This is a genomic window from Salmonella sp. SAL04157, assembly GCF_046551635.1.
In the GTDB taxonomy this organism is placed as follows: Bacteria; Pseudomonadota; Gammaproteobacteria; order Enterobacterales; family Enterobacteriaceae; genus Salmonella; species Salmonella enterica.
Genome location: NZ_JBGDVS010000006.1, coordinates 1 through 113,907, shown reverse-complemented (window position 1 = coordinate 113,907; position 113,907 = coordinate 1). Strand labels below are relative to the sequence as shown.

The following is a 113,907-nucleotide window of genomic DNA, read 5'->3' as shown; positions in this document are numbered from 1 at the left end:
AGCGCTTTCATTTCTGACGCTACGTAGAAGTTGCCGAATTCGTCATAGCCCATGTAGAGCGGAATAATACCGATATGGTCACGACCAATCAGATAAGCGTCTTTTTCGCTGTCATACAGGGCGAAGGCGAACATCCCCTGTAAATCGTCAAGGAAATCCGGCCCTTTTTCCTGATATAGCGCGAGGATAACTTCGCAGTCGGAGCCTGTCTGGAACGCGTAACGATCGCCATACTCCGCGCGTAACGTCTGATGGTTATAAATTTCACCGTTCACCGCCAGTACGTGGGTTTTTCTGGCGTTATACAGGGGCTGGGCGCCGGCGTTAACATCAACAATCGACAAGCGTTCATGTGCGAGAATCGCGTTATCGCAAGCGTAGATGCCGGACCAGTCCGGGCCGCGATGGCGCATCAGGCGTGACAGTTCAAGGGCTTTTTTACGCAGTTCCGCTGCATCTGTTTTGATATCGAATACGCCGAAAATAGAACACATAGCCTTCTCCGTTAATCTGTTGCGTCGTACTTTTTGTGTTTGCTTGACTAAAAAATGCCGCAAAGGCGTGGAAGGCGCAAGGGGATTACGGTCTGAAAAATGAAAAATGCAATCGTCATTGTTGATTAGTGAAAAATGATTACGTATTGCGTGGATTTATTGATGGATCTTCAGTTTTATCGTGGTTTAATTGAATTATGTTTTTCCTGATGGCGTTTCGCTTATCAGACCTACAATGTTGTTCGAACCGTAGGCCTGAAAGCGGCGCGTCATCAGGCAGGGGACAGGTTTAGATAACGTCGATCTCAGCGACGGAAGGGTAAATCCAGCTTGGGCGGAACGGCATACTGTCAATATCATTGATTGTTGATACGCCTGAAAGCACCAGAATGGTCTCCAGACCGGCCTGGAATCCCGCCAGAATGTCGGTGCGCAGGTTGTCGCCGACGATAACGGTCTCTTCCGAGTGCGCCTGCATTTTGTTTAACGCCGCGCGGATGATCCACGGGCTGGGTTTGCCGACATAAAACGGCTTCCGGCCGGAAATTTTTTCAATGCCTGCGCACAGCGCGCCGCAGGCCGGATAAAAGCCGCGACCGTGGGTATCCGGATTGGTGGCGATAAAGCGCGCGCCATTGGCGACGAAAAATGCCGCTTTATGCATCATGTCCCAGTTGTAGGAGCGGGTCTCTCCAACGATGACAAAATCAGGGTTCACATCGGTAATGGTAAAACCCGCTTTATAGAGCTCGTGAATAAGCGCGCCTTCGCCCACGACATACGCTTTCTTACCTTCCTGACGGCGCAGAAAATCGGCTGTCGCCATTGCTGAAGTATAAAACACGCTGTCCGGCACGTTAACGCCAGCGGTAGCAAAACGGTTCGCCAGATCCTGGCCGGTTTGCGACGGGTAATTGGTCAGCAGCACCAGCGGCAGACCTTTTTCCAGAATCCCCGTCAGAAATTCCGCCGCACCGGGTACGGCTACGTTGTCGTGCATCAGCACGCCGTCGATATCGCAGATTACATTCTTGATGGTCATGAACTACCCAGGGAATTTGTGAATAATCCGATACTATAAGAGCGCATCAACTTTCCAGCAAACGTTGCAGCAATGTTCCGTTGAGCATGGCGCGTTTAACTAAGGCAAAAGCGCCGATAGCAGAACGGTGATCCAGCGTGGAGCGTACCACCGGCAAATTTTTGCGAAATGCCTTTAACGCCTGCGTATTGATACAGCTTTCGATAGCGGGCAACAGGACTTTATCGGCTTCAATGATCTCGCCAGCAATGACGATTTTTTGCGGATTAAACAGGTTGATAGCAATGGCGATCGTTTTGCCCAAATGGCGACCAACATGCTCAATGACTTCCGAGGCCAGGCTGTCGCCCCGGTTTGCCGCCTTACAGATGGTTTTAATCGTGCAGTCGTCAAGCGGAACACGGCTTTGATACCCTTGTTTAAGTAAATTCAGCACCCGTTGTTCAATCGCCGCATTGGCGGCAATGGTTTCCAGACAGCCGAAATTACCGCAGTGGCAGCGCTCGCCCAACGGCTCTACCTGAATATGCCCAATTTCGCCGACGTTGCCGTTACGGCCAATGAAGATGCGTCCGTTGGAGATAATCCCGGCGCCTGTACCACGATGGACGCGCACCAGAATCGAGTCCTCGCAATCCTGACTGGCGCCGAAGTAGTGTTCCGCCAGCGCCAGGCTACGAATATCGTGTCCCACGAAACAGGTAACGTGAAACCGTTTTTCCAGCGCTTCGACCAGTCCCCAGTTTTCAACCTGAATGTGCGGCATGTAACGAATCACGCCGCTTTCCGGATCGACAAGCCCTGGCAGGATCACCGAGATAGCGATCAATTCACGAATTTTACGCTGACAGCTATCAATAAAGATGGCGATAGTGTTGAGCAGCGCATGTTCCAGCGTCTCCTGGGTGCGCTCCGGTAGCGGATAATGCTCCTCAGCGACCACTTTACTGCTCAGATCGTAGAGCGTTAAAGTGGTGTCATGACGGCCCAGGCGAACGCCAATGGCATGGAAGTTACGGGTTTCCGTGACGATAGAGATAGCGCGGCGGCCTCCGGTAGAGGCCTGCTGATCGACTTCTTTGATCAGCCCGCGTTCAATGAGTTGACGCGTAATTTTCGTTACGCTGGCGGGAGCAAGCTGGCTTTGCTCGGCAATTTGTATGCGCGAGATAGGACCATGCTGGTCAATCAGGCGGTAAACGGCCGCGCTGTTAAGCTGTTTTACGAGATCAACGTTACCTATCTGAGCTTGTCCGCCTGGTGTCATATTCTCACTTACTCAAGTCAACGACCTCGTCACCATTAACGATGGTCTTGATAATTTTAAAATCGTGGGTGAACGCGGTCAGGTTGGCGACTTTACCCGGCGCAATGCTACCGAGATGTTTATCAACGCCGATAGCGCGAGCTGGATAGAGCGTTGCCATGCGCAGCACTTCATCCAGCGCGATGCCGCAATGCGCGACCAGGTTGCGTACGCCTTCAATCATGGTTAAGGACGAACCGCTCAACGTACCGTTTTCATCCACACACAGTCCATTGCGGTAGTATATTGTTTTACCTGCGAAAATGAACTGCTCAATATTGGCCCCCGCCGGTGCGGTGGCGTCTGTCACCAGACAAAGTTTGTCGCCTTTAAGGCGTTTGGCATTGCGAATGTTGGCGTAGTCGACATGCAGACCATCGGCGATAACGCCGCAATAAATATCCGCTTCGTCCAGAACAGCGCCAGCAAGGCCCGGCTCACGCCCTGTAATGTACGGCATCGCGTTAAACAGGTGAGTCGCAAAGGTAATCCCGGCGCGGAAGCCCGCTTTTGCCTCTTTTAACGTCGCGTTGGAGTGGCCTGCGGAAACCACAATGCCCGCATTCGCCAGTTTAGCGATTACGTCAGCAGGCACCATTTCCGGCGCGAGTGTAACTTTGGTGATGACGTCGGCATTATCGCACAAGAAATTGACCAGCGCAGCGTCTGGTTTACGTACGAAATCAGGATTATGGGTGCCTTTTTTTACCAGATTAAGCCAGGGCCCTTCCAGGTGGAGACCCAGCGCCTGGTGCGGATGTTTTTCCAGGTATTCGCGCATGACGCGAATGCCCTGTTTCATCAATTCATCGCTGGTAGTGATAAGCGTTGGCAGAAAGTTAGTACAGCCCGATTTTTCATTGGCTTTCTGCATAATTTCCAGCGTTTCAACGCTGACGGCTTCTGCGGTATCGTTAAACTGCACGCCGCCGCAGCCGTTTAACTGCACATCAATAAAACCGGGGGAGAGAATGGCCCCATTCAATGAGCGTTGTTCTATTCCCGACGGCAGTTCAGCCATCGGACAAACGCGGTCAATCAGGCCATTAGCGACAACAAGCGCATGGTCATCAAGAATTTCGTGACCGGTAAAGATCCGGCCCTGGGTTAAAGCATACATTCCGACCCCCGATATCAAAAATTTACCGCCCCGCATTGACTGGCGGGGCGGAGACAACATTACAGACCTTTAATATTCTCTGCTTCTAATTCATTGAAATATTTCAATGTTTTAACTTTAAGTTCCATTGTGGACGGCTCATCGCATACCACAACCGCTTTCGGATGGAGTTGCAGGCAGCTAATGGTCCACATGTGGTTGACGTTGCCTTCAACCGCCGCCTGCAGCGCCTGGGCTTTCTGATGGCCCAGCACCAGAATCATCACTTCTTCCGCATCCAGCAGCGTGCCTACGCCTACCGTCAGCGCGTATTTCGGCACCTGGTTTACGTCGCCGTCAAAGAAGCGGGAGTTCGCTACGCGAGTATCATGGGTTAACGTTTTGATACGGGTACGGGAAGCCAGGGAAGACGCCGGTTCGTTAAAGGCGATGTGACCGTCGTTGCCGACGCCGCCCATAAACAGATGGATTTTACCGTAAGAACGAATTTTTTCTTCATATTGACGGCATTCTGCATCGATATCTGGTGCGTTACCGTTGAGAAGATTGATGTTTTCTGCTGGAATATCAACGTGATCGAAAAAGTTACGATGCATAAAGCTGTGGTAGCTTTCCGGGTGCTCTTTCGGCAGGCCAACATATTCGTCCATATTAAAGGTGACCACATGCTTAAAGCTGACCTCGCCCGCTTTGTGCATCTCAACCAGCGCTTTGTACGCCGTTAGCGGCGTGCCGCCGGTAGGCAGTCCAAGGACAAACGGACGATCGGCGGTCGGTTTGAACGCATTAATACGGTTAACGATATGGCGAGCGGCCCATTTGCCAACCTGTTCTGCGGTACTCAGGGGGATCAGTCTCATTCTTCACCTCAATAATCAATGTCAAAATTTGGCGGATCGTATTAAGCGTAACCTGGATATCCAGGGTTCGTGTTCAATCCGTCCTGATTTTTTGAATCATAAAATAAGTTTTCCGTGTTAGCCAGTGGATGGTGGGGGTAATTACGATATTTAGTGATTATAATCACAAAAAACACCCGTTTAATTTGCGAGGCGAATTAATTTTCCACACACTCTGCAGAAGATGATCTCACCGTTCGATTACAGAACATCACGTTTTTAACGTTTGCAGCACAATAAAAAACGGCTTCAAAGAAGCCATATCGGCGTCTCGTAGGGGGAATAAGATGAATATTTTAGGTTTTTTCCAGCGGCTGGGTAGGGCGTTGCAGCTCCCTATCGCCGTGTTGCCGGTGGCAGCGTTGTTGCTGCGATTCGGCCAACCAGATTTGCTGAATATGCCGTTTATCGCGCAAGCGGGCGGGTCTATTTTCGATAACCTGGCGCTGGTTTTCGCTATCGGCGTGGCCTCCAGTTGGTCTAAAGATAGCGCAGGCGCGGCAGCGCTGGCGGGAGCCGTGGGTTACTTCGTCATGACCAAAGCGATGGTGACGATTAACCCGGAAATCAACATGGGCGTGCTGGCGGGGATTATTACCGGTCTGGTCGGCGGCGCGGTTTATAATCGCTGGTCTGGCATCAAACTGCCTGATTTTCTCAGTTTCTTCGGTGGAAAACGTTTTGTACCGATCGCAACGGGCTTTTTCTGTCTGGTGCTGGCCGCTATTTTCGGTTACGTCTGGCCGCCGGTACAGCATGGCATCCATGCGGGTGGTGAATGGATCGTTTCCGCAGGCGCGCTGGGTTCCGGTATCTTTGGCTTCATCAACCGTCTGCTGATCCCCACCGGTCTGCATCAGGTACTGAACACCATCGCCTGGTTCCAGATTGGCGAATTCACCAATGCCGCAGGCACTGTATTCCACGGCGACATCAACCGCTTCTATGCTGGCGACGGCACGGCGGGGATGTTTATGTCCGGCTTCTTCCCGATCATGATGTTTGGTCTGCCGGGCGCCGCTCTGGCGATGTATTTCGCCGCGCCGAAAGAACGTCGTCCGATGGTGGGCGGTATGCTGCTGTCTGTCGCGATCACCGCGTTTCTGACCGGCGTAACCGAGCCGCTGGAATTCCTGTTTATGTTCCTGGCGCCGCTGCTGTACCTCCTGCACGCCATTTTGACCGGTATCAGCCTGTTCGTCGCGACGCTGCTGGGTATCCATGCGGGCTTCTCTTTCTCGGCAGGCGCGATCGACTATGTTCTGATGTATAACCTGCCAGCGGCCAGCAATAACGTCTGGATGTTGCTGGTGATGGGCGTTGTATTCTTTATCATCTACTTCCTGCTGTTCAGCGCGGTTATTCGTATGTTTAACCTGAAAACGCCGGGCCGCGAAGATAAAGTTGATGAGATGGTAACGGAAGAAGCCAACAGCAACACCGAAGAAGGGTTAACGCAACTGGCGACCAGCTATATTGCTGCGGTTGGCGGTACGGACAACCTGAAAGCGATCGATGCGTGTATTACCCGTCTGCGCCTGACCGTGAATGACTCTGCTCGTGTCAACGATGCGGCCTGCAAACGCCTCGGCGCTTCCGGCGTGGTGAAACTGAACAAACAGACCATTCAGGTTATTGTCGGCGCGAAAGCGGAATCGATTGGCGATGAAATGAAGAAAGTGGTGGCGCGGGGACCGGTCGCGGCAGCGTCTGCTGATGCGGCTCACGTTGCAACACCTGCTCCGGCGGCCAAACCCCAGGCGGTGCCGAATGCGGTGACTATCGCTGAACTGGTCTCTCCGATTACCGGTGAGGTAGTGGCGCTGGATCAGGTACCGGATGAAGCGTTTGCCAGCAAAGCGGTCGGCGACGGCGTAGCGGTGAAACCCACCGATAAAACCGTGGTTTCTCCGGCGGCGGGTACTATTGTGAAAATCTTCAACACTGACCACGCGTTCTGTCTGGAAACCGAAAAAGGCGCGGAGATCGTTGTCCATATGGGTATCGATACCGTCGCGCTGAACGGTCAGGGCTTCAAGCGTCTGGTAGAAGAGGGGGCGGAAGTCACGGCGGGTCAGCCGGTACTGGAACTGGATCTGGACTTCCTGAATGCCAATGCGCGTTCCATGATAAGCCCGGTTGTTTGCAGCAACAGCGATGACTTCAGCGCTCTGGTCATCAAAGCGGATGGTCACGTGGTAGCGGGTCAAACGCCACTGTACGAGATCAAGAGCAAATAATCGCTTCCTGGCCGGATAAGGCGTAAGACGTCATCCGGCGATATCACAGAAAACATAAGCGGCAGAGGGGAACCTTCGCCGCTTTTTTTTACCGCAATTAGCCCCAATATTTTCTGCAAAGCCACTTTTTAAGTAACTAAAGGTTGTCAGTCTGTCCGGCTTATAAGATCATATGCCGTTATACGTTGTTTACGCTTTGAGGAATCCACGATGAGTGAGGCTGAAGCCCGCCCGACTAACTTTATTCGTCAGATTATTGATGAAGATCTGGCGAGTGGTAAACATACCACTGTCCATACCCGTTTTCCGCCGGAGCCGAATGGCTATCTGCACATCGGCCACGCGAAATCTATCTGCCTGAACTTTGGCATCGCGCAAGATTATCAGGGCCAGTGCAACCTGCGTTTCGATGACACCAACCCGGTAAAAGAAGATATCGAGTACGTTGATTCGATTAAAAACGACGTCGAGTGGTTAGGCTTTCACTGGTCTGGCGATATTCGCTACTCCTCCGATTACTTTGACCAACTGCACGCCTATGCGGTCGAGCTAATCAATAAAGGCCTGGCCTACGTTGATGAGCTGACGCCGGAGCAGATCCGCGAATACCGCGGTACGCTGACCGCGCCGGGTAAAAACAGCCCGTTCCGCGATCGCAGCGTCGAAGAGAACCTCGCGCTATTTGAAAAAATGCGTACCGGCGGTTTTGAAGAGGGTAAAGCCTGTCTGCGCGCTAAAATCGACATGGCGTCGCCGTTTATCGTGATGCGCGATCCGGTGCTGTATCGCATTAAATTCGCCGAGCATCATCAGACCGGCACGAAGTGGTGCATCTATCCGATGTACGACTTTACTCACTGCATCAGCGATGCGCTGGAAGGCATTACTCATTCTCTGTGTACGCTGGAGTTCCAGGATAACCGTCGTCTGTACGACTGGGTGCTGGACAACATCACCATTCCGGTTCACCCGCGCCAGTACGAATTCTCGCGGCTGAATCTGGAATACACCGTGATGTCCAAGCGTAAGCTGAACCTGCTGGTGACCGACAAACACGTCGAAGGTTGGGACGATCCGCGTATGCCGACTATTTCCGGTCTGCGCCGTCGCGGCTATACCGCGGCTTCTATTCGTGAGTTCTGCAAACGCATCGGCGTCACCAAGCAGGACAACACCATTGAGATGGCGTCGCTGGAATCCTGCATTCGCGAAGATCTGAACGAAAACGCGCCGCGCGCAATGGCGGTAATCGATCCGGTAAAACTGGTTATCGAAAACTACCCGCAGGGTGAGAGCGAAATGGTTACCATGCCTAACCATCCGAATAAACCGGAGATGGGCAGCCGTGAAGTGCCGTTTAGCGGTGAGATCTGGATCGATCGCGCGGATTTCCGCGAAGAAGCGAACAAGCAGTACAAGCGTCTGGTGATGGGCAAAGAAGTGCGTCTGCGTAATGCCTACGTCATTAAAGCGGAGCGCGTAGAGAAGGATGCCGAAGGGAATATCACCACCATCTTCTGTACCTATGATGCCGATACGCTGAGTAAAGATCCGGCTGACGGGCGTAAAGTGAAAGGCGTAATCCACTGGGTTAGCGCAGCACATGCGTTGCCGATTGAAATTCGTCTCTACGACCGTCTGTTTAGCGTGCCGAATCCAGGCGCCGCGGAGGACTTCCTGTCCGTTATCAACCCCGAATCATTAGTGATTAAGCAGGGGTATGGCGAGCCGTCGCTGAAAGCGGCGGTAGCAGGAAAAGCTTTCCAGTTTGAACGTGAAGGCTACTTCTGCCTCGACAGCCGCTATGCAACGGCCGATAAGCTGGTCTTTAACCGCACCGTGGGCCTGCGTGATACCTGGGCGAAAGCGGGCGAGTAAGCACTGCACCTACAGGCGAATACTGTAAAAATACCTTATCAACGCCGCGTTTTGCGGCGTTTTTTCTCTGCATTTCCAAGAGCCTATCCCATTAGGGCTATTTTACTTGCCATTTTGGACCTGGGCAGTGCTCAAAATCCTCACGTACTACGTGTACGCTCCGGTTTTTGCGCGCTGTCCGTGTCCAAACTGGCTGCGCCAATAACGCCTGGTGGGATAGGCTCTAAGTCGATTCTCTTTTTTGCGAGGCGAATTAATTATTCTCTGAAAATTATTGATCTGATAAATGATTATTAATCTAAATGTTATAAGCGTCAGGTCAACAGGAGACAATTATTTTCATGCCTATGGAAAACAAGTCAATTTTCTTTCTGGCGGTCTGCTTCCCCCACCAGCAGCCGAATGTAACAGAAAGCAATTAAATATGTGCGGTTGCTCATATTATTACATACTGGTTACAGAAAGAGATTGATAATTCGCATCGCGAAAAATAGTCTATTTAACGTAGTAAATGAGGTTTCTCAGCGCTACTTTTTATTTTTATTTTTTCGCTGTTCGCTTTTGTCGGCAGCAATTTATACGTCAAAGAGGATTAACTTATGCGTACGTTTAGTGGCAAACGTAGTACGCTGGCTCTGGCTATCGCCGGTATCACAGCAATGTCGGGGTGGATCGTTGTTCCGCAGGCGCAAGCCTCCGGCTTTTTCGACGACTCCACGTTAACGGGCGGCATCTATTATTGGCAGCGTGAACGCGATCGCAAAGATGTGACCGACGGCGACAAATATAAAACTAACCTTTCTCATGCGACCTGGAACGCTAACCTGGATTTTCAGTCTGGTTACGCTGCGGATATGTTCGGTCTGGATATCGCGGCGTTTACCGCGATTGAAATGGCAGAAAACGGCGACAGCGGTCATCCAAACGAAATTGCCTTCTCGAAAAAGAATAAAGGCTACGACGAAGACTATTCCGGCGATAAGAGCGGTATCAGTCTTTATAAAGCCGCAGCGAAATTTAAATATGGCCCGGTCTGGGCGCGCGCCGGTTATATTCAGCCTACCGGTCAGACGCTGTTAGCGCCGCACTGGAGTTTTATGCCGGGTACCTATCAGGGTGCGGAAGCTGGCGCCAGTTTTGACTATGGCGATGCGGGCGCGTTAAGTTTTTCCTACATGTGGACTAACGAATATAAAGCGCCGTGGCATACCGAAATGGATAAGTTTTATCAGGCGGATAAAAAAACCAATGTGGACTACCTCCACTCCATCGGCGCGAAGTACGACTTCAAAAATGATCTGGTGCTGGAAGCGGCGTTTGGTCAGTCCGAAGGCTATGTCGATCAATATTTCGCGAAGGCCAGCTATAAATTTGATTTAGGCGGCAATCCGTTCACCACCAGTTACCAGTTCTACGGCGCGCGCGACAAAGTAGACGATCGCAGCGTGAATGATATTTACGACGGTACGGCCTGGCTGCAGGCGTTGACCTTCGGCTACAAAGTCGCGGAAGTGGTTGACCTGCGTCTGGAAGGTACCTGGGTGAAAGCGGACGGTCAGCAGGGCTATTTTCTGCAACGTATGACGCCAACCTACGCCTCTTCAAACGGTCGTCTGGATATCTGGTGGGATAACCGCTCCGACTTTAACGCTAACGGTGAAAAGGCGGTTTTCTTCGGCGCGATGTATGACCTGAAAAACTGGAATCTGCCGGGCTGGGCTGTGGGCGCGTCTTACGTTTACGCCTGGGATGCTAAACCGGCAACCTGGCAAAGTAACCCGGATGCTTACTACGACAAAAACCGCACTATCGAAGAGTCCTCATACAGTCTGGATGCGGTCTATACCCTGCAGGAGGGGCGTGCCAAAGGCACCATGTTCAAACTGCACTTCACCGAATATGACAACCACTCCAATATTCCAAGCTGGGGCGGTGGTTACGGCAACATCTTCCAGGATGAACGTGACGTGAAATTTATCGTTATTGCGCCATTCACTATTTTCTGATGTCAGATGCGGCAGGCTGCCGGTCTGCCGCGCTGTTGAGGAACGACCTATGAAAAAAATTTTACTCATCGCCAGCATGACCGCCGGTTTGACGGCCTGCGCGTCATCACCCGCGCCGGAAGAAGATAGTCGGCTGAAAGAGGCGTACAGCGCCTGTATCAATACCGCACAGGGCTCGCCTGAGAAGATAGAGGCCTGCCAAAGCGTGCTGAATGTCCTTAAAAAAGAGCGTAAACATCAGCAATTTGCTAACGAAGAAAGCGTGCGGGTACTGGACTATCAGCAGTGCATTCAGGCGACGCGCACGGGTAACGATCAGGCGGTCAAGGCTGACTGCGATAAGGTCTGGCAGGAAATTCGCAGTCATAATAACGTGCAATAAAACCCTGCCTTGCCACCCACGGGCGAATGTTTTCCGCCCGTGGTTTTTTCAGGCTTTATTTTCTGCCGCGATATAGCCGCGACTCAGACGTACAAACAGCATCGCCGTCGCGGCAAGTCCACATAACGCTGCGCACATCAGCCACCAGCCGGGCGAGCTTTTATCGCCGGTTAACTTTACCAGCGCGGTAGAGATGGCCGGCGTCAGGCCGCCAAAAATCGCCGTCGCCAGGCTAAAGGCCAGCGAGAAACCAACGGTACGCACATAGACTGGCATCACTTCGGTTAACGCCGCGACCATTGCGCCGTTATACATGCCAAAAAAGAAAGAGAACCACAGCAGTACCAGCGTCATGCGGGTAAAGTCGGGCGCGGCGGTCAGCCACTGCATGACGGGCCAGGTGGTGATCAGCGCCAGCAACGTAATGCCCATTAACACGGCGCGACGGCCAATCCGGTCGGAAATCGCGCCGCCAATGGGTAACCAGATAAAATTGGACACCCCCACCAACATGGTGACGATCAAACTGTCCCGCGCGCTGAGATTAAGCACGGTTCTGCCATAGGTCGGCGTATAAACGGTGATAAAATAAAACGTTGTGGTGGTCATCGCCACCAGCAGCGTTCCGGCCGTAATAATGCGCCAGTTTTTGGCGATAGTTGCAAAAATTTCCCTGGTGTCGGGGCGATGCTTGCGTTGTAAAAACGCTTCTGTTTCTTGTAATGAACGACGTAAAACAAAAATCAGCGGAATGATCATACAGCCGATAAAGAACGGAATTCGCCAGCCCCACTCCGATATCGCGTCGTGTCCCAGCGTGATATTCAGGCTATAACCAATCAACGCGGCAACAACGATCGCGACCTGCTGACTGGCGGATTGCCAACTGGTATAAAACCCTTTATTGCCTGGCGTTGCGATTTCGGACAGATAAACCGAGACGCCGCCTAACTCAACGCCCGCAGAAAATCCTTGTAATAACCGGCCTAACAGCACCAACGCAGGCGCTGCCAGGCCGATCGTTTGGTAGCCGGGGACGAGGGCGATGAGCAACGTACCGCAGCCCATAATCGCCAGCGTTACCATCAGCCCTTTACGACGTCCGATTCTGTCAATATAGGCGCCAAGCACAATCGCGCCGACGGGGCGCATTAAAAAACCGGAGCCAAAGACGGCAAAGGTCAACATTAATGAGGCAAATTCGCTTTCCGCCGGAAAAAACGTTTTGGCGATATAGGTGGCGTAAAATCCGAACAAGAAAAAATCAAACTGTTCAAGAAAATTGCCGCTTGTCACGCGCAGTATTGCGCCGAACGTGCCGGCGCGCGATGTTGCAGGTGTGTGTTGTGCCATAGGGTTTGCTCTCCACTGTCTTTATTGTTTTATGGGTAAGATGTTTGCGGGTCAGTTGCCTGTATCCCCCGCATGTTTTCCGCGTCGCTTCTCAACTGCCCATTTGAGTAAGGCCGCGCAGCGGAAAAATCCGTGGGCGAATTTTCCGTAGGGAAGGGTGAGAAAGAGCGCCATCACCACGCCTAAATGGAGCGCCAGCAGTATGCCCATTCCGCTGGTGTCTCTGCCTGCCAGCAGCGCCAGCCCGGTAAGACTGGTTAAGAACAGCAGCAGAATAAAGCTGCGATCCATGGGTTTCTGGCGCGCATCGCCATGTAACGGCGACCGCCGCAGATTGAGCCACAGTAGCCCGGCCGGGCCGATAAGCAGACCGATACCGCCCAGCGTGCCGAGCATGACCGGCAGGCTAAAGAACGGGTAGGGCGCTTCCCAACCGGCGACGTAGTGATAGCCCGTCGCCACGACCGTGGCGGCAAAACAGAGCATAAAACCGTAGAAGGTAAAGTGATGAAAGCGACGGCGCAGCAGCGTGAACGCATCGTCCGCTTCGTTACAACCTTTGCCGTGACCGCCGTCGAGATATTTCAGCGTTAACGCATTGTGCGACGCTTCGGCAATCTCCGCCGAACGCGGTACGCCCGGCGAGATCTCACGCCAGAAGCGAATTACGCCCGCCATAAGCAAACCGATTGCCAGCACAAAAACTGAGCCAAACATCCATGCCAGCAGGCTATGCGGAAAAATTTGATAGAAGTCACCGGCCAGCGGTGGATGAATCAGCGACCCTTTCAGCGCCATCGCCAGTAATAAAAAGAGCGTCAGACCGACTATCAGCGCCAGCGCGACGGTGATCCCCGCCCGACGGTATAACGCGCCAAAAGCGGCGGGCTGGGCATACTGTTGATACGTCTCCAGGCGGGCTTGCGCCATCGCTTTCGGCACGTTAATGGCAAATTCATGGGGTGGCGCGTACTGGCACGCGTGCAGGCAGGCACCGCAGTTATGACATAAATTTGCCAGATAATGAATATCGGCTTTACCGAATTCGAGCCGCTGGGTCATCGCCGGAAATACCGCGCAAAAACCTTCGCAGTAGCGACATGCGTTACACACTTGCATGACGCGTTCGACCTCGGCTTCCGGTTCGGTAAGCACGGTGGCCTCAATGATTAATTTTTCAAGCTGTTTCATGCTGCGCCTCCTTGTGCGCCGCGCGGGCGGCTTCTATTCCCGCAATGCGGCCAAAGGTTGTGCCGATAGACATGCCTACGCCTGCGGTATACCCCTTGCCCAGAACATTTCCTGCCATCATCTCGCCGGCAACAAACAGGTTGCGGCTTGGATGACCGGCAAAATGCACCGCGGCACGTTCGTTAACTTTCAGGCCCAGGTAGGTAAACGTGATGCCGGGTCGCAGCGCATAACCGTAGTAGGGCGGCGCATCAAGCGGGCGCGCCCAGTGGGTTTTCGCCGGCGTCAGGTTTTTGGTGGCGCAGTCATCAAGCAAGGTATGATCAAAATGACCGGGTTGGCAGGCCTGGTTATACTGCGTGACGGTATGGGTAAATTTTTCCGCGTCCAGCCCCAACTGGCAGGCCAGTTCTGCCAACGTATTGGCCTGCGCGCCAGGAAAAACCGGCGGCATAAAGTGGCCGATGGCTTTGCTGTCAATAATCGAATAGCCAATTTGTCCTGGCTGTTGAGCCACCAGCCGCCCCCAAATGGCGTAACGCTTCGGCCAGAAATCTTCGCCTTCATCATAAAAACGTTCGGCGTCGCGATTCACGACAATACCCAGCGATACGCAATCCACGCGAGTACAAATACCGCCGTCGTACAGCGGCGCCCTGGCATCAATCGCTACGCAGTGCGACTGGGACGGATCGCCAATGATATCCGCGCCGGCATCCATCATAAATTTGAGTAATACGCCCTGGTTAAAACGCGTGCCGCGAATCAGGAAATTATCCGCGGGCCATTCGCCGCGGGCGTTTTCTCCCCAGGCTTCCCGCAGCCATTCACGGTTTGATTCGAAACCGCCAGCCGCTAATACGCAGGCTTTGGCGGTAATACGTTCGCTACCCGCCAGCGCTGCCACGAATTCGCCGTCATGAAGTTCAAGCGCGTGAACCGGCGTGTTATAGCGAATCTGTACGCCCAGCCGTTCGGCGCTACGGTAATAGGCATTGACGAGCGCTTTCCCGCCGCCCATAAAAAACGCATTGGTGCGCGCAACGTGGAGCGCCCCAGACAGTGGCGGTTGAAAGTTAACGCCATGTTTGCGCATCCAGTCGCGGCATTGCGAAGAGGTGCGAATGACCAGCCGCGCCAGCGCCTCGTTGGTGTTGCCGTCGGTGACTCGCCACAGATCCTGCCAGAATTCCTCTTCAGGATAGCTTTCTACCAGCACATCCTGCGGCGCATCATGCATACAGCGCAGGTTTCGTGTGTGCTGAGAATTTCCGCCGCGCCATTCCCGCGGGGCAGCCTCCAGCAGCAGAACCGATGCGCCCGCTTCCCGTGCGGTCAGGGCGGCGCATAATGCGGCATTGCCTCCGCCTATCACCAGTACATCAACCATCTTATACTCCCGTACCATTTAACTATTTGTTAAATTTGTAATTGAAATGTATACGGATAAATAAGCGGCGCGCTATCAGGTAGCGCTAAACAGGGGTTTAGTAAGCGTAAAGGGTTGCGCCTGGCCATTCACCGGCGTCGACTAACTGACGCATAACTTTGGTAAGGACTACTCTGGCGGCAAGGCCGGCGGGCGTCAGTTCATCATCCGACAGGCTGACTAAAAAATTGGGGCGGCTGAGTACCGGATTATGGACGCCGATCACGCGTAGCGCGTCGTTATCCAGATGAGAAATCGCCGCGCCGGGCTGCAACGTGGCGCCAAGACCGTCGCGCACGGCGCGCATCAACAACGCCAGGCCGTCAATTTCCGCGACGATTTCAACGTTAAGCGCATGTTCCTGGCAGACAGCGTCCAGCCTGCCGCGCAGCCCGTGTCCCTGGCTTGGCATAATGAGCGGAATGCCTGCCAGTTGTTCAGGTGTGATCGGGTTATCAGGAAGCACCGCGAGCAGGGCATGGGAGCCAATCAGAAAAAGCTGTTCTTCAAGGATCGGTCTGGCGCTCCAGCGCAGGATTTTATCTTTTTGAAAGACAACGGCTAAATCAATCTGGCGGGTATTGATCATTCTTTCCAGATTACCGGACAAGCTTTCCACCACATGCAGTCGGACATCGGCATAGTTTTCCTGCATGGCATGGATAAACGGTATACCCAGTATGGAGGCGGTACTGGGGGCCATTCCTACGCTCACATGACCGGAAAGGCGCGCTTCTCTGGCGGCGAGAATCGCATCGTCGGCATGACGCAGGGCGAGTTGCGCCTGCGAATAAAAGGCCAGCCCGGCGTTGGTTGGCGTTACGCCGCGCGAGGTGCGCTGCAACAGACGGATGGCGAGCTCGTTTTCCAGACGGGACATCTGTTGACTTAATGCTGAAACGCCAATATCAAGATCCTGCGCGGCGCTGCCCATACTGCCGGTTTCAATAATACGCACGAAATAGCGTAACTGGCGAAGCTCCATTCCTGCTCTCCTGAGATGCGATAGCGTTTTTTACATTAAATCAACATCAAGCGGCAGGAAAGAGGAGGATATAAAAAAGCCAACCGGGCGGTTGGCTCTTCGAAAGATTTACACTTATTTAGTCGCGTCATCGTGCGCGTGCTCGTCTTCGCGGCAGTCGCCTTCAGCGCAGTGGCCGTAAAGATAGAGGCTGTGATTAGTTAAACGAATACCGTGTTTCGCCGCAATTTCACGCTGGCGCGCTTCAATAGAGTCATCACTAAATTCAATCACTTTTCCGCAGTCAAGGCAGATAAGATGGTCGTGATGATGCTGTTGCGTCAGTTCAAAAACGGATTTACCGCCTTCAAAATTATGGCGGGTCACGATACCGGCATCGTCAAACTGGTTCAGCACACGGTATACGGTTGCCAGACCGATTTCTTCACCCATGTCGATCAGGCGTTTGTATAAATCTTCCGCACTGACGTGATGGTTATCTGGTTCCTGAAGAACTTCCAGAATTTTTAAACGAGGAAGCGTTACTTTCAGGCCAGCCTTCTTTAATGCGGTATTGTTGTCAGTCATGCGGAATCTGTCCTGTTGCTAAACGATTCACTTCATTAGAGAAGTGACAGAAATTGCACTCAAGATAATGCGTATCATTATAGGACTGCCATGCCGAAATGAAAACCGCAAGTCTCTCGCAGATGTTAATAAAACTGTGGTTTTGCCTGCAAATTCTGGCGCCACCTGATTACACCCGGACATTGTACAGGGATGGGTGCGAAAGTTACAAATTTGTAGCAATTATTTTGATTGGTCTTGTCTATTGATGCGGCGCAGATATAACGCTGCGCCGCATAAGATTAGGCGTTGAGGATGTCGTCGAGGTGCAATTCAGCTGAAACTTGCTTAACCCATTTTTCAACACGCTCGGCGGTCAGTTCAGGCTGACGGTCTTCGTCAATCGCCAGGCCGACAAAATGATCGTCGTCAGCCAGACCTTTAGAGGCTTCAAAATGATAGCCTGCGGTTGGCCAGTGACCCACAATCGTGGCGCCGCGCGGCTCAATAATGTCGCGAATCGTGCCCAGCGCATCACAGAAGTATTCCGCGTAGTCTTCCTGATCGCCACAGCCAAACAGCGCCACCAGCTTACCGTTAAAGTCAATCTCTTCGAGAGTCGGGAAGAAGTCATCCCAGTCACATTGCGCTTCGCCATAGTACCAGGTTGGGATGCCCAGCAGCAGAATGTCATACCCTTCCAGGTCTTCTTTACTGCTTTTTGCAATGTCATGCACATCGGCAACGTCTTTACCAAGCTGTTTTTGAATCATTTTTGCGATATTTTCGGTATTACCGGTGTCGCTGCCGAAAAAGATGCCAGTGATTGCCATGAGTAAAATAACCTCTTGAAACTTATTGAAATGGTGGTGGCGAATTGCCCACGGATAAGGGCAATCATAGCAGAACAGGCAGATATGCGGAAACAGCAATCACGCGGGACTGCACGCTCTGCTACACGAAATATGAAACAAAACTTATTTTCAGACTAAACCCTGGCCGCGCAGCGCCATAAGCTGCTTCATTAATATTTCTTCAATGAGCTCGCTGCGGCTAATGTTGCGCGCTTCGGCCAGCTCATTCAGCGCGTCAACCGCTTGTGCGTTGAGTTTTAATTCGACACGCTTGAGGCCACGAACTTTGTCGCGTTTTAACTGGTTGCGCTTGTTGATGCGTAACTGTTCATCGCGCGAAAGCGGATTCGTTTTAGGTCGTCCCGGGCGACGCTCGTGCGCGAACAGATCTAATGTCGTACGGTCCGTTTGTTCTTTGGCCATGATTTTGGTGACTTCGGGGGAAACAATCAGCCAGGCTTATGCCCGGATGGATAGCGCGCCATCATACATCAGCGAGGAAGCGACGCCAACGCCCGCGCGCGTAATCGCGCACAGGCGATGAGTTTTTAATCAGTTAGCGTTTATCGTGCAGATAACGGCGGATGGCGCGCAGAACCGCCTCTGGTTTTTCAGCATGTACCCAGTGGCCCGCGCCGGCGATCACATGCGCGCGCGCCAGAGGGAATTGCGCCAGCAGCGCGTCGCGGTACGCTTCGGTCACGTACGGCGAGTTACCGCCTGGAATAAACAGCGCCGGATATTCCCAGGGCGGAATGGTTTCCCAGCCGACGATATGCGGATACTGCTCCCATAATACCGGAACATTAAAACGCCATTCGCCTTCAGCCCAGGATTTTAACAGAAACTGGATCACGCCTTCTTCGTTGAGGTGCTGGCGCATAATCCCTGCCGCCTGTTGGCGGGATGTCGCGTCGGATTCGCTGACGGCGTTAATGGCCGCGAAAATGCGATCGTGGCGGCGAACGTGATAATCCACGGGGGCGATATCAATCGCGACCAGACGATCGATGCGATCGGGCGCCAGCGCCGTCAGCGCCATTACCGCTTTTCCGCCCATGGAATGACCAATAAACGTCGCTTTTTCAATCTGCTGCGCGTCAAGCGTATCCAGAAGATCCTGGGCCATTGCCGGATAATCCATGACCGGATCGCGCGGCGATAAACCATGATTGCGCATATCGACCTGAATAATGTCGTGATCGGTCACCAGATCGCGCGCCAGTACGCCGAGGTTGTCCAGGCTGCCAAACAGACCATGAACGAGAACGATGGGGGAATTATTGTGCAGGTTTTGTGCAGATTGCGCTCGGATGTTTAATTTCATGGCAAAGTTCTTTTTTTCGCTCTGTCGGGTTAGGGTATTATGTTGACCATTCTGCCACTGGGCTGCAACCTCTAAGGTTTACTCCGAGTTTTTTTGTCAGCCGGGCTTAACGCTATCCGCTGTTGGGATTTGTTCCTATAATCCCAATGACTTGTATTCAGCAAAGACATCGCACTGGATTAAGATGAAAACGATTGAAGTTGATGATGAACTCTATAGCTATATTGCCAGCCACACCAAGCATATCGGCGAGAGCGCATCCGACATTTTACGGCGTATGTTGAAGTTTTCCGCCACGACACAGCCAACGGCTTCAGCGGTGAAGGGGACGCCTGCGGCGCAACCCGTTGCCGAAGCGAAACCGGTTAACCCGGTAAAAGACAAAGTTCGCGCGATGCGTGAGCTGTTGTTGTCTGACGAATATGCCGAGCAGAAAAAAGCGGTCAACCGCTTTATGCTGATTCTGACTACACTCTATTCACTGGATCACCACGCGTTTGCGGAGGCGACGGAGTCGTTGCATGGCCGCACGCGCGTCTATTTTGCGGCGGATGAACAAACGCTGCTGAAAAATGGGAATCAAACTAAACCTAAGCACGTTCCCGGCACGCCGTACTGGGTGATCACCAACACCAACACCGGCCGTAAATGCAGCATGATCGAACACATCATGCAGTCAATGCAATTCCCGGCGGAATTGATTGAAAAGGTTTGCGGAACAATTTAATCCTTGCATTAGAAGGACCAGGCAATGGCAATCCACAACCGCGCAGGACAACCCGCGCAACAGAGTGATTTGATTAACGTCGCCCAACTGACGGCGCAGTATTATGTACTGAAACCGGAGGCAGGGAATGCAGAACATGCCGTGAAATTTGGCACTTCCGGCCATCGCGGTAGCGCAGGTCGTCACAGTTTCAACGAACCGCATATTCTGGCGATCGCCCAGGCGATTGCTGAAGAGCGGGCGAAGAATGGCATTACCGGCCCCTGCTATGTGGGGAAAGACACCCATGCGCTCTCGGAACCGGCCTTCATTTCCGTGCTGGAAGTGCTGGCGGCAAACGGCGTAGACGTTATCGTGCAGGAAAATAATGGCTTCACGCCAACGCCTGCCGTGTCAAATGCTATCCTGGTCCATAACAAAAAAGGCGGCCCGCTGGCTGATGGTATTGTCATTACGCCGTCGCACAACCCGCCGGAAGATGGCGGTATTAAATATAATCCGCCCAATGGCGGCCCGGCGGACACCAACGTCACTAAAGTGGTAGAAGATCGCGCCAATGCGCTGCTGGCGGATGGCCTGCAAGGCGTTAAGCGCATCTCTCTGGATGCGGCAATGGCCTCGGGCCACGTTAAAGCGGTAGATCTGGTACAGCCGTTTGTCGAAGGGCTGGCGGATATCGTTGATATGGCGGCGATTCAGAAAGCCGGTCTGACGCTGGGCGTTGATCCGCTGGGCGGCTCCGGTATTGAATACTGGAAACGTATCGCAGAGCATTACAAGCTTAACCTGACGTTAGTCAACGATCAGGTTGATCAAACCTTCCGCTTTATGCATCTGGATAAAGATGGCGCGATCCGCATGGATTGCTCCTCCGAATGCGCGATGGCGGGTTTGCTGGCGCTGCGTGACAAGTTTGACCTGGCCTTCGCTAACGACCCGGACTACGACCGTCATGGCATCGTGACGCCTGCAGGGCTGATGAACCCGAACCATTATCTGGCGGTCGCCATTAACTACCTGTTCCAGCATCGTCCGCTGTGGGGCAAAGATGTTGCCGTCGGTAAGACGCTGGTCTCTTCCGCGATGATTGACCGCGTGGTGAATGATTTGGGACGCAAGCTGGTGGAAGTGCCGGTTGGCTTCAAATGGTTTGTTGACGGTTTGTTCGACGGCAGCTTTGGTTTCGGCGGGGAAGAGAGCGCGGGCGCTTCGTTCCTGCGTTTCGACGGTACGCCGTGGTCTACCGATAAAGACGGTATCATCATGTGCCTGCTGGCGGCGGAAATCACCGCCGTTACCGGGAAAAACCCGCAAGAGCATTACAATGAACTGGCAGCGCGTTTTGGCGCGCCGAGCTATAACCGTCTGCAGGCGGCAGCGACCTCGGCCCAGAAAGCGGCATTGTCTAAACTGTCTCCGGAAATGGTCAGCGCCAGCACGCTGGCAGGCGACCCGATTACCGCGCGTCTTACCGCAGCGCCGGGTAATGGCGCATCGATTGGCGGCCTGAAGGTAATGACCGATAACGGCTGGTTCGCCGCGCGTCCATCCGGTACGGAAGACGCTTACAAGATCTATTGCGAAAGCTTCCTGGGGGAAGAACATCGCAAGCAGATTGAGAAAGAAGCCGTTGAAATCGTTAGCGAAGTATTGAAAAACGCCTGATGGGCGATATGGAAGAAAAAGGAGCCTTACGGCTCCTTTATATGATGTTTAACAAACTGAAAATATAGGGATTTTATTTTTGTGTGTCCAGATAATGCCCTATTTGAACACACAAAAAAGCCCGCGCGGATTGTCCATGCGGGCTTTGTTTTTTACTATTTGTTCATGTCCTGAAGGGTGCCTTACGATCGCCACCTTCAGCAACCGAATGACCGGGGATTACTCCCCGGTCGCGGTTTCCTTACTGCTTACACTGTAAGAACGCCGCAAACTCCGCGCCTCCTAATCTCATGTGCAGCTCGCATAACGAACCGCGTAACATCCAGATTATGAGTACCACCGCAATACAAATTGTGATGGTGGATAGCGATTTTTGCGACATGCGCTTTACTCCTTATCGGAGAGGCGCTAACCTATCACTTGCTTAAGGTTGTTCGGCTAGAGCCTCGGTTAAACAGAAATGTTTTCCGGGGCTTTCGTCTTTCTGGCCTTTGGCGAACCTCCGACCAGCGTCGAAGGCACCCGCGACTATTCTACTGATTTCCCGCCGCCCCGCTACTTAAAACTAAAACCCGTCAAATTCGTCTGTTATTGTCATGGGGGATTCCTGTTGGTTTATGTTTCGTCTTTCTGGTAGAGATCGAAGTTAAGCTGATTACGTCCGCGATGGCTTGAAGGGAGGTCTTCCCACGGAATGGATTTGTCTTCGGTCTTGTTTTTTCCTACAAGGCCGATGACGGACTGGAGGGTGTAGAAGCTGACGCCGCATTCCAGGTTATTACACTGGTAGTAAGTCCGTCTGATGGTTCTTTCCTTGTTTTCCATTCGGCTGGTGCGGGTTCTGGATGATGCGCCACATATCGGACAGGGAAACAAAGGCAGGCCCTCATACTGATAAGTCTGCCGTTTATATTATTCCAGTTATTCCTTTTCTGCTATCCATTCAGGAATTTTTAATTCCAGATCAAGGTGTGTGGTGAAGCCGTTCTCGTCGATAGTGTGTTCCGCTTTGGCGATGATCCAGTCTTCGTTATCGATATCGGTTTTAAAGCCAGACACGGAGCCGTGCATTTCGGGGTAGAGATCTGCACGGCCACGCGCCAGCGTAATGGAAAACTCCGCCGCGCCGCGCTGTAGCTGCTGCCATTTGGCGGCGGCGGCACGCTTTGCGGCTTCTTCGTTCTGGTAAGTCTTGCGCAGTACATAAACGTTACCGTCTGCGCCTTCCATGTAGTCGCCTTCGCGGCTGCTGCTTTTCTCTTTTTTTGACGTTGCGGGCTTGCGGCGGCGTTTAACGCTGACTTTCTTTTTTTTGCCGAAGTTCAGATCCAGCCAGTACGCCTTTACGCCTGTATAGGCCTGCCTGTCTGAAATGCGAAAGCGGTGTCTGTCGCCGTGGCTGCGGGTCAGGGCGAAGGAAGGTAGCGCCCTGCCGTCTGCCGTGACGCCGCCACCCGGCAGAATGAATAACAGACTGCCGTTCTTTACCGTGGCGATAGCGCCCAGCATGTCGGCCATACGGGTGAGAAATGACATATCGCTTTCATCAGTCTGGTCGGCGTGGTCGATTTCGATATCCATCAGCATTTCGCTTATCTGCGCCTTCAGTCCGTAGCGGTGAGCGATGGCAGACACGACGCGCTCGACGGTCACATCATGCCAGGACACTTCACGCTTAACGTTGAATTCAGCGCGAAAATCGGCACTGCTGGCCGTGATATCAAGACGGTCTGGCGGGCCCTGGTGTGAGATCTCGTCAACGATATACAGCCCCTTGTAAATCAGGGCTTCACCTTTCCATCCCATCGATACGGCAAGCTTCGTGCCGCGCTTTGGGAGCTGCACTTCGCCGTCAGTATCGTCCACGCTGATAAAAACCTGATCGGCTTCGAAGCCCCGGTTATCGGTCATTGAAAGAGACATTACCCGCCTGTTGAGGTCGTCCAGTTCGTCCGGTTCGCTTTTGGTTTTCTCCAAAGTGATACTGAAATCAGGCACTTTCACCGCGTCATTCAGGGTGTCCATGTAGCTGTTAATTTTTAGTGTGATGGCGTCTGTGGGTGTCATGTGTTCTGTCCCTCCGTTGCCCGAAGGATCACACGTGCGCGCGGGAAGCCGTAACCCTTTTTTGTTGTCGCAGTACGGGAAGAACGCGGGTTTAGTGCTATGGCGGAGAAGATGGCGGATTATCACGGGGAACCTCAACAACCGCAACGGTGGAAAACATGAGTGAACAACGTTTTCACGGTGCGCGCATCAGGGAAAACACTGACCTGGTCACGGCCATTAATGACATTGATTCCAGTGTCATTGGGATTGTTGCCGTGGCTGATGATGCTGATGCGGGTACTTTCCCTTTGAATAAGCCCGTTTTGTTTAACCGGGTTAATGATGTGCTCGGCAAAACTGGTAAAACCGGCACGTTGTATAAATCCCTCAAGGCCATAGCCGATCAGGTCAGTACGAAAGTGATTGTTGTACGCGTCCCTGCTGCAAAGGAGGGCGACGGCGAGAAGACGCAATCACAGCTTGTGATTGGCGGAACGGAGGCGGACGGCAGTTATACGGGAATGTATGCGCTGCTGGTTGCTGAACAGGATGAACATATCGGCTACCGTCCGCGCATTCTGGCGGCACCTGATCTCGATACCAAAGAGGTGACGTCTTCCCTGTGTGTGATTGCTGAGAAGCTGCGGGCGTTTGTGTATGCCGGATGCAACGGTTGCGCCACGATGGCGGAGGCCATCGCGTACCGGGCTGATTTTGCCTACCGCGAACTGATGCTTATCTGGCCTGACTTTATCGCTTATAACCCTGAGTCCGGCCAGAATGAAGTTTTTCCGGCCCCGGCGTATGCGTGCGGCCTGCGGGCGCTGATTGATAACGAGCAGGGATGGCATAAGTCGCTGTCTAACGTGCCGGTGAAAAACGTGCTGGGGATTTCAAAACAAGTGTTCTGGTCGCTTCAGGCTGAGGATAGCGACGCTAACGCGCTTAACAACAAGGAGATCACCACGCTGATTAAGCGTAACGGTTTCCGGTTCTGGGGCGACCGCTCAACGGATACCAACGCCTATATCTTTGAGGTGTATACGCGTACTGCGCAAGTACTGGCTGACACTATCGCAGAAGCGCAATTTGAGGCGATAGACGAGCCGCTGACGCCAGTTAACGCTAAGGATGTACTGAGCGGCATACGGGCGAAACTGAGCGCGCTGGTGACGTCAGGGCGGCTTATCGGGGCGTCATGCTGGTATGACGTGGTGGATAACAGCACGACGGAGCTACGACAGGGACGCGTGCGTATTCGCTACAAATATACGCCGGTTCCGCCACTGGAAGATCTGACACTGTACCAGACGTTCACGGATGAATTTTTCGGGCCTGCATTTGCGTCTTTGGGAGGTGTGTAAATGTCTGTTCCACATAAAATCCAGTTTTTTACCTGTTTTATTGACGGGGAAAACGAGATCGGCAAAGTGACGTCGCTCACCCTGCCAAAAGTGACGCGCAAGACCGAAAACTATCGCGGCGGCGGCATGATGGGGTCAGTTGCGGTTGATCTTGGCCTTGATGATGGCGCGCTGGATGCCACCGCCGTTTTTGGCGGCTTTATGCCAGGCGTTATCAGGAAGTACGGCGGCGACATCGACGAGCTGAAGCTGCGCTTTGTGGGGTATCTGTACACCAGTGGCGACAGTCGCGTGTGTGAGATTGAGATGCGCGGGCGAATTACGGAAATCGATATGGGTGAGGTCAAACAGGGTGAGGATACCTCGCACACCTACGCCATCAAAAACACCTATTACAAGCTGTCTGTTGATGACCAGGAGCTTATCGAAATTGATAACCTGAATTTCATCTACAAAAAAGACGGCAAAAATATGATCCCCGATCGCGCCCGTTCTGCGCTGGGTATGAACTGATTAATTTAATGGCGGTGCTGTATGCCGCCCGGAGAAATGACAATGAAAAAAGAATCTGCTGAATATGGCGTTGACATCACCACTGAAGCCACTGCCCCGGTGAAGGGGGTTACGCTGGCCCAGCCGGTTGTGCGCGGGGATGAAACGATTACGTATGTTGAGATTGGTGACGCTATCAGGCAATCAGGCTCACTGCGCGGACTGTCGCTGTCAGACGTGCTCAATATGAAAACGGATACCCTGGTGACGCTGTTTGCGCGTGTGACGTCTCCACGCCTGAAGGAAAGCGAGATCAGATCGCTTGCGACGTCTGATTTTATCGCGCTGTCCACGGCCATCGTCCCTTTTTTGACGCCTACGGCCTCTGGAGTACCGAACGGGGCGGAGACGGACGACTAATCACGGTGGTTAAGTTTGACCGGATTGAAGATCTGGTTGCTGATATCGCCGTTGTTTTTAACTGGCCGCCTGCTGAAATCTTCATGATGAATCCGGGAGAAGTGGTGGCCTGGCGTGAGCGGGCGGCGCTCAGAAGTGGTGCCCGCGACAATGAAAAATCTTGATATCCGCGTTTCTTTCAGCGCGATCGATAAACTCACCCGTCCTGTAGAGACTGCCCGCCAAAGTGTGGGTGGTCTTGCTGATTCCCTCAAAAAAACCCAGACCGATATTAAAACGCTTGGCACACAGTCCAGGGCGTTTTCCCGTCTGCGCGAGAACTTCACTAAAACGACTGAAAAAATTCAGAAGACGCAGCGCGAGCTTAACGGTCTGAGGCAGTCACAACAGGCGGGCAACGCCATGACTGACAAACAGCGTGAGCATATCGCGCAACTGGCGGCAAAACTTGACCGCCTGAATGAGGTGCGCACCCGCGAGAAAGAGAAGCTGCGGGAAGCCAGCCGCGAGATGGTGAAACACGGCATCACGCTTTCAGGCAGTGACCGGACTATTCAAAGCGCCATACGGCGTACTGAGCAGTACAACCAGACGCTGGAGCATGAGCGGCAGATGCTGGCGCGCGTGGCAAAGGCGCGGGCGCAATATGACCGTATGCAACAGGTCGCCGGAAGACTGCGCGGGGGCGGTGCTGTTGCGCTGGGGGCGGCTACCGCTGCCGGTTATGGTGCCGGGCGTTTTCTGGCGCCTGCTGTGAGTTTCGATCGGGAGGTCGCTCGCGTGGGGGCGCTTACCCGTCTGGATAAGTCCGATCCGCAGTTTACTGCGCTGCGTGAACAGGCTAAAAAGTTGGGCGCGGAAACGCAATTTACCTCAAGGGATGCCGCCAGCGGTCAGGCGTTTCTGGCAATGGCCGGTTTTACCCCGCAGGCCATACAAGCTGCGTTGCCCGGCGTGCTGAATATGGCGCTGGCAGGCGGGATGGATTTAGGCGAAAGCGCCGATATTGGGTCAAATATTCTTTCGCAATTCCACCTCGATCCCAAAGAGATGGATCGGGTCAGTGACGTACTGACCGCCGCATTTACCCGCACCAACACCGATCTGACCAACATTGGCGAGGCGATGAAATATGCCGGTACGGGTATGGCCGGTCTTGGTGTCAGTGTGGAACAGACAACCGCCATGATTGGCGTGATGGCAAACGTGGGGCTGCGTGGCAGCATCGCCGGTACTGGACTGCAAACCACGTTTTCACGTCTGGCCGCGCCAACGGGTAAAGCCGCCAGTGCCCTGAAGGAGTTAGGGGTTAACGTTGCCGACGCAACCGGAAAAATGCGACCGGCTGAAGTGGTGCTGGCTGATATTTATAAAGCTGTCCATAAGTACGGCGACGTCGATCAACTGTCTTTCTTTAAAGATATTGCCGGGGAAGAAGCCGCCAAATCTTTCCAGGCGCTGGTTCAGTCTGCGGGCAGTGGTGAACTGCAAAAATTACTCGGGGAACTGAAGAAGGCGCAGGGGGAATCTGCGACGGTCGCCAGAAAGATGGCTGATAACCTCGACGGCGATTTAAAGAATCTGGATAGCGCGTGGGAAGGGTTCCGTATTCAGATTGAAGAGCTGGTTGACGGGCCATTACGTGGACTGGTTCAGGGGATTAGCGACGTTGTCGGCGCGATGACGGCATGGGCGCGGGAAAATCCCGGACTGACGAAGGCGCTGTTGACTGTCGGCGGTAGTGCGCTGGCCGTTACCGCGATTACTGGCGGGCTGTCGCTGGCTATCGGGTTGTTGCTGGGGCCAGTGGCAAAACTGAAACTTGGCTTCGCGTTACTGACTGGTACTAAAGGGCTTGGGCGCGCCATTCCGCTCTTTACCCAGTTGCGGGCGGTTATTGGCGGCCCGATGGGGAGTGTTAAGGGTTGGTCTGCTGTCTTCTCGTCAGTGACGTCCGGGGCGGGAAGGTTGTCGGGAGTTCTTAGGCCACTGCGGGGGATGCTGCTGTCTGTTTTCACTTCACCACGGGCGGCGGTTTTTTCTCTTCTTCGCGGGGTTGCCGGGCTTGCTCTGCGACTGTCCGGGCTTCCGACACTGTGGGGTGTGATTACCGGCGCAGTGTCCATGCTTGGCGGCGCGATTTCGTTGTTACTGAGTCCGATCGGACTTATCGGGGCGGCATTCGTGGCGGCGGGTCTGCTCATCTGGCGCTTCTGGGAACCGATTAAAGCGTTTTTTACCGGGTTTTTTTCCGGGGTGTGGGAGGCGCTGACACCGCTACGGGAAGCGTTTTCTGCGTTATCGCCGGTGTTTGATGCGATTAGTAACGGGATCAAATCCGTCCGGGACTGGTTTACACGCCTGCTGGAACCGGCCACCACGTCAAAAGAGACGCTGGAAAAATGCACCAGTGCCGGAAAAACTTTCGGTAAGGTAGTAGGGAGTTTTATTCAGACGCTGGTTCTTGGCCCGATGACGTTGCTACTTGATTCGCTTGGCTGGGTACTTGAGAAGCTGGGGCTTATTCCTGACGGTATTGAGCGCGCCCGTCAGAAAGCGGAAGAACTAAAGCGCAACGAGCTGCTTGATACCAAAGTTTCTCTTCTTGTGGGCGATCTGGCAAAAGTCGCACCAAAAAAAGTCGATACAGGAACCACAACACCGCCCGGCACAGATAAGCCGTTGACGCCTGATCAGGGTACGCTTCGCCGGTTAAGTAATATCGCTGACAACACGAAGGCTACCGCCGATAACACGAAACGCATCGGCCCCGGCGATATTGTCTTTAAAAACCTGCCGCGTGCGCTGGCCGTTCGTGGCGCATGGCAGGAATCACGGCTTGCCGGTTCGACTGTCACCGTCGCCCCTGAGCTCGCCCCGGTGATGGCTGCCGCCTCCCGTCCAGTTGTTGAGGCGATACGCCGCCCGGTTGTCGGGAATGGTGGGCGCACCGTTGCGGCGGCTGGGTTTGATGGTGAAATTCACGTTCACCTGCATAACGTGGTGACGCAGAACCCCCGCGAACTGGCGAGAATGGTTGGAGAAGCGGTGAAAGCTGAAATGAATAAATTAGCCCGAACCGGGCGCGCCAGCTTCCTGGACAGTGATTAAGTGAGGTGACGTTATGATGATGGTTTACGGTATGTTTGTTTTTGAGCTGAAGACGCTTCCACATCAACAACTACAGCAACACAAGACCTGGCGGCACGTTAAAAACGAGCGCATTAACCGCTCTGCAAGCTGGCAGTACATCGGCGCGGGAGATGATCAGATCACACTTTCCGGGGTTCTCTACCCGGAAATTACGGGCGGCGAAGTGTCTCTTTCGGTGCTGACCACGCAGGCTTACACGGGGCGACCGTGGCCCCTGATAGATGGTGTGGGGCAAATTTACGGCATGTATGTCATTACCGGGCTGCAAACGACACGATCGGAACTCGACCGCTACGGGAAGGCAAAAAAGATTGAGTTTTCGATAAGCTTTCAGCGGTGCGATGAAGATATGCGGGAGCGGCTACAGTCCTCTTCTGTCAGTGAGTTACTGAACGGTCTGAAGGATAAAGCCAGCGCCGCGTATGGTTCAGTAAACAACGCGATTTCCGGACTTTTATAGGATTGCAGGTCGTAGAACTACTGCTACGGCCAGTTCTGGTTTACGCCGCCCGTTGGCGGTTGAAGTGGTTCCCTCCCAATACATGATCGTCCGTTTCCAAATCGAAATTTTCGTATACGACCCATAAATACTTATTCAGCATATTAATAGCTGTCTAATTTGTGATGCTGTTCATGTTTTTTGCCTGTTGTCTGTGAAATAAGAATTGACTGTATTGTAAATGTAAATTGTCAGACAAAGCAGCCTGTTGGGTAAAAACCCAACATTATTTACGGAGTAATAATGATTGATAAATTAGTGCTTACGGTTACACCAATTTTTTCGATTCCGCCACGCAGCGCAGCAGCCGTAGAAACATGGATGTATCAGGTAGCACAGCGAACAAGAATACCCAACAGAATCGCTTGCATTAAGAATGAAGGTTATACAGATTTTTCAAAGGTAAATGAGCGATGCTCTGTTTATCGTATAGGTTTCAGCAGACTCTATAAGCGCCTCTTTCAGAAATGGACTCGTCTGGACCCGCTCCCTTACTCACAGCGTATTCTGAATATTGCAAAAGACTTTAACGTTACCGATGATAGTGTAATCATCGTTCATAACAGCATAAAGCTGTACCGACAGATCCGCAAAAGAGCCCCAAAGGCAAAAATGGTTATGCATATGCATAATGCTTTTGAACCTGATGGGTTAGATCAAAACGTTAAAATGATTGTCCCCAGCCTGTTTTTGAAGACGCATTATCAGGCGTACCTGCCGGATGCTGATATCGCTATCGTCCCTAATGGTATTGACCTGAAGGCTTACCAGAAAAACTCAGCACCGCTACAAAAATCCGACCTAAACATATCCCCGGAGAAAAAAACGATTTTCTTTGCTGGCCGCATATCCCCGGATAAGGGGGTGACCTTGCTTTTACAGGCGTTCGAACAACTCCTCAAGGAACGCAACGATATAGAGTTAGTTGTCGTTGGTGACTATATGAGTAAAAGTAAAGGTGAAAAAGCAGCCTATCAGCGTGAAGTGCGGGAATTAGCAGAACGGCTAAAACCACACTGTCATATGGTGGGAGGCGTAACGCCAGAAGAGATATACAACTACTATTCGTTAGCAGATCTGGTTGTTATTCCCTCTCAATTCCAGGAACCGTTCTGCATGGTTGCAATTGAAGCGATGGGGGCAGGAAAACCTGTACTGGTCAGTACACGCGGCGGGATGACTGAATTCGTAAAAGAGGGGGATACCGGCTTCCATTTGCAGGAGCCAATGACCCCGGAGACCATTGCCAGTGACATTAATAAAGCGCTGGCATCCCCTGATTTAAACGATATTGCCTTACGTGGACAACGTTGTGTGGAAGAGAAATTCCCGTGGGAAAAAGTAACCCAGCGGTTTGAGGAGGTGGTTAATAACTGGTTTAAATAATTAATGCGCCACTGGTTAAAAATCAGTGGCGCGTTTTTTATCAGACTGGCTGTTCCGGCCAGTCAGGATTTAAGGTATCCACCCGGTTTACCTGTACCCGGTACTTTCTCCATGCCAGAAGAGAAGCTTTTTCTTTATCGGTTGCTTCGTCCAGATCCACTGCATCCTGTAACGGCGCGATTTTTTCAGACGCTATTTGCAGGAGTCTGTTTTTCGTTCCTTCAGCTTCACGAAGTCTGGCTGCGGCCTCCGCAGCTTCATCATTCACCCAGACCTTAGCCTTACTATCCCATTTCTGGTATTCACCGCCTGGTGAAACTGATGTGACATTTTCAGGTAGTGGGCCGGGAGCGGAGATATAAACCTGATTGCCGGTTGTTGTGTCGTAAACTGTCTCACCGCGGTGGTCTTCATGCAGACTCCACGTTTGGGTTTCAGAGTCAAATACCGCAATATAACTGGAGGGAATATCAGGAGGGGTTATATCAGTACAATTTGCCGGTAATCCCGTGTGCGGCGGGATATATGCATCACCTGCACCAATAAATTCGTTTGTATCTGAACGAAGATTAAAAATTTTAATTGTCTGCGGGGTATCGCTCATTTTAAACGTCATTTTTTACTCCGGATAAATATTCTGTATTCAGGTGGAGGGTGTGGGAATGGTCACCAGGGAAAACACTGTGCCTGTGTGCGCCGATATAAATATCATCAACCTGATGGCGGGGACTGATGCAGATGCAACCCGACTTTTTGCAATACGTTCTGTAATCACCAAAACCGATATATTCCGTTCTGGCGTTCGGACAAAGCGTCTTTGACGGACAGTATGCCGTTGTGCTGAATACCGCATTCTGGCGGGCGCTGGCGTATTGCCAGTTGATTGCTTTGGGTGGATTACTGAAACTATCCCACGCCAGCTTCATTTGCCGGGCGACGCTGTCCGGGGGAACCTGACCACATCCGGCCCCCATTGCAGGGAATACTACCGATTTAATTTTCCTGTCTTCCCCGGCGCTTTTATTGTGCTGAAATATCGCTAATAACGCTGCACGTGTTGCATTATAAACCGCGTCGGTGCCGGCGATTATCAGCGGAACGCGCATCGTCGGGGCGTGAACCAGCCACGGATGTTTACTGTTACCCGTTTCAATAACAAAGGCGGTGCCGACGGGCTGTTCTCCCAGGTATTCACGGATGATATTTTGCTGTACCCGTTCCTGTAATTGCGGCCCGAAATATGCCGTAATAGCAGCATCCACACCACCATCCATAAGACCAAAGCTGTTGGCCGCACTGACCATGCAGTCAAATTCCGGTATGGTTTCAAACGGTTCCGGGATAATTTCCACATTTTCGGTATTCTGAAAAGAATGTTCAAAAGCCACGGCCATTGCTGGCACGGGTGCTGAAAGAATTAATTTAATCATGCCAGCCTCACAATATAGTTAAATGCAATGTTTTTAACCGTGGTTTCCGCATTACCGTCTGCGTCCACCGTTACAGCGTGTCCATGTGGGCCGATATATACGGTATGGTCGTGCGGGCCAATCCATGTGGTATGAGCGTGATCGCCATTCCAGCTCGTCAACTGGTTATTGCCGTCGTGCTGAACGCGAGATTTTCCACCGATTGAGTCACCACCATATATTCCCCCCGCTGAATGGTTATGACCGCCTGTTGTGTCAGATGTTTTATTGCCGTAATCAAATGACGACGTGCCTTTCGTTCCCAGATCGGTATCCAACGCCCGTGCGCCGTGGCTGTGCGATTTGTTGCCGTCCATCTCCTGTGACAACACTGCGCGGCCACTTGCGGGTTTCCCCTTGATTGTCCAGCCGCGCATGTCAGGGATAACGCCGGACGGATACGCTATAGCCAGTAATGGATATGCCGATTTATCAAACGATTGCCCCTGCATGATGGCGTAACCTGCCGGAGTAGCATCAGACGGCCATGCTATCGCCGCCCCTACAGGATGCGAATCCGGAGGTGGGTTTAGTGTGGTGTAGAGCATTGCCCATTCGGACCACTCAGCATCGGCGGTATCCCGATGACTGCGAATATATGCGGGCGCTGGTGCACCGTTTGTCCCGCTCCAGCCAATGAGGATTTCCCCATCACCGGTTCCGGTCAGTCGCAAAACATTCCCGTATTCCGTTGGATAGCCGTTGTTGTAAACCTCTCCCATTATCAGGCCGCTATCACTGCCTCTTGTCGTGCCAGTCAGTGCCGGAAGCGCGCCGCGTGATGCCAGTCTGTTCGCTGCAACAGCCGTACCGTTGGCAGGAAGCGCTCCGATATTTTGTACAAACAGCGACTTATTCGGGATGTCTGCACCGTTCTGGTCTTTCTGCATTGCGCCAGTGATGCGGCTGTCGTCACCTGCGGCCACTGTGTTTGCGGTGGTGCCAACATTGAGGGTGGCGCTGTTGCCGAGCTGGAGGGACTGACGGGCCAGCGGGATATTTGTCAGGTCAGCCAGGTTGCGCTCTTTGGCAAGGCGTGCGCTGGCGTTGTCCATCGCGATTTTGACCGCTTTTGGCGTGGCGGCCATTGTTTCGTCTATGCTGGCAACGCCGCTGTAGAGTTTTGTGAAGCCCTTGTCGGTCAGGGTGGCGTCAGGATGGTTGCGTGATTTTTCGTGTTCTTCCAGGCTGTTATCAACGTACTCATTAGTAGCCATTATCGTCGTTGAGTCGATAGTGATATTAATGGTCGACATATCGCTGATAACCAGCGTCATACGTACCGTTTGTGCGCGCCCTGATCCCTGTTCCAGTAATGGCTTTTCACTGGCAGGCAGGCTACAGACGGCAACCAGCTTATTAAACTCGTCGTAGATCCCCGCTTCGCGTATCCAGAATCCGCCCACTTCTGCCGGGATCAACAGTTCCACGATGATGATGTTGGAGTGTGTTTTATCCACGGTAACTGAGTTAACAGCGGCACGCCAGACTTCGTTAACCAGTGCGGTGCTGGTTGTATCCGGGTTGGTGGGGTTGCCGCCGCCATCACCTACGGCCATCTGAGTCAACGTGAGTTTTGTTCCGCCTGGTGACATGGCGGCAATCAGCCTTTGTTTGCCGTAGTCGGTAATTATTGTTTTAAATTTCGGGAATGCAGGCATGTGTTCTACTCCGCATAACTGGTGATGATGTCGCCAGTGTAAGAGACGCCGCCCGTAAACATTTCGCCGGGGGCTTCAAGTATGATATTCAGTCCCACCAGGTGGCGACTTACTGGTCTGGCGTCGGCTATCAGGCGTTCCATTTCGTAGTAGGTATCGGCGTCTATACCGTCTTCTGATGCGCCAATTTCCAGACGAAAGGTGCCGGGTGTGCCGTTTTCCTGCCACCATTCGACAACCCTGATTAAATAGCCAAAGGGTTCAACAACATTACGAAGCGCGCGTATGGTGCCCTTTTTCTGGTGAATCTCCCATGAGGCTTTTATCGTCTTTCGCTTCGTCTCTTCCGGCCAGTTTTTGTCCCATCTGTCCACGGACAGCGCCCACGCCAGATAGGGCAGAAGAGCGACCGGGCATTCGTCAGAGTTCCACAGCTTTCTGAGGTCGACGGGGATAGCATCAAGCCGCGTCGAGGCCTGTTCAGTGCTTCGCATAAAGCCACTGGCAGACGGTGGAAGAAGGTTATTATTCATCTGTCCCACCTTTCTCAATAGTGACGGTTACGCACCTTGCTGCCTGGGTGTCGTTGATAACGATATCCGTTGCAGGTTCCGTCAGTTCGACGCGCTGAACCCCCTGAACATGCAGCGCCGCCATAATGGCCGAGCGTGCAACATCACGGCCTATTTTTCCCTGAAGTGCTATCCATGTCTGTAGTGCGTCATGCGCGGCGTTCTGTATGGGCTCCGATTCAGGGCCAGGATAAAAAAAGAGTTTTGCGTTGATGTTGTAATTGACTATCTCCGCGCTTTGTACCGTCAGCCTGTCGCCTATGGGGCGGCGGTCTTCGGCGGAAAGTGCATCTGTTACGGTCGCCAGTAATTCAGGCGTGGCGGTGCCGTCGCCCTCTGTTGACAAAACAGAAAGCACGACAACGGCTGGAGACGGGCTGGTCGCTTTGGCGTCTGCTACTTTGCCGCTGGCGCTTCTGGCAAAGTATTCATAAGCGCCTGACGGCCCTGCAACGCTCAAACCATCAAAAGCCGCCTGTGCGCGCATACGCAGCGCCGTGTCGCTTTCCATCACGGCGTTGGTGGTATCCGTTGCGGGAGTAATCACTAATCGCTCTGTGTCCATATTCCCGGCGATATTATCCAGATCGGTTGCGACTGAATGACTGAGCATACAGGCCGCGGCGCCATCGTTTATGCGCTGCCTCAACAGCAACTCGCGCCATGCGAAGGCCTGCGCGATGATGTTCAGCGGTTCAGATTCCAGTTCCAGCGCAGCGGCAACGGCGGTGCGGACTTCTTCCGGGAACTTGCTTATCATGAACTGCTTTATCTCCGCCAGAATCACTTCAAAATCCAGCGCCTCAATAATGGCCGGTTGCGGAAGCTGTGACAGGTCAACGGTTGGCATTATCGCTACCCCGTAACGTGAGAACGCGCTGTACCGGCTGCATGGTTTCGGTGATGGTGCCTGACAGTTCCGCTTCGGCGCGTCCGTCTTTCAGCCAGCGAATATCAATGGTGTTTAGCGCAATTCTTGGCTCCCATCGGGTAAGCGCAATGACCGCCGCGCTCATGCACTGAAGGCGAGTTGTCTGGTTTTGCGGCGAGTCAATCAAATCCGGGATCAGACTGCCGTAATCGCGGCGCATGACGCGGCTGGCGAGCGGCGTTAACAGAATGTCGTTAACCGAGTTCCATAGCTGATCGGTATCGTTCAGTGTTCCGGTGCCGTTCGGATTCATGCCTGTGTAACGTGCGGTCATCTTGTCTCCTTTGTCCAGCTATCGCCCGGCTTAACTCCGCCGTGACCGTGGTTGTCAACCTGTACGCCGTTTGAAGTGAAGCTGCCGCCGCTGTGTTCAACGCTCCCGGTCATTTTCCCGCCCTGAGTGATTTCAAACGTGGCGGCTTTCAGGTGATGCGTACATTCCACAACGGGGGTTTTTAGCGTCACACTGACTGACGCCTCAAGGCTTGCGGTCTTCATGCCCGTAGCGGATAGTGCGCCAGCGTCGGCGTCATAGCGAATAACGGCCCCGTCCGGGGCGGTGATAACCATCTCTTTCAGGCTGCTGCCCGGCGCCGGGTTATCGTTGCTGTACAGGCTGCCGATAACCATCGCTGTTTCCGGGTTGCCGCCGATGCAGGCGATTAACACCTGCTCGCCGATGGCGGGCGGCATCCAGATTTTGAATGCGCCCGCGCGGGTCACGTTCCAGCGTAGCCAGTCTGTTTTCAGTTCGCCGCTTTGTACGCGCACGCACCCAGTGCTGGCATCAGTCGCAAAAACAACGCCGGTGCGAATGATATTCCCTGTCAGGCGCATTAGTTCAGTCATCCCGGCGTTCATTTCCCGGCGCTCCCCAGACTGTTAATCACGGCGTTAGAAATCAGGCGCTCGTCCGCTGCGGAGATCCCCAGCAATTCACGCTGTGGGTACTTCGCTATGGCGCCCGGCCCCACCTGATCCCGTAGTCCGTACTGGTGTACGCGGGCAATACGTGCCGCCACGCCGCTGTAACCGATACTGACGCCCTGCTGGTCGGGGTACATTTTCAGGTAACGCAACGTCCGAAGGCGCTCAAACATGGGCGCTTTTTTGGTGCTGTCACGGCGTAACGATCGGGTGTTAATCGCAAGATAACGCTCAATGTCGCTGCGGTAGAAAGTGCGAATGTCGTTGCGGTCGGTATCGTATCCGGTAATCGTGTGCCCGTACTTTCCCCGTCCGCCGTGCCAGTTTTTCAGCTCCCTGACTTCGCCATTCCAGATAAATTTAATGCCCTGTTGCGAACGGGTTATACGGCGCTTACGCTGCGGCCACGCCGAACCATCAGGGTTCTTCTGGCTGCGTATGCGGCGCTGCTGGCTGCGGCGCACTTCTTGGCCTACCGTCCTTGCAGTTCTCGCTATTTCGGCAGAAGACAGGCCGGAAAGGATATCGCTGAATATGGTGTCCAGTTCGTGGGTCAGTTTGCTCACTGGCTACCTCCCGCGTCCGCTGTGAAGGATTCGTCAATAAAAACGCTGCTCCAGTCGCCCCCGGTCGAAAAATCCGGCATACGTGGCTCCGGCAGGTATTCCCATGACAGATCCCCGTTTTCATTGCGTGAGACGTTCACGCGCTCAAAGAGGGGGAACTCAAAAAGAATGTCGGCGCTGTCGTCGTCATTAATGGCGATTGAGAATTTAAACGCTTTATTTTTTTCCGGGTTCATCAGCAAATCCCGCTGGTTGAACCACAGCCAGCGCATGACCGGAATGGTGAAATCGTTAATATCGCCAGTGAAGTCCATCACAAACAGAATCACGGTGTAATCGTAGGCAAATGACGGCGTATCACCTGAAAAGCAAATATGGCCGCTGTCCACAAAAACCGTAATTTTGTCAGGATTAGCCCGGCTCCAGCGGTTATGGCGTGTCACGGCATCACGAAGCGAGTTAATTTTTTCCATGATCAGCCTTCCGTTTAGTGCATTGTTCGGTGATGTACTGTTGCAGGCCGTTCACCTGTGCTGTAACGGCTATGGATTCGGTTCTGAGACGCTGATAATTCCGTTCAGCGTCCGGAGTAAGTCTGGCGGTGGCTGCATCAGTTGTGCCGGTGGCGGTGGTATCATGCGCGGCGGCGGGCATACAGACGGCGTGGAGCTGCAACCGGCGACGGCCAGAAGCAAGATCAGCGCGTAACTTTTCGGATTCGGCTTTTGCATCGGCTAATTCCTGTGTGTACTTCGCGTCAAGGGCGGCGTTCTGACGCTGGCGCAGCGTCATATCACGGATAGTCTCGTTTGCCAGATTCAGGCTATGAGTGGCGGTATCGCGCTGGCTTTTGTACTTCACGGCGTTATCGTGATAGCGACTGGTAGTCCATGCCAGCGCTGCGGCTACTATCAGCAACGAGATTATTACGCCAGTCGTTACGCGGTTCATGCGATCTTACCCCTGACCAAGAAACATCGCCCGCTCACGTCCACGACGCGGGGCCAGAATGGTCGGGTTACTGCCTGCACGGCTCCATTTCAGGAAAGCGTCAGCGGCGGCGGTGTAGTTACCGGCGTTCAGGTAGCGGCGAACACTGGAACCAGTAAAGGCGTTTGCGCCGATATTGAAAATCAGGCTGCATAACGCGTCATACTGGTTCTGGTTCAGGGGAACCGTTACCCGTTCAGCAATACAGCGCTCCACCCATGACAGATCGTCGCGTAGCAGTCTGTCGGCGGTGTCCTGGGTGATGGTCATGTTCTTGCCAACCGCAACGCCGTCAACTCTGCCTGTGTGACCTGTGCCGATAGTCCATACGCCGCGCGAGTCGGTGTAGGCGGTTAGTTTGCAGCCTTCTTCGCGTTTAAGTGCGGCCAGTCCGCTGTCTGAAATCTTCATTCGTCATTTTTCCCTGCAAATTTCTTTGTCATGAAAACGCCGAGCGCCCTGATATGCTCAACGCCGATAAGCCCGATAGCCGCACCAATACCCACGCGCCAGTCTTCTGACAGCCAGGCGGCAGGTACGGGCTTGATGATGGAAAATGCGGCCACTGCGAGCAGGCAACACAACGGCACTTCCAGAAGCAGACGCCGCCAGCTTTTCCCCGTATAAAACACCCTGAGCGCCGCGACGGCGGCGGTCATTAACAGGCTGTCCAGCGGGATATCGCCATGCAACCAGGCTTTCAGGTGCATAATCCAGTCCTGCCAGGTGTGCGGATCGCCGTTCATGTTCTTTTCCTGTCCCGTATTCATGATGATCAGCTCCATAGCTGGATCATTTCCCGTTGTTTTTTCTTCTGCTGCTCAGGCAGTTCCACCTCCTGCCCGGCTTCCAGAAATACGCTGTTACTCAGTCCCGGATTGGCGGCTAATACCTGTTCTGTGACGCCCTGTGTGGTGCCGTAATGGCGAAAACAAAGCAAGTCCACGGTATCGCCCTGAAGCGCTTTGACTTTCATCAGACCAGCTCCACAAACAGGCGCTGAGTACCGCGAATATCAGCAATAGCCCAGCGCACATCGCGCCACAAATCATCGGTCTGTACTTCCAGCGCGTCGGCTTTGCGGTCGCCTTTTTCGGTGGTGTCCACGTCGCGGGCGTTCTCAAGAAGCAGGGCGCGGGCGGCTGAGTAAACCGCGCGGCGGTAGCGATACACCTTCACGCTCTCGCCGTTGAGCATTCTGGCCGGAACGTCAGCCAGCGTGCTGTAACCGGCTGATTCCTGAATGCCCCGCCAGTCGTCAAGCTGGTCAGTGACGTGCGCTACCGCTTCTGTGGTGACGAACTTCAGGCGTGATGTGGTCGTTCTGCCCGGTATGCGGCTGGCAAGGCGGAGATCGCGTAACAGGATCTCCGGCCAGAATGTCCCGGCTGTCACCTTTTCAGCGCCGTCGTCAACGTCGGTAACGTCCTTTTCTGCGCTGTTGACCTGTGGTTTTGCCACCATACCCATACGGAACTCCTTAAAAACCAGGCGGTGGGCAACCGGTAAAAAGAATGATGTACATTCAGATCACCGGCACGCCGCCTGTCGACGGGGGTCGAAGTCGTTAATTATTTCTTTGCCGTCCTGCGGGTCGTTTTAGTCTTCCCGGCCGCGGGTTTTCGGGTGGCGGTTTTACGTACCGGCGCTTTTGTCGGCGCGTTATCCCTGGCGTCTTCCTGCGCGGCGTTCTGGTCTGTCGTCGCCGCTTCGTCGCCGGGCTCAGATGGCGACTTTTTCAGGGCGCGCGTCAGGGTGGCGATTTCGCGCTTAACTCCGGCGTTGGGGTTAAGATGCATGGCTTCACGCAACAGCTTCAGTGATAACGCCTGCGTTTGCGGGTCGGTTATCGCCCGGCGTGAGAATGCTCTTGCCTTACAAAGCTTGGCGCGTACCTCGTCCGGCATATCGCAGTCGTTCACAATGCCCTGAAGGGTGTCCAGCGGTGCGATATAAGCGGATAAATCGGCGTCCGGGTCGGTTCCCGCCAGTGTTAATAACGGGTTACAGATTTCTTCCGTGAGCACCGTCGCCGCGTCACGCCCGAAATTGTCCGGCAGGCTGAGGTTGTGGCGTACCACGTATTCGCCGATGCGTAATGCCAGCGGGAGATCGCCACAGTCCACGGCCCACACCATCAGGGTGGTAATCACCTCATCCGGGCGTCCGTTGTCGCTGTCCAGCGTCCCCTCGATCCAGCCCTCAAATTCAGGTAACAGTTCTTTTTTGGCGACAGCTTTTGCCGCTTTTGACTGGATACCTTTCAGCCGCGACTGCGCCAGGCGGAGGCGGTGAAGGATCTGTTCGTGCGCGGTACGTTCAACCAGCGTTTCTTCCCCGGTCTCAAGCCCTGCACGGCGCGCCATGACCTGTTGAAAATGTTTCTGTGCCGGTGTCAGCATCTTTTTACCCTCCGTTATGGCGGGCGCATTGCGCCCGCGTCATACGTTATGCGGCTGCACCTGCATTAGTGGCGGATTCCGGCTCCGGCGCGAATTTCAGGTCTTCGATCAGGGCGCACTTGCCGTAGTCTTCCACCACGTAGGCGTCGTTCATCGACTGATAGGTCGCGATGCGGTTATATTCCGGCTCCTCGCGCATCAGGCGGCGCAGGCTCCCTTTCTGGAAGTAAATTGAAAGGTTACTGAAGGAGGTGATCAGCATCGCGTTATCCGGAAAGAACGGCGCGAAGTAGGTCGGCAGACCGCCAATCAGGTGAGACGCCACAATCAACTGACCGGCCATCAGTTCGGTATTGGGGTTGGTCGTGCTCATGGCGTTAATGAACGGCAGACGCAGCGAGTTAAAGAGGTTGCGTGATAACAGTACAACCAGATCGGGGGCGTCTTTGTACCATTCATCCAGCAACGAGGAGCGCGCATCCTGAACCAGTGCATCCGGGTTGGCATAGTCCCCCTTAGCGATAACCTTGTTACCCATATCGCGGGTCGCAAGCGTCACACCCTTCATCACGCGCGCTGTTGCCTGTTTACGAATATGCTCAATCCAGCCGGTGTTAACGTCCTGAAGGCGCGGATTGGCGGCAAAATCGGAAACGAGCGCATGATTCGTACCGTTAAAGCCGATCATGATGCGGTCAAGCGCGATCTGAAGCGCAATCTGCTTACTGATACGGGTGGCGAAATCGGGATGGGCGTTCCAGGCGTCAAGCTGTGCGTAGCTGATGTAGGTGTCGTAGTTCACCTGCTCACAACGATAGCGGCGGGCGGCTAAATCGTAAGGTGTGATGGGGTTACGGCGTTTGGTGCCGTCGCTGCTGCTGTTGGTGCGGGCAATCGGGCCGGTGGTGTCAATAAGGACTTTTTCACCTTCCTGATCGGTAACACCGATAATATTGATTTTTTGTGTCAGTTCTGTGCTGTTTTTCACAGCGTTTTCGAGACGCTGCTGAACAGCCGGATCAACGGCAAAGTTTTTTGCCAGTCCCGTTACCGGAAGACCATTAAGGCTTGCCTGATGCGCCATGTAGAGGTCAAGCTGGCTGCGGGTACTGGCTGAAAGTGCGTAATTCATCGCTTTATTCTCTCGCTTTAAAATCAGAAGTCGGGCATTTCTGCGGCGTTACCGCCCGTTGCGCGGAAACGGTCTTTTGCATCGCCGTCCTGGCTTGCCAGTTGGTCGCGTAGCGTGGTCAGTTCGGCGGTCAGTTTTTCGATGGTTTTGTGGTCGCTGTCGTGCTGGCGCGACATATCGTTAAAGCGATCGAGAAGGTCAGCGTGTGACTGCGCCACACCTTCCACCGCTTCCCGTACCTGGCTGAACTGCTCGCTGTCTGATTTACGTCCCTTGCCAATCAACTCCATGACACGGCTGAACCATTGTTTGCCTTCTTCGCTGCGTTGCTCTGCCAGCCCGATAATTTCGGCTTCCATCGCTTCAGTGAACATTGGCGCTTCGGTGTGCTGGTTATTGAACTTCATCACCTGTTCGCGTTGCTGTGCCGCGAATTTCAGACGTTCAGTACCCAGACTTGCAGGCGTGTCTGTCATTGCCAGTCCCACAATGTAGGGGTTGCCGTTCAGTGAAAATTGCGGGTGAAGTTCAATGCTGGAGTAGATTTTTTTGCCTTCGTCCGTGAGCTTCTTCATGCGGTCTGTCGGCTCAATTTCCGCATAGAGCGCGGTACGGCCAGACAATGGGCCTTCGGTGATATCTTCCGCACTCAGTGCTGTCACATCACCCATAGCGCAAAGGTCGCTGTTGGGAAAAGGGGAAGTGATGTGTTCCACGTTAACCCGCGCACCATACACCGTGGGATCGTAATTTTTCGCTGCTGCCTTCAGGTGCTCGCCACTGATTTCGCGTCCGTCAATGGTTGAACCGGAAACGGCGACACGGAATTTTTTGCGGGCTGGTTTGTTTGCGCTACCCATGCTGCTAATCCTGTCTGTGTTTGTGATGCAGCCATGATGACAAGGCGCAGGCACCTTCCTCAACGCGGTTTTGTTGTCGCCGGACGGGCAGAACTGAAAGGGTGTGAGAGAGGGATCGCGCGCGGGGTAATCTTCCCGGCATGAAGGGGAGACACGATGATTCAGGATGCTTTTGTACGGCTGCGGGCTAAACAACTTTACTGGCAGGGATACCCGCCAGCGGAAATCGCGCGGCTGATGGGGATAAGCCAGAACACGATCTACTCATGGAAAAAACGCGATGAATGGGACGAAACGCCGCCTGTTGCGCGCGTCACGCAGTCTATTGATGCCCGCCTTGTTCAGCTTACAGGAAAGCCCGATAAAACCGGGGGAGATTTTAAAGAGATTGACCTGCTCACGCGGCAACTGAAAAAGCTGAGTGACGGCCAGCCCACTGACGCTAACGGCACAAAAAAGCCACGCAAACGTAAACTGAAAAATCACTTCACCGAAGAGCAGATTATCGCGCTGCGGGAAAAAATCATGGGTTCGCTGGCCTGGCATCAACGCGGCTGGTATGAGCAGCGGCATCACCGCAACCGTATGATCCTGAAGTCCCGCCAGATTGGCGCAACCTGGTATTTTGCACGCGAGGCATTGCTTGATGCGCTGCGGGATGATGTGAAATACCCGTATCAGCGTAACCAAATCTTTTTGTCGGCGTCCCGGCGCCAGGCGTTCCAGTTTAAGACGGCTATTCAGGAGGTGGCGCTGGAAGTGGATGTTGAGCTGAAAGGCGGCGACAAAATCATTCTGTCCAACGGGGCTCAACTGCATTTTCTGGGGACGTCAGCGGCGACGGCGCAATCCTACACGGGCAACCTGAAATTCGATGAATTTTTCTGGGTCAGCAATTTTATCAATCTCCGCAAGGTTGCCGGGGCAATGGCAACACTGAAGGGGCTTACCCGTACCTATTTTTCCACCCCATCAGGCGAGACACATGAAGCCTATCCGTTCTGGACGGGAGACCGGTGGAATGAAAAGCGCCAGAAATCGAAACGCCAGGAGTTTGACGTGTCATGGAAGGCGCTTAACAGCGGCGTACTGTACCCGGACAAAACCTGGCGGCAGATTGTCACCCTACAGGACGTTATCGATCACGGCTGGGAATATACAGACCTGGAAGAGATTCAGGATGAAAACAGCGAAGACGAGTTCCGCAATCTGTATATGTGCGAGTTTGTCCGCGACGGTGAGTCCGCCTTCAGCCTGAACTCGCTGATAGGCTGTGGCGTTGACGGCTACGACGACTGGCCGGACTGGAAGCCGTTTGCGCCACGGCCAGTGGGAAATCGTCCTGTCTGGGTGGGTTATGACGCCAACGGCAGTACCGGCAACGGCGACAGCGGCGCGCTGTGCGTGGTGGTGCCGCCCGCCGTACCCGGTGGCAGGTTTCGCACCATTGAGACAAGACAGGTGCGGGGGCTGGAGTTCGAAGAGCAGGCGCGGGTGATTGAGGATATTACCCTGAAATATAACGTTCAGCATATTGGCATTGATGTGACCGGCGGTAATGGCGATGCCGTGTATCAGATTGTGAAGAAGTTTTTCCCCGCTGCGGTTCCCTACAATTTCACTCTGGCATCAAAGCGCGCGCTGGTCATGAAAATGCTTCAGGTCATACGTGCCGGGCGATGGGAATATGACTGCGGCGATAAGGCGCTTGTGACGGCATTCAATGCGGTACGAAGAATCAAAACGCAGGCCGGATTTATCACCTACGACACGGACCGTTCGCGCGGTGTCAGTCACGGCGATCTGGCGTGGGCGAATATGCTCGCCATCATCAACGAACCGCTTGGCGATGAAGACGGCGCGGTCAAGAGTCTTGTTATGGAGTTCTGATGAGCAGAAAAAACCGGAAGAAAAGCTACAACAGGGGCGATGGGGTGGGTTTTGAACAGGCGCTTAAAAGCGATCCTGCGCTGAGTGCGTTTACATTTGACGGCCCTTACAGCGTCAGTGGTTTTGACCTGCTGGATAACATGTATTGTGCCGATAACGGGCGATGGTACGAAACGCCGGTTGATTTCGGCGGGCTGGCGCGCGCATCGCGGCAGACCTCATGGCATCAGTCTGCGCTGTACTTCAAACGCAATGCGCTCAATGGCTGTTTTATTCCGCATCGCCTGCTGAGTCGTCAGGCGTTTTCAGCGCTGGCGCTGGACTGGTTTGTGTTTGGTAATGCCTACGTTGAACGGCGTCGTAACCGTCTCGGCGGCACGCTGGAGCTACGCCACGCGCTGGCAAAATATACCCGTCGCGGCACTGATTTTGAGACTTACTGGTACACCGAACCCGGCAGGGATGATTATGCCTTCCGGCGCGGGGAGGTGTGCCACATCATTAATCCTGATATCAATCAGGAGATCTATGGAATGCCTGAATATATCGGGGCGCTGCTGTCGGCCAGTCTCTCACGTTCTGCGGATCAGTTTCGCAAATATTACTATGACAATGGCTCACACGCGGGCTGCATTATTCATATCGGATCATCCGCCGTTGACCGCGAAAGCATGGAAGCGCTGAAAAAAACGTTAACGGAATCGCGGGGCGGCGGCGCATTTAAAAACCTGCTGATCCAGACCACTGGCGGAGGTAAAGACGGGGTGCAGATCCTGCCATTCCAGCAAATCACCGCCAAAGATGAGTTTATGAATATCAAAGCGTCTTCACGTGATGATGTACTGGCGTCTCACCGCGTACCGCCGCAATTGCTGGGTGCCATGCCGGGCGAGAAGGGATCGTTTGGCGACATTGAGAAAGCAGCGCGCGTCTTCGCCATCAATGAACTTAATCCGGCAATGGAAGCCCTCAAATATATCAATGACTGGCTTGGCGAAGAGGTGGTACGGTTTAACCCTTACGCACTACTGGAACAGAACAACACCTGATATCTCCGACAGGTCAAACTGAACATGACCTGTCGCGTTATATACCATCAAATTTTTTCTCTATCCATGTCTGTTTTCTGCTTATTACCCTGGCGGATATCAGCACGTTAGTGGTCACGCCTTCCCTGAATCTCCCTTTAAAAATAACGCCTCAGCGCCATGCAGACGGGCGCACGTCTGAGCAATCGAATCACGCCAGCGCGTGCCAGTTCGTCGCACACAAAGGCGCTCACGCGACGATTTAGCCACATTCTCGCCGGGGTTGCCTTCCAGCCCCTGTTGCGTGGGCTGTTCCCCCGTCACCTGCGCGCGGCAAACGCTTCAATTTTTGTGCACGTACCGATCCGGCCTCAGACCGCGCCAGTACAGGCCGGAAAGGGCAAAAAATCGGTCAAAAAAATTGTGCAAAATTGTGCACTACTGTGCATTTATAAAATCAACTAAAAGACACGTGGTGTGACTTACCTGTACTACTCGATCGGCACGTAGTCATTAAGTTCTGGTGACCAATTGCACTTTTCACATCTGTGCTTTCCATTCTGGCAGATACATAAACGATGACGGCCACAATGCGGGCATCCATTTTCACCGTTATCATAATCACCGAGCGACCATTCCTGCATAAGCTGCTCTTCTTCATCATCATTTAGCATTGATCCCCCTGAGCTATTTACTTTTCTCGTAAATGTAGGATTTTACTTTTTTTATCACTCTACCCCGGCCAGCGATAGTGCGTAAGTGGATATCTGCAAGTCATCAGTAATTCCGCTTCCTCGCCCTGACAGACTCACCGCGGCGCGGTTCGCTAATCATGGCTTGCGGCGAGCGGTACTGGCTCTCTTATTTTTTCAGATACCGTGCGGCTGTTTCTGCCTTATGGGCCAGTACCTGGCGCTTTCTTTCCCACTTAGCCCGCTCTTTTTCTGCTTCCTGCTCTTTGTGCCGGCACAATATCGACGACAATTTTGTGCAACGGCAACCGTAGCGCTGTTTTACCTGTTCCGACGTCATGTTGAAGGTCACTTTCAGCCGGTAGTGATGGGGATTACCGGCTACAGGTTCCGCCCAGGCAATGACGCAATCCCCAAGATCGATAATTCCTCTTTTGTTGGGTAGCAGATGCCTGATAATAAGTGTGTCTCCTGGCTCTGGCTGAGACGGGAGATCGGCTTCGGTTATCGGGAAATTTGCGGGACTGGATTTCAGTTTTTCCCAGCGCTCCGGCGTCAGGTCGAGTATAAAACTATGCATTTTTCCCCCTTGTGGTTTTCTGCCAGCGGGATAACAGGTTGTGCAGGGTGCGTTGGGCGCCGGATGTTTCAGATATCCGGCGTTCCTGTTTCCTGCTGTCAGTACGTTGTTCCGAATCACGAATGGCTTCGGCTTTCTTCTGCTGGTAGATGGCATCGGCGCTGGCGTAGCTGGCCGCACGTTGCAGCGCCTCTTCGTGTAGTTTTTTCCGCCAGTGTTCCGCCTGTTCTTCCGGCGTCAGATTAATAAATTCGCGGTATGCAGCTTTCACTTCCGGCCCCCACTGGGTAGCGGAAATGTCGTTAACGGTCGCTTTCATGTGCTGAATAGTGATGGTGAAGGCTTCATCTGCACTTAACCGGGGTTCACGTTTCAGGCGGTCGATGATTTCCTGCTTTTGCTGGCGGGAATATCGCCGTAAATCGTCAATATTTCGCGGAAGTTCTGTCGGCTTACTGTCGCTTTTTTCGCCGGATTTCGGGGGCTGCGTACAGTTATTGACAGAACTCCAAGGGGCCGCTTCGCGGCCTGTTAAAGGCAAAACCCCGCCCGGTGCCGGATTCAGTTTCGGCACGATGTTGTAGCTTGCGGTGCGGGTGTAGATGAGGTCTTCTGCGTCCGAAAACGGGCTGTAAACCCCCTCTATTTTTGATACCGTGTCGCCGTAATCATTGCCGTTTTCGGTGTGGCTGTAGTACAGGCGAACGGTGAGATCGTCGCGGGCAACGAACGGGCCACCCTGATACATGGTGTAGTGCTGCCAGTCTGACGCATCCGCCACGGCGCGAACGGCTTCGACCTCCGGTGATAACACCAGTTCACGATCGCCCAGACGGCGCAGCTCACGCCAGATAGTGACGGGCGCGCCGCCGATTTGCTGAAACTGGCGAATATTCCAGCGGGAGGCCCATGCTTTAACGCGTCTGGCTTCTTCCTTGAGTGGTTTACCGGTCTCTTTGTCCACTTCGCCATCAAGGCCGTGGCCATCGATATTTTTCGAGATGTATTTGACGATGTAGCCTACGGCGCGACCCCGGCTTTTATCTTCCTGAACCGCTTCAAAACGGTAGTCTTCTGCTCCCGGTTCGTCACCGTCTTCCTCCAGGGCATATTCGCGAAACACTGCTGTTGCTTTTTCCAGATTTTCAGGCTTAAACCACAACACCATATGCCAGTGTGGCGTGCCATCATGGTGGGGTTCCACGGTACGAAATCCGAACGTGCGAATGCCCCGGCGTTGCCAGGCGGCGCGGACGCGTGACCAGACCCTACAAAGGTATTTCTGCGTTTTTCTGGGGCTGGCCCCGTTGTATTTGTCGTTGCGCTTCCCGTCTTTGATGCGGGTGGAATGGTACGAAGACGGGGCCGTCAGGGTGAAAAACATCCCGATAAGCCCCATTTCGTCAGCGATATCCTGAAAACCTGCCGCGCGGGTGGTCAGTTCCATGCGGGCGATTCTGGGGTTAGACGTGCTCGCCAGTACTTTATCGATCAGCGGCGAGCGCTCGCCGGTGTCTTTGTCTTCCAGCTCCATTTTGTGCAGCCAGGCCATGTTAGCCTTTTGCTGTGCCAGCCATTCTTTCAGGCAGGGCTCCGAACATTTCGGAGAGGCCTGCTTACTGACATAGCCCGCTGCAATCATCAGGTGTTCGCGCCAGCGGTCGTGAATACGCTTCAGCTTACCCATCCACCATTTTTCCGCCTGAAGGCGACCAGCGGCCCGCAACGCCTCTTCGGCGTCGAGTTCTTCCTTGCTGTACTTATCCCATCCGGGGATCGCAATATTGATGGTGCGGGCCTTGCTGGCGATATAGCCGTAGGCGTCCAGTATGGAAAACTCCAGGTCTTCGGTCTGGCTGTACTGATAGTCAAACTGGCTTTCAAACTCCGTTTTCATGAGTCTGGAAAGCGTATACGCCATGCGTCTGAGTTTCTTTTTGTCGGCCCACGGCAGTAAATGGAAGTCGTCACGCATGGGTAACAACAGAGCGGGGAGTGTGTCACACGGGTAATACTGCACGTTGACCATCTCAACACGGCGCAATATGTGGCGTTCAAAGGTGCTAAACAGCCACTTAACCGCACTTTCCGGGTTTTCCCCGTCGAGTGCGGCCAGTTTCAGGGCAAAACGGCGGCGAATGATCCCCGGCAGTGATTGCAGGCGGCGGCGCAGGTATTTTTCGCGCTTCTCACGTTCTTTTTCGGCGGCTTTTTCCTGCTCAATAAGGCCGCGATTTTCCAGGGGGGTATTGCACAACTCCTGAAGTTCTTCATACGTGAGCGTGCGGCGCTCGCCGTCTGGCGTCAGATATTCAAAACACAATGATGGGTCGCCCTGGTCGTCACTGGTGGTGACTGGTTCCGGGGTAAGTTCATTTGCTGCTGCGGCGTCGTAGTCCGGGCTGTTCCACGGATACGGGTAAGCCGTCGTGTCCGGGGCTTTGCCGGAAAACTGCGGTGGGGGTGTTGGTGTGCAGCGTCCGCGAGAAGGGGTCATAGCGTGACCGCCTCCATGTATGCTCTTATGAACGCTTCCGCGACCGGCACAACGATGGCGTTTCCGTAGGCGCGCAACTGGCCCACGCGTCCGGGAGTCCCATTAACCAGCGGCTTAAGTCCGGGTTTAACTGGCCTCCACTTTCCATCCCGGCAGAACAGCCAGTCAGCATCCCGCCAGTAGCCGTTAACCGGACAGGTCCCGCTATCTGTGCTGCCACATCCAGCCGATCCGTTGATAACTTCCCGTGGCGAATCCTCCCGCCCTGGTAGCCGCCTTTTGCTGCTGTCGTTGTTGGTGTGGGCCAGCCCGTCAGGCAGGCAATATCCTGTAAGTTCTGCTGGCGACCGGCCAGATTGCGGGCAATGACTTTCTTCGCGTCCTGGTAGGCATTCTTGGTGTTGCTTGTAAGCGGCGTCGGCCACCCAGAAAAGGCGCTGTCGGATGTGCGGCGCACCGAAGCCCGCAGCGCAAAGATCGACAACTGCGACGGCGTATTCCGCCTTTTCCAGGTCAAATTGTACAGCGTCGAACCATGTGAGGCCGTCCTTGCTTGCAACTTGTTCACCAAAGATAACGTAAGGTGCGCACTTCTTAATGAGCTGGCGCCATGTGGGCCACAGATGGCGGGGGTCATTGAATCCCCAGCGTTTCCCTGACTGGCTGAATGGCTGACAGGGGCAGGAACCTGTCCAGACGGGGCGACTGTCAGGCCATCCGGCGCATCGCAGGGCGTAAGACCAGACGCCGATCCCGGCGAAAAAATGGCACTGCGTGAATCCTTTAAGGTCATTGGCGGTAACTTCCTCAACTGAGCGCGTGTCAACTACGCCGGGAGCAATGCAACCAGCGTCGATAAGGTTTCGCAGCCAGGCGGCGGCAAAAGGATCTATTTCGTTGTAGTAGGCGGTGGCGGTCATCGCGGCAGGTACTCCCTTGCGATGGCGTCAGCGGCGGTAAATCGTTTGTGATAGATCGATCTTGCTGTTGACTCAGGCATTTCAAATTTCTCGGCTATTTTCGAAAATGTCATGCCGTCATCACGTAAAGCGCGAATGAGTCCAACGTCGCTGTCGGAATACTTTGTTAAAGGGTTTAAGTCACCGTATTTACAGTAAGTAACACCCAGTCTTTTAGCGCGGTTTGCTATATCCGTGCGGCTCTTTCTTCCCAGATGAGACGCCACCTCTGACAGCGTCATGCTGTGGCGGTGAGTCCGAATAAACATGTCCTGTTCCGGTGTGAACTGGTGACGTTTATGACCCAGGCGTCCTTCACGCCGAAGACGGATCGCCCTGAACTGGACGGCGGCTTTAGTACGTCCCAGTTGTGTGGCTATCTCGCGAAAAGTATGATCCGGATACAGGCTTATCAGTGACTCTTCTTCTTCCAGTGTCCAGTCTTCGTAATACTTCAGCATGACGTGGCCTCCTGGTGTGCGGCGGAGAATGTCTTTCCCGCCCGGCGTGGTGCGCTTACATACCTCTCCCGGCCATCCAGTACGCCGATCACTTCAGCGGCTTTCCCGCGTCGCTGTCCGTTGGCACTGACAGAACGGTGAACATTCAGGCGATGCAGTTTGAATGGCGCATAAATTGCGCGGGTCTCTTTGGTGTCGCTGTTGGAAATCACGACTTTTGCGCCGTAATCCTGACTGGCGTCGAGCAGATACGAGACAAGATCCCGATGGTCATCAGGCGTAAAACCGGCTGCGGTGTAGCTGCGGAAATCCGCGGTTTTACTTTCGGGCAGATAAGGCGGGTCGCAGTAAATTACCGTGTCATTTGACATGAGCAGGTGTTGCGCCCGGAGTGTGTGGCGGAAATCCACGCATAAAAACTCCGCGCGTGTTCTGCGGGCTTTTTCGGCAAACTGACACATTTCTTCTTCGGGGAAACGATATTTCTTGCGCCCGAACGGTACGTTGAATTCTCCTTTTTTGTTGGTGCGCCAGACGCCGTTGAAACTGTGGCGGTTCAGGTACAGGAACAGCGCCGCCAGATTCAGGCAGTCTTCATAGCTGCGATCCCGCTTTAATGCGGTTTCGTTGAATTTTCCCTTGAGTTGGTAATATGCCTCGCTGTTGGTCGCGCTGAATAACGGTCTGGCCTTGTTAATCAGCTCTTCCGTGCATGATGTCAGGGTGGTGAAAAAGTTGATCAGCGCTTCGTTGGCGTCACACAACACATAGCGCTGGTAATCGGTGTTTAAAAATACGGTGCCGCTACCGACGAACGGCTCAACCAGACAACCGCCAGAACGGGGCAGGCGCTCGTTATTAAGAAGTCTGTTCAGGGTGCGGTATTTACTGCCCGCCCAGATTAACGGCGAACTTTTCCAGGCTTTCATACGCCACCCCACTGACCGTATTGCTCGTATTCCTCGCGTGGCGAGAGTTCAGTGTGTGGTGTGGTTTCTGGTGCTGGTTCGATCCTCCCTTCAATAGCGATATTACAGGCGCGGTACTGCACGCCATTAATCAGGAACACATAACGCTCTTCATGCGGCGTGTAGATGTCATCCAGTAGCGATCTGTTCCAGTCGATAAGGTCTTCGTGGATATGCAATATGTCCCCGCCAGGCACAAGTTCGAATACCACCCATCTGGTGAGTTTCATGTTCATACTGCACCTCCCCACTGCGGCAACATCTGAATGTTGGTGAAGGTGTACAGCCAGTACATTTCGTTTAGCGGGTCTTTGTTGGGGTAAACGTCCCGCATGAATACGAAGAGTTCGGCACGAGGATGATTTGCCGGGTTAAAGCCGTCTGTGATGGCGTGTTGGTCGGTTATCTGGTCGCCCTTTATGACGGAAATGTCCGCGATGAAGGCGATGGCGAACGGAACCCATTCGCCGTCTTCGGTTTCCGTGACCAGTTCGATATTGCTCAGGGGCTGGCAGGGCTGTCTTTTTAACAGGCCGTCAAGGTCAGATACGCGGGTAAATACCGTTCCTTTATCAAAAATCAGGGTTGCGCCAGCGCTGTAATCAGGGATGGTAATATCTTCTGACAGCCTTTCCTGATGGAAAAACTTGTCTGTATCATGGTCAGACGGGAAGCAGCGAAAGTCCATCATGCGGAGCGTGGTTGTCTTCTGGCCGCTGGCGAATGCCTCAACAAAGCGGGGTTTGAATTTCATCTGTAGCATCGTCTAATCCTCTTCACGTATTCGTTATGGTTAAGCAGTTCCCATGTCTGGCCTTCGTCCAGACTTAACAGCCGATAGCGGTACATGACGTTGATTACGCGGGCTGGCGGTACTCGTTCCAGCCGACGCACATGTGACCAGTCATCATTCAGCAGGCGGTTGTATGCCACTCTTGCTGCCCGTTCCGGCTTTCCCCGTGGCTTCTTCCTGTTCTGGCGGTAGCGATCGGGGATGATTAGCTTCATTTGTTGGGGGCTAATTCTAGGTTCCTGGCCTTTACCCAGCGGTTATCCTCAAATTCGGAGTCGAAGCGGACGTAATACCGATGCTCGGTGTATGAACTGATAGAGCTACCGACTACTGTTCCGCGTTGGTCAGGGTTCGCTTTCAGGCATACGCGAGTACCTATTACGAAAGGCGTGTAATAGGCTGTGGTATCCGGGCCGCTTGCCAGGTCAACGGCAACAGCGGGGTTAGCCGCTTTCTGAACGGCGCTGAGCTGGGCGCGGAGTTCGGCGTTTTCTTTAACGAGCTGTTCGATGGCGTTAGCGGCGATGGTGTGAGGCTCAGACATTATCGCGACAAAAAAATCATCGTCGCCAGCCATTGCTTTGGCGTGCATACGCAAAAATGCCGCCCCGGCTAATGCTTTTTGGGAAAGGGGTTTATTTGAGTTAATCATTATTATTTCCTTTATTTGGGTTGTACGAATCCCGCCGCGTGAGCGGTGTTTAAATGAACCAGGTCAATTAATCAGTTATTCAGTCAGGTCGTGTAATTCCCTTAATTGTCGGGCTACTGTTTTTAAACTCCTTGCTGTTTCCATTAATTCTGCGGAGACAACCAGATATTCATGATTTGCAAGCCTCATATTGGCAATTTGCAGTGTCTCTGCTGCTTTTGTGATGATTCCGGCTGCTACAATTCTTTGCCTTGCGGTGGCGTCCATTTTGTTTCCCTCTTTTCGGTTAAATTCATTTGTTTTTTAAGCTGTGAATACTTTCTTCTTTGTCTCCATGTGTCAAAAAACATCAATATCCACACGGCCATAAACATAATTAATGCGGCCAGTGATATAACGGCTATTGATTCTGGAATGGTGAATGAATAACTGATATTCATTGTTATCACTCCGTAATTCTGGCGGGGTCGGGGACGACGCCGTCAGTTAATTGTTTTGTCATCCAGTTAAGTTCTTTAAGGTCTTTGCTTGCATCTGTATCTTTTGAGTAAAACAAGGTATTGCGGACACTAAATATTCCGCACTTCATAACTTCAAAGTGTGTTTTCCTGGCTCTGGGGTTAACTTCATTATCGAAGTGATACCCCTGTAAGAACTCGTTTACCTGTTCTGCCGTGTGTTTCCTCATAACATCATCCTCACAGTGTGAAAAAGTGCCGTGATAACCCGCCCGATCGGGGTGTGGTTTCTGCTGTAGTGTTTATATCTCTCTCATTTCGCAATCTTTAAGGGCGATGCAGTCTTTACGATTAGGGATTTCAGTAAGAATTACGTACATTAATGCACGAAATTTGGGGTTGTACGCAATAGCCGGAAACGGACACAACTTTTTTACATCGGCTATGGGCATATACATTTCAACATCAGCAAATAACGTGTCGTCTTTCAGTGTCAGACGTTCTATTTTCCCCTGATTTTTAATATCGCGAGTCACCATTGGATTGCCAATAAACTCGCCTATATTTGGCTGATAATAATCAGCGTTAAACGTCTTTACGCAACTCTCAAGCATTGACTGCGTGATTTCGCGACCGTCAATAATCTTTCCCGCTCTGGCGATGGGGACGTTTTTAATTAATGTGTTCATGTTTGACCTCGTTTATTTGAGTAACCAAAACACCAGTAAGTAAGCGATCGCCGCTAAAAGTATTGGGTGTAACCCTTTTGCTAAGGCCGCTTCATATTCCCGGCGTATGTCGCCGAATTTCACGCGCTTATTGCTGTGTTTTTTCCAGACATATATTGCAAGCACGCCGGAATAAAATATGAACATCGTCAGCAATGGACTCATGATATAGTTAGTTAGCGTGTGCATTAATCGGCCTCGTTAAAAAAGTTAACTGGCATTCACACGATTAAAGCCAGCGCTATCATGAATACGATTAAGACAACTCCAAAAATTGCGGCACTGATGGTTGTCGTTTTATTTGGATTTGCGTTAATTGCAGCCCCAAAAGTCCATCCCAGAGAAAAGATCGTGAATGCGACGCATACAAGAATTGCTGGGTTGATTTCATGACTCGTGGTTAAGCTGCTTTTATTTCTGTTTAAAGAAGTTCATGAACCCGCCAGAAAAATACGCGACCATGTCAACGCAGCGCTTATAGTTCTTACCTTTGCTTGTCGTAATTAAAATCCCACGATCGGCATCGGTCTGAACACTTTTCAGATCGCCGTTGCGAAAACGTTGTGCGAAGGCTTTTAATGTCATCTGTGGTTCAATGCCTTTCTCAATCAGGGCACGCGTCACGCCTTCAACGGTCAGAATTTCACGCTCCCGCTCTTTGTATCTGGCAATGTCGCTTCTTGTCATTTCGTATTTCGGGGTGCGTGATTGCGTCCTGATTGTCATGACTCCCCCTTACTATCTTTGATTTCTTTCATTCCGCGTAAGTAGAGCAGCCTCGCCATGTTAGAGCGCGAGCGGCTTTCTTCCTTAGCCATCCCCTCTAGGACTGCGAACTCTTCTTCATCAAGACGCAGTAAAACCATCTTTCTTGGGCTTGATGCCTTTGGCGCGCGGGATCTGGTGTCACGTATCTGTTCCATAGTGATATATTCGATCTCGTTGTTACTCGGTTTTTATAGTTTTGACCAATATTATTGTCATGTCAATAAGGATTTATACATATTATGGTAACCATGGGTGATCGAATTCGTGAGGAAAGAAAGAAACTCAAATTAAATCAAGCGGATTTTGCTGGGTTAGCTGGGTGCTCACGTAATGCGCAAGCTATTTATGAAAGAGGTGAGAGTCTACCAGGCTCGGCGTACTTGGTTAGGTTGTCGGAAATCGGGGTTGACGTTCAGTACATCCTTACGGGTCAACGACTTCCGCTTACTGAAATCTCGATGGAGGAACGTACCCTTCTCGAAAACTATCGCGCCATGGATAAGGCGGCACAGTTAAATATGCAGGCGGTTAGCGCTGCGTTCGCGCAGGCTAACATGAAAAAGGATGAAATTCTGAAAGACGGCAGCAGCGAGTAACGACTATGGGGATCAGTAAACTACCTGATGGTCGTTACCTGGTGGATCTTCGCCCTAGCGGAAGTGAAGGAAAGCGCATACGCAAAAAATTTATAACCAAAGGCGAAGCGAAGGACTTCGAGCGGTGGGCTATTGCAAAATACACTAACAAGGAGTGGGTAGAGCCTGTAAAGGATGACAGATATCTGCACGAACTGATTGAACTGTGGTGGAAGCTCAAGGGGCAGTTACTGCGTGACGGTACGGCTATTTACGGTAAACTTCTGGCAATGGATCGCCGTCTCGGTCATCCTGCGGCCAGCGACATCACCCCAAAGCTTTTTGCTGAATATCGCGCGCAACGCACTTCTGCCGGAATAAAGCCCAAAACCATCAATACGGAACAAACACACCTCAGCAGCATGTTTAATTCCCTGCATGAATCCGGGCACTATCCGACAAGATCGCCACTGACGGGGGTCAGGCGTATTAAGCTCACTAAGTCAGAAATGGGATATCTGACCAAAGAACAGATCGTGCAGCTACTGGCGCAACTGGACGGCGATAATGTGCTGGCGGTAAAACTTTGTCTTGCCACTGGCGCACGATGGAATGAAGCGGCCTCACTAACCAGCAGTCAGTTACTTGATGACCGCGTGACTTATATCAAAACCAAAAACGGCAATAACAGAACGGTTCCCGTCTCTCCCGAACTGATCGCCAGTATCCGCAAGGGCAAGGATCATAACCTGTTTCCCGATGTTGATTACATAACCGTCAGAAACACGATTAAATCTATCGCGCCAAATCTACCGGACGGGCAAGCCACTCATGTACTACGTCATACGTTTGCGAGTCACTTTATGATGAATGGCGGGAATATTCTTGCCCTGCAACGCATACTTGGTCATGCAAACATTTTACAGACGATGGTCTATGCTCACTTCGCCCCGGATTACCTTTTCGAAGCCGTAAAATTCAATCCTGTTGCCGCCCTTTAGAGTGTCCAGTTTGTGCCCAAACTGCTTTTGTCAGGTGCGGTTACATGCGGTCAGGATGGACATTAAATTATTGATTTATTTATAATGCATTGATTTTAAAAGACTTAAAAAGGAGCCTTACGGCTCCTTTTTTATATTAACGGCGCTGTGCTTATCAGGCCTGTAAACCGCCTCCAGGCCGGATAAGGCGCTTGTGATATCTGACTTATTCGCTCTGAGTCGCCAGATGTCGGCGGCAGGTGAGGGCGTCGCATTCGATACGCACCACGCAAACCGCTTTCATCATATCTTCCCGATAACTGAAGGTTTTTCCCGGATCGGTCTGGCGCATAATGACGTCCAGGCCGTAGCGCATCTCCTCGCGCGTTTGCAATATCGATGCCAGTCCGGTGGCGAAAACGCTGGTGTAGGCGTAGCTATAATCACAGGGGTCATCGGCACGTAGTAATGCATGGTCGCCGTCTATTTCAATGCATACTGCCGGGTTCTTACGTAACAGACGCATCTTTTTCCCGGTGCGTGCGCCGTGAAAATAAAATATCCAGCGTCCGTTCTGATACTCGTAGCCAAAATTTACGGGGACAACATACGGGCAGAGATTGTCGTTAAACCCTATCCGACACACTTCGTGTTTACTGAGAATAGCCAGTATTTCTGCTATATCAGTGACTTCCCGTTCTGGATTACTCATTTCTATTATCTTATTCAAAGAATGAAAATGCCCGGACTACTGTTACCGCAGCCCGGGCGCGCCATCAGCCGTGTTTATTTTTCAATTCAAAACGCGGTGAGACCAGGCCGTATAACGTCCAGCCGAGGAAGGTCACAATTGAGCCGTACAGCATGGCTTCTTCACCGGAGGAATATAGCGCGTAGAAGCTATACATGGCGCCAACGAAGGCCACGAAGTTAGCGACTTTCGCTTTTGATGACGGCACATTCGCCATTTTCTGAATGATAACCAGCGCGGCCATCGACAGAATATACGGAATAATGTTCGTCACCACCGCCAGGTTAACCAGGACGTTAAACTGACTATTCAGCGACGGGCTAATGGTCATCAGCGACAGGCCAGTCTGAATAATCACAATAATCAACATCCCCTGAACCGGCGCGTCGACTTTCGTTACACGAGAGAAGACTTTCGGGAAATAGCCTTCGTCAGCGGAGGATTTAAAGACCTGAGCGATAGTGAACTGCCAGCCCAGCAGCGAGCCGCAGCAGGACATTACCATCAGCGCCATGATCACTTTACCTACCGCAGGCGTGAACATCTGTGCAAACGCCAGACCAAACGGCGCCGTGGAGTTCGCCAGATCCATGTTCGGCACAATCCCGGCAATCACGTTAGTCGAAACGATATAGATGACCGCCGCGCCCAGCGTACCGCCCAGTACCGCAATGGGGACGTTCTTTTCCGGATTCTCGACCACGTCTGCGTTGGCGCAGGCGGATTCCAGTCCAAGAAATGCCCACAACGTCATGGCGATGGAAGAACCGACCGCGCTAAAGAACGGAACATGGTGCGGGTTCCATGACGCTACGTACATGCTGGGGCTAAACCAGAACCAGCCAATGATGCACAGGCCGACAACCGGAATGATGACGCCCCAGACGGTAACGCTACTGATCTGTCCGGTAATACGCGCGCCGCCAAAGTTTGCGATGGTACAAACCCACAATACGGCGATAGTCGCCAGACCGATCTGGAGCGGCGTCAGCGCGGCGCCGAACAGTTCGGTGCCATAGCCGACAGCAGAGATGGCGATAGCCACGTTGGCGATCAGCAGCGAGACGCCGTAGGTATAGTTCGCCATAAAGTTGCCGGATTTACCGAAGGCATATTCGGCGTAACCGCCCATGCCGCCGGATTTACGGCTAAACATACCGCATTTCGCAAACGCCCAGGCCAGCGCCATCGAGCCGACGGCGGTGACCAGCCAGGAGATAATGGATATCGTGCCGACTTCAGACAGTTTGGTCGGTAGCATGATGATCCCGGAGCCCATCATGTTGACCATAGTCAGAATTGTGAGCTGCACGACACCCATTTTATTGGATTTAGGTTTACTCATAATTTTTCCTCCTTCAGCAGGGAGCGCTGCGCGTCACGAGGTTTAATGACGTAGCACCAGACCTGCTTACGGCCGTCGTGTTCTTCGATATAAACGCCCTGCAGTTCAGGCGCAAAGCCCGGCAGCAGGTTGATCCCTTCTTCCAGGGCGCTGAAGTAACGCAGGACAGAACCGCCCCAGATTTCACCCGGAACTACACACAGCACTCCCGGCGGGTAAGGCAGAGCGCCTTCAGCCGCGATACGACCTTCCGCTTCCGGCAGGCGAACCAGTTCGACCTCGCCGCGCAGATAGGCATAGTTGGCCTCTTGCGGATTCATACTGACTTTCGGGAAATGCGATTTACGGAACATCTCTTTTTGCAGCTGTTTCACGTTGTGCCGCGCATAGAGATCGTGCATCTCCTGGCAAAGCTGACGCAGGGTGTAGCCGGCATAACGCGCTTCATGCTGTTTGTAGATGGACGGTAATACTTCCGCTAACGGCGCATCAGCTTCCAGCAGTTTTTCGAAACGAGCCAGCAGGGCGACAAGCTGTTGTAACTTCGCCATGTCTTCTGCCGGCGTCAGCAGGAACAGAATGGAGTTGAGGTCGCATTTTTCCGGCACAACGCCGTTCTCGCGCAGGAAGTTGGCGAGGATCGTGGCAGGAACGCCAAAGTCTTCATATTCGCCGCTCGCTGCATTAATGCCCGGTGTGGTGAGCAGCAGTTTGCAAGGGTCGACAAAGTACTGATGTTCGGCATAGCCTTCAAACGCATGCCAGTGTTCTCCCGGAACGAAGTGGAAGAAGCGCAGATCGCTGGCGATCTCTGACGTCGGGTATGACTGCCACGGCTTACCATCAATCAGTTCCGGTACGAACGGACGGATGTGATGACAGTTTTCGAGGATCAATTTACGGGCATCGATGCCGTTAACCACGCAATCCATCCACATATTGCGACCGCTGACGCCTTCGTGCATTTTGGCGTTAACGTCCAGCGCGGCGAACAGCGGATAGAACGGGCTGGTGGAGGCGTGCATCATAAAGGCGTTGTTCATGCGCTTATGCGGAACGTAGCGCGATTGCCCTTTGATATGGCTATCTTTTTTATGGATCTGCGAGGTCTGGGAGAAACCGGCTTGTTGTTTGTGAACGGACTGCGTCACCAGAATACCCGGATCGTTTTCGTTCAGTTCCAGCAGCAGCGGCGAACAATCGGCCATCATCGGAATAAATTGTTCATAGCCGACCCAGGCGGAGTCAAACAGGATGTAGTCGCACAGATGACCAATTTTATCGACGACCTGACGGGCGTTATAAATGGTACCGTCGTAGGTGCCTAACTGGATGACGGCCAGACGGAATGGACGTGCTTCGCGGGCACGCTGCGGCGCGACTTCGCTAATCAGCTCGCGCAGGTAATCTTCTTCGAAGCAGTGAGCGTCGATCCCGCCGATAAAACCATACGGGTTACGTGCGGTTTCCAGATAAACTGGCGTTGCGCCCGCCTGCAATAATGCGCCGTGGTGGTTAGATTTGTGGTTGTTACGGTCAAACAGTACCAGATCGCCCGGCGTTAACAGCGCGTTGAGTACGACTTTGTTAGAGGAGGAGGTCCCGTTCAGCACAAAGTAGGTCTTATCGGCGTTAAAGACTTTCGCCGCATGTTGCTGCGCAATGCAAGGCGCGCCTTCGTGAATCAGCAGATCGCCCATCGCCACGTCCGCGTTGCATAGGTCGGAGCGGAAGAGCGTTTCGCCAAAGTATTCCACGAACTGATTACCGGCAGGATGACGGCGGAAGAATTCGCCGCCCTGGTGCCCCGGGCAGTCAAATGCGCTGTTGCCCTGGTTGACATAATCCACCAGCGCGCGGAAAAACGGCGGACGTAACTGCGTTTCGTAGTGGCTTGCTGCGGTTTCCAACTGACGACCATAGAAGGCAGTACGGGATTCATTATATTCGAATACACCAGAGATACGCGGCAAATACTCAGGCGGTACGCGCCCTTCGTCATGAGTCGCGACAAACACGGGAATACCGTAACCCGTTGCGTCGATTTCATCGAGTTTTCCGTGTTCAATGTCGTCGATGGATAACACGATGGCAGCCACGTCGATGAAACGACTCTCATCAACATTTACAATATTACGGTGTGTAGAAAAACAATCCGGGCAATGACGGCTAACGGCAATTTTTAATTCTGACATTTTTTCATCTCTTTATTTCAGGTAATAGCAGGCCCTCAATTTCTCGCATGAGAAACTGATTCTTCCGGAAAAAATCAAAGCTATCCCGCTGATAAAAAAATCAGTAAATTAGCTTTATTTTAGATGTAATAAATCCCAACCCGTCCGGTTGCAGGAAATTCAGGATTTAAGGAGTTGAGTACTACGATATACAGGCAGAAACCGTGATAACTAAAATTGCGCTGAGTCGGAATTTCTTCTATCAAACCAGATGGTTAGCTGGCTTGGTGTAAAGGAATTACCGTGCTGTCGCTTTTAACAATTCGAGTTATTTAGGCAATAGACCTGAATGACATAAGGGTCGGAAAGACCTGTATGCTGAAGTACCCGTAGCAGAAAAACTACCGGGCATTAAAGAAATGAAAATCGAAACTATTACGGTGGGCAAACATCATAATATGCGTTGTCCGCCTTATATGGGGCATAAAACGATTATTATTTTCCATTTTGAGGTCCTTTCATTGATTTATTGAAAGCATGGATATTTTATCCAGGGAGCGCCAGCGATCTGTGAACCAGATCAACAAAAAACGATCATTTGAAAAATAATTAGTCGGCGATTATGCATATCGTGCTGTGAAATAACGGATTGTTTCTTAAATGTTAATTATATGTTTTTTATATCCTTCATAAAATATAATATCGCCGCGAAAATAATTATTCGCGACGCCGAAAATAAATGACATAAAAATTAGAAGTTATTTAAAAATAATGAATGGCTATTCACGGCATAAAGCGATAGCCAATTCCGGTTTCGGTAATAAAATGGCGTGGGCGGGTGGGATCTTGTTCCAGTTTCTGGCGTAAATGTCCCATATAGATGCGCAAATAGTGGCTATGCTCCACGGCGTTAGGGCCCCAGACCTGGTTTAATAACTGCCGTTGGGTTAATACCTTGCCGGCATTATTGAGTAATACCGCCAGCAGGCGGAACTCAATCGGCGTCAGATGGATTTCTTCGTCGCCACGGTGGATCAACCGTGCGGCGAGATCGACCGTCACGCCGGAAAAGCGGACGATCGGATCGGCGCAAGGGCTGGCGGCGTGCCGTCGCAGCGCGACACGCAAACGCGCCTGCAACTCGCCAATGCCGAATGGCTTGCTCAGGTAATCATCAGCTCCGGCGTCAAGCGCGGCAATCTTATCGCTTTCTTCGCTGCGGGCGGAAAGGACAATCACCGGTATTGCGCTCCACTGACGCAGGTCGCGAATAAAATCGATTCCGTCGCCATCCGGCAGGCCGAGATCGAGAATAATCAGATCGGGCTTTCGCGTGGCGGCTTCCAGTAAACCACGTTGTAATGTTTCAGCTTCATACACGCGCAGGCCGTCGCCTTCCAGCGCGGCGCGCAGAAAGCGGCGGATGGCCTGTTCATCTTCAACAATCAGAACGTTTGTCACATATCCTCATGAAAATCATCAAGTTCAGGTGGCTTTCCTTGCGGCAGCGTCACACGGAAACAGGCGCCGCCCTGCGGTCGATTATAGGCGGTAAGCGTGCCGCCGTGTACCTCTACGATAGCATGGCAAATCGCCAGCCCCAGCCCCACGCCGGGGACGGAGGACTCTTTGTTGCCGCGGGCGAACTTATCGAAAATCTTCTGTTCTTGCCCCGCAGGAATACCCGGCCCGTTATCCCAGACATCCAGTTGTAAACGATCGTCCTTAACCGCAGCATCAATGCCGATACTGGCCTGCGGCCCGGCGTACTTAACGGCGTTTTCCAGCAAGTTGATCAGGACACGCTCAAATAAGGGGCCATCGACATGGATAAGCGTTAACTGTTGCGGCAGCGACAATGTAATCGGATGCAATAAACCCGGCTCTAACATCTGTAACGCGCTACCGACGACCTCTTCCAGCGTCAGCCACTCTTTTTTAAGATTAAACCCGCCGGACTGAATACGCGCCATATCCAGCAAATTATTCACCAGCCGGGTGGTGTTGAGAATATGCTGGCGGATTTCACTGGCCTGACGCGCGTGGGGCGATCCTGCGCTGGCTAAATCCAGCGTCAAAATTTCCGCCTGGCCGAACAATACCGTCAGCGGCGTGCGTAAATCATGCGATAGCGCCGCCAGCAGAGCGTTGCGAATACTTTCGCGCTCGCTGGCGAGACGCGCCTGTTCTTCGCTGGCGGTTAGCGTCAGTCGTTCCAGCGCGTTGGCGACAAGCAGAGTAAATGTTTCCAGCAGGCGTTGCTGCTCCGGCACCATTAACTGACGCAAATTACCCGGTTCGACGATAGCCAGACCGTACGTTTTATCGGCGCTTTTCAGCGGCAGGATTTGATAAGGCACGCCAGGGAGGGTATCGGTGCCTGCGCCGGCAGGCTGGCCTTTATCAAAACTCCAGCGCGCAATTGCGTCGTCCCACGGCGTCATGCCTTGCTGGTGGGTGAGAGGCAGCAACTTACCGTTAGCATCAGGTAATAAAATTTGGCTGCGCGCCTGGAACGTCGAGGCGATAAACCGCTCGCTGGTCGCGGCGATATCATGTTCGCTACGCCCGACGGCCAGCGCTTTAGACATTTCATATAAATGGCGGGTACGCTGTTCCCGATAACGGGCGACGCGCGCCTGATAGCGCACCCCGGCAGTAAGATTGCCAATCACCAGACCAACCGTCAGCATCACGGCAAAGGTCAGCAAATACTGCACGTCCGAAACGGCGAGCGTACCGCGTGGCGCGATAAAAAAGAGATCGAAACTCGCCACGTTAATCACCGTCGCCACCACCGACGGCCAGCGTCCGTAAAGCAGCGCAATCACCACTACGCCCAGCAAATAGAGCATCACCAGATTGGCGGCGTCGAAGGTGACAAGCCACTGCATAGCGATAAGCGTGGTGATGGCGCAAAGCGCCACGGCGACCAGACAGCCCTGAATCTGCCCACGCCATTTCTCTTTAAAAGGTCGGTTATCAGGCGTTTGCGCCAACGCGCGGGCAGGCGGTTCTTCCAGCGCGACGATCACCTGAACGAGATCCGGCGCGCGCCTGGCAAGACGGTCGGCGAAAGCGTCACGTCGCCACCAGCGTCGCGACGCCGGGCGGCCCATGACGATTTTCCCCAGATTATGCTCGCGGGCATAGCGCACGACCGCTTTCTCTTCGGCGGGATCGGACAGGGTGGCGGTTTCCGCGCCAAGCTCCTGCGCCAGGCGCAGCGCGCTTAAAATGGCCCGTCGTTGCTTTTCCGGTAAGCGGTGTAACGTTGGCGTTTCGACATAGACGGCGTGCCAGACGCTGCCGAGCCGGGAGGCCAGACGCGCCGCGGTACGCACCAGTTTTTCGCTGCCGGTGTTATGCCCGATACACAGTAAAATCGCATCACGCGTATGCCATACTTTTTCTTCGCCCGGATGCGCGCGCCAGGCGCGCATCTGATCGTCCACGCGATCGGCTGTCCGGCGTAGCGCCAGCTCGCGGAGGGCGATCAGATTGCCCTTGCGGAAAAAATGTTCAATAGCGCGTTCCGCCTGACCGGCGATATACACTTTACCTTCGTTGAGCCGTTGGCGCAGATCGTCGGGCGGCAGATCGACCAGTACGACTTCATCGGCGGCATCAAAAAAGGGATCGGGGACAGTTTCGCGCACCTGAATCCCCGTGACGCCACTCACCACATCGTTCAGACTTTCCAGATGTTGTACATTCACGGTGGTGAAAACGTCGATTCCCGCTTCCAGCAGCTCTTCAATATCCTGCCAGCGCTTAGGATGGCGTGAGCCAGGCGCGTTACTGTGCGCCAGCTCATCCATTAAAATCAGCGCCGGACGCCGGGCGAGGGCGGCATCCAGGTCAAATTCGCGGATTTGCCGCCCCCGGTGCGAGTGACGTTTTGGCGGCAGAATGGTCAGCCCGTCAAGTAGCGCGGCGGTCTCTTTACGGCCATGCGTTTCTACCACGCCGATCACCACATCCAGCCCCTGCGCTCGCAGCCGCTGCGCTTGCGCCAGCATCGCCCAGGTTTTTCCGACGCCTGCGCAGGCGCCGAAGAAAATTTTCAACTTCCCCCGGTGGGGCGGGGGCGTTTGTTCCAACAAGCGATCCGGATCAGGACGCAAGGGTTCGTCGTTCATTTCGCTCTGTGTCCCTGTAGCGCATCCAGCGCCAGATTAAGCTCAACAATATTCACCACTGGTTGCCCAAGAAAGCTCGCCAGCGGCCTGTGCGTATATTCTGCAACCAGTTGCGCGACCTGTTCAACGGGAAGCTGGCGAGCCGCCGCCACGCGGGGGATTTGCCATGCCGCGGCGCCGGGCGTCAGATTATTATCCAGCCCGCTTGCCGACGCCGTCGTCAGCTCAACCGGAACCGCGGAACTCGCCTGGGGGTTAGCGGCGCGTAGCGCGGCGACGCGGGCCTGTATTTGCGCATCCAGTTCGGGATTGCTGGCGGCCAGGTTGCTTCCGCCCGACGCCAGTGGATTATAAGGCGTATCGGCGGTGGCGGAGGGCCGGCCATGAAAATAGCCCGCGGCGGTAAACGATTGTCCGATAAGCGCTGAGCCGCGTATCACATGGTCTTTATGAATCAGCGAGCCATTAGCCTGCCAGGGAAACCACCACTGCCCCAGCGCCGTGGTCAGAAGCGGATACACGCCGCCGGTCAATAACAGCAGAAATAACATTGTCGAAAAAGCAGGACGTAAACCGATCATCATACACCTCACGCCAGACCCAGCAGGGTCAGCAGCACATCAATCACTTTGATGCCAATAAACGGCACCACCAGACCACCCAGACCATAGATCCATAAATTACGGCGCAGCATGGCCGATGCGGAAAGCGGCTTATAACTCACGCCTTTTAATGCCAGCGGGATCAGAAAAATGATAATCAGGGCGTTAAAGATCACCGCGCTCAGAATGGCGGAGTTCGGCGAATGCAGCCCCATCACGTTGAGCGCGTTTAGCTGCGGATAGGTAGCGGCAAACGCGGCGGGAATAATGGCGAAATATTTCGCTACATCATTCGCGATACTGAAAGTGGTGAGCGAGCCGCGCGTCATCAGCATCTGCTTACCGATATGCACCACTTCAATCAACTTGGTCGGGTTAGAGTCCAGATCCACCATATTACCGGCTTCTTTTGCCGCCTGGGTGCCGGAGTTCATCGCCACCGCGACGTCAGCCTGCGCCAGCGCCGGGGCATCGTTAGTGCCGTCGCCGGTCATGGCGACCAGCCGTCCTTCCGCCTGATATTGACGGATCAGCGCCAGCTTGGCTTCCGGCGTGGCTTCGGCAAGAAAATCGTCCACACCGGCTTCGGCGGCAATCGCTGCCGCCGTCAGGCGGTTATCGCCAGTGATCATCACCGTTTTAATGCCCATCTTTCGTAGCTGGGCGAAACGTTCTTTAATACCGCCTTTAACGATATCCTTGAGGGCGATAACACCCAGTACGCGCGCGCCTTCCACGACCACCAGCGGCGTCGCGCCAAGACGCGCCACGTTCTCGACGTTTTGCTCGACATCGGCGGGAAAATGGCCGCCATTGCTCTCGACATGACGCCGAATCGCGTCCACCGAGCCTTTACGGATCATCCGGTTATCGATATTAATTCCGCTCATGCGGCTTTGCGCGGTAAACGGAACAAAGGTGGCATGAAGCGACTGCACATCGCGTTCACGCAGGTTAAAGCGCTGTTTGGCGAGGATCACAATGCTTCGGCCTTCCGGCGTTTCGTCGGCCAGCGAAGCGAGCTGCGCGGCGTCAGCCAGCGTGCGTTCGTCCACCCCTCGGGCGGGAATAAAATCGGACGCCTGGCGATTGCCGAGCGTGATAGTGCCGGTTTTATCCAGCAGTAACACGTCGACATCGCCCGCGGCTTCTACGGCGCGGCCGCTGGTGGCGATGACGTTCGCGCCCAACATTCGGCTCATTCCGGCTACGCCAATGGCGGAGAGTAGCCCGCCGATGGTAGTGGGGATCAGGCACACCAGCAACGCCACCAACACGGTGACGCTGACCGCGTTACCGCCCCAGGCGGAGAAGGGCCACAGAGTGGCGGTCGCCAGTAAAAAGACAATGGTCAGGGCAATGAGCAAAATCGTCAGGGCAATCTCGTTAGGTGTTTTCCGCCGCCGCGCGCCTTCCACCATCGCGATCATCCGGTCAAGAAAGGTTTCGCCAGGATTGACGCTACAGGCAATCACCAGCCAGTCGGAAAGAATTCGCGTGCCGCCGGTGACAGAGGCGAAATCGCCGCCGGACTCGCGGATCACGGGCGCGGATTCGCCGGTAATCGCACTTTCATCCACCGAGGCGCCGCCTTCGATGACCTCGCCATCGCAGGGAATAATATCGCCCGCTTTGACCAGGACAATGTCGCCTTTCCGCAGTTCAGCGGCGGGCACGTTATCGGCCTGCGCATCATGGCGCGGGGCGCGCAGGCGGCGAGCGAGCGCGGTCTTTTTCACCCCTTTCAGACTGTTTGCCTGGGCTTTGCTGCGGCCTTCCGCCAGCGCTTCGGCAAAATTGGCGAACAGTACGGTGAACCATAACCACAGGCTGATCACCCCTGTAAACAAGGCGCTTCCCGCTATTTGTCCTGTTACCATAGCGAGCGTTAACAGAGTGGTTAGCACGCTGCCGGCCCAGACCACAAACATCACCGGGTTACGCCACTGGGCGCGTGGGCTTAATTTTTTTACGGCATCCGTTAGCGCCTGTACGAGTAAAACAGGTTCAAACAGCGCCAGTTGCTTGCGACTCATATCAATGTACTCCACATCGCTCAAGGTAAAGAGAAATGTTCCGCTACCGGGCCAAGCGCCAGGGCAGGAATAAACGTCAGCGCGCCGACCAGCAGTACCGTGCCGATAAGCAGTCCAATAAATAGCGCGCCGTGGGTCGCCAGCGTTCCCTGACTGGCCGGCTGTACTTTTTTACTGACCAGCGATCCGGCGATGGCCATGACAGGAATAATCACGCCGAAACGTCCGACGAACATGCAGAACGCCAGCAAACAGTTCCAGAAAGGCGAGTTAGCGCTCAGACCCGCAAAGGCGCTACCGTTGTTGTTGGCGGCAGAGGAGACGGCATATAGCACTTCGCTAAAACCGTGCGGGCCAGGGTTCAGCATTGCGCTGCGTCCGGCATCCGTCATCATCGCCAGCGCCGAACCCAACAAGACCAGCATCGGCGTGACCAGAATCGCCAGCGCGGTCATTTTCATTTCGCGCACGTCGATTTTTTTCCCCAGATATTCCGGTGTGCGACCGATCATCAGCCCCGCGATAAACACCGCCAGCAGGACAAACAGCAACATGCCATACAGGCCTGAACCGACGCCGCCAAAGACCACTTCGCCAATTTGCATCAGCCACATCGGCACCATACCGCCCAGAGCGGTAAACGAGTCGTGCATGGCATTTACCGCCCCGCAGGACGCCGCGGTCGTGACGACGGCAAACAGGCTGCTGGCCAGCACGCCAAAGCGTGTTTCTTTACCCTCCATGTTGACGCTACTGTCCGCGCCTGCCGCCAACAGATGTGGATTTCCCTGAACTTCTGCCCAGATCACTACCGCTACGCAGACCACAAAAATGAATGACATTGCCCACAGTAGCGCGCGTCCCTGACGGCGATCGCCCGCCGCTTCGCCAAAGGCGAAACAGAGCGCGGCTGGAATCAAAAATATCGCTAGCATCTGCGCCAGATTAGTGAGCGCGGTGGGGTTTTCGAACGGATGCGAAGAGTTGGCGTTAAAGAAACCGCCGCCGTTGGTGCCAAGCATTTTGATCGCCTCCTGCGAAGCAACCGGACCCATCGGCAAGAGTTGTTTAGCGCCTTCAAGAGTGGTGATGGGCTGATAAGCCGACAGGTTTTGCGGTACGCCTTGTTGGATAAAAAACAGCGCGATAATTAACGCGACAGGAAATAATATCCATAGCGTAATGCGTACCAGATCTTGCCAGGCATTACCCAGCGTGTGCACATTCTGGCGCGTAAAGGCGCGGATAAGTGCAAAAACCACCGCAATCCCGGTCGCCGCCGACAGGAAATTTTGCACCGTCAGCCCCGCCATCTGGCTAAAGTAGCTCAGCGTGCTTTCGCCGCTGTAGGCTTGCCAGTTGGTATTGGTGACAAAGCTGACGGCGGTATTCAGCGCCAGATCCCAGGACAGACCCGGTAGCCGCTGCGGATTTAAGGGCAGCCACTCCTGCCAGAACAGCAGGCAAAACAGGATGCCCAGTCCCAGCAGATTGAGCGTCAGTAGCGCCAGTAAATACTGACGCCAGTTCATATCGTGGTCGGTAATGCCAAGAGTTCGCCAGAGGATACGCTCAATGCCAGCCACGCCCGGCAACGGAACGGCGGCGATGAGCCTTGCCAGGCCCGAACCCAACGGTTTCGCCAGTACCAATAAAATCAGTAAAAAACTGGCGATCAGTAAAAATCCTTGCGCGGCCATCAGAACGCCTCCGCATTAATCAGGGCATAGACCAGATAACCTAAAAGTAAGAAAACCAGCACGATGCCGGTTATCACGCCTGCACTCACAGAGCACCTCCAGTGGCATTGTTTTACTCCTGAGAAAGGTAATTTTTTGGCTGCAAAGATTTCGCAAAAATTGGCGGGCGGAGTGTAAAAAAAGTATAAAAATGGCAAAGACCATTATTTAACTAATGTTTAGTATTAATTTAACCTTTTTGTAACTAATTTACGCTTTGAATGTAAATCTGCTGGAAAAGCGTGAAAATAAGTGGTCGGATGAGTAGTAAAATTACACCGAAAGCGGTACTATTTTAATCAGGTAACGAGGTTCAATTTTTCGGTGCTATTCACCGATTCAATCTATACCGGGGCGGGTAGCGTCGGTATAAAGGGGGAAAACGTATGGAACACTATAAAGACTATCCGGCGCATGTCATTTTTGCCCGTCGTGCTTTCGCGGTGATCGCAGGCGTGCTGGCGCTGCCGGTGATGCTCTTCTGGAAAGACCGCGCGCGTTTTTATAGTTATCTGCACCGTGTCTGGTCGAAAACCAGTGATAAGCCGGTATGGATGGCGCAGGCTGAAAAAGCCACCTGCGACTTTTATTAATCGCGACCAGCCTGAAAAACCGTCAGCCGCCACGCTGGCGGTTTTTTTATGCGCCAGGGTCTACACTGTTTAACGCTATTCGCCATGACGTTTCATCTTTCAGGAGTTGTATGCCCACCCATTTAGTCTGGTTCAGGCGCGATCTGCGTTTACAGGATAACCTTGCGCTGGCCGCCGCCTGCCGCGATGCATCCGCGCGGGTGCTGGCGCTTTATATTTCCACCCCCGCGCAGTGGCAGGCCCATGATATGGCGCCGCGGCAGGCGGCATTCATCAGCGCGCAGCTCAACGCGCTACAGACGGCCCTTGCAGAGAAAGGGATTCCGCTGCTGTTTCATGAAGTGGCGGATTTTAACGCCAGTATTGAAACGGTCAAAAACGTTTGCCGACAGCATGACGTCAGCCATCTGTTTTATAACTATCAGTATGAGTTTAACGAGCGTCAGCGTGATGCGGCGGTGGAAAAAACGCTGCCATCTGTCATCTGCGAAGGCTTTGACGATAGCGTGATTCTGGCGCCCGGCGCGGTGATGACCGGCAATCATGAAATGTATAAAGTTTTTACGCCGTTTAAAAACGCCTGGTTGAAACGGCTAAAAGAGGATATTCCGCCATGCGTTCCGGCCCCGAAGATCCGGGTGAGCGGCGCGCTTTCTACACCCTTAACGCCAGTCTCGCTTAACTACCCGCAACAGGCGTTTGACGCCGCGCTTTTCCCGGTGGAAGAAAACGCGGTTATCGCGCAGCTACGTCAGTTTTGCGCGCAGGGCGCAGACGGGTATGCGTCACGGCGCGATTTCCCTGCGGTTGAAGGCACCAGTCGGCTTTCCGCCAGCCTGGCGACGGGAGGACTGTCGCCGCGACAGTGCCTGCACCGATTACTGGCGGAGCAGCCGCAGGCTCTGGACGGCGGACCGGGAAGCGTCTGGTTGAATGAACTCATCTGGCGGGAATTTTACCGTCATTTAATGACCTGGTATCCGGCTTTATGCAAACACCAGCCGTTTATCCGCTGGACAAAACGCGTCGCGTGGCAGGAGAACCCGCACTATTTTCAGGCATGGCAGAAAGGCGAAACCGGTTATCCCATTGTCGATGCGGCGATGCGCCAGCTTAACGCGACGGGCTGGATGCATAACCGTTTACGCATGATTACCGCCAGCTTTCTGGTAAAAGATCTGCTAATTGACTGGCGGTTAGGGGAGCGCTATTTCATGTCGCAGCTTATTGACGGCGATCTTGCCGCCAATAATGGCGGCTGGCAGTGGGCCGCTTCAACCGGTACTGATGCCGCGCCTTATTTTCGTATTTTTAATCCCACGACTCAGGGAGAGAGGTTCGATCGCGACGGCGAATTTATCCGCCAGTGGCTACCGGCATTACGCGATATCCCTGGAAAAGCGATTCACGAGCCGTGGCGGTGGGCGGAAAAAGCGGGAGTCGTGCTTGATTATCCTCGGCCTATTGTGGAGCACAAACAGGCGAGAATCGCGACGCTTTCCGCCTATGAGGCGGCGAGAAAAGGGGCGTGATACAGGCCCGGTAGCGCAAACTACCGGGCCTTCTGCTATCAGGATTCGACGGCCAGCGCGCGGCTTTTGAATTTGAAGGACTGATACAGCCAAATCAGCAGGACAACCCCTACGCAGGCTAACGCGCCCCAGGTGATCTGTTCAAAAACATCCACATAGGCGTTGATGGCGTAATTAACCGCGCCGCTGGCGTCGAAGGCGCTTTGCGAAGTCTGGTCAGCGATGACGCCTGCCAGATAGTTAGCTATCGCGCCGGACAGCAGCATATAAATTCCGGTTAATACGCCGGTGACGCCGGGGATGTCAATGCGCGTAATTTGCGACATGGCGACCGGGTCGATAAACAGCTCGGCAAAGCCCATCACCGCCAGTCCCAGCACCATTAGCGGCATTGAAGAGTGTCCGTAAGCGGCGGACCAGCGTGCGCTCAGGGTCAGAATACAGAATCCGGCGCTCATCAGACCGAGACCCAGCGCGAATTTGCCCCAGATACGCACGGTGCGATTACCGCTTACGCTCTCTTTAACCAGCCAGGCCAGGACGACCCCACACAGCATCACGGCAAAGGCGTTCACCGACTGGAACATGGCGGTAGGAACGGAATAGCCCAGAATATCGCGGTTCACAAAGCGGTCGATATACAGGCTGATAGAACTGCCGCCCTGCTGGGCAAACGCCCAGAACAGCATACTGAACAGGGTCAGGGTGACAATCAGCCCCAGTTCTTTGCGTTGTTTGGCCGTTTGCGCCTGGCGATAAATTTTTGCCAGCACGACCAGGCCGATCGCGGTCGCCACGATTAAGGCATAGACAGACCATTCTTTCCAGAACAGAACGGTAATCAGCAACGGCGCCGCTACCAGCAGAATTAACAGCCAGCCCCAGTTCGGCAGCAGGTAGTTTCTGGCGCACAACACGGCTTTATTCACGCCGGTGGTGTGGGTGAAATGACGATTTCCACACAGGAAGATCACTAACCCCGCCAGCATACCAATGGCGGCGAGCGCAAAGCCCATCGCCCAACTGTACTCCTCTTGCACATAGCCGCAGGCGATAGGCGCCACGATCGAACCAATATTACCCGCTGCGTAAAGCAGCGAGAACCCGCCGTCGCGGCGCGGATCTTCAGGCTGGTACAGTTCGCCCAGCAGGCAGCTAATATTCGATTTAAACAGGCCGTAGCCGCAGACAATGATCGCCAGCGACAGATAAAGGAATGTCGGCGCGATCTCACTGGCGCCCAGCACTAAATGACCGATCGCCATTAAAAATGCGCCCAGCATGACTGCCATTCGGTTGCCAAGCACCTTATCCGCCAGATAGCCGCCAAGAATCGGCGTTACGTAGACCAGCGAACAATAAGCGCTGAATAACTCATAGGCGTGGTTATCGTCGTATTTTAGCTGATTGGTGAGATAAAGAATCAGTAGGGCGCGCATACCATAAAAGCTGAAGTACTCCCAAATTTGCAGGGCGACAACGTAGTAAATAGCGCGGGGTTGAGATGCTTGTTTATTCATCGTATTTCCGGGATAGAGACGCTGCGGCAAGAACGCGGCATTCTCAGATAATGCCTTTCTTTGTGGGCTTATTAAGCCTGCCGTATCGTCGTGTTTCCTTAAAGTTACCAACATGATACAGAACTGATTTTTTCTGCAATATGCGTTCTGATTGCATAAATATACATGAAACCGATCGTGTTTTGCTAAGTAATTTGCGCCAAACCCGGGGGTGATTGTTTCTTGATGTGTCAAACAAATGTTTATCGACGAACGGCTAACGGGAGGCTATGTTAACGGAGACTGAACCCGTAACGGGAAAGTAGAACGTGGGTTAAAGGGAGCGATGATGAAAAACACCGAGCTGGAACAACTGATTAACGACAAGCTGAACAGTGCGGCAATAAGCGATTATGCGCCGAATGGTTTACAGGTCGAAGGAAAAGAGACGGTACAGAAAATCGTTACCGGCGTGACCGCAAGTCAGGCGCTGCTCGATGAGGCGGTGCGTTTGCAGGCCGATGCGGTCATTGTTCATCATGGTTACTTCTGGAAAGGCGAGTCTCCGGTTATTCGCGGCATGAAACGCCGTCGCTTAAAAACGTTACTGGCAAATGATATTAACCTTTACGGTTGGCATCTGCCGCTGGATGCGCACCCTGAGCTGGGCAACAATGCGCAGTTGGCGGCGCTATTGGGCATTACCGTGAAAGGAGAAATTGAGCCGCTGGTGCCGTGGGGAGAGCTCTCAATGCCGGTGCCGGGGCTGGAACTGGCCTCATGGATTGAAGCGCGTCTGGGGCGTAAACCGCTATGGTGCGGCGATACCGGGCCAGAGAATGTGCAGCGTGTCGCCTGGTGTACCGGCGGCGGACAAAGTTTTATTGATAGCGCCGCCCGCTTCGGCGTGGATGCTTTTATTACCGGCGAGGTGTCTGAACAGACCATTCATTCCGCGCGCGAACAGGGGCTGCATTTTTATGCCGCCGGGCACCATGCCACTGAACGCGGCGGTATTCGCGCCCTGAGCGAATGGTTGAACGAAAACACGGCGTTGGATGTGACGTTTATTGATATCCCTAACCCGGCATAACTGAGAGGTAATAAAGTGCAGCGAGCGCGTTGTTATCTGTTAGGCGAAACGGCAGTCGTCCTGGAACTTGAACCGCCGATTACGCTGGCGAGCCAGAAACGCATCTGGCGTCTGACGCAGCGTCTGGTCGATATGCCGAACGTGGTGGAAGCCATTCCCGGGATGAACAATATCACCGTGATCTTGCGGAAACCGCAAACCCTGGCGCTGGATGCGATTGAGCGTCTGCAGCGCTGGTGGGAAGAGAGCGAGGCGCTGGAGCCGGACTCGCGTTCGGTTGAGATCCCGGTGATCTATGGCGGCGCAGGCGGGCCGGATCTGGCGGCGGTGGCACGGCACAGCGGTTTGAGTGAAAAGCAGGTCGTGGAGCTACATGCCTCCGTTGAGTATGTCGTCTGGTTTTTAGGCTTTCAGCCTGGCTTTCCCTATCTTGGGAATTTACCAGAACCGCTCCATATGCCCAGACGCGCGGAGCCGCGCCTGCAGGTTCCGGCTGGTTCTGTCGGCATCGGCGGCGCGCAGACGGGGATTTATCCATTATCCACGCCGGGCGGCTGGCAGCTGATCGGCCTCACGCCGTTGAAGTTATTCGATCCGATGCGGGAGCCTCCGGTTCTGCTACGCCCTGGCGATAGCGTACGCTTTGTGCCGCAAAAGGAGGGAATATGCTGAATATTATTCGCGCGGGGATTTACACCTCCGTGCAGGATAGCGGACGTCACGGCTTTCGTCAGTCGGGGCTGAGTCACTGCGGTGCGCTGGATAAACCCGCCTTTCAGACCGCTAATCTCCTGGTCGGGAACGATGCGAATGCCCCGGCGCTGGAAATCACTCTCGGTCAACTGGTTGTCGAATTTGAAAATGAGACCTGGTTCGCTCTTACCGGCGCAGGCTGCGAGGCGCAGTTGGATGATCAACCGGTCTGGACAGGCTGGCGATTGCCGGTAAAAGCGGGTCAGCGCCTCACGTTGCATCGACCGCTTCACGGGATGCGTAGCTATCTGGCGGTAGCGGGCGGTATTGCTGTGCCGGAGGTGATGGGATCGTGTAGTACCGATCTGAAGTCCGGTATCGGTGGGCTGGAAGGACGGCTGCTAAAAGATGGCGATCGGCTGGCGACGGGTAAACCATCGCGACAGTTTAGCGGGCCGCAGGGCGTGAAGCAGTTACTGTGGGGGAATCGCATTCGTGCGCTGCCGGGGCCGGAATACCGTGAGTTCGATCGCGCCTCGCAAGAAGCGTTCTGGCGTTCGCCGTGGCAACTCAGTCCACAAAGTAATCGCATGGGCTATCGGTTGCAGGGACAATCGTTAACGCGGACAACGGATCGCGAACTGTTGTCGCACGGTTTGCTGCCCGGTGTCGTACAGGTGCCTTACAACGGTCAACCTATTGTGCTAATGAATGATGCCCAGACAACTGGCGGCTATCCGCGCATTGCCTGCATCATCGAGGCAGATATGTACCATCTGGCGCAGATCCCGCTAGGGCAACCGATCCATTTTGTGCAATGTTCGCTGGAAGAGGCGCTCAACGCGCGCCGCGAGCGTCAGCGCTATCTGGAACAGCTTACCTGGCGACTTCAGCATGAACATTGATTTAAATGCGGATTTGGGCGAAGGTTGCGCCAGCGACAGCGAATTATTAACGCTGGTCTCCTCCGCCAATATCGCCTGTGGTTTTCACGCCGGTGATGCGCAAACCATGCTGACCTGCGTGCGCGAGGCGCTGAAAAACGGCGTGGCGATCGGCGCGCATCCCAGCTTTCCGGATCGGGATAATTTTGGGCGGACGGCGATGGCTTTGCCGCCGGAAACGGTATACGCCCAGACGCTGTACCAAATCGGCGCGCTGGGGGCGATTGTTCAGGCGCAAGGCGGCGTGATGCGCCATGTCAAACCGCACGGTATGCTCTATAACCAGGCGGCGAAAGATCCCCATCTGGCACAGGCGATTGCGAAAGCGGTACACGACTATGATCCGTCACTGATACTGGTTGGACTGGCGGGAAGTGAGCTGATCCGGGCCGGTGAACGCTATCGCCTGGTGACGCGGCAGGAGGTGTTTGCCGATCGCGGCTATCAGGCCGACGGTAGCCTGGTGCCGCGCACGCAACCTGGCGCGCTGATTCACGACGAAGAGCAGGCGCTGGCGCAAACGCTGGATATGGTGCAAGCCGGGAGAGTGAAAAGTGTTACTGGTGTGTGGACGACTGTCACGGCGCAAACGGTGTGCATTCATGGCGACGGCGAATATGCGCTTGCATTCGCACGCAGGCTACGCGCCGCGTTCAATGCGCGTAATATACACGTTATTGCCTGAGAGCCAGACGATTGAAGCTATTATATTACGGCTGCTAAAAATTATCGTGTTCTGTCCTCTTAATGTCAGGAAGAGGGATTTATTCAATACTATATAAATCCCTTTATAATATATTATTTTAAAAATAACCAAGTGATGCTGTAATAGCCAGTATGATGAGCTTATTGCTGTTAGCAGCAGAATTTTTGAAAATCACTATGATATTGTTAGCTATCGCCATCTAATCAAACCTCCGGGGCGGGTAAACTACCTGACTCTCTATTACCCCTTTCTGATTGATTTACCTCACGATAGCCTCATTTTTAGCATTTATATTCCTCGTCATGACAACTTATCAGGAGACTGAAGCCAGATTGATTCGCTGTTTCACTATCACGTCATGGATAGCGTGCCAGATTGTCAGCTATATGGATTTTAAGCTGTTTACGCATAGCAACTTTTTTAGCGAAAATTAAACTCATCTGATCAGTGATTTTTTAGTATATTATTCATTTTGTTATGATGGATTTGTTTTGTGAAAAGAAAATATCTTACGCAAGAAGAGATTGAAAAACTGCTGTCAGCGACCGACAGAATGCCCTTCCCGGAAAGAAACCGCTGCTTAATCCTGATGGCGTTTATTCACGGCTTCCGGGCCAGTGAGCTGCTGGGGCTGCGCTTGTCGGATATTGATCTTGCAGGAAGACAGCTTTATATCCGGCGCCTCAAAAATGGCTTTTCAACGTGTCACCCCCTCCTTCCCGATGAGTATAACGTACTGAAAAGTTGGCTCAGGGCCAGGAAGTATCTTGAGAAAGGGGCTGACGGAGACTGGCTGTTCCTGTCGCTGCGACGGCATCCGCTCAGCAGGCAACAATTTTTTTACATACTTCGTGAGGCAGGGCGGTTAGCCGAATTAACGATAGCGCCACATCCTCATATGCTGCGACATGCCTGCGGCTACGCCCTTGCTGATAAAGGGATTGATACTCGGCTCATACAGGACTATCTGGGGCACAGGAATATCCAGCACACCGTAAGATACACCGCAAGTAACGCCGGGCGTTTTCATGGAATATGGCGAAAAAAACGTCGAGTATAACCGTACGTTCTGATTCAAAAAGTTAAGTCCGCTTCGCGCTTTCATCATCCTCTCAGATTTACCCCTTCCACACAAGAGTCATGCAATCGTAATCTCTTGCTTATTAAGGAGTTATCCATATAACAATAAAAAAACTAAGGGAAAATTTACCTGGTCCAACCAGCACTATGCTGTATCCATTTTTGTCCTGCCTGCACAAAATGTTAATTTTAAGTGTTAAAAAAACGTATTAAATAATATTTAATGCTGATTAATAATCATATCAAAGAATTAAATACTTTATTTAACTTTTTGAATCATATTGTTAAATCACAGAGAAGTCTGTTCAGGGAAAGCTGATTTACATAATAAATATATAAATCAATAGATTACTGTGTTTTTTATTTGTCATTTTGTACTCCGCACAGGGCAGAATTACCCTGCGGCAGGAGCATTTACTACCAGGGGGACTGACGGCCTGTGCAGCCGAAAAGCAGAACCGGACAGGGTGTCAGAGTGCTGTGTTTAGATAGGGCCAGACGTCATTTTTCATACAGACATGGAATGGCTCCCGGTCCACGAAAGGGTGCGGACATGTTGTTTCCACAACACGAAGCTGCCGTTGCTGGCGCAGTGCCGGGTCGGCAATGGCCAGAGGAGAACAATCTGATGACGCAAGAATATGCGGAAATGTCCACCGGAAGGGGGGGCACCAGTAAGTGTCGGTACAGTATGGGCGCGAAAATATTTTTGCTCCTGCTGTCGGTCTCCACCGTCGCAGCGTTGTTCAGCCTGTACCAGGTTCTGACGTACTGATATGCAGACGTTAACCAGAGTACTGCCGCCTCTCCGGCTGATTATGTTTTGTCAGTCAGGCGAAAATCCTGCGCAGTTTCCGGATACCGGTGGCCTTTGCGTGGAGGACTGCGTTCGTCTCAGGACACCAGAAGGGCTGCTGGATCGGTTGCGTCGGTGGCCCGGCGCGATGGTGATATCCGCCGGACGGCCATCAACTCAGCTTCTGCTGTGGCAACAGGTTTTTCAGCGTTATCCGCGGACAGTGGTTTTTTGCAGCAGTAACGCGTTTTTACCGGTTGACGTCAGCGTGGAAGGTTATTTCCGCCATCTGAGGTTGATTAAACGCGCTATGTCGGTAAGGGTTCTGGCCAGAATGGCTGAGCTTGCCATATGGTCATCACTACAGACATCGCCTTACGAGGAGGAGATGAAAAACGCGTTGAGCGTACCGGAGCTGGTGATGGAGATAAACAGCCGCACGCTGGTCAGGTTACTGTCAGAGCGTCTGCCAAAACAGGGACGGCGGGTGCTGGGATTACTGTTGTCAGGCTGTAGCCCGGAAATGACGGCCCGTATGCTGGGAACCGGCGTGAGGCAGGTCTGGCTCGCGGAGCAGACGCTGAAACAACGCTGGGATATCCCGACAGGAGTACCGCTATCTGATGCGGTAAGAATAAGGATACCGGACGTCGGCCCGGACATCAGTCAACAGAGTGCGTTGGTAAAAACTGGGGCCGGTAACGCACCGGATTTATGCTGACAGCATATTTACATCATGCCGCGCGGTATTCAGACCCGTTATGTTGCGTTCTGAATGAGTTATCTTCGCAAAATAAATATGGCAATCATCGTTGTCCGGAAATACCGCATAACGTGTGACATTAATGAATCTGTAATCAGTGCGAGGGTTTACGCGCTGTGGCGGTAGCGTGGAATTATCTGGATGCGTTGAGTAAATTTCACTTTACCCTACTGATATAAATGACAATGATTCTGGATAAACCATCTAATATTATCTGTGTCTGCGAACAGAGTGACAAAAATAATGCAACGTAAAAAGATACTAATTGTAGGTGCGGGCCTTTCAGGCGCAGTAATAGCACGCCAGTTAGCCGAGCAGGGACATGTAGTCAATATTATTGATCAACGTTCGCATATCGGTGGTAACGCTTATGATGCCCGAGATGAGCACACGGGTATTATGGTGCACGTTTATGGTCCTCATATTTTTCATACTGATAATGAAACTGTATGGAATTATGTAAATAAATACGCTGAGATGATGCCTTATATCAATAAGGTTAAGGCTACAGTAAATGGTCAGGTATTTTCTCTACCTATCAATCTTCATACCATCAATCAATTTTTTGGTGTCGCCTGCTCACCTGATGACGCCAGGAAATTACTGCTTCAAAAATGTGATAGCACCATTCTGGAACCACAAAATTTTGAGCAACAGGCCTTGCGTTTCATTGGCGAAGAGTTATATGAAGCCTTTTTTAAAGGTTATACCATTAAACAATGGGGGCTTCATCCTTCCGCGTTACCCGCTTCTGTATTGAAACGTATCCCTGTTCGCTTTAATTATAATGATAACTATTTCAATCATAAGTTTCAGGGAATACCAAAATTTGGTTATACACAAATGGTCAAGTCCATTGTCGAACACGAAAATATCGCTGTTGAACTATGTCGCTCCTTCACTCAGGAAATGCGGACAGATTATGATCATGTTTTTTTCAGTGGCGCGCTGGATGCCTTTTACTCCTGTCAATATGGCCGGCTGGAATATCGTACATTAGACTTTAAAAAAATAATTTGCCAGAGTGATTATCAAGGATGCGCAGTAATGAATTATTGTTCAATAGATACTCCTTATACTCGGATTACTGAGCACAAATATTTTTCTCCGTGGGAGAGACATGAAGCTTCAATATGTTATCAAGAATATAGTCGGGAATGTGAAGCTGGTGATATACCCTACTATCCTGTTCGCAGGGCAGATAAAATGGATTTACTGAATAAATATCTGTCGCGGGCTAAAAAAGAAAAAAATATTACTTTCATTGGTCGTCTTGGCACTTATCGTTATCTCGATATGGACATCACGATAGCTGAAGCATTACAGACGGCGGACGTATACTTAACGTCGCTATATGAACAAAAAGAAATGCCAGCTTTTACAGTTACCGTTTGATGAAGTGTACAGCGCTAATCGTAACTTTTAACCGTCTTGAAAAATTAAAAAAAAGTGTGCGAGAGACTGTTAAGGCGGGTTTTTCCTCTATTGTTATCGTTAATAATGGCTCAAGCGACGGTACCAGGGAATGGCTTTCTTCATTAAGTGAACCTGGCATCACGATACTTAATCTTAAAGATAATCTTGGTGGTGCTGGCGGATTTAAAGTAGGTAGTCAATATATATGCTCATATAGTAATGCCGATTGGGTATTTTTCTATGATGATGATGCTTACCCGGAAATTAATATTTTAAAGCATTTCTCGTTATTAGATACCTCAAGATACCGTATATTTGCGTCGCGAGTTCAGGACACCTATGGACGGTCTTGTCGGATGAATTTGCCTTTCATCAGGGTTCCATCTACGGTGTTTGAGACTATTTATTATGTGATACGCCCAGAGAGGTTTTCTCCAGTAAGAACTCAGGTTACTAATGTTCAAACTGTGTCATTCGTTGGTATGATTATTGATCGAAAGGTATTGAATAACCATCTTAACGATATCCATGATGAACTTTTCCTTTATTATGATGATTTTTTCTTTGGTTATAAGCTAGTATTGTCCGGGCAGAAAATTCGTTACTCCCCAGAAATTAAATTTATTCATGATATCTCTATTCATGGAAAGTGTATCTGTCCCGAATGGAAAGTATATTATCTTTGTAGAAATTTGTTGCTGTTGAGAAAACTTTTACCCGTTCCCAGGATATTCAGTGTTCTTTCTATAGTTTTACGCCTCTCTAAATATCTCGCCATTTTGCCATGGCAGCGTAAGAAATTTCTTTATCTATATTTTATCTGGCAAGGAATACTTCATGGACTTAAAGGTATTAGCGGGAAATATCATTAGCAGGAAGAAGAGATGAAAAGGTTATGTTATTTTGTAAATTCAGACTGGTACTTTGATTTACATTGGACAGAACGTGTGATAGCGGCAAGGGATGCGGGTTATGAAATTCATATCATAAGTCATTTTATTGGTGAAGAGATTATAAAAAAATTCAAAACGCTTGGTTTTATTTGTCACAATGTGTCTCTTGTTGCTCAGTCATTTAATATGTTTGTTTTTTTTAGAGCATTCCTTAACGCTCGGAAAATTATTAAAGAGATTAATCCTGACTTATTGCATTGTATTACGCTCAAACCTTGTCTGATTGGTGGGGTTAGCGCCAGGAGAAGTAATAGTCCAGTTGTTATCAGCTTTGTCGGACTTGGTCGAATCTTTTTATATAATACCGTGCCAATGAGAATATTGCGTGCGTTAACCGTTTTGGTTTACAAATACATTGCCGGTAATAAGCGTGGTGTTTTTGTTTTTGAACATGATAAAGATCGACGAAAAATATCGCGTTTAGTAGGTATTGATTATCATAAAACCATCGTTATCGAAGGTGCTGGAATTAACCCGGATATTTATAAATTCTCTATAGAGAAAAAACATGAGATACCGATAGTCCTTTTTGCAAGCCGAATGTTATGGAGTAAAGGTCTTGGCGATCTCATTGAAGCAAAAAAGATCCTCAGACAAAAAAATATTCATTTTGTTTTAAATGTTGCAGGTATATTGGCCGAGGACGATAAAGATGCTATCCCTTTGGAGCTCATTCATCACTGGCATCATGAAGGGCTAATTAACTGGCTGGGACGCTCTTCGAATGTATATGAGCTTATTCAGAAATCGAATATCGTTGCATTACCATCTATTTATCCGGAAGGAGTACCACGGCTTTTATTAGAGGCATCATCTGTAGGACGTGCATGTATTGCTTATGATACCGGCGGATGTGATAGCTTGATTATTCATAACTATAATGGGTTGATCGTGAAAAGTAATTCAGCTCAGGAGTTAGCGGTAGAATTAGAGTATTTGTTAAAAAATCCACAGATTCGCTTAGAGATGGGGGCGAATGGAAGAAAACGTGTAAAGGAATTGTTTTCCAGCATATTAGTCATTAATAAGACATTGCAAATTTATAAAGACACTATTGGTTGCTAACACCATAAAGTGCTTATGAAGTGGGTCAGTGTTTAGATAAATAGTATGTAAATATTATAGAAAATAAATAAGTTATATTTTCATATCGTTAAAGAATAAGTTCTTCAGGTAAAGGTGACACGGAAACAATGAATGATTTGAAAGAAGCTCTGGCCAGGCACCAACTTTGGATTTCGCTAGGTTGGAATGATGTCCTGGGACGATACCGGCGATCGGTGTTAGGGCCTTTTTGGATAACGATTTCGATGGGGGTCACCATATCAGCAATGGGACCTCTTTACGGTTCGCTGTTCAGTTCTGGTTCCGAAAATTTTATCATGCATCTTACTTTAGGTATGATCTTTTGGGCCTTTCTATCAGCAACTATTAATGAGTCATGCGGAATATTTAATGAGTCCGCATCAATTATTAAACAATCTGACCTTCCGCTATATTTATATATATTACGTGTTTTCTATCGGCAGTTTATGATTATGTTGCATAATTTTATCATTATACCTTTCGTGATTTTTTTTACCAATACATCGGTAAATCTTGATATTCTCCTTTTTATACCTGCAATTATAATAACATCCATCTCATTAATTTCTACAGGTATGATTCTCGCCATTTTTTGCACAAGATATCGTGATATGGGACCGGTTGTTCAAAGTGTAGTAACGTTGTGTTTTTTTATAACTCCTATCATCTGGACATCGGAACAATTACCAAAGGGAAGAAAGGAATTTGTTGATTATAATATTTTTTATTACTTTATGGAGATGCTCAGGAAACCACTAATGGGAACTGTACCAGATGTAACTATATGGTTTTACACAATAATAACCTCTATTATTATGTTGATGGTCTCAACCTTAGTGTTGACTAAATATCGCTCAAGAATCGTATACTGGTTATAATTAATGAAAATCTCTTGCAAAAACGTTGGCGTAATACTCCCTATATTTAACTCCAGCCACCGTTCATTTAAAAAAACTTTTTTACAGGCTGCTTCAGGTGGACGAATTGGCTCATCGAATACCGGGGTTATTGAAGTAGAGGCATTAAAAAAAATTGATTTTACGCTTACTGAAGGTAACCGTCTTGCGCTTATTGGACACAATGGTTCGGGCAAAACCACTCTTCTGAGAGTACTTGCAGGGGCCTATAAACCAACTTCAGGGAAGTATGAATGTATCGGTCGAGTCACCAGCCTCATTGATCCCATGATGGGAATGGATGGTGAGCTTACCGGCCTGGAAAATATAAAACTGAGGGGACTATTTCTCGGTCTGTCAAAAAATGAAATAAAAAATATTACAGAAGATGTCATCGAGTTCAGCGAGTTAGGTGATTTTATTAAAATCCCCGTTAGAACGTATTCTAGTGGTATGGTTCTGAGGCTTGGTTTTTCTATTTCTACTGCAATTAATCCTGAAATTTTACTGATGGATGAATGGATGAGCGTGGGTGATAGTGATTTTAAAAGAAAAGCAGAGATGAGATTAAATAGCTTTATCTCTAAAGCGGGCATTATGGTAATGGCCACTCACGATGATGAACTGGCTAAATCTGTATGTAATAAGTTCATCAGGCTTGAGCACGGTGAGATAGTTAGCAAAGGTGGATTTTAATATTCTTATTGCAGTATTTATATCACTACGCGGTGAGTAATTTACTATTTTATAATAGCGTTACCCCAGATAATATAAATTTATAGGTTCGTTATGTATTTTTTACTTCAAAAAATAATTTTACCAAACATTGATCTATGCACGGAAGAGCAGCTTTATTTCAGAACTCAGGGCGGGAAGTATAACTATACCTCACGTAACTTACTTGTTCCGCGTCATAAGGTTGCATATTTTGATACTTTTTTTAATGCATTCTCAATTAAGAAATGGAAAAAATATACAACCTTAACATCACTTTTTTTGCGGGTTAATATAATTGGTCGCGGAACTATAACTGTAAGGCATAAAGAGAATGGTGTCATTAGAGTATTAAAGCAAATTGATTTTAAATCGTCATGTAATATTAGTGATGAGATTGAAATTGATATATCAAAAATAAATTTTGGATATATCTATGTGGAGTGGCAATCAGACGAAGACTCTGTTTTAAATGGATTTGAATTTCTGACTAAAGATCATGTTAGTAAATCATCTATGGCTTTAGTTATAACAACTTATAATAGAAAAGAAGCTGTTACTAAAACAATCAATAGAATTAATAAAACACTCTTAACCCAGAGCGAATTTAAAGATCGTTTTAAATTGATTGTCGTTAATAATGGTGAGGCGATTAATCACCCGTCAGGAAACGGCGTTATGGTTATCAATAATGAAAACCTCGGTGGGTCAGGCGGGTTTATGAGAGGTTTGATAGAGGCAGGGAAAATCAACGATGTCAAACATGTCATATTTATGGATGACGACGGCTCATGTGAAATTGAATCGATTTGTCGAACTCATGCTTTTTTACTGATGGCTAAAGACAAAAATACAGTTGTTACTGGCTGTATGCTTTTTGAGGATAACCCGGCAATCATACATGAATCTGGTGCCATATGGCATAGAGATTTTTTACATTACCCGGATAAACATTATCTGGATGCTCGGGAAATAGATTCTTTAGATACTTTTGATAATGAAAGAAAAATAGGCTACGGTGGATGGTGGTTTTTTGCCTTTAATATTAACGCTATTGAATATTACTCATTTCCTTTCTTTGTTCGTGGTGATGACCTGCTATTTGGATATATGCATAAAAAACATAATATTGTCACACTTAATGGTGTGGCTTCGTGGCAAATGGATTTTGAAAGAAAAATATCGGTTCTAAATAGCTATTTGAACTTCAGGACTGTTGCTGTACCTGCATTAATTAGTAAAAGAAAGTTTGCTGCACTACTGTTAAGTGTTTTCTTTGTGCGGGAAGTCTTTCTTGCGAGTTTTTCATGCCGCTATGAACTTGCCAGAGCAATGATTATGTCATATAACGATTGTCTTTCTGGGCGGGAGTTTTGGGAAGATAATGTAGATCTTCTGGAGATAAGAAAAAGAATTAATGCAATAACTCATAATGAAAAATTCAATGTAGAAGGTATTGATATTGTTAATGGTTGTGTTGATTACCCATGTTCTGGTAAAGAAAAAGCCATCTACAAATTTTTTAGATGCATAACCCTTAATGGACACTTAATTCCAGCTTTCTTTTTAATTAAAAAACCAATCGTGGTTGATTATCGTCATTATCACCCTACTAAGTTTTCATTCCGGAGAATTACTATCTATCATTTAAATATAGAAAATGGCAAATTATTAAAACTTACCCACTCAAAAATGGAGTTTTTTAAAGTTATTATTAATGGTTTGTTTACGGCAGTCAAAAATTTTTATCGGTTTAAATCTGCAAAAAAAGAGATGAAAAATAGTTTGCCCTATCTTACCTCAAAGCTCTTTTGGTATAAAAAATTCAATAAAAAATCTGAAGATAAATATTAAACATGATGTAAGTGGTGTTGATGAGAATTATACCGATTTTTTAATTATATGACTATGATAATCTTAGGTATGGTTCTGTTGCTACACCTTATCTGGTGTCAGTCTAATAAAATATTATAATCCTTACCCAATGTCAGCATTCATTCATAGGGTGTTAATTTTTATATATACCGTAAAACGCGAAATCAGAATATGGAAAAGAGTCTTTTAGTTATTGTCCGACATAAACCTGGGCGTACTCGTCTATTAATGCGGGCCTTGCAATCCATTAATGACCAGACGTTCAAAAAAATAAATATCATCATTTTCTGCATGGAGGAAGAATTGAAATGTCACAATGTGGATGATTTTTATCTGAAAGAACTGTCAAATATATATAGTGTTATCTACGACGAAAACTGTATCTTTAATGCTATTAAGATGTCTGAATCTAATTATTTATGCTTTATGGATGATGACGATTCCTGGGCCCCTGAATATGTGTCAAGGCTACTCAGTGTTTTGGCGAATATACAGTCAATGTATTCATCTGTAAATGCAATAGCATGCCATACAAATAAAGTTGCTGAGATTGCGGAAAATAATAGAATAATTATAAATTCAACGCAACCATGGAACCACTATTTAAATGCTGGCCCTGTTAGTTTTGATGTTATTTATTACAGGAATTCTATTCCACTTTCCTCGTGTTTATTCGATAAAAATTCTGTTATCGATGTGATTGAAAGTCATAAATTATCCTCTCCTGCATTTTTCTGGCCTTTTTTTATTCATTACCTGGCAGAAAATGATGTTTGGATCTTACCTGAAGCACTGGCATTTTATCATTTCAGAGAAAATGATGACTTTGAATTTGGCAATTATACCGTAATTAACAATGAGTTATTTGATATAGAATGCAAAATTGCAGAAAATAAAATGATGAGAAGTATTGATGACTCATCATTGCTCAATGTGTTACTTTCAAATATTGCTAACAATAGTCTTTTTCATAAAATTTCTTATATTGAAAATAAGATTAAATAAAATATGGATATGAACTTTAAAAAATACAAGACCGTAAGCTTTGATATCTTTGATACATTGGTTAGCCGGAGGATTTATCGTCCCAGAGATTTGTTTTCATTAATGCAATCAACTTTAGCAACTGAGAACTTTTTTATATCAGCGTACAAGATTGGTATTATTGATAATTTCCCAGAGATAAGAGTTCAGGCGGAAGTAAGTGCCAGAGAGAATAGGGTCAGGCGTTTTGGCGGCGAGCCGGAAATACTCATATCTGAAATATACGATGAAATTTTAAAAAAGCATCCGCAGCTTTCACCAGCGACAGTAAAAAAGATAATCGATCTGGAAATACAAATGGAGAAGATTGTTTTATATAAAAATGCGCGTGGAAGCTGTTTGTTTGAAAAGGCTATTAGTGATGGTTGCAAAGTCATTTTAATTAGTGATATGTACCTTCCATCAGCAATATTAAAGGAGTTGTTAACATCATGTGGCTATGATATCAGTAACATTCCAGTTTATTCATCTGGCGAAGAGCGGTACTCTAAAAATAGTGGTAAATTATTTTCAATAGTCAAGAAAAATGAAAATGTAGATATTGCATCATGGATGCATGTTGGCGACAATGTTCATGCTGATATTCTGAATGCTAAAAAACTCGGCATAAATACTCTCCATGCTGATTGGTCAGAGTATAATCATGGGGTATCTAATCATTGGAAAACTAAAGATATTATTGGTGAATCTATTTGTAAGACTTTATTACTTAAACAAGTTTCTGCTTTCCATCAAAATGATCCTTTAAATGAGATAGGATTTAAAGTATTTGGTCCGTTATTATTAGGTTATGTATCCTGGTTAGCGAATCAGTTAAAGATTCATAAAATTGATAAAGCGCTTTTTTTAGCACGCGATGCTCACTTAATCTATAAAATTTATAATGAATATTTTTCAGAAGAACATGTAAAATGTGAATATTTATATATATCCCGCGCATCAGCTTATATGGTGGGGATGACTGATTGGCCGATGCACAGGATTTGGCATCTTTTTGGTGGTAAGAATAAGAAAAGTATTAAAAAGATACTTGCTATCGCGGGGTTAGATGCGAGTGAGCATATTTCAGATATACATCATGTTGGTTTTCCTGACGAGGAGTATATTCCTGTTTCAGGAGAGGAACATAAGGTTCACTGGCTTATAAATAAATTATTTCCATATATTTTATTAAAAAATACTCAGCACAGGGAAGTTTACGCTGATTACTTTAAAACGGCCTGTGAAGGTTATAAAAATATAGCACTTATCGATGTAGGATGGATGGGTAATATTCAATCAGTATTTGCTCGTTCTTTAGGTGCGCAATGGGCAGAAAAACAAATACATGGGTTTTATTTGGCAACTTTTGCTGGCGCCAATGATAACCGATCTATTTATAATAAGATGTTTGGTTGGCTAACCAACTATGGCCATCCCCACGATAAGTGTGATCTTTTCTTATCAGGAGGGGTGGAAATAATGGAGTTCGCTATGGCTGATAATACTGGGTCAACAATTGGCTATAAAAAAACGGATAATGGAATAATTCCTGTACGTGAAGATAGCAGTGGTTCTGAAATTGAGTATTTAAAAAAAGCGGCAAGATTGCAATCAGGGATTATTTCTTTTTTTGAGTACGTCAAACCGCTCATACAAAAAGGAAATTATGCAGCACTTAGTAGTGTTGTATTGTCAGAACCTTTTTTTGAATTGATAGCCAGACCCTCAAGCGCTCAACTGGACGCCTTATCTTCCCTCACACATTCAGAGTCCGCGGGATCTAACGCAGAAAGAATCGTGCTAGCCAAGAAACTGCCTTTAAAGGATAAACTTTTTCCCGGAGAAAAGTATATCAAAGAGTTGAATGCCAGTTATTGGAAAGAAGGCTTTAAAAGGATCAACAGAAAAAAATTTTGGGCAAAATATAACTAAGCGTCATTTAATTCCGGTAGGCAGACAATCATTATTGGGCGCTTGCCCGACAAGGGCTGAGTCGATTATGCCCTGGCGCGATCACGTTAACCCTGACGGGGAAGTGGTCTCGTGCTGCGATAATGTTATTATCACTGGATACCACCGCTTGTTTGTCCATCCGCTGTGGATGTTCATTATGGCGTTCGATGTGCATTCCAGATAGTCAGAGGCGGTGTAGTCCATTAATCAACTGTTAACAAAGGATATTATCATGCCTGAAGGCCCGGAAATTCGTCGTGCGGCGGATAATCTGGAGGCGGCAATCAAAGGCAAACCCTTAACCGATGTCTGGTTTGCCTTTGCACAGTTAAAACCGTATGAATCGCAGCTTACCGGTCAACTTGTTACCCGGATAGAGACGCGGGGAAAAGCGTTATTGACCCACTTTTCAAATGGCCTGACGCTCTACAGCCACAATCAACTCTATGGCGTATGGCGGGTGAACGATACTGGTGAAATACCGCAGACCACGCGTATATTGCGCGTCAGGCTACAAACGGCGGATAAAACTATTCTGCTTTATAGCGCGTCTGATATCGAAATGCTGACAGCAGAGCAGCTCACGACGCACCCCTTTTTACAGCGAGTCGGTCCGGATGTGCTGGACGTGCGTCTCACTCCGGAAGAGGTTAAAGCTCGATTGCTGTCGCCGCGTTTTCGCAACCGACAATTTTCCGGGCTGTTGCTGGATCAGGCCTTTCTGGCGGGATTGGGGAATTATCTTCGCGTTGAAATCCTCTGGCAGGTAGGGTTAACCGGACAGCATAAAGCGAAAGATCTCAACGAGGCGCAACTGAATGCGCTTTCTCACGCGCTGTTGGATATTCCGCGCCTGTCCTACACGACTCGCGGTCAGGCGGATGAAAACAAGCATCATGGCGCACTGTTTCGCTTTAAGGTTTTCCACCGTGACGGCGAAGCGTGCGAGCGGTGTGGCGGCATTATTGAAAAGACAACACTGTCCTCACGCCCGTTTTACTGGTGCCCGCATTGCCAGAAATAGCCGGAACCGCCATCGGCGAGCGGCTATTGCCTGATGGCGCGACGCTTATCAGTCCTACAAAGGTTGTCTGGGCGCATAGGTTGATATAAAACGGGCCACTGCTGGCCCAGTTAACAGAATGCTGAACAGCCGTAGGGTTTGCATTGCCATGATGAGCGCCATATCGGCACTGCTTCCTGCCGCGATCGCGGCAACCGTATCCAGACCCCCGGGACTGGTGGCGAGATAAGCCGTCATAAAATCAATCTGCATGTAGTAAGCCATTCCCCACGCCATCGCGGCGCAAATCGCCATCAGCGCGAAAATTGACAATAAGATTTGCGGCAATGGCCGCAGCGCCATAAAAAACACCTGTCTGTCAAACCCCAGCCCAATACGCCAGCCTATCGCCATATACGCCACGGCCAGCAGCCATTCGGGTAATTCAATCTCAATGATGCCTTGCGAATGGAGAAGCGCGCCTGCCAACATGGGGAGCAGCATCGTGCCGGAAGGGATACGCATCAGGCGACCGGCAATGCCCGCCACGATCGCTAATAGCAGCGTCGTCAATAAATTACCGCTAAGCGGCGGAAACCAGATCACCTGTTGGCTGACCGCTGCCGCGCTGTCGCCGAGTATCAGGCGTGTCACCAGCACCGCCGCGCCAGCCACAAACAGTACCCGTAGATACTGCATAAACGCCACCAGGCGGATATCCGCCCCGTAATCTTGCGCCATCGCTACCATTGCCGCTGCGCCGCCCGGCGATGACCCCCATGCGCCGGTGTTGCCGGGCAGCGAGCTGTAGCGTACCAGCAGCCAGCCGACTATCGCGCTGGAAAGCAGCGTCACCAGCAATACTAAAAGCACGACCGGCCAGTAGAGGGCGAGGGTGGTCAATATCGAACCGGTTAGATTTTGGGCGATCATACAGCCGAGAATCGCCTGTGCGGCGAGAAAAATACCGCGCGGAAGTTGTAGCGTACTACCTCGCAAACTCAACACGATACCCGCAATCATTGGACCGAGCAGCATCGCCGCCGGAAGGTGCAGATAGAGAAAAATAAGGGAAATGAGCAGCGATAACAGGAACAACAAAAACCACTGCAGAATCGGCATTCCATGCTCCCTGAATGATATTTAGCGAAACCTTAATTAATCATAGAGAGTAACGGGGTAAGAATAAAATAATGAGGATAAGAAAAAAGGGAAAATGTAACGGATGGCGAGGGTTGCGTCGCCATCCGGTTGTCAATTAACGCTTCAGCGCCGATTTAAAGTCGCGTTTATCGTAGCCGGTATACAGCTGACGAGGACGGGCGATTTTCATGCCGTCAGTGTGCATTTCATTCCAGTGTGCAATCCAGCCAACGGTACGCGCCATGGCGAAGATCACGGTGAACATGGAGGACGGAATGCCCATCGCTTTCAGAATGATGCCGGAGTAGAAGTCTACGTTCGGGTACAGTTTCTTCTCGATGAAGTACGGGTCGTTGAGCGCAATGTGCTCAAGCTCCATCGCCACTTCCAGCAGATCGTCTTTGGTGCCCAGCTCTTTCAGCACTTCATGGCAGGTTTCACGCATCACGGTGGCGCGCGGATCGTAGTTTTTGTAAACACGGTGACCGAAGCCCATCAGGCGGAAAGAATCATTCTTGTCTTTCGCACGGCGAACAAATTCCGGAATGTGTTTAACAGAGCTGATTTCTTCCAGCATTTTCAGCGCGGCTTCGTTGGCGCCGCCGTGCGCGGGTCCCCACAGGGAGGCGATCCCGGCGGCAATGCAGGCGAACGGGTTGGCGCCGCTTGAACCTGCGGTACGTACCGTTGACGTAGAGGCGTTCTGCTCATGGTCAGCGTGCAGGATCAGAATACGGTCCATCGCGCGCTCCAGTACCGGATTCACTTCATAGGTTTCACACGGCGTGGAGAACATCATGTTCAGGAAGTTACCGGCGTAGGAAAGGTCGTTGCGCGGATAAACAAACGGCTGACCGATGGAATATTTGTAACACATCGCCGCCATGGTCGGCATTTTGGACAGCAGGCGGAACGCCGCGATTTCACGGTGGCGCGGATTGTTCACATCCAGCGAGTCGTGGTAGAACGCCGCCAGCGCGCCAGTGATCCCGCACATTACCGCCATCGGATGTGAGTCGCGACGGAAAGCATGGAACAGGCGAGTGATTTGCTCATGGATCATCGTATGGCGGGTGACTGTCGTTCTGAACTCGTCATACTCTTCCTGCGTCGGTTTTTCGCCGTACAGCAGGATGTAACAGACTTCCAGATAGTTGGAATCGGTAGCAAGCTGGTCAATCGGGAAACCGCGATGCAACAAAATGCCTTCGTCGCCGTCGATGAAGGTGATTTTAGATTCGCAGGATGCGGTAGAGGTGAAACCAGGGTCAAAAGTAAAAACTCCTTTTGAACCGAGACTACGAATATCAATAACATCTTGACCGAGTGTACCTTTTAGCACATCCAGTTCAATAGCAGTGTCACCAGTAAGGGTGATTTTTGCCTTTGTATCAGCCATTTACGGTCTCCTTAGCGCCTTATTGCTTAAGACTGCCGGAACTCAGACTTGCCTTCTCCACGTCATCTTCCCTGTCGTTAGTGCAGGGAAGATTCTGTGTATGCATCAATCAACCGTTACCAGTTTGTTATTTGGCTCGCCGCTCTGTGAAAGAGGGGATGACCTGGGTACAGAGCAATGGGCGCTTGCAGGTAACGGATTGATTAATTTCGAATTAGCAGCAAATCAGGAACGTAGCAATCCGAGTAATGTAACCTGTCTATCACTAATAACTGTCCTGAAAGAATGGGTCAATATCATTGTACTGTTGCATAACTTATTAACAGGTGAAAGAGTGACCCCATAACTTTTACGCATTATATGCTTTTTCTGGTGTCGTTTGTAACAATTTTGTTTAATGTTTGTCAAATCAGATGATTGAAAATTAAAAAAATGTTGTTATCGTGACCTGTGTCACTGTTCAGGATAAAACCTGACAAACTATATGTAGGTTAATTGTAATGATTTTGTGAACGTCCTATACTGCCGCCAGGTCTCCGGAATACCCTGCAATCCCGAGCCACCCAGCGTTGTAACGTGTCGTTTTAGCTACTGGAAGCAGTGTTTTACATGACGCGCAGTTATAGAAAGGACGCTGTCTGACCCGCACGCAGACCGGAGGAAGGAAATCCCGTCGTCTTTCTGGCTACAGGTAGGTTCACCTCTGTAACCGAAGTCTTAAGGGAATAATAAGAACAGCATGTGGGCGTTATTCATGATAAGAAATGTGAAAAAACAAAGACCTGTCAATCTGGATCTACAAACGATTCGGTTCCCCATCACAGCGATAGCGTCCATTCTCCATCGCGTATCCGGTGTGATTACTTTCATCGCAGTCGGCATACTACTGTGGCTACTGGGCACCAGCCTCTCTTCTCCGGAAGGATTCCAGCAGGCCGCCGACATTATGGACGGCTTCATCGTTAAATTTATCATGTGGGGCATCCTTACCGCGCTGGCGTATCACGTCATCGTGGGAATTCGTCACATGTTAATGGATTTTGGCTATCTGGAAGAAACATTCGAAGCGGGTCAACGCTTTGCCAAAATCTCTTTTGTTATCACTGTCGTGCTTTCACTTCTCGCAGGAGTCCTCGTATGGTAAGCAACGCCTCCGCATTAGGACGCAATGGCGTACATGACTTCATCCTGGTCCGTGCTACCGCTATCGTTCTGACGTTATACATCATCTACATGGTGGGTTTTTTCGCCACGAGCGGCGAACTGACCTTTGAAGCCTGGACCGGTTTCTTCTCATCGGCCTTCACCAAAGTCTTCACCCTGCTGGCGCTTTTTTCCATCTTGATTCATGCCTGGATCGGCATGTGGCAGGTGTTAACCGACTACGTTAAACCACTGGCAGTGCGTCTGATACTGCAACTCGTTATTGTTGTTGCGCTGGTGGTTTACGTCATCTATGGATTTGTTGTGGTGTGGGGTGTGTAATGAAACTGCCAGTCAGAGAATTTGATGCTGTTGTGATTGGTGCCGGTGGCGCAGGTATGCGCGCGGCGCTGCAAATTTCCCAAAGCGGCCAAACCTGTGCGCTGCTCTCGAAAGTCTTCCCGACCCGTTCCCATACCGTTTCCGCGCAGGGCGGTATCACCGTGGCGCTCGGCAATACCCATGAAGATAACTGGGAATGGCACATGTACGACACCGTTAAGGGGTCGGACTACATTGGTGACCAGGATGCCATCGAATATATGTGTAAGACCGGACCGGAAGCGATTCTGGAACTGGAGCACATGGGGCTACCGTTCTCCCGTCTTGATGATGGACGTATCTATCAGCGCCCGTTCGGCGGCCAGTCGAAAAACTTTGGCGGCGAGCAGGCGGCACGTACCGCGGCAGCGGCTGACCGTACCGGTCACGCCTTGCTACATACGCTGTATCAACAGAATTTGAAAAACCACACCACGATTTTCTCCGAATGGTATGCGCTGGATCTGGTGAAAAACCAGGATGGCGCGGTGGTGGGGTGTACCGCACTGTGCATCGAAACCGGTGAAGTGGTGTACTTCAAAGCCCGCGCGACGGTGCTGGCGACCGGCGGCGCAGGCCGTATCTACCAGTCCACCACCAACGCTCATATCAATACCGGTGACGGTGTCGGTATGGCGCTGCGTGCCGGTGTCCCGGTGCAGGACATGGAAATGTGGCAGTTCCACCCGACCGGTATCGCCGGGGCGGGCGTGCTGGTGACAGAAGGCTGCCGCGGCGAAGGCGGTTACCTGCTGAACAAACACGGCGAGCGCTTTATGGAGCGTTATGCGCCGAACGCCAAAGACCTGGCGGGTCGTGACGTGGTGGCGCGTTCCATCATGATCGAAATCCGTGAAGGTCGCGGCTGTGATGGTCCGTGGGGGCCGCACGCTAAACTGAAACTGGATCACCTGGGTAAAGAGGTGCTGGAATCTCGCCTGCCGGGTATCCTGGAGCTGTCCCGCACATTCGCCCACGTTGACCCGGTGAAAGAGCCGATTCCGGTTATCCCGACCTGCCACTACATGATGGGCGGTATTCCGACTAAAGTGACCGGTCAGGCGCTGACCGTGAACGAGCAGGGCGAAGATGTGGTGATTCCGGGGCTGTTTGCGGTAGGCGAAATCGCCTGTGTATCGGTTCACGGCGCCAACCGTCTGGGCGGTAACTCACTGCTGGATCTGGTGGTCTTTGGCCGTGCGGCGGGGCTGCATTTACAGGAATCCATCGCCGAGCAGGGCGTGCTGCGCGACGCCAGCGAGTCTGACGTTGAAGGTTCTCTGGAGCGCCTGAATCGCTGGAACAATAACCGCAATGGCGAAGATCCGGTGGCTATCCGCAAAGCGTTGCAGGAGTGTATGCAGCATAACTTCTCCGTATTCCGTGAAGGCGACGCGATGGCGAAAGGGCTTGAGCAGTTGAAAGTGATCCGCGAGCGTCTGAAAAACGCCCGTCTGGATGACACGTCCAGCGAGTTTAATACCCAGCGTGTTGAGTGTCTGGAGCTGGATAACCTGATGGAAACTGCCTACGCCACTGCCGTATCAGCCAACTTCCGAACGGAAAGCCGCGGCGCGCATAGCCGCTTCGATTTCCCGGAGCGTGATGATGCCAACTGGTTGTGTCATACCCTGTATCAACCGCAAACGGAATCCATGACGCGCCGAAGCGTCAATATGGAACCGAAACTGCGTCCGGCGTTCCCGCCGAAGATTCGTACTTATTAATTGCGGAGACAGGATGATGAAACTCGAATTTTCGATTTATCGTTATAACCCGGATGTCGATAACGCTCCGCGTATGCAGGACTACACCCTGGAAGGCGAAGAAGGGCGTGACATGATGCTGCTGGATGCGTTAATCCAGCTTAAAGAAAAAGATCCAAGCCTTTCTTTCCGCCGTTCCTGCCGCGAAGGCGTGTGTGGTTCTGATGGTTTGAATATGAACGGTAAGAATGGTCTGGCCTGTATTACCCCTATTTCGGCGCTGACTCAGCCGGGTAAGAAGATTGTGATTCGCCCGCTACCCGGTTTGCCGGTGATCCGCGATTTGGTGGTAGACATGGGGCAATTCTACGCACAATATGAGAAGATTAAGCCTTACTTATTGAATAATGGGCAAAATCCACCGGCTCGTGAGCATCTGCAGATGCCGGAGCAGCGTGAAAAACTCGATGGGCTGTATGAATGTATTCTTTGCGCCTGTTGCTCAACATCCTGCCCGTCATTCTGGTGGAACCCGGATAAGTTTATCGGTCCGGCGGGGCTGCTCGCGGCGTATCGATTCCTGATCGATAGTCGTGATACCGAGACCGACAGTCGTCTGGAAGGGATGAGCGATGCATTCAGCGTATTCCGCTGTCACAGCATTATGAACTGCGTCAGTGTATGTCCTAAGGGACTGAACCCGACGCGCGCTATCGGCCATATTAAGTCGATGCTGTTGCAGCGTAGTGCGTAAGTAGTTGTAGTGGTTGCCGGATGGCGACGTACCGTCTTATCCGGCCTACGGGTTACGTATTCTGTAGGCCTGATAAGCCAGGCGCCATCGGGCAATAGAAGTGCAGGAAACCTCTAAAAACTGCCATATGATTAGTAATAATCGAGATGTTCAGAGCGAGACAAGGCGCGGTCTGAACGAATCTTCGGGAGCATAGTTAACTATGTGACCGGAGTGAGCGAAGGCCGCAACGCAGTCGTAGCCTGAACAGCGAAGATTATTAGACAGTTTTTAAAGGTTCCTTAGCGGACGCAGATGACACGACAGTCCGCAACAAGTGAACCCCGGCACGCATACAGCGTATGCGTGGTTAGTATCCACGGCGAAATACTCGTCATAGATCACGTTGCATGTGCGTTGGCTGCACTTGCTCACCCCGGTCACTTACTGGATGTAAGCTCCCAGGGATTCGCAAGCTTGCCGCCTTCCTGAAACGTGACCTATTTAGAGTATTAAATAAGCAGAAAAGATGCTTAAGGGATCACGATGCAGAACAGCGCTTTGAAAGCCTGGTTGGACTCTTCTTACCTCTCTGGTTCGAATCAGAGCTGGATAGAACAGCTCTATGAAGACTTCTTAACCGATCCTGACTCGGTAGACGCTAACTGGCGTTTGACGTTCCAGCAGTTACCTGGTACCGGAGTCAAACCGGATCAACTCCATTCAAAAACACGTGAATATTTCCGGCGGCAGGCGTTGGCTGGCTCACGTCACTCTTCTACGATTTCCGACCCTGACACCAATGTGAAGCAGGTTAAAGTCCTGCAGCTTATCAACGCTTATCGTTTCCGTGGCCATCAGCATGCAAACCTCGATCCGCTGGGACTGTGGAAACAAGAACGCGTGGCGGATCTGGATCCTTCTTTCCATGATTTGACCGAGGCCGATTTCCAGGAAACCTTCAATGTCGGCTCCTTTGCCAGCGGCAAAGAGACGATGAAGCTGGGCGAGCTGCTCGACGCGCTCAAACAGACCTACTGCGGCCCGATTGGCGCTGAGTATATGCACATCACCAGCACCGAAGAGAAACGCTGGATCCAACAGCGCATCGAATCCGGTCGCGCGGCCTTTAGCGCTGACGAGAAAAAACGCTTCCTGAACGAGCTGACCGCCGCTGAAGGGCTGGAACGTTATCTGGGTGCCAAATTCCCGGGTGCGAAACGTTTCTCGCTCGAGGGGGGAGATGCGCTGATACCCATGCTGAAAGAGATGGTTCGCCATGCGGGTAACAGCGGCACTCGCGAAGTGGTGCTGGGGATGGCGCACCGCGGTCGCCTGAACGTGCTGATCAACGTACTGGGTAAAAAACCGCAGGATCTGTTCGACGAATTTGCCGGTAAGCATAAAGAACATCTGGGTACCGGCGACGTGAAGTATCACATGGGCTTCTCGTCAGATATCGAAACCGAAGGCGGTCTGGTTCACCTGGCGCTGGCGTTTAACCCATCGCATCTGGAAATTGTGAGCCCGGTGGTGATGGGCTCCGTGCGCGCCCGTCTGGACAGACTGGACGAACCGAGCAGCAACAAAGTGTTGCCGATCACTATTCACGGCGACGCCGCGGTGACCGGCCAGGGCGTGGTTCAGGAAACCCTGAACATGTCGAAAGCGCGCGGTTACGAAGTGGGCGGTACGGTACGTATCGTTATCAACAACCAGGTGGGTTTCACCACCTCTAACCCACTGGATGCGCGTTCAACGCCTTACTGCACCGATATCGGTAAAATGGTCCAGGCGCCGATTTTCCATGTCAATGCGGACGATCCGGAAGCCGTAGCTTTTGTGACCCGTCTGGCGCTGGACTTCCGTAATACCTTTAAACGCGATGTGTTCATCGATCTGGTGTGCTACCGCCGTCACGGCCACAACGAAGCCGACGAGCCAAGCGCAACCCAGCCGCTGATGTACCAGAAAATCAAAAAGCATCCGACGCCGCGTAAAATCTATGCCGACAAACTGGAAGCTGATAAGGTCGCAACGCTGGAAGATGCCACCGAAATGGTCAACCTCTATCGCGATGCGCTGGATGCAGGCGAATGCGTGGTGAAAGAGTGGCGTCCGATGAATATGCACTCGTTCACCTGGTCGCCGTATCTAAACCACGAATGGGATGAAGCATACCCGAACAAGGTAGAAATGAAGCGCCTGCAGGAGCTGGCAAAACGTATCAGCACCGTGCCGGAAGCCATTGAAATGCAGTCTCGCGTGGCGAAAATTTATGGCGACCGTCAGGCAATGGCGGCAGGCGAGAAATTGTTTGACTGGGGCGGCGCGGAAAATCTGGCTTACGCCACGCTGGTCGATGAAGGCATTCCGGTGCGCCTGTCCGGGGAAGACTCCGGTCGCGGCACCTTCTTCCATCGTCATGCGGTGATCCACAACCAGACGAACGGCTCAACGTATACGCCGTTGCAGCATATTCACAGCGGTCAGGGACAGTTTAAAGTCTGGGACTCCGTGCTGTCTGAAGAAGCGGTACTGGCTTTTGAATACGGTTATGCCACGGCGGAACCACGTACCCTGACTATCTGGGAAGCGCAGTTTGGCGATTTTGCCAACGGCGCGCAGGTAGTGATTGACCAGTTCATCTCCTCCGGCGAGCAGAAATGGGGCCGGATGTGCGGTCTGGTGATGCTGTTGCCGCATGGCTATGAAGGGCAGGGGCCGGAGCACTCCTCCGCGCGTCTGGAACGTTATCTGCAACTTTGCGCCGAGCAGAATATGCAGGTTTGCGTGCCGTCCACCCCGGCGCAGGTCTACCATATGCTGCGCCGTCAGGCGCTGCGCGGGATGCGTCGTCCGCTGGTGGTGATGTCGCCGAAATCGCTGCTGCGTCACCCGCTGGCGGTTTCCACGCTTGATGAACTGGCGAACGGTTCCTTCCAGCCGGCCATTGGCGAAATTGACGAGCTGGACCCTAAAGCCGTAAAACGCGTGGTAATGTGTTCTGGTAAGGTTTATTACGACCTGCTGGAACAACGGCGCAAAAACGACCAGAAAGATGTCGCTATCGTGCGCATCGAACAGCTCTATCCGTTCCCGCATAAAGCGGTGCAGGAAGCGCTGCAACCATACGCTCACGTCCATGATTTTGTCTGGTGCCAGGAAGAGCCGCTCAACCAGGGCGCATGGTACTGCAGTCAGCATCATTTCCGTGAAGTGATTCCGTTTGGGGCCGCTCTGCGTTATGCAGGTCGCCCGGCCTCCGCCTCTCCGGCGGTAGGGTATATGTCCGTTCACCAGAAACAGCAACAAGATCTGGTTAATGACGCGCTGAACGTCGATTAAATAAAGGATAAATAATGAGTAGCGTAGATATTCTTGTTCCCGACCTGCCTGAGTCCGTAGCGGACGCGACCGTCGCCACCTGGCATAAAAAACCGGGCGATGCGGTTGTTCGTGACGAAGTGCTGGTAGAAATCGAAACTGACAAAGTGGTACTGGAAGTACCGGCATCAGCGGACGGCATTCTGGATGCGGTTCTGGAAGAGGAGGGGACGACTGTCACCTCTCGCCAGATCCTGGGTCGCCTGCGTGAAGGCAACAGCGCGGGTAAAGAGACCAGCGCGAAATCTAAAGAGAAAGCGTCTACGCCGGCACAGCGCCAGCAGGCGTCGCTGGAAGAACAAAACAACGATGCGCTCAGCCCGGCGATCCGTCGCCTGCTGGCTGAACACAATCTGGAAGCCAGCGCCATTAAAGGCACTGGTGTGGGTGGGCGTCTGACCCGTGAAGATGTGGAAAAACATCTGGCGAAAGGCGAGTCTAAAGCACCCGCTGTTGAACCTGCAGCACAACCCGCTCTGGGCGCGCGCGGCGAAAAACGCGTGCCAATGACCCGCCTGCGTAAGCGCGTGGCCGAGCGTCTGCTGGAAGCGAAAAATTCCACCGCCATGCTGACGACCTTCAATGAAGTCAACATGAAGCCGATTATGGATTTGCGTAAGCAGTATGGCGAAGTGTTTGAAAAACGTCATGGTATCCGCCTGGGCTTTATGTCCTTCTACGTGAAAGCGGTAGTGGAAGCGCTGAAGCGTTATCCGGAAGTGAACGCCTCTATCGACGGCGATGACGTGGTGTATCACAACTACTTTGATGTGAGCATGGCGGTGTCTACGCCGCGCGGCCTGGTCACGCCGGTCCTGCGTGACGTGGATACGCTGGGCATGGCTGACATTGAGAAAAAAATTAAAGAACTGGCTGTCAAAGGCCGCGACGGCAAGCTGACCGTAGAAGACCTGACCGGCGGTAACTTTACCATTACCAACGGCGGCGTATTCGGTTCGCTGATGTCTACCCCGATCATCAACCCGCCGCAGAGCGCGATTCTGGGAATGCATGCTATTAAAGACAGGCCGATGGCGGTGGATGGCAAGGTAGAAATCCTGCCGATGATGTACCTGGCGCTCTCTTACGATCATCGCCTGATCGATGGTCGCGAATCCGTGGGCTTCCTGGTCACCATCAAAGAGTTGCTGGAAGATCCGACCCGTCTGCTGTTGGACGTGTAGTCAGCAAGAGCATCACCTGCTACCTGTAGGCCGGACAAGGCGTTCACGCCGCCATCCGGCGATGGTGTAATGCCTGATGGCGCGCAGCTTTCAGGCCTACAGGTCTAAAGATAACGATTACCTGAAGGATGGACAGAACACATGAACTTACATGAATATCAGGCAAAACAACTTTTTGCCCGCTATGGCTTACCGGCGCCGGTGGGTTATGCCTGTACTACTCCGCGTGAAGCCGAAGAAGCCGCGTCTAAAATCGGCGCCGGCCCGTGGGTAGTGAAATGTCAGGTTCACGCTGGCGGCCGCGGCAAAGCGGGCGGTGTGAAGGTAGTAAAAAGCAAAGAAGAGATTCGCGCCTTTGCGGAAAACTGGCTGGGCAAACGTCTGGTGACCTACCAAACAGACGCTAATGGCCAACCGGTAAACCAGATTCTGGTTGAAGCGGCGACCGACATCGGCAAAGAACTGTACCTCGGCGCGGTGGTTGACCGTAGTTCTCGTCGCGTGGTCTTTATGGCGTCTACCGAAGGTGGCGTAGAGATCGAAAAAGTTGCGGAGGAAACCCCGCATCTGATCCATAAAGTCGCGCTCGATCCGCTGACCGGCCCGATGCCGTATCAGGGACGGGAACTGGCGTTCAAACTGGGTCTGGAAGGTAAACTGGTGCAGCAGTTCACCAAAATCTTTATGGGCCTGGCAACCATTTTCCTTGAGCGCGACCTGGCGCTAATCGAAATTAATCCGCTGGTGATCACTAAGCAGGGCGATCTGATTTGCCTCGACGGCAAGCTGGGCGCTGACGGCAACGCGCTGTTCCGCCAGCCGGATCTGCGTGAAATGCGTGACCAGTCTCAGGAAGATCCGCGTGAAGCGCAGGCGGCGCAGTGGGAACTGAACTACGTCGCGCTGGACGGCAACATCGGTTGCATGGTGAACGGCGCGGGCCTGGCGATGGGCACCATGGACATCGTTAAGCTGCATGGCGGCGAACCGGCTAACTTCCTTGACGTGGGCGGCGGCGCAACCAAAGAGCGCGTCACCGAAGCGTTTAAAATCATCCTCTCGGATGACAACGTGAAAGCGGTTCTGGTTAACATCTTCGGCGGTATCGTCCGTTGTGACCTGATTGCCGACGGTATCATCGGCGCGGTGGAAGAAGTGGGCGTTAACGTTCCGGTGGTGGTGCGTCTGGAAGGCAACAACGCTGAACTCGGCGCGAAGAAACTGGCTGACAGTGGCCTGAATATTATTGCAGCGAAAAGTCTGACGGATGCAGCTCAGCAGGTTGTTGCCGCAGTGGAGGGGAAATAATGTCCGTTTTAATTAATAAAGATACCAAGGTTATCTGCCAGGGCTTCACCGGTAGCCAGGGGACTTTCCACTCCGAACAGGCGATTGCTTACGGTACGCAGATGGTCGGCGGCGTAACGCCGGGCAAAGGCGGCACCACGCATCTGGGTCTGCCGGTGTTCAACACCGTGCGCGAAGCGGTAGAAGCTACCGGTGCGACCGCATCCGTTATCTACGTGCCGGCGCCGTTCTGCAAAGACTCCATTCTGGAAGCGATCGACGCAGGCATCAAACTGATTATCACCATCACCGAAGGTATTCCGACGCTGGATATGCTGACCGTGAAAGTGAAGCTGGACGAAGCGGGCGTACGCATGATCGGCCCGAACTGCCCAGGTGTGATCACCCCGGGCGAATGCAAAATCGGCATCATGCCGGGTCACATTCATAAGCCGGGTAAAGTGGGTATCGTTTCCCGTTCCGGCACGCTGACCTATGAAGCGGTTAAGCAGACCACCGACTACGGTTTCGGCCAGTCCACCTGCGTGGGTATCGGCGGCGACCCGATTCCGGGCTCTAACTTCATCGACATCCTGAAGCTGTTCCAGGAAGATCCGCAGACTGAAGCGATCGTGATGATCGGCGAGATCGGCGGTAGCGCAGAAGAAGAAGCGGCGGCTTATATTAAAGACCACGTGACCAAGCCGGTTGTTGGCTATATCGCGGGTGTTACCGCGCCGAAAGGCAAGCGCATGGGCCACGCTGGCGCCATCATTGCCGGTGGTAAAGGCACTGCGGATGAAAAATTCGCCGCGCTGGAAGCCGCGGGCGTGAAAACCGTTCGCAGCCTGGCCGATATCGGCGAAGCGCTGAAAGCAATTATAAAATAAAACTCGCTGTTCCTGCGGGAACAGATAAATGTCCGTTTTCGACATGGTTGGCCACCTTTACGGTGGCCTTTTTTATGGCTTTATTGTTTGTGGCAAAGTACGGGTGAAGCATCCGGGATATAAAATTATTGGCTTTGTAAATATTGAACTATAGGAAAATGATGCCTCATTAAAAAAACATGGTGGAGTCTAAAAATAATTGATAATAACCGTCTGGCAGCGGCAGTAAATTTACTCAGTTTGCTGGTTAACTCTTTTTCAGCAAATACAGATGCTGTCTTAGTGAAAGACCTGCCGACCTCACTGGAGACGGATTATGCGCTTTCCGCCATGAAAAAAACGCATCGCAGCATTACACTATGTTGACGCTAACCTCTATAGTAAATTGACGCTTGACTCTGTGGCCGCGCATGTTTGCCTGAGCGCGAACTACATGTCTCCTCAGATGTATCGCGCTTACACAGACTGCTTGTTTAATGGCAGAATAAAACAGCTATTTTAATCATAAGAGTACCGACATTATTTCCATGAAGTATTAAAGATATCGTTTAATAAATTATATGAACTTTTGCTGGTTAAAAGAGGTTAACTTTAAAAATTATTAAGAACTTATTGACACTATTCGTTCGTGATTAATCATGTTTAAAGGGTATTTATGGCTGCGAATAAACAGAATTATCACTATGAGTGACGTAGAAATTGAGGGTGAATCTGTGAAGGTGATAACAGAATCTTCGCTATAATAATTATAGAGAGGTAAATACGGTGTTATTGAAATAAAAAAAGTAGCGAATAAAATGTTTGTTTCTGGTTATCTGGAAAGCTTATTAGCGATAATTAAGGCGATAACCTGGCAAGATGATCCTGGCCGTTAGTCGTCGGGAAAGGGAAGTTGGGGCAGGGTAATCCCGGTGGGATGATGGCGCGTGTGCAATGAGATAGTTTCTTTGCGGTGTTAATTATAAGTAAAATAAAAATAGACTAAATGTATAAAATAATAAGTGTTGATAACCTACAGAAAAAATCTGTGAGCTATTTAGCAATAATTGAACATCAATGTGGAATGTTTTTTACTGGATGAGGGGCAGTAAAAAACGCACAAAATGTTTAGCCTTACCGAATAAGCCTCTTTTTACAGGGGGTTTGAAATTACTCTTTGCAAAAACAAAAAGTTAACAAAAAATTCACCATGCATTCAATGAATAAACATTATTAACATTAACTTCAAAAATTGATTTTAATCAATATTTAAATGTTGGAAAAGAGCATCAAAACTGGTTAAATTGTCCGTGATCAAATTCCCTGAAAAGCGATAGATTAGCCATAAATTGATCGCTGTCGAAAAAAGCAAATCTGACCCACTAAAAACCTGTTTATTGTAAGGGTTTTACGGCGTAATATATTTGCGGGATCAATTTGGGTTTTTTATTAACATGTTTGTAACCTTTCATCATTACTGTTTCCTTCCCGAGGGGATAGTACGATGGAAGGCCGCAAATAAATTTGTATTGGGGCATGCGTGTGACCCTTTCTAACGGGGTTCACTCTCGGAGTCTTCATGCGATGAGCAAGGAGTCATGATGTTAGATATAGTCGAACTGTCGCGCTTACAGTTTGCCTTGACCGCGATGTACCACTTCCTGTTTGTGCCGCTAACGCTCGGTATGGCGTTCCTGCTGGCCATTATGGAAACGGTATACGTCCTTTCCGGCAAACAGATTTATAAAGATATGACCAAGTTCTGGGGCAAGTTGTTTGGTATCAACTTTGCTCTGGGTGTGGCTACCGGTTTGACCATGGAGTTCCAGTTCGGGACAAACTGGTCGTACTACTCCCACTATGTTGGGGACATCTTCGGTGCGCCGCTGGCCATCGAAGGTTTGATGGCCTTCTTCCTCGAATCCACCTTTGTAGGTCTGTTCTTCTTCGGCTGGGATCGTCTGAGTAAAGTTCAGCATATGTGCGTCACCTGGCTGGTGGCTCTGGGGTCCAACCTCTCCGCGTTGTGGATTCTGGTAGCGAACGGCTGGATGCAAAACCCAATCGCTGCGGATTTCAATTTCGAAACCATGCGTATGGAAATGGTGAGCTTCTCTGAACTGGTGCTGAACCCGGTAGCACAGGTGAAATTTGTTCACACTGTGGCGTCCGGCTATGTCACCGGCGCGATGTTCATCCTCGGTATCAGCGCTTACTACATGCTGAAAGGTCGTGACTTCGCCTTTGCTAAACGCTCCTTTGCTATTGCCGCCAGCTTCGGTATGGCTGCCGTACTGTCCGTTATCGTACTCGGCGACGAATCCGGTTACGAAATGGGCGACGTGCAGAAAACCAAGCTCGCTGCGATTGAAGCCGAATGGGAAACGCAACCTGCTCCGGCCTCCTTTACCCTGTTCGGTATTCCTGACCAGGACAAACAGGAAAACCATCTGGCGATTCAGATCCCTTATGCGCTCGGCATTATCGCTACGCGTTCCGTGGACACGCCGGTTATTGGCCTGAAAGATCTCATGGTTCAGCATGAAGAGCGTATCCGTAACGGGATGAAAGCCTATGAACTGCTGGAGCAGCTGCGCGCCGGTTCTACCGACCAGGCCGTTCGCGACCAGTTTAACAGCATGAAGAAAGATCTCGGTTACGGCCTGCTGCTGAAACGCTATACGCCTAATGTGACTGACGCGACCGAAGCGCAGATCCAGCAAGCGACGAAAGATTCCATTCCTCGCGTTGCGCCGCTGTACTTCGCTTTCCGTATCATGGTGGCGTGCGGCTTCCTGCTGCTGGCGATCATCGCACTTTCCTTCTGGAGCGTGATTCGTAACCGCATCGGTGAGAAAAAATGGCTGTTGCGCGCGGCGCTGTACGGTATTCCACTGCCGTGGATTGCGGTTGAAGCAGGTTGGTTCGTCGCCGAATATGGTCGTCAGCCGTGGGCGATCGGCGAAGTGTTGCCGACAGCCGTGGCGAACTCATCGCTGACCGTGGGCGATCTGCTGTTCTCCATGTTCCTGATTTGCGGCCTGTATACCCTGTTCCTGGTGGCAGAATTGTTCCTGATGTTCAAATTTGCACGCCTTGGCCCAAGCAGCCTGAAAACCGGTCGCTATCACTTTGAGCAGTCCACCGTGACTTCTCAGCCGGCACGCTAAGACAGGAGTCGTCAAATGATCGATTATGAAGTACTACGTTTTATCTGGTGGCTGCTGGTTGGCATTTTGCTAATTGGTTTCGCTGTCACCGATGGGTTCGACATGGGGGTGGGGATGCTCACCCGTTTCCTCGGTCGTAACGACACCGAACGTCGAATTATGATTAACTCTATCGCCCCACACTGGGACGGTAACCAGGTGTGGTTGATCACCGCGGGCGGTGCGTTGTTTGCTGCCTGGCCGATGGTTTACGCTGCGGCGTTCTCCGGTTTCTATGTGGCGATGATCCTGGTGCTGGCGTCTTTGTTCTTCCGTCCGGTCGGTTTTGATTACCGTTCCAAGATTGAAGACCCGCGCTGGCGCAACATGTGGGACTGGGGCGTGTTCATCGGTAGCTTTGTGCCGCCGCTGGTGATTGGCGTGGCCTTTGGCAACCTGTTGCAGGGCGTACCGTTCCATGTAGATGAGTATCTGCGTCTGTACTACACCGGTAACTTCTTCCAGTTGCTGAACCCGTTTGGTCTGCTGGCGGGTATCGTAAGCGTAGGGATGATCATCACGCAGGGGGCGACTTACCTGCAAATGCGCACCGTTGGCGAACTGCACCTGCGCGCGCGCGCCACCTCGCAGATTGCGGCGCTGGTGACATTAGTGTGCTTTGCGCTGGCGGGCGTTTGGGTAATGTATGGTATTGATGGTTATGTCGTGACATCCGCGATTGACCATCATGCCGCCTCTAACCCGCTGACTAAAGAAGTGGCGCGTGAAGCTGGCGCCTGGCTGGTGAACTTTAATAATGCTCCGATCCTGTGGTTGGTTCCGGCTCTGGGCGTGGTTCTGCCGCTGCTGACTATCCTGACTTCCCGTATGGAGAAAGGCGCGTGGGCATTCCTGTTCTCTTCGCTGACGTTGGCCTGCATTATTCTGACGGCGGGTATCGCTATGTTCCCGTTTGTGATGCCGTCCAGCACGATGATGAATGCCAGTCTGACCATGTGGGATGCGACATCCAGCCAGATGACGCTGAACCTGATGACCTGGGTTGCGGCGGTGTTCGTACCGATCATTCTGATCTACACCAGCTGGTGTTACTGGAAAATGTTCGGTCGTATCACTAAAGAACATATTGAAAGCAACACCCACTCTCTGTACTAAGTAAGGAGCTTAAAATGTGGTATTTCGCATGGATTCTGGGAACGCTTCTTGCCTGTGCATTCGGGATCATTACCGCCCTGGCGCTTGAGCACGTTGAAGCGGGTAAAACCGGTCAAGAAGAAAGCTAATGACCCATATTATCGCAAAACTGTATGCGGTAATGGACAAGCGCCCGTTAAGGGCGCTTTCCTTCGTGATGGCGATAGTGCTGGCAGGATGTATGTTCTGGGACCCGTCACGGTTTGCCGCCAGGACCAGCACGCTTGAAATCTGGCACGGATTACTGCTGATGTGGGCGGTTTGCGCAGGCATAATCCACGGCGTGGGTTTTCGCCCTGAATCCGTACACTGGCAAGGGATTTTTTGTCCGCTCCTTGCGGATATCGTCCTTATCGTTGGCCTGATTTTCTTCTTCTTGTGAATAAGAAACCTCCTTAAAAATATAGGGGCTTGCATAAGCCCATATATTTTTACTCTCCCTTAACTTCCCCCCATTCCCAAGCCTCATTCCCGCGCGTATAGTAGCAACGTTTAAAAGCTCTACTTTTGTTGCATTACCGGGATGTAAAGTGAATACAAGGCGATATACAACGGCATTCTTGAGGCATTACGGCGGCAAGCGGATGACGCCAACAAAGAGGCTGCAGGGATGAATAAGTATATGTTTCGATGGCCAATTCGAGTTTATTACGAAGACACGGACGCCGGCGGTGTGGTTTATCACGCCAGCTATGTCGCTTTTTATGAAAGAGCGCGCACGGAGATGCTGCGTCACCATCACTTCAGCCAACAGGTGCTGCTGGCGGAGCGGGTCGCCTTTGTGGTGCGCAAGATGACGCTGGAATACTATGCGCCTGCGCGGCTCGACGATATGCTTGAAGTTCAAACAGAAATTACGTCAATGCGTGGCACCGCTTTGGTTTTCACGCAACGCATTGTCAACGCAGAGAACACGCTGCTAAATGAAGCAGAGGTTCTGATTGTTTGCGTTGATCCACTCAAAATGAAGCCTCGTGCGCTTCCTAAGTCTATTGTCGCGGAGTTTAAGCAGTGACTGACATGAATATCCTTGATTTGTTCCTGAAGGCAAGCCTTCTGGTTAAACTTATCATGTTGATTTTGATTGGTTTTTCAATAGCATCTTGGGCCATCATTATCCAGCGAACGCGTATCCTGAACGCCGCTGCGCGTGAGGCGGAAGCGTTTGAAGATAAATTCTGGTCCGGAATCGAACTATCGCGTCTGTACCAGGAAAGCCAGGGGAGACGCGATAGTCTGTCGGGCTCGGAACAAATCTTTTATAGCGGGTTCAAAGAGTTTGTCCGGCTCCATCGCGCCAACAGCCATGCACCGGAGGCCGTGGTAGAGGGGGCGTCGCGTGCGATGCGCATCTCCATGAACCGAGAGCTGGAAACGCTGGAAACGCATATCCCGTTTCTTGGCACGGTAGGCTCTATCAGTCCTTATATCGGTCTGTTTGGCACCGTATGGGGGATTATGCATGCGTTTATCGCCCTGGGCGCGGTGAAACAGGCGACTCTGCAAATGGTTGCGCCGGGTATTGCCGAAGCATTGATTGCCACGGCGATTGGTTTGTTTGCCGCCATCCCTGCGGTTATGGCTTACAACCGACTGAATCAGCGCGTGAACAAGCTGGAACTGAATTACGACAACTTTATGGAAGAGTTCACCGCGATTCTGCACCGCCAGGCGTTTACCGTAAGCGAAAGCAACAAGGGGTAAGCCATGGCCAGAACGCGTGGACGAGGTCGTCGCGAACTTAAGTCCGAAATCAATATTGTACCGCTGCTCGACGTACTGTTGGTGCTGCTGCTGATCTTTATGGCAACCGCGCCGATCATTACCCAGAGCGTGGAGGTCGACTTGCCGGAGGCGAATCAGTCGCAAGCGGTCAGTAGTAACGACGATCCACCGGTCATTATTGAGGTTTCCGGAGTAGGGCAATACAGCGTAGTGGTTGATAAAGATCGAATGGATCAACTGCCGTCTGAACAGGTGATCGCAGAAGTAAAGCGTCATCTGCAGGCTAATCCGAAAACAGTCTTTTTAATCGGCGGCGCGAAAGAGGTGCCGTACGATGAAATAATTAAAGCGCTGAACTTGTTACACAGCGCGGGCGTAAAATCGGTTGGCTTAATGACGCAGCCAATCTGAAGTCTGCGTCCCGTTGGCTTGAAAGACGGCGAGTAACAGGCGAACAGTTTTTTGGGAACCGAGAGTGTCAAAGGCAACCGAACAAAACGACAAGCTCAAACGGGCGATAATTATTTCAGCCGTGCTGCATATCATCTTATTTGCAGTGCTGATCTGGAGTTCGTTTGATGAGCATATAGAGGCTTCTGCCGGCGGCGGCGGCGGTTCCGCTATCGACGCGGTGATGGTCGATCCTGGCGCCGTTGTGCAGCAGTACAACCGTCAGCAGGATCAACAGGCCAGCGCCAGACGCGCGGAAGAAGAGCGTAAAAAGCTGCAACAGCAGCAAGCAGAGGAGCTGCAGCAGAAGCAGGCTGCCGAACAGGAGCGGTTGAAACAACTTGAGAAAGAACGTTTAGCGGCTCAGGAGCAGCAAAAGCAGGCTGAAGAAGCGGCAAAACTGGCACAACAGCAACAGGCCGAAGAAGCGGCGAAAGTGGCGGCGGACGCGAAGAAAAAAGCGGAGGCCGAGGCGGCGAAAGCGGCGGCGGACGCGAAGAAGAAAGCAGAGGCCGAAGCGGCGAAAGCGGCGGCGGATGCGAAGAAGAAAGCAGAGGCCGAAGCGGCGAAAGCGGCGGCGGAGGCGAAGAAGAAAGCGGAGGCCGAGGCGGCGAAAGCGGCGGCGGAGGCGAAGAAGAAAGCGGATGCCGAGGCGGCGAAAGCGGCGGCGGAGGCGAAGAAGAAAGCGGATGCCGAGGCGGCGAAAGCAGCGGCGGACGCTAAGAAGAAAGCGGCTGCCGAAAAAGCGGCCGCCGCAGAAGGCGTCGACGATCTGCTTGGCGATCTCAGCTCGGGTAAGAATGCGCCGAAAACCGGCGGCGGCGCGAAAGGGAATGGTCAGCCATCGAAAGATAGCGGTACATCGGGCGCTAACGGTGGGACGACAGGCGCTGATATCAGCGCCTACGCGAAACAGATTCAGGTCGCCATTCAGAGCCGTCTGTATGATGCGAGCCTGTATCAGGGCAAACAATGTGTCTTGCATATTAGCCTGGCGCCGGATGGCTCATTAAAAAGCATTACGTCTGAGGGCGGCGATCCGGCGCTTTGTCAGGCGGCGTTAATGGCGGCAAAAACCGCGAAAATTCCTAAACCGCCAAGCCAGGCTGTTTATGAGAAAATAAAGGATGCCAAACTAGACTTTAAACTGTAGATACTTTTCTTTATGGAAGTTGGAGCAGTTGAGTTGTTACTGGTCCTGGTGGTTTTGTGTATTTGAGTTTGTTAACATTCTGCTAAATTATCGTGGGTCGCAGGCCCAGGTATGGGAGATATGATGAAGCAGGCATTACGAGTAGCATTTGGTTTTCTGATGCTGTGGGCGGCGGTGCTGCACGCAGAAGTCCGTATCGAGATCACCCAAGGGGTGGACTCGGCGCGACCGATTGGCGTTGTGCCTTTTAAATGGGCCGGGCCGGGCGCTGCGCCTGAAGATATCGGCGGCATCGTGGCGGCTGATTTACGCAACAGCGGTAAATTTAATCCGTTAGACCGGTCCCGACTGCCGCAGCAGCCAGCCACCGCTCAGGAAGTTCAGCCTACCGCATGGTCTGCGCTGGGTATTGATGCCGTCGTCGTTGGACAGGTCACGCCGAATCCGGACGGTTCCTACAATGTTGCTTATCAGCTGGTTGACACTGGAGGTGCGCCGGGGACTGTACTGGCGCAAAACTCTTATAAAGTGAACAAGCAGTGGCTGCGTTATGCAGGCCATACCGCCAGTGACGAAGTCTTTGAAAAACTGACGGGCATTAAGGGCGCGTTCCGTACTCGTATCGCCTATGTGGTACAGACTAACGGCGGTCAGTTCCCGTATGAACTGCGTGTGTCGGATTACGATGGTTACAATCAGTTTGTGGTGCACCGTTCTCCGCAGCCGTTGATGTCTCCGGCGTGGTCTCCGGACGGCTCAAAACTGGCTTACGTGACATTTGAAAGCGGTCGCTCCGCGCTGGTTATCCAGACGCTGGCAAACGGCGCAGTGCGTCAGGTTGCGTCCTTCCCGCGTCACAACGGCGCGCCGGCCTTCTCGCCGGATGGGACGAAACTGGCGTTCGCGTTATCGAAAACCGGAAGTCTGAACCTGTACGTTATGGATCTCGCCTCCGGCCAGATTCGTCAGATAACGGACGGGCGTAGCAACAATACGGAGCCGACCTGGTTCCCGGACAGCCAGACTCTGGCCTTTACCTCTGACCAGGCTGGACGTCCGCAAGTGTATAAAATGAACATTAACGGCGGTGCGGCGCAGCGTATTACCTGGGAAGGTTCGCAAAACCAGGATGCGGATGTCAGCAGCGACGGTAAATTTATGGTAATGGTAAGCTCAAATAACGGGCAGCAGCACATTGCCAAACAAGATCTGGTGACGGGTGGCGTACAGGTTCTGTCGTCAACGTTCCTGGATGAAACGCCAAGTCTGGCACCTAACGGCACGATGGTAATCTACAGCTCTTCTCAGGGGATGGGATCTGTGCTGAATTTGGTTTCTACAGATGGGCGTTTCAAAGCGCGTCTTCCGGCAACTGATGGTCAGGTGAAATCGCCTGCCTGGTCGCCGTATCTGTGATAATAATTAATTGATTACTAAAGGAATTAAAGAAATGCAACTGAACAAAGTGCTGAAGGGCCTGATGATTGCCCTGCCTGTTATGGCAATCGCGGCATGTTCTTCCAACAAGAACGCCAGCAATGACGGTAGCGAAGGCGGCATGCTGAACGGCGCCGGCACTGGTATGGACGCTAACGGCAACGGCAACATGTCATCTGAAGAGCAAGCGCGTCTGCAGATGCAGCAGCTGCAGCAGAACAACATCGTTTACTTCGATCTCGACAAGTACGATATCCGTTCTGACTTCGCGGCAATGCTGGATGCGCACGCTAACTTCCTGCGTAGCAACCCGTCTTACAAAGTCACCGTAGAAGGTCACGCGGACGAACGTGGTACGCCTGAATACAACATCTCCCTGGGCGAACGTCGTGCTAACGCCGTTAAAATGTACCTGCAGGGTAAAGGTGTTTCCGCTGACCAGATCTCCATCGTTTCTTACGGTAAAGAAAAACCTGCCGTACTGGGCCACGACGAAGCGGCTTACGCTAAGAACCGTCGCGCTGTACTGGTTTACTAAGAGAATTGCATGAGCAGTAACTTCAGACATCACCTGTTGAGTCTGTCGTTACTGGTTGGCATAGCGGCCCCCTGGGCCGCTTTTGCTCAGGCGCCAATCAGTAGTGTCGGCTCAGGCTCGGTCGAAGACCGCGTCACTCAACTTGAGCGTATCTCTAACGCTCACAGCCAGCTTTTAACCCAACTTCAGCAGCAGCTCTCCGATAATCAGTCCGATATCGATTCTTTGCGCGGCCAAATCCAGGAAAATCAGTATCAACTGAATCAGGTGATGGAACGCCAGAAGCAAATTATGCTGCAGCTGGGGAGCTTAAATAATGGCGGCGCAGCGCAGCCAGCAGCTGGTGACCAGAGTGGGGCGGCAACCGCTGCGACCTCCGCTCCGGATGCCGGTATGGCAACCTCAGGGGCGCCGGTACAAAGTGGCGATGCGAATACCGATTACAATGCGGCAATTGCGCTGGTGCAGGATAAGTCTCGCCAGGATGATGCGATTGTGGCGTTTCAGAACTTCATCAAGAAATACCCTGATTCTACTTATCAGCCGAACGCCAATTACTGGCTGGGCCAGTTGAATTACAACAAGGGTAAAAAAGATGATGCCGCCTATTATTTCGCCTCGGTAGTAAAAAACTATCCTAAGTCGCCGAAGGCTGCGGACGCGATGTACAAAGTTGGCGTTATCATGCAGGACAAAGGTGATACGGCAAAAGCGAAAGCGGTTTATCAGCAGGTGATTAACAAATATCCTGGCACTGATGGCGCGAAACAGGCGCAAAAGCGCCTTAACGCGATGTAATGCGTACCATGCGACCAGAAAACGCCTTTTTTCTGGTCGCGTCGTGCGATTCCTAAGCAGTTGAGCCCCCTGCGTCGAAATTTTTGTTGCGCTCAAATCTGAAATCAGTAATATATGCCGCCGTTGCCACGGGATATTAAACAACTCGAAAGCAACGTAAAAGTGGGTCGTTAGCTCAGTTGGTAGAGCAGTTGACTTTTAATCAATTGGTCGCAGGTTCGAATCCTGCACGACCCACCAATCGTTCGGTGGAAACGAGAATAAAACGTGAAGGATAACGTTGCATCAGCAACGGCGCCGTAGGGCGAGGCAAAGCCGAGTCATCCTGCACAACCCACCACTAACTTCGGTTAGTCAGTAATATCCAGCGTAGTATCGGGTGATTAGCTCAGCTGGGAGAGCACCTCCCTTACAAGGAGGGGGTCGGCGGTTCGATCCCGTCATCACCCACCAC

119 protein-coding genes, 2 tRNA genes and 3 pseudogenes (1 of these 124 only partly in view) are annotated in these 113,907 nt (G+C 51.6%); 60 read left to right on the top strand and 64 right to left on the bottom strand.

Annotated elements, in window-relative coordinates:
• From asnB to nagB, 5 genes are all read right to left on the bottom strand, one after another.
• Positions 1-494: the 5' portion of an asparagine synthase B gene (gene asnB, locus ACLJRE_RS14620; RefSeq protein WP_000337032.1), read on the bottom strand. 1,171 nt of this gene lie to the left of the window's left edge; the window shows 494 of its 1,665 coding nt (coding positions 1-494); it begins with the start codon at positions 492-494; its stop codon lies beyond the left edge, outside the window.
• A gap of 289 nt (positions 495-783) precedes the next feature.
• Positions 784-1,536 carry a ribonucleotide monophosphatase NagD gene (nagD, locus tag ACLJRE_RS14615; protein ID WP_000153143.1) on the bottom strand — a complete coding sequence of 251 codons (753 nt, stop codon included), beginning with the start codon at positions 1,534-1,536 and terminating at the stop codon, positions 784-786.
• Positions 1,537-1,582: 46 nt separating this feature from the next.
• A complete protein-coding gene (gene nagC / locus ACLJRE_RS14610; protein WP_023212931.1) occupies positions 1,583-2,803 on the bottom strand; it encodes a DNA-binding transcriptional regulator NagC in 1,221 nt (406 codons plus the stop codon).
• A gap of 4 nt (positions 2,804-2,807) precedes the next feature.
• Positions 2,808-3,962, bottom strand: a complete 1,155-nt coding sequence (gene nagA / locus ACLJRE_RS14605) for an N-acetylglucosamine-6-phosphate deacetylase (RefSeq protein ID WP_023212932.1) — start codon at positions 3,960-3,962, stop codon at positions 2,808-2,810.
• A 59-nt stretch (positions 3,963-4,021) separates the two neighbouring features.
• Complete coding sequence (nagB, locus tag ACLJRE_RS14600; protein WP_001237059.1) at positions 4,022-4,822, bottom strand: glucosamine-6-phosphate deaminase; 801 nt, start codon at positions 4,820-4,822, stop codon at positions 4,022-4,024.
• Positions 4,823-5,148: 326 nt separating this feature from the next.
• On the opposite strand from nagB, the gene nagE reads away from it, so the two are divergent.
• The 4 genes from nagE to chiQ all read left to right on the top strand — a co-directional run bounded on the left by nagE (position 5,149) and on the right by chiQ (position 11,367).
• The gene (gene nagE / locus ACLJRE_RS14595) at positions 5,149-7,101 is read left to right on the top strand and encodes a PTS N-acetyl glucosamine transporter subunit IIABC (protein ID WP_023212933.1); all 1,953 of its coding nucleotides are present in this window, start codon (positions 5,149-5,151) and stop codon (positions 7,099-7,101) included.
• A 210-nt stretch (positions 7,102-7,311) separates the two neighbouring features.
• Positions 7,312-8,979 carry a glutamine--tRNA ligase gene (gene glnS, locus ACLJRE_RS14590; protein ID WP_001287186.1) on the top strand — a complete coding sequence of 556 codons (1,668 nt, stop codon included), beginning with the start codon at positions 7,312-7,314 and terminating at the stop codon, positions 8,977-8,979.
• Between the two features lie 599 nt (positions 8,980-9,578).
• Entirely contained in the window at positions 9,579-10,985 is a 1,407-nt protein-coding gene (gene chiP, locus ACLJRE_RS14585; protein WP_001258803.1) for a chitoporin ChiP, read from the top strand.
• A 49-nt stretch (positions 10,986-11,034) separates the two neighbouring features.
• The gene (gene chiQ, locus ACLJRE_RS14580) at positions 11,035-11,367 is read left to right on the top strand and encodes a ChiQ/YbfN family lipoprotein (protein WP_000722260.1); all 333 of its coding nucleotides are present in this window, start codon (positions 11,035-11,037) and stop codon (positions 11,365-11,367) included.
• A gap of 48 nt (positions 11,368-11,415) precedes the next feature.
• Here chiQ and tcuC read toward each other — a convergent pair whose 3' ends face one another.
• The 9 genes and pseudogenes from tcuC to ybfF all read right to left on the bottom strand — a co-directional run bounded on the left by tcuC (position 11,416) and on the right by ybfF (position 19,052).
• Entirely contained in the window at positions 11,416-12,720 is a 1,305-nt protein-coding gene (gene tcuC, locus ACLJRE_RS14575) for a tricarballylate/proton symporter TcuC (protein WP_000057011.1), read from the bottom strand.
• A 51-nt stretch (positions 12,721-12,771) separates the two neighbouring features.
• A complete protein-coding gene (gene tcuB, locus ACLJRE_RS14570; protein WP_000811137.1) occupies positions 12,772-13,911 on the bottom strand; it encodes a tricarballylate utilization protein TcuB in 1,140 nt (379 codons plus the stop codon).
• A complete protein-coding gene (gene tcuA / locus ACLJRE_RS14565) occupies positions 13,898-15,301 on the bottom strand; it encodes an FAD-dependent tricarballylate dehydrogenase TcuA (protein WP_000228705.1) in 1,404 nt (467 codons plus the stop codon). Before tcuA ends, tcuB begins: the two co-directional genes overlap by 14 nt.
• 97 nt (positions 15,302-15,398) lie before the next feature.
• Positions 15,399-16,325, bottom strand: a complete 927-nt coding sequence (gene tcuR, locus ACLJRE_RS14560; RefSeq protein WP_023212934.1) for a tricarballylate utilization LysR family transcriptional regulator TcuR — start codon at positions 16,323-16,325, stop codon at positions 15,399-15,401.
• A gap of 114 nt (positions 16,326-16,439) precedes the next feature.
• Positions 16,440-16,892, bottom strand: a complete 453-nt coding sequence (gene fur / locus ACLJRE_RS14555) for a ferric iron uptake transcriptional regulator (protein ID WP_000131699.1) — start codon at positions 16,890-16,892, stop codon at positions 16,440-16,442.
• A pseudogene (locus ACLJRE_RS14550) lies at positions 16,885-16,970 on the bottom strand (ryhB-regulated fur leader peptide). Before ACLJRE_RS14550 ends, fur begins: the two are co-directional and overlap by 8 nt.
• Positions 16,971-17,173: 203 nt before the next feature.
• Entirely contained in the window at positions 17,174-17,704 is a 531-nt protein-coding gene (gene fldA / locus ACLJRE_RS14545) for a flavodoxin FldA (RefSeq protein WP_001018621.1), read from the bottom strand.
• Positions 17,705-17,854: 150 nt separating this feature from the next.
• Positions 17,855-18,148, bottom strand: a complete 294-nt coding sequence (gene ybfE / locus ACLJRE_RS14540) for a LexA regulated protein (RefSeq protein ID WP_001040939.1) — start codon at positions 18,146-18,148, stop codon at positions 17,855-17,857.
• 133 nt (positions 18,149-18,281) lie between these two features.
• Positions 18,282-19,052: an esterase gene (gene ybfF / locus ACLJRE_RS14535; RefSeq protein ID WP_000773249.1), complete on the bottom strand. Its 771-nt coding sequence runs from the start codon at positions 19,050-19,052 to the stop codon at positions 18,282-18,284.
• A gap of 184 nt (positions 19,053-19,236) precedes the next feature.
• On the opposite strand from ybfF, the gene seqA reads away from it, so the two are divergent.
• On the top strand, positions 19,237-19,779 hold the full coding sequence (gene seqA, locus ACLJRE_RS14530) for a replication initiation negative regulator SeqA (protein ID WP_000848395.1): 543 nt from the start codon (positions 19,237-19,239) through the stop codon (positions 19,777-19,779).
• A 24-nt stretch (positions 19,780-19,803) separates the two neighbouring features.
• Positions 19,804-21,444, top strand: a complete 1,641-nt coding sequence (pgm, locus tag ACLJRE_RS14525; RefSeq protein WP_000974372.1) for a phosphoglucomutase (alpha-D-glucose-1,6-bisphosphate-dependent) — start codon at positions 19,804-19,806, stop codon at positions 21,442-21,444.
• A 241-nt stretch (positions 21,445-21,685) separates the two neighbouring features.
• Here the strand turns inward: pgm and ACLJRE_RS14520 are convergent, their stop codons facing one another.
• From ACLJRE_RS14520 to ACLJRE_RS14510, 3 genes are all read right to left on the bottom strand, one after another.
• A complete protein-coding gene (locus ACLJRE_RS14520) occupies positions 21,686-21,826 on the bottom strand; it encodes a Hok/Gef family protein (RefSeq protein ID WP_024143244.1) in 141 nt (46 codons plus the stop codon).
• 233 nt (positions 21,827-22,059) lie between these two features.
• On the bottom strand, positions 22,060-22,320 hold the full coding sequence (locus ACLJRE_RS14515) for an ogr/Delta-like zinc finger family protein (RefSeq protein WP_058111890.1): 261 nt from the start codon (positions 22,318-22,320) through the stop codon (positions 22,060-22,062).
• Positions 22,321-22,365: 45 nt separating this feature from the next.
• Positions 22,366-23,511, bottom strand: a complete 1,146-nt coding sequence (locus ACLJRE_RS14510; protein WP_058111889.1) for a contractile injection system protein, VgrG/Pvc8 family — start codon at positions 23,509-23,511, stop codon at positions 22,366-22,368.
• A gap of 158 nt (positions 23,512-23,669) precedes the next feature.
• Here ACLJRE_RS14510 and ACLJRE_RS14505 point away from each other — a divergent pair, with 158 nt between their 5' ends.
• The 7 genes from ACLJRE_RS14505 (at position 23,670) to ACLJRE_RS14475 (ending at position 30,807) form a co-directional block, all read left to right on the top strand.
• A complete protein-coding gene (locus tag ACLJRE_RS14505) occupies positions 23,670-24,857 on the top strand; it encodes a phage tail sheath family protein (protein ID WP_045900664.1) in 1,188 nt (395 codons plus the stop codon).
• Positions 24,858-25,370: a phage major tail tube protein gene (locus ACLJRE_RS14500; RefSeq protein ID WP_000115856.1), complete on the top strand. Its 513-nt coding sequence runs from the start codon at positions 24,858-24,860 to the stop codon at positions 25,368-25,370.
• A 42-nt stretch (positions 25,371-25,412) separates the two neighbouring features.
• Positions 25,413-25,769 (top strand): phage tail protein, encoded by a 357-nt coding sequence (locus ACLJRE_RS14495; protein WP_077946052.1) that lies wholly within the window; start codon positions 25,413-25,415, stop codon positions 25,767-25,769.
• A gap of 5 nt (positions 25,770-25,774) precedes the next feature.
• A complete protein-coding gene (locus ACLJRE_RS14490) occupies positions 25,775-25,933 on the top strand; it encodes a GpE family phage tail protein (RefSeq protein WP_001627826.1) in 159 nt (52 codons plus the stop codon).
• Positions 25,920-28,880, top strand: a complete 2,961-nt coding sequence (locus ACLJRE_RS14485) for a phage tail tape measure protein (RefSeq protein ID WP_058112075.1) — start codon at positions 25,920-25,922, stop codon at positions 28,878-28,880. The genes ACLJRE_RS14490 and ACLJRE_RS14485 overlap by 14 nt, the downstream gene beginning before the upstream one ends.
• A 13-nt stretch (positions 28,881-28,893) precedes the next feature.
• Positions 28,894-29,382 (top strand): phage tail protein, encoded by a 489-nt coding sequence (locus tag ACLJRE_RS14480; RefSeq protein WP_058112076.1) that lies wholly within the window; start codon positions 28,894-28,896, stop codon positions 29,380-29,382.
• Positions 29,383-29,664: 282 nt separating this feature from the next.
• A complete protein-coding gene (locus tag ACLJRE_RS14475; protein ID WP_058112077.1) occupies positions 29,665-30,807 on the top strand; it encodes a lipopolysaccharide N-acetylglucosaminyltransferase in 1,143 nt (380 codons plus the stop codon).
• A gap of 40 nt (positions 30,808-30,847) precedes the next feature.
• Here ACLJRE_RS14475 and ACLJRE_RS14470 read toward each other — a convergent pair whose 3' ends face one another.
• From ACLJRE_RS14470 to ACLJRE_RS14385, 18 genes and pseudogenes are all read right to left on the bottom strand, one after another.
• Positions 30,848-31,423, bottom strand: coding sequence for a tail fiber assembly protein (locus ACLJRE_RS14470; protein ID WP_058112078.1), 576 nt, complete (start codon positions 31,421-31,423; stop codon positions 30,848-30,850).
• Entirely contained in the window at positions 31,413-32,237 is an 825-nt protein-coding gene (locus ACLJRE_RS14465; RefSeq protein WP_058112079.1) for a macro domain-containing protein, read from the bottom strand. Before ACLJRE_RS14465 ends, ACLJRE_RS14470 begins: the two co-directional genes overlap by 11 nt.
• Positions 32,234-33,469 (bottom strand): annotated as a pseudogene (locus tag ACLJRE_RS14460) (tail fiber protein); the annotation flags it as partial. The gene ACLJRE_RS14465 and the pseudogene ACLJRE_RS14460, both read right to left, overlap by 4 nt.
• A gap of 24 nt (positions 33,470-33,493) precedes the next feature.
• A pseudogene (locus ACLJRE_RS14455) lies at positions 33,494-33,937 on the bottom strand (phage tail protein); the annotation flags it as partial.
• A 5-nt stretch (positions 33,938-33,942) separates the two neighbouring features.
• Entirely contained in the window at positions 33,943-34,470 is a 528-nt protein-coding gene (locus ACLJRE_RS14450) for a phage tail protein I (protein WP_058112081.1), read from the bottom strand.
• Complete coding sequence (locus ACLJRE_RS14445; RefSeq protein WP_045900654.1) at positions 34,463-35,359, bottom strand: baseplate J/gp47 family protein; 897 nt, start codon at positions 35,357-35,359, stop codon at positions 34,463-34,465. The genes ACLJRE_RS14450 and ACLJRE_RS14445 overlap by 8 nt, the downstream gene beginning before the upstream one ends.
• On the bottom strand, positions 35,346-35,714 hold the full coding sequence (locus ACLJRE_RS14440) for a GPW/gp25 family protein (RefSeq protein WP_000127183.1): 369 nt from the start codon (positions 35,712-35,714) through the stop codon (positions 35,346-35,348). The genes ACLJRE_RS14445 and ACLJRE_RS14440 overlap by 14 nt, the downstream gene beginning before the upstream one ends.
• Positions 35,711-36,277: a phage baseplate assembly protein V gene (locus ACLJRE_RS14435; protein WP_410957445.1), complete on the bottom strand. Its 567-nt coding sequence runs from the start codon at positions 36,275-36,277 to the stop codon at positions 35,711-35,713. The genes ACLJRE_RS14440 and ACLJRE_RS14435 overlap by 4 nt, the downstream gene beginning before the upstream one ends.
• A gap of 20 nt (positions 36,278-36,297) precedes the next feature.
• A complete protein-coding gene (locus tag ACLJRE_RS14430; RefSeq protein WP_410957435.1) occupies positions 36,298-36,933 on the bottom strand; it encodes a phage virion morphogenesis protein in 636 nt (211 codons plus the stop codon).
• Entirely contained in the window at positions 36,930-37,406 is a 477-nt protein-coding gene (locus ACLJRE_RS14425; protein WP_410957433.1) for a phage tail protein, read from the bottom strand. The genes ACLJRE_RS14430 and ACLJRE_RS14425 overlap by 4 nt, the downstream gene beginning before the upstream one ends.
• On the bottom strand, positions 37,393-37,884 hold the full coding sequence (locus tag ACLJRE_RS14420; RefSeq protein ID WP_410957432.1) for a lysis protein: 492 nt from the start codon (positions 37,882-37,884) through the stop codon (positions 37,393-37,395). The genes ACLJRE_RS14425 and ACLJRE_RS14420 overlap by 14 nt, the downstream gene beginning before the upstream one ends.
• A 6-nt stretch (positions 37,885-37,890) precedes the next feature.
• Positions 37,891-38,334: a lysozyme gene (locus ACLJRE_RS14415; RefSeq protein ID WP_058112086.1), complete on the bottom strand. Its 444-nt coding sequence runs from the start codon at positions 38,332-38,334 to the stop codon at positions 37,891-37,893.
• Positions 38,331-38,693: a phage holin, lambda family gene (locus ACLJRE_RS14410; protein WP_223151187.1), complete on the bottom strand. Its 363-nt coding sequence runs from the start codon at positions 38,691-38,693 to the stop codon at positions 38,331-38,333. Before ACLJRE_RS14410 ends, ACLJRE_RS14415 begins: the two co-directional genes overlap by 4 nt.
• Before the next feature lie 5 nt (positions 38,694-38,698).
• The gene (locus tag ACLJRE_RS14405) at positions 38,699-38,899 is read right to left on the bottom strand and encodes a tail protein X (protein WP_000864914.1); all 201 of its coding nucleotides are present in this window, start codon (positions 38,897-38,899) and stop codon (positions 38,699-38,701) included.
• Complete coding sequence (locus ACLJRE_RS14400) at positions 38,899-39,393, bottom strand: head completion/stabilization protein (protein ID WP_001624329.1); 495 nt, start codon at positions 39,391-39,393, stop codon at positions 38,899-38,901. Before ACLJRE_RS14400 ends, ACLJRE_RS14405 begins: the two co-directional genes overlap by 1 nt.
• Positions 39,394-39,494: 101 nt before the next feature.
• Positions 39,495-40,325, bottom strand: a complete 831-nt coding sequence (gene gpM, locus ACLJRE_RS14395; RefSeq protein ID WP_058112087.1) for a phage terminase small subunit — start codon at positions 40,323-40,325, stop codon at positions 39,495-39,497.
• Positions 40,326-40,371: 46 nt separating this feature from the next.
• The gene (locus ACLJRE_RS14390) at positions 40,372-41,457 is read right to left on the bottom strand and encodes a phage major capsid protein, P2 family (protein WP_058112088.1); all 1,086 of its coding nucleotides are present in this window, start codon (positions 41,455-41,457) and stop codon (positions 40,372-40,374) included.
• A 23-nt stretch (positions 41,458-41,480) separates the two neighbouring features.
• Positions 41,481-42,317: a GPO family capsid scaffolding protein gene (locus ACLJRE_RS14385; RefSeq protein ID WP_058112089.1), complete on the bottom strand. Its 837-nt coding sequence runs from the start codon at positions 42,315-42,317 to the stop codon at positions 41,481-41,483.
• A 156-nt stretch (positions 42,318-42,473) separates the two neighbouring features.
• Here ACLJRE_RS14385 and ACLJRE_RS14380 point away from each other — a divergent pair, with 156 nt between their 5' ends.
• The gene (locus ACLJRE_RS14380; RefSeq protein WP_058112090.1) at positions 42,474-44,207 is read left to right on the top strand and encodes a terminase large subunit domain-containing protein; all 1,734 of its coding nucleotides are present in this window, start codon (positions 42,474-42,476) and stop codon (positions 44,205-44,207) included.
• Positions 44,207-45,256, top strand: coding sequence for a phage portal protein (locus tag ACLJRE_RS14375; RefSeq protein WP_045900642.1), 1,050 nt, complete (start codon positions 44,207-44,209; stop codon positions 45,254-45,256). The genes ACLJRE_RS14380 and ACLJRE_RS14375 overlap by 1 nt, the downstream gene beginning before the upstream one ends.
• A 470-nt stretch (positions 45,257-45,726) precedes the next feature.
• Here ACLJRE_RS14375 and ACLJRE_RS14370 read toward each other — a convergent pair whose 3' ends face one another.
• The 15 genes from ACLJRE_RS14370 to ACLJRE_RS14300 form a co-directional block, all read right to left on the bottom strand.
• A complete protein-coding gene (locus ACLJRE_RS14370) occupies positions 45,727-45,909 on the bottom strand; it encodes a hypothetical protein (protein WP_133208844.1) in 183 nt (60 codons plus the stop codon).
• A gap of 187 nt (positions 45,910-46,096) precedes the next feature.
• Positions 46,097-46,507 (bottom strand): hypothetical protein, encoded by a 411-nt coding sequence (locus ACLJRE_RS14365; protein WP_058111857.1) that lies wholly within the window; start codon positions 46,505-46,507, stop codon positions 46,097-46,099.
• Positions 46,500-49,004, bottom strand: coding sequence for a replication endonuclease (locus ACLJRE_RS14360; protein ID WP_410957431.1), 2,505 nt, complete (start codon positions 49,002-49,004; stop codon positions 46,500-46,502). Before ACLJRE_RS14360 ends, ACLJRE_RS14365 begins: the two co-directional genes overlap by 8 nt.
• Positions 49,001-49,924, bottom strand: a complete 924-nt coding sequence (locus ACLJRE_RS14355) for a DNA cytosine methyltransferase (RefSeq protein WP_410957429.1) — start codon at positions 49,922-49,924, stop codon at positions 49,001-49,003. Before ACLJRE_RS14355 ends, ACLJRE_RS14360 begins: the two co-directional genes overlap by 4 nt.
• Positions 49,921-50,424, bottom strand: coding sequence for an AsnC family protein (locus ACLJRE_RS14350; protein WP_410957428.1), 504 nt, complete (start codon positions 50,422-50,424; stop codon positions 49,921-49,923). Before ACLJRE_RS14350 ends, ACLJRE_RS14355 begins: the two co-directional genes overlap by 4 nt.
• Complete coding sequence (locus tag ACLJRE_RS14345; protein ID WP_410957427.1) at positions 50,418-51,353, bottom strand: DNA adenine methylase; 936 nt, start codon at positions 51,351-51,353, stop codon at positions 50,418-50,420. Before ACLJRE_RS14345 ends, ACLJRE_RS14350 begins: the two co-directional genes overlap by 7 nt.
• Positions 51,350-51,628 (bottom strand): hypothetical protein, encoded by a 279-nt coding sequence (locus ACLJRE_RS14340; protein WP_023229644.1) that lies wholly within the window; start codon positions 51,626-51,628, stop codon positions 51,350-51,352. Before ACLJRE_RS14340 ends, ACLJRE_RS14345 begins: the two co-directional genes overlap by 4 nt.
• Entirely contained in the window at positions 51,625-52,155 is a 531-nt protein-coding gene (locus tag ACLJRE_RS14335; RefSeq protein ID WP_024154177.1) for a hypothetical protein, read from the bottom strand. Before ACLJRE_RS14335 ends, ACLJRE_RS14340 begins: the two co-directional genes overlap by 4 nt.
• On the bottom strand, positions 52,143-52,400 hold the full coding sequence (locus ACLJRE_RS14330) for a hypothetical protein (protein ID WP_023207951.1): 258 nt from the start codon (positions 52,398-52,400) through the stop codon (positions 52,143-52,145). Before ACLJRE_RS14330 ends, ACLJRE_RS14335 begins: the two co-directional genes overlap by 13 nt.
• Positions 52,397-52,837 carry a hypothetical protein gene (locus tag ACLJRE_RS14325; protein WP_058111969.1) on the bottom strand — a complete coding sequence of 147 codons (441 nt, stop codon included), beginning with the start codon at positions 52,835-52,837 and terminating at the stop codon, positions 52,397-52,399. Before ACLJRE_RS14325 ends, ACLJRE_RS14330 begins: the two co-directional genes overlap by 4 nt.
• A gap of 75 nt (positions 52,838-52,912) precedes the next feature.
• Positions 52,913-53,104 carry a hypothetical protein gene (locus ACLJRE_RS14320; protein ID WP_020844111.1) on the bottom strand — a complete coding sequence of 64 codons (192 nt, stop codon included), beginning with the start codon at positions 53,102-53,104 and terminating at the stop codon, positions 52,913-52,915.
• Positions 53,074-53,277: a LapA family protein gene (locus tag ACLJRE_RS14315; RefSeq protein ID WP_058647275.1), complete on the bottom strand. Its 204-nt coding sequence runs from the start codon at positions 53,275-53,277 to the stop codon at positions 53,074-53,076. The genes ACLJRE_RS14320 and ACLJRE_RS14315 overlap by 31 nt, the downstream gene beginning before the upstream one ends.
• Positions 53,278-53,282: 5 nt before the next feature.
• Positions 53,283-53,525 (bottom strand): hypothetical protein, encoded by a 243-nt coding sequence (locus ACLJRE_RS14310; protein ID WP_024154181.1) that lies wholly within the window; start codon positions 53,523-53,525, stop codon positions 53,283-53,285.
• A gap of 72 nt (positions 53,526-53,597) precedes the next feature.
• Positions 53,598-53,984: a hypothetical protein gene (locus ACLJRE_RS14305; protein WP_058111970.1), complete on the bottom strand. Its 387-nt coding sequence runs from the start codon at positions 53,982-53,984 to the stop codon at positions 53,598-53,600.
• Positions 53,985-53,996: 12 nt separating this feature from the next.
• Positions 53,997-54,212: a hypothetical protein gene (locus tag ACLJRE_RS14300; RefSeq protein WP_024154183.1), complete on the bottom strand. Its 216-nt coding sequence runs from the start codon at positions 54,210-54,212 to the stop codon at positions 53,997-53,999.
• 57 nt (positions 54,213-54,269) lie between these two features.
• On the opposite strand from ACLJRE_RS14300, the gene ACLJRE_RS14295 reads away from it, so the two are divergent.
• Positions 54,270-54,416: a hypothetical protein gene (locus ACLJRE_RS14295; RefSeq protein WP_410957426.1), complete on the top strand. Its 147-nt coding sequence runs from the start codon at positions 54,270-54,272 to the stop codon at positions 54,414-54,416.
• A gap of 18 nt (positions 54,417-54,434) precedes the next feature.
• On the opposite strand, the gene ACLJRE_RS14290 is transcribed toward ACLJRE_RS14295, so the two are convergent.
• Entirely contained in the window at positions 54,435-54,749 is a 315-nt protein-coding gene (locus tag ACLJRE_RS14290; protein WP_023170317.1) for a hypothetical protein, read from the bottom strand.
• Positions 54,750-55,030: 281 nt separating this feature from the next.
• Here ACLJRE_RS14290 and ACLJRE_RS14285 point away from each other — a divergent pair, with 281 nt between their 5' ends.
• Positions 55,031-55,387, top strand: a complete 357-nt coding sequence (locus ACLJRE_RS14285) for a helix-turn-helix domain-containing protein (protein ID WP_048590820.1) — start codon at positions 55,031-55,033, stop codon at positions 55,385-55,387.
• Between the two features lie 5 nt (positions 55,388-55,392).
• The gene (locus tag ACLJRE_RS14280) at positions 55,393-56,367 is read left to right on the top strand and encodes a tyrosine-type recombinase/integrase (RefSeq protein ID WP_058111971.1); all 975 of its coding nucleotides are present in this window, start codon (positions 55,393-55,395) and stop codon (positions 56,365-56,367) included.
• A gap of 205 nt (positions 56,368-56,572) precedes the next feature.
• Here ACLJRE_RS14280 and ACLJRE_RS14275 read toward each other — a convergent pair whose 3' ends face one another.
• The 10 genes from ACLJRE_RS14275 to kdpF form a co-directional block, all read right to left on the bottom strand.
• Positions 56,573-57,058, bottom strand: coding sequence for a pyridoxamine 5'-phosphate oxidase family protein (locus tag ACLJRE_RS14275; RefSeq protein WP_023212935.1), 486 nt, complete (start codon positions 57,056-57,058; stop codon positions 56,573-56,575).
• A 64-nt stretch (positions 57,059-57,122) separates the two neighbouring features.
• Positions 57,123-58,442, bottom strand: a complete 1,320-nt coding sequence (potE, locus tag ACLJRE_RS14270) for a putrescine-ornithine antiporter (RefSeq protein ID WP_000042658.1) — start codon at positions 58,440-58,442, stop codon at positions 57,123-57,125.
• The gene (gene speF, locus ACLJRE_RS14265) at positions 58,439-60,637 is read right to left on the bottom strand and encodes an ornithine decarboxylase SpeF (RefSeq protein ID WP_001292402.1); all 2,199 of its coding nucleotides are present in this window, start codon (positions 60,635-60,637) and stop codon (positions 58,439-58,441) included. The genes potE and speF overlap by 4 nt, the downstream gene beginning before the upstream one ends.
• 380 nt (positions 60,638-61,017) lie before the next feature.
• Positions 61,018-61,122 carry a leader peptide SpeFL gene (gene speFL / locus ACLJRE_RS14260; protein WP_015632840.1) on the bottom strand — a complete coding sequence of 35 codons (105 nt, stop codon included), beginning with the start codon at positions 61,120-61,122 and terminating at the stop codon, positions 61,018-61,020.
• A gap of 277 nt (positions 61,123-61,399) precedes the next feature.
• Positions 61,400-62,077, bottom strand: coding sequence for a two-component system response regulator KdpE (kdpE, locus tag ACLJRE_RS14255; protein WP_000186053.1), 678 nt, complete (start codon positions 62,075-62,077; stop codon positions 61,400-61,402).
• On the bottom strand, positions 62,074-64,758 hold the full coding sequence (kdpD, locus tag ACLJRE_RS14250) for a two-component system sensor histidine kinase KdpD (RefSeq protein WP_410957424.1): 2,685 nt from the start codon (positions 64,756-64,758) through the stop codon (positions 62,074-62,076). The genes kdpE and kdpD overlap by 4 nt, the downstream gene beginning before the upstream one ends.
• A complete protein-coding gene (gene kdpC / locus ACLJRE_RS14245; protein ID WP_023212936.1) occupies positions 64,755-65,339 on the bottom strand; it encodes a potassium-transporting ATPase subunit KdpC in 585 nt (194 codons plus the stop codon). Before kdpC ends, kdpD begins: the two co-directional genes overlap by 4 nt.
• A gap of 8 nt (positions 65,340-65,347) precedes the next feature.
• On the bottom strand, positions 65,348-67,396 hold the full coding sequence (gene kdpB, locus ACLJRE_RS14240) for a potassium-transporting ATPase subunit KdpB (RefSeq protein WP_023212937.1): 2,049 nt from the start codon (positions 67,394-67,396) through the stop codon (positions 65,348-65,350).
• 20 nt (positions 67,397-67,416) lie between these two features.
• Positions 67,417-69,096, bottom strand: coding sequence for a potassium-transporting ATPase subunit KdpA (kdpA, locus tag ACLJRE_RS14235; protein WP_023212938.1), 1,680 nt, complete (start codon positions 69,094-69,096; stop codon positions 67,417-67,419).
• On the bottom strand, positions 69,096-69,185 hold the full coding sequence (kdpF, locus tag ACLJRE_RS14230) for a K(+)-transporting ATPase subunit F (RefSeq protein ID WP_001670793.1): 90 nt from the start codon (positions 69,183-69,185) through the stop codon (positions 69,096-69,098). The genes kdpA and kdpF overlap by 1 nt, the downstream gene beginning before the upstream one ends.
• 336 nt (positions 69,186-69,521) lie before the next feature.
• Between kdpF and ACLJRE_RS14225 the strand changes: the two genes are divergently transcribed.
• Positions 69,522-69,728: a YbfA family protein gene (locus tag ACLJRE_RS14225; protein ID WP_000401433.1), complete on the top strand. Its 207-nt coding sequence runs from the start codon at positions 69,522-69,524 to the stop codon at positions 69,726-69,728.
• 110 nt (positions 69,729-69,838) lie between these two features.
• Positions 69,839-71,260, top strand: coding sequence for a deoxyribodipyrimidine photo-lyase (phrB, locus tag ACLJRE_RS14220; protein ID WP_001142021.1), 1,422 nt, complete (start codon positions 69,839-69,841; stop codon positions 71,258-71,260).
• Between the two features lie 38 nt (positions 71,261-71,298).
• Here phrB and ACLJRE_RS14215 read toward each other — a convergent pair whose 3' ends face one another.
• A complete protein-coding gene (locus ACLJRE_RS14215) occupies positions 71,299-72,780 on the bottom strand; it encodes an MFS transporter (RefSeq protein ID WP_001041123.1) in 1,482 nt (493 codons plus the stop codon).
• A gap of 328 nt (positions 72,781-73,108) precedes the next feature.
• Here ACLJRE_RS14215 and ybgI point away from each other — a divergent pair, with 328 nt between their 5' ends.
• The 18 genes from ybgI (at position 73,109) to nei (ending at position 89,777) form a co-directional block, all read left to right on the top strand.
• On the top strand, positions 73,109-73,852 hold the full coding sequence (gene ybgI, locus ACLJRE_RS14210) for a radiation resistance protein YbgI (protein ID WP_000798844.1): 744 nt from the start codon (positions 73,109-73,111) through the stop codon (positions 73,850-73,852).
• A 15-nt stretch (positions 73,853-73,867) separates the two neighbouring features.
• Positions 73,868-74,524, top strand: coding sequence for a 5-oxoprolinase subunit PxpB (gene pxpB / locus ACLJRE_RS14205; protein ID WP_023212939.1), 657 nt, complete (start codon positions 73,868-73,870; stop codon positions 74,522-74,524).
• Positions 74,518-75,450 carry a 5-oxoprolinase subunit PxpC gene (pxpC, locus tag ACLJRE_RS14200; RefSeq protein ID WP_000932044.1) on the top strand — a complete coding sequence of 311 codons (933 nt, stop codon included), beginning with the start codon at positions 74,518-74,520 and terminating at the stop codon, positions 75,448-75,450. Before pxpB ends, pxpC begins: the two co-directional genes overlap by 7 nt.
• Positions 75,440-76,174: a 5-oxoprolinase subunit PxpA gene (pxpA, locus tag ACLJRE_RS14195; protein WP_001017904.1), complete on the top strand. Its 735-nt coding sequence runs from the start codon at positions 75,440-75,442 to the stop codon at positions 76,172-76,174. The genes pxpC and pxpA overlap by 11 nt, the downstream gene beginning before the upstream one ends.
• Positions 76,175-76,497: 323 nt before the next feature.
• Positions 76,498-76,629, top strand: coding sequence for a hypothetical protein (locus tag ACLJRE_RS14190; protein WP_001528846.1), 132 nt, complete (start codon positions 76,498-76,500; stop codon positions 76,627-76,629).
• Positions 76,630-76,688: 59 nt separating this feature from the next.
• On the top strand, positions 76,689-77,255 hold the full coding sequence (locus tag ACLJRE_RS14185; protein WP_000824704.1) for a tyrosine-type DNA invertase: 567 nt from the start codon (positions 76,689-76,691) through the stop codon (positions 77,253-77,255).
• A 459-nt stretch (positions 77,256-77,714) separates the two neighbouring features.
• Positions 77,715-78,050, top strand: a complete 336-nt coding sequence (locus ACLJRE_RS14180) for a hypothetical protein (protein WP_077906418.1) — start codon at positions 77,715-77,717, stop codon at positions 78,048-78,050.
• Position 78,051: 1 nt separating this feature from the next.
• Positions 78,052-78,792: a hypothetical protein gene (locus ACLJRE_RS14175; protein ID WP_001194235.1), complete on the top strand. Its 741-nt coding sequence runs from the start codon at positions 78,052-78,054 to the stop codon at positions 78,790-78,792.
• Between the two features lie 285 nt (positions 78,793-79,077).
• Positions 79,078-80,229, top strand: coding sequence for a UDP-galactopyranose mutase (gene glf, locus ACLJRE_RS14170; protein ID WP_001531005.1), 1,152 nt, complete (start codon positions 79,078-79,080; stop codon positions 80,227-80,229).
• Positions 80,226-81,122, top strand: coding sequence for a glycosyltransferase (locus ACLJRE_RS14165; RefSeq protein ID WP_410957422.1), 897 nt, complete (start codon positions 80,226-80,228; stop codon positions 81,120-81,122). The genes glf and ACLJRE_RS14165 overlap by 4 nt, the downstream gene beginning before the upstream one ends.
• 12 nt (positions 81,123-81,134) lie before the next feature.
• On the top strand, positions 81,135-82,268 hold the full coding sequence (locus ACLJRE_RS14160) for a glycosyltransferase family 4 protein (protein ID WP_410957421.1): 1,134 nt from the start codon (positions 81,135-81,137) through the stop codon (positions 82,266-82,268).
• Between the two features lie 128 nt (positions 82,269-82,396).
• Entirely contained in the window at positions 82,397-83,167 is a 771-nt protein-coding gene (locus ACLJRE_RS14155) for an ABC transporter permease (protein ID WP_000998822.1), read from the top strand.
• Positions 83,168-83,170: 3 nt separating this feature from the next.
• Positions 83,171-83,881 (top strand): ABC transporter ATP-binding protein, encoded by a 711-nt coding sequence (locus ACLJRE_RS14150; protein WP_000702852.1) that lies wholly within the window; start codon positions 83,171-83,173, stop codon positions 83,879-83,881.
• Positions 83,882-83,974: 93 nt separating this feature from the next.
• Positions 83,975-85,753: a glycosyltransferase gene (locus ACLJRE_RS14145; RefSeq protein ID WP_023212941.1), complete on the top strand. Its 1,779-nt coding sequence runs from the start codon at positions 83,975-83,977 to the stop codon at positions 85,751-85,753.
• Between the two features lie 192 nt (positions 85,754-85,945).
• The gene (locus tag ACLJRE_RS14140) at positions 85,946-86,779 is read left to right on the top strand and encodes a glycosyltransferase family A protein (protein WP_023207388.1); all 834 of its coding nucleotides are present in this window, start codon (positions 85,946-85,948) and stop codon (positions 86,777-86,779) included.
• A gap of 57 nt (positions 86,780-86,836) precedes the next feature.
• Positions 86,837-88,732 carry an HAD family hydrolase gene (locus tag ACLJRE_RS14135; RefSeq protein ID WP_077944345.1) on the top strand — a complete coding sequence of 632 codons (1,896 nt, stop codon included), beginning with the start codon at positions 86,837-86,839 and terminating at the stop codon, positions 88,730-88,732.
• 67 nt (positions 88,733-88,799) lie between these two features.
• Positions 88,800-88,937 carry a hypothetical protein gene (locus ACLJRE_RS14130; RefSeq protein WP_001145917.1) on the top strand — a complete coding sequence of 46 codons (138 nt, stop codon included), beginning with the start codon at positions 88,800-88,802 and terminating at the stop codon, positions 88,935-88,937.
• 48 nt (positions 88,938-88,985) lie between these two features.
• Positions 88,986-89,777 (top strand): endonuclease VIII, encoded by a 792-nt coding sequence (nei, locus tag ACLJRE_RS14125; protein WP_023212943.1) that lies wholly within the window; start codon positions 88,986-88,988, stop codon positions 89,775-89,777.
• 54 nt (positions 89,778-89,831) lie between these two features.
• Here nei and ACLJRE_RS14120 read toward each other — a convergent pair whose 3' ends face one another.
• Positions 89,832-90,878, bottom strand: coding sequence for an AbrB family transcriptional regulator (locus tag ACLJRE_RS14120; protein WP_001122054.1), 1,047 nt, complete (start codon positions 90,876-90,878; stop codon positions 89,832-89,834).
• A 136-nt stretch (positions 90,879-91,014) separates the two neighbouring features.
• Complete coding sequence (locus ACLJRE_RS14115) at positions 91,015-92,298, bottom strand: citrate synthase (RefSeq protein ID WP_000785811.1); 1,284 nt, start codon at positions 92,296-92,298, stop codon at positions 91,015-91,017.
• Positions 92,299-92,398: 100 nt separating this feature from the next.
• Between ACLJRE_RS14115 and ACLJRE_RS14110 the strand changes: the two genes are divergently transcribed.
• The 22 genes from ACLJRE_RS14110 to ACLJRE_RS14005 all read left to right on the top strand — a co-directional run bounded on the left by ACLJRE_RS14110 (position 92,399) and on the right by ACLJRE_RS14005 (position 113,906).
• On the top strand, positions 92,399-92,644 hold the full coding sequence (locus ACLJRE_RS14110) for a hypothetical protein (protein ID WP_001539488.1): 246 nt from the start codon (positions 92,399-92,401) through the stop codon (positions 92,642-92,644).
• Between the two features lie 393 nt (positions 92,645-93,037).
• Positions 93,038-93,442, top strand: coding sequence for a succinate dehydrogenase cytochrome b556 subunit (gene sdhC / locus ACLJRE_RS14105; protein WP_410957420.1), 405 nt, complete (start codon positions 93,038-93,040; stop codon positions 93,440-93,442).
• The gene (sdhD, locus tag ACLJRE_RS14100; RefSeq protein ID WP_000254356.1) at positions 93,436-93,783 is read left to right on the top strand and encodes a succinate dehydrogenase membrane anchor subunit; all 348 of its coding nucleotides are present in this window, start codon (positions 93,436-93,438) and stop codon (positions 93,781-93,783) included. The genes sdhC and sdhD overlap by 7 nt, the downstream gene beginning before the upstream one ends.
• The gene (gene sdhA / locus ACLJRE_RS14095; RefSeq protein WP_000775561.1) at positions 93,783-95,549 is read left to right on the top strand and encodes a succinate dehydrogenase flavoprotein subunit; all 1,767 of its coding nucleotides are present in this window, start codon (positions 93,783-93,785) and stop codon (positions 95,547-95,549) included. The genes sdhD and sdhA overlap by 1 nt, the downstream gene beginning before the upstream one ends.
• A gap of 16 nt (positions 95,550-95,565) precedes the next feature.
• A complete protein-coding gene (gene sdhB / locus ACLJRE_RS14090) occupies positions 95,566-96,282 on the top strand; it encodes a succinate dehydrogenase iron-sulfur subunit SdhB (RefSeq protein ID WP_001537859.1) in 717 nt (238 codons plus the stop codon).
• Positions 96,283-96,807: 525 nt separating this feature from the next.
• Positions 96,808-99,609 carry a 2-oxoglutarate dehydrogenase E1 component gene (sucA, locus tag ACLJRE_RS14085; RefSeq protein ID WP_001181500.1) on the top strand — a complete coding sequence of 934 codons (2,802 nt, stop codon included), beginning with the start codon at positions 96,808-96,810 and terminating at the stop codon, positions 99,607-99,609.
• 14 nt (positions 99,610-99,623) lie between these two features.
• On the top strand, positions 99,624-100,832 hold the full coding sequence (gene odhB / locus ACLJRE_RS14080; protein ID WP_410957419.1) for a 2-oxoglutarate dehydrogenase complex dihydrolipoyllysine-residue succinyltransferase: 1,209 nt from the start codon (positions 99,624-99,626) through the stop codon (positions 100,830-100,832).
• A gap of 141 nt (positions 100,833-100,973) precedes the next feature.
• Positions 100,974-102,140 (top strand): ADP-forming succinate--CoA ligase subunit beta, encoded by a 1,167-nt coding sequence (gene sucC, locus ACLJRE_RS14075; RefSeq protein ID WP_001048590.1) that lies wholly within the window; start codon positions 100,974-100,976, stop codon positions 102,138-102,140.
• On the top strand, positions 102,140-103,009 hold the full coding sequence (sucD, locus tag ACLJRE_RS14070) for a succinate--CoA ligase subunit alpha (RefSeq protein WP_000114631.1): 870 nt from the start codon (positions 102,140-102,142) through the stop codon (positions 103,007-103,009). The genes sucC and sucD overlap by 1 nt, the downstream gene beginning before the upstream one ends.
• Positions 103,010-104,589: 1,580 nt before the next feature.
• Positions 104,590-106,158: a cytochrome ubiquinol oxidase subunit I gene (gene cydA / locus ACLJRE_RS14065; protein ID WP_000884369.1), complete on the top strand. Its 1,569-nt coding sequence runs from the start codon at positions 104,590-104,592 to the stop codon at positions 106,156-106,158.
• 15 nt (positions 106,159-106,173) lie between these two features.
• Complete coding sequence (cydB, locus tag ACLJRE_RS14060; protein ID WP_000568258.1) at positions 106,174-107,313, top strand: cytochrome d ubiquinol oxidase subunit II; 1,140 nt, start codon at positions 106,174-106,176, stop codon at positions 107,311-107,313.
• 14 nt (positions 107,314-107,327) lie between these two features.
• On the top strand, positions 107,328-107,441 hold the full coding sequence (cydX, locus tag ACLJRE_RS14055) for a cytochrome bd-I oxidase subunit CydX (protein ID WP_000270278.1): 114 nt from the start codon (positions 107,328-107,330) through the stop codon (positions 107,439-107,441).
• The gene (ybgE, locus tag ACLJRE_RS14050; RefSeq protein ID WP_000148790.1) at positions 107,441-107,734 is read left to right on the top strand and encodes a cyd operon protein YbgE; all 294 of its coding nucleotides are present in this window, start codon (positions 107,441-107,443) and stop codon (positions 107,732-107,734) included. Before cydX ends, ybgE begins: the two co-directional genes overlap by 1 nt.
• Before the next feature lie 228 nt (positions 107,735-107,962).
• Positions 107,963-108,367, top strand: coding sequence for a tol-pal system-associated acyl-CoA thioesterase (ybgC, locus tag ACLJRE_RS14045; RefSeq protein WP_001046240.1), 405 nt, complete (start codon positions 107,963-107,965; stop codon positions 108,365-108,367).
• Positions 108,364-109,056, top strand: coding sequence for a Tol-Pal system protein TolQ (gene tolQ, locus ACLJRE_RS14040; protein ID WP_000131318.1), 693 nt, complete (start codon positions 108,364-108,366; stop codon positions 109,054-109,056). Before ybgC ends, tolQ begins: the two co-directional genes overlap by 4 nt.
• 3 nt (positions 109,057-109,059) lie before the next feature.
• On the top strand, positions 109,060-109,488 hold the full coding sequence (tolR, locus tag ACLJRE_RS14035; RefSeq protein WP_000124676.1) for a colicin uptake protein TolR: 429 nt from the start codon (positions 109,060-109,062) through the stop codon (positions 109,486-109,488).
• A 64-nt stretch (positions 109,489-109,552) separates the two neighbouring features.
• Positions 109,553-110,680 carry a cell envelope integrity protein TolA gene (tolA, locus tag ACLJRE_RS14030; RefSeq protein ID WP_410957418.1) on the top strand — a complete coding sequence of 376 codons (1,128 nt, stop codon included), beginning with the start codon at positions 109,553-109,555 and terminating at the stop codon, positions 110,678-110,680.
• Positions 110,681-110,803: 123 nt separating this feature from the next.
• A complete protein-coding gene (tolB, locus tag ACLJRE_RS14025) occupies positions 110,804-112,096 on the top strand; it encodes a Tol-Pal system beta propeller repeat protein TolB (protein ID WP_001562341.1) in 1,293 nt (430 codons plus the stop codon).
• 34 nt (positions 112,097-112,130) lie between these two features.
• Complete coding sequence (gene pal / locus ACLJRE_RS14020; RefSeq protein WP_001176621.1) at positions 112,131-112,655, top strand: peptidoglycan-associated lipoprotein Pal; 525 nt, start codon at positions 112,131-112,133, stop codon at positions 112,653-112,655.
• Between the two features lie 9 nt (positions 112,656-112,664).
• A complete protein-coding gene (gene cpoB / locus ACLJRE_RS14015) occupies positions 112,665-113,453 on the top strand; it encodes a cell division protein CpoB (protein WP_001528827.1) in 789 nt (262 codons plus the stop codon).
• 164 nt (positions 113,454-113,617) lie between these two features.
• Positions 113,618-113,693: transfer RNA gene (locus tag ACLJRE_RS14010), tRNA-Lys, on the top strand.
• 137 nt (positions 113,694-113,830) lie between these two features.
• Positions 113,831-113,906: transfer RNA gene (locus ACLJRE_RS14005), tRNA-Val, on the top strand.
• The last annotated feature ends 1 nt before the right edge of the window (position 113,907 follow it).

Bases quoted from the DNA above. Each gene is read 5' to 3' on its own strand.
- speF (WP_001292402.1), bottom strand. From the start codon at position 60,637: ATGTCAGAATTAAAAATTGCCGTTAGCCGTCATTGCCCGGATTGTTTT.
- ACLJRE_RS14115 (WP_000785811.1), bottom strand. From the start codon at position 92,298: ATGGCTGATACAAAGGCAAAAATCACCCTTACTGGTGACACTGCTATT.
- glf (WP_001531005.1), top strand. From the start codon at position 79,078: ATGCAACGTAAAAAGATACTAATTGTAGGTGCGGGCCTTTCAGGCGCA.
- ACLJRE_RS14495 (WP_077946052.1), top strand. From the start codon at position 25,413: ATGAAAAAAGAATCTGCTGAATATGGCGTTGACATCACCACTGAAGCC.
- ACLJRE_RS14375 (WP_045900642.1), top strand. From the start codon at position 44,207: ATGAGCAGAAAAAACCGGAAGAAAAGCTACAACAGGGGCGATGGGGTG.
- ACLJRE_RS14420 (WP_410957432.1), bottom strand. From the start codon at position 37,884: ATGAACCGCGTAACGACTGGCGTAATAATCTCGTTGCTGATAGTAGCC.
- ACLJRE_RS14175 (WP_001194235.1), top strand. From the start codon at position 78,052: ATGCAGACGTTAACCAGAGTACTGCCGCCTCTCCGGCTGATTATGTTT.
- ACLJRE_RS14275 (WP_023212935.1), bottom strand. From the start codon at position 57,058: ATGAGTAATCCAGAACGGGAAGTCACTGATATAGCAGAAATACTGGCT.
- ACLJRE_RS14405 (WP_000864914.1), bottom strand. From the start codon at position 38,899: ATGAAAGTCAAAGCGCTTCAGGGCGATACCGTGGACTTGCTTTGTTTT.
- ACLJRE_RS14440 (WP_000127183.1), bottom strand. From the start codon at position 35,714: ATGACCGCACGTTACACAGGCATGAATCCGAACGGCACCGGAACACTG.
- nagB (WP_001237059.1), bottom strand. From the start codon at position 4,822: ATGAGACTGATCCCCCTGAGTACCGCAGAACAGGTTGGCAAATGGGCC.
- ACLJRE_RS14470 (WP_058112078.1), bottom strand. From the start codon at position 31,423: ATGACGTTTAAAATGAGCGATACCCCGCAGACAATTAAAATTTTTAAT.
- ybgE (WP_000148790.1), top strand. From the start codon at position 107,441: ATGACCCATATTATCGCAAAACTGTATGCGGTAATGGACAAGCGCCCG.
- ACLJRE_RS14365 (WP_058111857.1), bottom strand. From the start codon at position 46,507: ATGCATAGTTTTATACTCGACCTGACGCCGGAGCGCTGGGAAAAACTG.
- ACLJRE_RS14155 (WP_000998822.1), top strand. From the start codon at position 82,397: ATGAATGATTTGAAAGAAGCTCTGGCCAGGCACCAACTTTGGATTTCG.
- nagE (WP_023212933.1), top strand. From the start codon at position 5,149: ATGAATATTTTAGGTTTTTTCCAGCGGCTGGGTAGGGCGTTGCAGCTC.
- cydB (WP_000568258.1), top strand. From the start codon at position 106,174: ATGATCGATTATGAAGTACTACGTTTTATCTGGTGGCTGCTGGTTGGC.
- ACLJRE_RS14520 (WP_024143244.1), bottom strand. From the start codon at position 21,826: ATGTCGCAAAAATCGCTATCCACCATCACAATTTGTATTGCGGTGGTA.
- tcuB (WP_000811137.1), bottom strand. From the start codon at position 13,911: ATGAAACAGCTTGAAAAATTAATCATTGAGGCCACCGTGCTTACCGAA.
- kdpD (WP_410957424.1), bottom strand. From the start codon at position 64,758: ATGAACGACGAACCCTTGCGTCCTGATCCGGATCGCTTGTTGGAACAA.
- ACLJRE_RS14480 (WP_058112076.1), top strand. From the start codon at position 28,894: ATGATGATGGTTTACGGTATGTTTGTTTTTGAGCTGAAGACGCTTCCA.
- ACLJRE_RS14385 (WP_058112089.1), bottom strand. From the start codon at position 42,317: ATGGGTAGCGCAAACAAACCAGCCCGCAAAAAATTCCGTGTCGCCGTT.
- ACLJRE_RS14435 (WP_410957445.1), bottom strand. From the start codon at position 36,277: ATGCGCCTGACAGGGAATATCATTCGCACCGGCGTTGTTTTTGCGACT.
- nagA (WP_023212932.1), bottom strand. From the start codon at position 3,962: ATGTATGCTTTAACCCAGGGCCGGATCTTTACCGGTCACGAAATTCTT.
- sucD (WP_000114631.1), top strand. From the start codon at position 102,140: ATGTCCGTTTTAATTAATAAAGATACCAAGGTTATCTGCCAGGGCTTC.
- ACLJRE_RS14350 (WP_410957428.1), bottom strand. From the start codon at position 50,424: ATGCTGAAGTATTACGAAGACTGGACACTGGAAGAAGAAGAGTCACTG.
- ybfE (WP_001040939.1), bottom strand. From the start codon at position 18,148: ATGGCCAAAGAACAAACGGACCGTACGACATTAGATCTGTTCGCGCAC.
- tcuC (WP_000057011.1), bottom strand. From the start codon at position 12,720: ATGGCACAACACACACCTGCAACATCGCGCGCCGGCACGTTCGGCGCA.
- ACLJRE_RS14340 (WP_023229644.1), bottom strand. From the start codon at position 51,628: ATGAACATGAAACTCACCAGATGGGTGGTATTCGAACTTGTGCCTGGC.
- pxpA (WP_001017904.1), top strand. From the start codon at position 75,440: ATGAACATTGATTTAAATGCGGATTTGGGCGAAGGTTGCGCCAGCGAC.
- ybfF (WP_000773249.1), bottom strand. From the start codon at position 19,052: ATGAAATTAAACATCCGAGCGCAATCTGCACAAAACCTGCACAATAAT.
- ACLJRE_RS14145 (WP_023212941.1), top strand. From the start codon at position 83,975: ATGTATTTTTTACTTCAAAAAATAATTTTACCAAACATTGATCTATGC.
- nagD (WP_000153143.1), bottom strand. From the start codon at position 1,536: ATGACCATCAAGAATGTAATCTGCGATATCGACGGCGTGCTGATGCAC.
- ybgI (WP_000798844.1), top strand. From the start codon at position 73,109: ATGAAAAACACCGAGCTGGAACAACTGATTAACGACAAGCTGAACAGT.
- sucC (WP_001048590.1), top strand. From the start codon at position 100,974: ATGAACTTACATGAATATCAGGCAAAACAACTTTTTGCCCGCTATGGC.
- tcuA (WP_000228705.1), bottom strand. From the start codon at position 15,301: ATGGTTGATGTACTGGTGATAGGCGGAGGCAATGCCGCATTATGCGCC.
- cpoB (WP_001528827.1), top strand. From the start codon at position 112,665: ATGAGCAGTAACTTCAGACATCACCTGTTGAGTCTGTCGTTACTGGTT.
- ACLJRE_RS14505 (WP_045900664.1), top strand. From the start codon at position 23,670: ATGAGTGAACAACGTTTTCACGGTGCGCGCATCAGGGAAAACACTGAC.
- speFL (WP_015632840.1), bottom strand. From the start codon at position 61,122: ATGGAAAATAATAATCGTTTTATGCCCCATATAAGGCGGACAACGCAT.
- odhB (WP_410957419.1), top strand. From the start codon at position 99,624: ATGAGTAGCGTAGATATTCTTGTTCCCGACCTGCCTGAGTCCGTAGCG.
- seqA (WP_000848395.1), top strand. From the start codon at position 19,237: ATGAAAACGATTGAAGTTGATGATGAACTCTATAGCTATATTGCCAGC.
- ACLJRE_RS14445 (WP_045900654.1), bottom strand. From the start codon at position 35,359: ATGCCAACCGTTGACCTGTCACAGCTTCCGCAACCGGCCATTATTGAG.
- fur (WP_000131699.1), bottom strand. From the start codon at position 16,892: ATGACTGACAACAATACCGCATTAAAGAAGGCTGGCCTGAAAGTAACG.
- ACLJRE_RS14225 (WP_000401433.1), top strand. From the start codon at position 69,522: ATGGAACACTATAAAGACTATCCGGCGCATGTCATTTTTGCCCGTCGT.
- ACLJRE_RS14280 (WP_058111971.1), top strand. From the start codon at position 55,393: ATGGGGATCAGTAAACTACCTGATGGTCGTTACCTGGTGGATCTTCGC.
- ACLJRE_RS14325 (WP_058111969.1), bottom strand. From the start codon at position 52,837: ATGATTAACTCAAATAAACCCCTTTCCCAAAAAGCATTAGCCGGGGCG.
- ACLJRE_RS14320 (WP_020844111.1), bottom strand. From the start codon at position 53,104: ATGGACGCCACCGCAAGGCAAAGAATTGTAGCAGCCGGAATCATCACA.
- ACLJRE_RS14110 (WP_001539488.1), top strand. From the start codon at position 92,399: ATGCATCAATCAACCGTTACCAGTTTGTTATTTGGCTCGCCGCTCTGT.
- pal (WP_001176621.1), top strand. From the start codon at position 112,131: ATGCAACTGAACAAAGTGCTGAAGGGCCTGATGATTGCCCTGCCTGTT.
- kdpA (WP_023212938.1), bottom strand. From the start codon at position 69,096: ATGGCCGCGCAAGGATTTTTACTGATCGCCAGTTTTTTACTGATTTTA.
- ACLJRE_RS14295 (WP_410957426.1), top strand. From the start codon at position 54,270: ATGAATACGATTAAGACAACTCCAAAAATTGCGGCACTGATGGTTGTC.
- ACLJRE_RS14285 (WP_048590820.1), top strand. From the start codon at position 55,031: ATGGTAACCATGGGTGATCGAATTCGTGAGGAAAGAAAGAAACTCAAA.
- ACLJRE_RS14215 (WP_001041123.1), bottom strand. From the start codon at position 72,780: ATGAATAAACAAGCATCTCAACCCCGCGCTATTTACTACGTTGTCGCC.
- kdpC (WP_023212936.1), bottom strand. From the start codon at position 65,339: ATGATCGGTTTACGTCCTGCTTTTTCGACAATGTTATTTCTGCTGTTA.
- cydX (WP_000270278.1), top strand. From the start codon at position 107,328: ATGTGGTATTTCGCATGGATTCTGGGAACGCTTCTTGCCTGTGCATTC.
- ACLJRE_RS14410 (WP_223151187.1), bottom strand. From the start codon at position 38,693: ATGAATACGGGACAGGAAAAGAACATGAACGGCGATCCGCACACCTGG.
- ACLJRE_RS14315 (WP_058647275.1), bottom strand. From the start codon at position 53,277: ATGAATATCAGTTATTCATTCACCATTCCAGAATCAATAGCCGTTATA.
- tolR (WP_000124676.1), top strand. From the start codon at position 109,060: ATGGCCAGAACGCGTGGACGAGGTCGTCGCGAACTTAAGTCCGAAATC.
- gpM (WP_058112087.1), bottom strand. From the start codon at position 40,325: ATGCTGACACCGGCACAGAAACATTTTCAACAGGTCATGGCGCGCCGT.
- ACLJRE_RS14370 (WP_133208844.1), bottom strand. From the start codon at position 45,909: ATGCTAAATGATGATGAAGAAGAGCAGCTTATGCAGGAATGGTCGCTC.
- ACLJRE_RS14415 (WP_058112086.1), bottom strand. From the start codon at position 38,334: ATGAAGATTTCAGACAGCGGACTGGCCGCACTTAAACGCGAAGAAGGC.
- nei (WP_023212943.1), top strand. From the start codon at position 88,986: ATGCCTGAAGGCCCGGAAATTCGTCGTGCGGCGGATAATCTGGAGGCG.
- ACLJRE_RS14425 (WP_410957433.1), bottom strand. From the start codon at position 37,406: ATGGAAAAAATTAACTCGCTTCGTGATGCCGTGACACGCCATAACCGC.
- ACLJRE_RS14150 (WP_000702852.1), top strand. From the start codon at position 83,171: ATGAAAATCTCTTGCAAAAACGTTGGCGTAATACTCCCTATATTTAAC.
- kdpB (WP_023212937.1), bottom strand. From the start codon at position 67,396: ATGAGTCGCAAGCAACTGGCGCTGTTTGAACCTGTTTTACTCGTACAG.
- ACLJRE_RS14465 (WP_058112079.1), bottom strand. From the start codon at position 32,237: ATGATTAAATTAATTCTTTCAGCACCCGTGCCAGCAATGGCCGTGGCT.
- phrB (WP_001142021.1), top strand. From the start codon at position 69,839: ATGCCCACCCATTTAGTCTGGTTCAGGCGCGATCTGCGTTTACAGGAT.
- tolB (WP_001562341.1), top strand. From the start codon at position 110,804: ATGAAGCAGGCATTACGAGTAGCATTTGGTTTTCTGATGCTGTGGGCG.
- tcuR (WP_023212934.1), bottom strand. From the start codon at position 16,325: ATGGAGCTTCGCCAGTTACGCTATTTCGTGCGTATTATTGAAACCGGC.
- sdhB (WP_001537859.1), top strand. From the start codon at position 95,566: ATGAAACTCGAATTTTCGATTTATCGTTATAACCCGGATGTCGATAAC.
- nagC (WP_023212931.1), bottom strand. From the start codon at position 2,803: ATGACACCAGGCGGACAAGCTCAGATAGGTAACGTTGATCTCGTAAAA.
- ACLJRE_RS14335 (WP_024154177.1), bottom strand. From the start codon at position 52,155: ATGCTACAGATGAAATTCAAACCCCGCTTTGTTGAGGCATTCGCCAGC.
- ACLJRE_RS14360 (WP_410957431.1), bottom strand. From the start codon at position 49,004: ATGACCCCTTCTCGCGGACGCTGCACACCAACACCCCCACCGCAGTTT.
- ACLJRE_RS14400 (WP_001624329.1), bottom strand. From the start codon at position 39,393: ATGGGTATGGTGGCAAAACCACAGGTCAACAGCGCAGAAAAGGACGTT.
- ybgC (WP_001046240.1), top strand. From the start codon at position 107,963: ATGAATAAGTATATGTTTCGATGGCCAATTCGAGTTTATTACGAAGAC.
- ACLJRE_RS14130 (WP_001145917.1), top strand. From the start codon at position 88,800: ATGCCCTGGCGCGATCACGTTAACCCTGACGGGGAAGTGGTCTCGTGC.
- sdhA (WP_000775561.1), top strand. From the start codon at position 93,783: ATGAAACTGCCAGTCAGAGAATTTGATGCTGTTGTGATTGGTGCCGGT.
- chiP (WP_001258803.1), top strand. From the start codon at position 9,579: ATGCGTACGTTTAGTGGCAAACGTAGTACGCTGGCTCTGGCTATCGCC.
- sdhD (WP_000254356.1), top strand. From the start codon at position 93,436: ATGGTAAGCAACGCCTCCGCATTAGGACGCAATGGCGTACATGACTTC.
- ACLJRE_RS14190 (WP_001528846.1), top strand. From the start codon at position 76,498: ATGACAACTTATCAGGAGACTGAAGCCAGATTGATTCGCTGTTTCACT.
- ACLJRE_RS14390 (WP_058112088.1), bottom strand. From the start codon at position 41,457: ATGAATTACGCACTTTCAGCCAGTACCCGCAGCCAGCTTGACCTCTAC.
- ACLJRE_RS14485 (WP_058112075.1), top strand. From the start codon at position 25,920: ATGAAAAATCTTGATATCCGCGTTTCTTTCAGCGCGATCGATAAACTC.
- ACLJRE_RS14300 (WP_024154183.1), bottom strand. From the start codon at position 54,212: ATGCACACGCTAACTAACTATATCATGAGTCCATTGCTGACGATGTTC.
- ACLJRE_RS14450 (WP_058112081.1), bottom strand. From the start codon at position 34,470: ATGAATAATAACCTTCTTCCACCGTCTGCCAGTGGCTTTATGCGAAGC.
- ACLJRE_RS14475 (WP_058112077.1), top strand. From the start codon at position 29,665: ATGATTGATAAATTAGTGCTTACGGTTACACCAATTTTTTCGATTCCG.
- pxpC (WP_000932044.1), top strand. From the start codon at position 74,518: ATGCTGAATATTATTCGCGCGGGGATTTACACCTCCGTGCAGGATAGC.
- ACLJRE_RS14330 (WP_023207951.1), bottom strand. From the start codon at position 52,400: ATGAAGCTAATCATCCCCGATCGCTACCGCCAGAACAGGAAGAAGCCA.
- ACLJRE_RS14380 (WP_058112090.1), top strand. From the start codon at position 42,474: ATGATTCAGGATGCTTTTGTACGGCTGCGGGCTAAACAACTTTACTGG.
- ACLJRE_RS14120 (WP_001122054.1), bottom strand. From the start codon at position 90,878: ATGCCGATTCTGCAGTGGTTTTTGTTGTTCCTGTTATCGCTGCTCATT.
- ACLJRE_RS14140 (WP_023207388.1), top strand. From the start codon at position 85,946: ATGGAAAAGAGTCTTTTAGTTATTGTCCGACATAAACCTGGGCGTACT.
- potE (WP_000042658.1), bottom strand. From the start codon at position 58,442: ATGAGTAAACCTAAATCCAATAAAATGGGTGTCGTGCAGCTCACAATT.
- ACLJRE_RS14310 (WP_024154181.1), bottom strand. From the start codon at position 53,525: ATGAGGAAACACACGGCAGAACAGGTAAACGAGTTCTTACAGGGGTAT.
- chiQ (WP_000722260.1), top strand. From the start codon at position 11,035: ATGAAAAAAATTTTACTCATCGCCAGCATGACCGCCGGTTTGACGGCC.
- pgm (WP_000974372.1), top strand. From the start codon at position 19,804: ATGGCAATCCACAACCGCGCAGGACAACCCGCGCAACAGAGTGATTTG.
- ACLJRE_RS14160 (WP_410957421.1), top strand. From the start codon at position 81,135: ATGAAAAGGTTATGTTATTTTGTAAATTCAGACTGGTACTTTGATTTA.
- ACLJRE_RS14305 (WP_058111970.1), bottom strand. From the start codon at position 53,984: ATGAACACATTAATTAAAAACGTCCCCATCGCCAGAGCGGGAAAGATT.
- ACLJRE_RS14290 (WP_023170317.1), bottom strand. From the start codon at position 54,749: ATGACAATCAGGACGCAATCACGCACCCCGAAATACGAAATGACAAGA.
- ACLJRE_RS14500 (WP_000115856.1), top strand. From the start codon at position 24,858: ATGTCTGTTCCACATAAAATCCAGTTTTTTACCTGTTTTATTGACGGG.
- sdhC (WP_410957420.1), top strand. From the start codon at position 93,038: ATGTGGGCGTTATTCATGATAAGAAATGTGAAAAAACAAAGACCTGTC.
- glnS (WP_001287186.1), top strand. From the start codon at position 7,312: ATGAGTGAGGCTGAAGCCCGCCCGACTAACTTTATTCGTCAGATTATT.
- ACLJRE_RS14510 (WP_058111889.1), bottom strand. From the start codon at position 23,511: ATGACACCCACAGACGCCATCACACTAAAAATTAACAGCTACATGGAC.
- sucA (WP_001181500.1), top strand. From the start codon at position 96,808: ATGCAGAACAGCGCTTTGAAAGCCTGGTTGGACTCTTCTTACCTCTCT.
- ACLJRE_RS14345 (WP_410957427.1), bottom strand. From the start codon at position 51,353: ATGAAAGCCTGGAAAAGTTCGCCGTTAATCTGGGCGGGCAGTAAATAC.
- cydA (WP_000884369.1), top strand. From the start codon at position 104,590: ATGTTAGATATAGTCGAACTGTCGCGCTTACAGTTTGCCTTGACCGCG.
- fldA (WP_001018621.1), bottom strand. From the start codon at position 17,704: ATGGCAATCACTGGCATCTTTTTCGGCAGCGACACCGGTAATACCGAA.
- ACLJRE_RS14355 (WP_410957429.1), bottom strand. From the start codon at position 49,924: ATGACCGCCACCGCCTACTACAACGAAATAGATCCTTTTGCCGCCGCC.